Annotated in this window: 114 protein-coding genes (2 of these 114 cut by a window edge); 69 read left to right on the top strand and 45 right to left on the bottom strand. The window is 68.5% G+C overall.

The window, feature by feature from the left end; translation table 11 throughout:
* The 7 genes from atpA to modC form a co-directional block, all read left to right on the top strand.
* A protein-coding gene (atpA, locus tag ACJMK0_RS02710; protein WP_405235266.1) for a F0F1 ATP synthase subunit alpha crosses the window boundary here: on the top strand, positions 1–49 show its final stretch. The gene continues 1,493 nt to the left of window position 1, outside the view; the window shows 49 of its 1,542 coding nt (coding positions 1,494–1,542); its start codon lies off the left edge, out of view; it ends in the stop codon at positions 47–49.
* Between the two features lie 53 nt (positions 50–102).
* Entirely contained in the window at positions 103–975 is an 873-nt protein-coding gene (gene atpG, locus ACJMK0_RS02705) for a F0F1 ATP synthase subunit gamma (protein WP_405225454.1), read from the top strand.
* An 87-nt stretch (positions 976–1,062) separates the two neighbouring features.
* Positions 1,063–2,442 carry a F0F1 ATP synthase subunit beta gene (gene atpD, locus ACJMK0_RS02700; protein ID WP_405225457.1) on the top strand — a complete coding sequence of 460 codons (1,380 nt, stop codon included), beginning with the start codon at positions 1,063–1,065 and terminating at the stop codon, positions 2,440–2,442.
* A gap of 42 nt (positions 2,443–2,484) precedes the next feature.
* Positions 2,485–2,904, top strand: a complete 420-nt coding sequence (locus ACJMK0_RS02695) for a F0F1 ATP synthase subunit epsilon (protein WP_405235265.1) — start codon at positions 2,485–2,487, stop codon at positions 2,902–2,904.
* Between the two features lie 64 nt (positions 2,905–2,968).
* Complete coding sequence (gene modA / locus ACJMK0_RS02690; RefSeq protein ID WP_405235264.1) at positions 2,969–3,766, top strand: molybdate ABC transporter substrate-binding protein; 798 nt, start codon at positions 2,969–2,971, stop codon at positions 3,764–3,766.
* Between the two features lies 1 nt (position 3,767).
* Entirely contained in the window at positions 3,768–4,448 is a 681-nt protein-coding gene (gene modB / locus ACJMK0_RS02685; protein ID WP_405235263.1) for a molybdate ABC transporter permease subunit, read from the top strand.
* Positions 4,448–5,527: a molybdenum ABC transporter ATP-binding protein gene (gene modC / locus ACJMK0_RS02680; RefSeq protein ID WP_405235262.1), complete on the top strand. Its 1,080-nt coding sequence runs from the start codon at positions 4,448–4,450 to the stop codon at positions 5,525–5,527. Before modB ends, modC begins: the two co-directional genes overlap by 1 nt.
* Positions 5,528–5,579: 52 nt before the next feature.
* Here modC and ACJMK0_RS02675 read toward each other — a convergent pair whose 3' ends face one another.
* Positions 5,580–6,134: a hypothetical protein gene (locus ACJMK0_RS02675; protein ID WP_405235261.1), complete on the bottom strand. Its 555-nt coding sequence runs from the start codon at positions 6,132–6,134 to the stop codon at positions 5,580–5,582.
* Between the two features lie 161 nt (positions 6,135–6,295).
* On the opposite strand from ACJMK0_RS02675, the gene glmU reads away from it, so the two are divergent.
* The 13 genes from glmU (at position 6,296) to ACJMK0_RS02610 (ending at position 20,006) form a co-directional block, all read left to right on the top strand.
* Positions 6,296–7,663 (top strand): bifunctional UDP-N-acetylglucosamine diphosphorylase/glucosamine-1-phosphate N-acetyltransferase GlmU, encoded by a 1,368-nt coding sequence (gene glmU / locus ACJMK0_RS02670; RefSeq protein ID WP_405235260.1) that lies wholly within the window; start codon positions 6,296–6,298, stop codon positions 7,661–7,663.
* 30 nt (positions 7,664–7,693) lie between these two features.
* Positions 7,694–9,526, top strand: coding sequence for a glutamine--fructose-6-phosphate transaminase (isomerizing) (gene glmS, locus ACJMK0_RS02665; RefSeq protein ID WP_405235259.1), 1,833 nt, complete (start codon positions 7,694–7,696; stop codon positions 9,524–9,526).
* A 288-nt stretch (positions 9,527–9,814) separates the two neighbouring features.
* Positions 9,815–11,323, top strand: a complete 1,509-nt coding sequence (locus ACJMK0_RS02660; RefSeq protein ID WP_405229662.1) for an AAA family ATPase — start codon at positions 9,815–9,817, stop codon at positions 11,321–11,323.
* Positions 11,324–11,503: 180 nt separating this feature from the next.
* Complete coding sequence (locus ACJMK0_RS02655) at positions 11,504–12,979, top strand: class I SAM-dependent DNA methyltransferase (protein WP_405235258.1); 1,476 nt, start codon at positions 11,504–11,506, stop codon at positions 12,977–12,979.
* On the top strand, positions 12,976–13,623 hold the full coding sequence (locus tag ACJMK0_RS02650; RefSeq protein ID WP_405235257.1) for a restriction endonuclease subunit S: 648 nt from the start codon (positions 12,976–12,978) through the stop codon (positions 13,621–13,623). Before ACJMK0_RS02655 ends, ACJMK0_RS02650 begins: the two co-directional genes overlap by 4 nt.
* Positions 13,620–16,019: an EcoAI/FtnUII family type I restriction enzme subunit R gene (hsdR, locus tag ACJMK0_RS02645; RefSeq protein ID WP_405235256.1), complete on the top strand. Its 2,400-nt coding sequence runs from the start codon at positions 13,620–13,622 to the stop codon at positions 16,017–16,019. Before ACJMK0_RS02650 ends, hsdR begins: the two co-directional genes overlap by 4 nt.
* 51 nt (positions 16,020–16,070) lie before the next feature.
* Positions 16,071–16,505, top strand: coding sequence for an HD domain-containing protein (locus tag ACJMK0_RS02640; RefSeq protein WP_405235255.1), 435 nt, complete (start codon positions 16,071–16,073; stop codon positions 16,503–16,505).
* 302 nt (positions 16,506–16,807) lie between these two features.
* The gene (locus tag ACJMK0_RS02635; RefSeq protein WP_405235254.1) at positions 16,808–17,089 is read left to right on the top strand and encodes a BrnT family toxin; all 282 of its coding nucleotides are present in this window, start codon (positions 16,808–16,810) and stop codon (positions 17,087–17,089) included.
* Positions 17,073–17,339, top strand: coding sequence for a BrnA antitoxin family protein (locus ACJMK0_RS02630; RefSeq protein ID WP_405229674.1), 267 nt, complete (start codon positions 17,073–17,075; stop codon positions 17,337–17,339). Before ACJMK0_RS02635 ends, ACJMK0_RS02630 begins: the two co-directional genes overlap by 17 nt.
* Positions 17,340–17,785: 446 nt before the next feature.
* Positions 17,786–18,067: a helix-turn-helix domain-containing protein gene (locus ACJMK0_RS02625; protein ID WP_405235253.1), complete on the top strand. Its 282-nt coding sequence runs from the start codon at positions 17,786–17,788 to the stop codon at positions 18,065–18,067.
* Positions 18,068–18,100: 33 nt separating this feature from the next.
* Positions 18,101–18,550, top strand: coding sequence for an energy transducer TonB (locus ACJMK0_RS02620; protein ID WP_405237878.1), 450 nt, complete (start codon positions 18,101–18,103; stop codon positions 18,548–18,550).
* Positions 18,551–18,848: 298 nt separating this feature from the next.
* Positions 18,849–19,256, top strand: a complete 408-nt coding sequence (locus ACJMK0_RS02615) for a DUF3052 domain-containing protein (protein ID WP_405235252.1) — start codon at positions 18,849–18,851, stop codon at positions 19,254–19,256.
* A 189-nt stretch (positions 19,257–19,445) separates the two neighbouring features.
* Positions 19,446–20,006 (top strand): hypothetical protein, encoded by a 561-nt coding sequence (locus ACJMK0_RS02610; protein WP_405235251.1) that lies wholly within the window; start codon positions 19,446–19,448, stop codon positions 20,004–20,006.
* Positions 20,007–20,200: 194 nt separating this feature from the next.
* Here ACJMK0_RS02610 and ACJMK0_RS02605 read toward each other — a convergent pair whose 3' ends face one another.
* The gene (locus ACJMK0_RS02605; protein WP_405235250.1) at positions 20,201–20,716 is read right to left on the bottom strand and encodes a helix-turn-helix domain-containing protein; all 516 of its coding nucleotides are present in this window, start codon (positions 20,714–20,716) and stop codon (positions 20,201–20,203) included.
* A 199-nt stretch (positions 20,717–20,915) separates the two neighbouring features.
* On the opposite strand from ACJMK0_RS02605, the gene ACJMK0_RS02600 reads away from it, so the two are divergent.
* Positions 20,916–21,215 (top strand): putative quinol monooxygenase, encoded by a 300-nt coding sequence (locus tag ACJMK0_RS02600; protein WP_405229868.1) that lies wholly within the window; start codon positions 20,916–20,918, stop codon positions 21,213–21,215.
* A gap of 49 nt (positions 21,216–21,264) precedes the next feature.
* Here ACJMK0_RS02600 and ACJMK0_RS02595 read toward each other — a convergent pair whose 3' ends face one another.
* Positions 21,265–21,423 carry a hypothetical protein gene (locus ACJMK0_RS02595; protein ID WP_405229866.1) on the bottom strand — a complete coding sequence of 53 codons (159 nt, stop codon included), beginning with the start codon at positions 21,421–21,423 and terminating at the stop codon, positions 21,265–21,267.
* A gap of 121 nt (positions 21,424–21,544) precedes the next feature.
* On the opposite strand from ACJMK0_RS02595, the gene gph reads away from it, so the two are divergent.
* Genes gph through ACJMK0_RS02580 form a run of 3 tightly spaced genes read left to right on the top strand, consistent with a single transcriptional unit; the run spans position 21,545 to position 22,998 of the window.
* Positions 21,545–22,252 (top strand): phosphoglycolate phosphatase, encoded by a 708-nt coding sequence (gph, locus tag ACJMK0_RS02590; RefSeq protein ID WP_405235249.1) that lies wholly within the window; start codon positions 21,545–21,547, stop codon positions 22,250–22,252.
* Positions 22,253–22,298: 46 nt separating this feature from the next.
* Positions 22,299–22,688 carry an MAPEG family protein gene (locus ACJMK0_RS02585; RefSeq protein ID WP_405235248.1) on the top strand — a complete coding sequence of 130 codons (390 nt, stop codon included), beginning with the start codon at positions 22,299–22,301 and terminating at the stop codon, positions 22,686–22,688.
* A gap of 16 nt (positions 22,689–22,704) precedes the next feature.
* Positions 22,705–22,998 carry a hypothetical protein gene (locus tag ACJMK0_RS02580; RefSeq protein WP_405235247.1) on the top strand — a complete coding sequence of 98 codons (294 nt, stop codon included), beginning with the start codon at positions 22,705–22,707 and terminating at the stop codon, positions 22,996–22,998.
* A 12-nt stretch (positions 22,999–23,010) separates the two neighbouring features.
* Here the strand turns inward: ACJMK0_RS02580 and ACJMK0_RS02575 are convergent, their stop codons facing one another.
* The 4 genes from ACJMK0_RS02575 to ACJMK0_RS02560 form a co-directional block, all read right to left on the bottom strand.
* The gene (locus ACJMK0_RS02575; protein WP_405235246.1) at positions 23,011–23,580 is read right to left on the bottom strand and encodes an NnrU family protein; all 570 of its coding nucleotides are present in this window, start codon (positions 23,578–23,580) and stop codon (positions 23,011–23,013) included.
* Between the two features lie 94 nt (positions 23,581–23,674).
* A complete protein-coding gene (locus tag ACJMK0_RS02570; RefSeq protein WP_405225537.1) occupies positions 23,675–23,866 on the bottom strand; it encodes a YgaP family membrane protein in 192 nt (63 codons plus the stop codon).
* A 129-nt stretch (positions 23,867–23,995) separates the two neighbouring features.
* Positions 23,996–24,676, bottom strand: coding sequence for a Crp/Fnr family transcriptional regulator (locus ACJMK0_RS02565; protein WP_405235245.1), 681 nt, complete (start codon positions 24,674–24,676; stop codon positions 23,996–23,998).
* 36 nt (positions 24,677–24,712) lie between these two features.
* Positions 24,713–25,045: a hypothetical protein gene (locus tag ACJMK0_RS02560; RefSeq protein ID WP_405235244.1), complete on the bottom strand. Its 333-nt coding sequence runs from the start codon at positions 25,043–25,045 to the stop codon at positions 24,713–24,715.
* Positions 25,046–25,187: 142 nt separating this feature from the next.
* Here ACJMK0_RS02560 and ACJMK0_RS02555 point away from each other — a divergent pair, with 142 nt between their 5' ends.
* The 5 genes from ACJMK0_RS02555 (at position 25,188) to yaaA (ending at position 27,800) form a co-directional block, all read left to right on the top strand.
* Positions 25,188–25,766: a gamma-glutamylcyclotransferase family protein gene (locus tag ACJMK0_RS02555; RefSeq protein ID WP_405235243.1), complete on the top strand. Its 579-nt coding sequence runs from the start codon at positions 25,188–25,190 to the stop codon at positions 25,764–25,766.
* A 2-nt stretch (positions 25,767–25,768) separates the two neighbouring features.
* The gene (locus tag ACJMK0_RS02550) at positions 25,769–26,089 is read left to right on the top strand and encodes a heavy metal-binding domain-containing protein (protein WP_405225549.1); all 321 of its coding nucleotides are present in this window, start codon (positions 25,769–25,771) and stop codon (positions 26,087–26,089) included.
* A 204-nt stretch (positions 26,090–26,293) separates the two neighbouring features.
* A complete protein-coding gene (locus ACJMK0_RS02545; RefSeq protein ID WP_405225552.1) occupies positions 26,294–26,557 on the top strand; it encodes an RNA recognition motif domain-containing protein in 264 nt (87 codons plus the stop codon).
* Positions 26,545–26,853, top strand: a complete 309-nt coding sequence (locus ACJMK0_RS02540) for an MliC family protein (protein WP_405237876.1) — start codon at positions 26,545–26,547, stop codon at positions 26,851–26,853. Before ACJMK0_RS02545 ends, ACJMK0_RS02540 begins: the two co-directional genes overlap by 13 nt.
* A 170-nt stretch (positions 26,854–27,023) precedes the next feature.
* Entirely contained in the window at positions 27,024–27,800 is a 777-nt protein-coding gene (gene yaaA / locus ACJMK0_RS02535; protein WP_405235242.1) for a peroxide stress protein YaaA, read from the top strand.
* Positions 27,801–27,855: 55 nt separating this feature from the next.
* Here yaaA and ACJMK0_RS02530 read toward each other — a convergent pair whose 3' ends face one another.
* The 3 genes from ACJMK0_RS02530 to ACJMK0_RS02520 form a co-directional block, all read right to left on the bottom strand.
* Positions 27,856–28,968, bottom strand: coding sequence for a hypothetical protein (locus ACJMK0_RS02530; RefSeq protein WP_405235241.1), 1,113 nt, complete (start codon positions 28,966–28,968; stop codon positions 27,856–27,858).
* A gap of 112 nt (positions 28,969–29,080) precedes the next feature.
* Positions 29,081–29,848: an exodeoxyribonuclease III gene (xth, locus tag ACJMK0_RS02525; RefSeq protein ID WP_405235240.1), complete on the bottom strand. Its 768-nt coding sequence runs from the start codon at positions 29,846–29,848 to the stop codon at positions 29,081–29,083.
* Positions 29,845–31,869, bottom strand: coding sequence for a M3 family metallopeptidase (locus ACJMK0_RS02520; protein ID WP_405235239.1), 2,025 nt, complete (start codon positions 31,867–31,869; stop codon positions 29,845–29,847). The genes xth and ACJMK0_RS02520 overlap by 4 nt, the downstream gene beginning before the upstream one ends.
* A 138-nt stretch (positions 31,870–32,007) precedes the next feature.
* Between ACJMK0_RS02520 and gorA the strand changes: the two genes are divergently transcribed.
* Entirely contained in the window at positions 32,008–33,354 is a 1,347-nt protein-coding gene (gene gorA / locus ACJMK0_RS02515; RefSeq protein ID WP_405235238.1) for a glutathione-disulfide reductase, read from the top strand.
* Positions 33,355–33,357: 3 nt separating this feature from the next.
* Here the strand turns inward: gorA and aroE are convergent, their stop codons facing one another.
* Positions 33,358–34,188: a shikimate dehydrogenase gene (gene aroE / locus ACJMK0_RS02510; protein WP_405235237.1), complete on the bottom strand. Its 831-nt coding sequence runs from the start codon at positions 34,186–34,188 to the stop codon at positions 33,358–33,360.
* 54 nt (positions 34,189–34,242) lie between these two features.
* Positions 34,243–35,253: a porphobilinogen synthase gene (gene hemB, locus ACJMK0_RS02505; protein WP_405235236.1), complete on the bottom strand. Its 1,011-nt coding sequence runs from the start codon at positions 35,251–35,253 to the stop codon at positions 34,243–34,245.
* A 113-nt stretch (positions 35,254–35,366) separates the two neighbouring features.
* On the opposite strand from hemB, the gene ACJMK0_RS02500 reads away from it, so the two are divergent.
* The 4 genes from ACJMK0_RS02500 to ACJMK0_RS02485 all read left to right on the top strand — a co-directional run bounded on the left by ACJMK0_RS02500 (position 35,367) and on the right by ACJMK0_RS02485 (position 37,919).
* On the top strand, positions 35,367–35,891 hold the full coding sequence (locus ACJMK0_RS02500) for a sigma-70 family RNA polymerase sigma factor (protein ID WP_405235235.1): 525 nt from the start codon (positions 35,367–35,369) through the stop codon (positions 35,889–35,891).
* Positions 35,892–35,896: 5 nt separating this feature from the next.
* A complete protein-coding gene (locus ACJMK0_RS02495) occupies positions 35,897–36,661 on the top strand; it encodes a DUF3379 family protein (RefSeq protein ID WP_405235234.1) in 765 nt (254 codons plus the stop codon).
* A 128-nt stretch (positions 36,662–36,789) separates the two neighbouring features.
* Positions 36,790–37,182, top strand: coding sequence for an HvfA family oxazolone/thioamide-modified RiPP metallophore (locus tag ACJMK0_RS02490; RefSeq protein ID WP_405235233.1), 393 nt, complete (start codon positions 36,790–36,792; stop codon positions 37,180–37,182).
* Between the two features lie 149 nt (positions 37,183–37,331).
* Positions 37,332–37,919: a DNA-3-methyladenine glycosylase I gene (locus tag ACJMK0_RS02485; RefSeq protein WP_405235232.1), complete on the top strand. Its 588-nt coding sequence runs from the start codon at positions 37,332–37,334 to the stop codon at positions 37,917–37,919.
* Positions 37,920–37,994: 75 nt separating this feature from the next.
* Here the strand turns inward: ACJMK0_RS02485 and ACJMK0_RS02480 are convergent, their stop codons facing one another.
* The 7 genes from ACJMK0_RS02480 to ACJMK0_RS02450 all read right to left on the bottom strand — a co-directional run bounded on the left by ACJMK0_RS02480 (position 37,995) and on the right by ACJMK0_RS02450 (position 48,238).
* A complete protein-coding gene (locus ACJMK0_RS02480; protein WP_405235231.1) occupies positions 37,995–41,195 on the bottom strand; it encodes a S8 family serine peptidase in 3,201 nt (1,066 codons plus the stop codon).
* 133 nt (positions 41,196–41,328) lie between these two features.
* Positions 41,329–41,760, bottom strand: coding sequence for a VOC family protein (locus ACJMK0_RS02475; RefSeq protein ID WP_405235230.1), 432 nt, complete (start codon positions 41,758–41,760; stop codon positions 41,329–41,331).
* Positions 41,757–42,680 (bottom strand): oxygen-dependent coproporphyrinogen oxidase, encoded by a 924-nt coding sequence (hemF, locus tag ACJMK0_RS02470; RefSeq protein ID WP_405237874.1) that lies wholly within the window; start codon positions 42,678–42,680, stop codon positions 41,757–41,759. The genes ACJMK0_RS02475 and hemF overlap by 4 nt, the downstream gene beginning before the upstream one ends.
* Before the next feature lie 85 nt (positions 42,681–42,765).
* Positions 42,766–45,219, bottom strand: coding sequence for a DNA topoisomerase I (locus tag ACJMK0_RS02465; RefSeq protein ID WP_405235229.1), 2,454 nt, complete (start codon positions 45,217–45,219; stop codon positions 42,766–42,768).
* A gap of 122 nt (positions 45,220–45,341) precedes the next feature.
* A complete protein-coding gene (locus ACJMK0_RS02460) occupies positions 45,342–45,818 on the bottom strand; it encodes a DUF494 family protein (protein ID WP_405235228.1) in 477 nt (158 codons plus the stop codon).
* Entirely contained in the window at positions 45,815–46,954 is a 1,140-nt protein-coding gene (gene dprA, locus ACJMK0_RS02455; RefSeq protein WP_405235227.1) for a DNA-processing protein DprA, read from the bottom strand. Before dprA ends, ACJMK0_RS02460 begins: the two co-directional genes overlap by 4 nt.
* Before the next feature lie 78 nt (positions 46,955–47,032).
* The gene (locus ACJMK0_RS02450; RefSeq protein WP_405235226.1) at positions 47,033–48,238 is read right to left on the bottom strand and encodes a LysM peptidoglycan-binding domain-containing protein; all 1,206 of its coding nucleotides are present in this window, start codon (positions 48,236–48,238) and stop codon (positions 47,033–47,035) included.
* 254 nt (positions 48,239–48,492) lie between these two features.
* Between ACJMK0_RS02450 and def the strand changes: the two genes are divergently transcribed.
* From def to ACJMK0_RS02420, 6 genes are read left to right on the top strand one after another with little or no spacing between them, the layout of a single operon-like run.
* Positions 48,493–49,029 carry a peptide deformylase gene (gene def / locus ACJMK0_RS02445; RefSeq protein WP_405235225.1) on the top strand — a complete coding sequence of 179 codons (537 nt, stop codon included), beginning with the start codon at positions 48,493–48,495 and terminating at the stop codon, positions 49,027–49,029.
* A gap of 17 nt (positions 49,030–49,046) precedes the next feature.
* A complete protein-coding gene (gene fmt / locus ACJMK0_RS02440; RefSeq protein ID WP_405235224.1) occupies positions 49,047–50,051 on the top strand; it encodes a methionyl-tRNA formyltransferase in 1,005 nt (334 codons plus the stop codon).
* On the top strand, positions 50,044–51,375 hold the full coding sequence (gene rsmB, locus ACJMK0_RS02435) for a 16S rRNA (cytosine(967)-C(5))-methyltransferase RsmB (protein ID WP_405235223.1): 1,332 nt from the start codon (positions 50,044–50,046) through the stop codon (positions 51,373–51,375). Before fmt ends, rsmB begins: the two co-directional genes overlap by 8 nt.
* Before the next feature lie 29 nt (positions 51,376–51,404).
* Entirely contained in the window at positions 51,405–51,965 is a 561-nt protein-coding gene (locus ACJMK0_RS02430) for a DUF4390 domain-containing protein (RefSeq protein WP_405235222.1), read from the top strand.
* Positions 51,947–54,187, top strand: a complete 2,241-nt coding sequence (locus tag ACJMK0_RS02425; RefSeq protein WP_405235221.1) for a sensor histidine kinase — start codon at positions 51,947–51,949, stop codon at positions 54,185–54,187. The genes ACJMK0_RS02430 and ACJMK0_RS02425 overlap by 19 nt, the downstream gene beginning before the upstream one ends.
* Entirely contained in the window at positions 54,184–55,557 is a 1,374-nt protein-coding gene (locus ACJMK0_RS02420) for a sigma-54-dependent transcriptional regulator (RefSeq protein ID WP_405235220.1), read from the top strand. Before ACJMK0_RS02425 ends, ACJMK0_RS02420 begins: the two co-directional genes overlap by 4 nt.
* 3 nt (positions 55,558–55,560) lie before the next feature.
* Here the strand turns inward: ACJMK0_RS02420 and ACJMK0_RS02415 are convergent, their stop codons facing one another.
* The 4 genes from ACJMK0_RS02415 to ACJMK0_RS02400 all read right to left on the bottom strand — a co-directional run bounded on the left by ACJMK0_RS02415 (position 55,561) and on the right by ACJMK0_RS02400 (position 61,470).
* Entirely contained in the window at positions 55,561–56,790 is a 1,230-nt protein-coding gene (locus ACJMK0_RS02415; RefSeq protein WP_405235219.1) for a CapA family protein, read from the bottom strand.
* A complete protein-coding gene (locus ACJMK0_RS02410) occupies positions 56,787–57,392 on the bottom strand; it encodes an SPOR domain-containing protein (RefSeq protein ID WP_405235218.1) in 606 nt (201 codons plus the stop codon). The genes ACJMK0_RS02415 and ACJMK0_RS02410 overlap by 4 nt, the downstream gene beginning before the upstream one ends.
* Before the next feature lie 2 nt (positions 57,393–57,394).
* Positions 57,395–59,143, bottom strand: a complete 1,749-nt coding sequence (gene argS, locus ACJMK0_RS02405) for an arginine--tRNA ligase (RefSeq protein ID WP_405235217.1) — start codon at positions 59,141–59,143, stop codon at positions 57,395–57,397.
* 80 nt (positions 59,144–59,223) lie between these two features.
* Positions 59,224–61,470, bottom strand: coding sequence for a primosomal protein N' (locus ACJMK0_RS02400; RefSeq protein WP_405235216.1), 2,247 nt, complete (start codon positions 61,468–61,470; stop codon positions 59,224–59,226).
* A 323-nt stretch (positions 61,471–61,793) separates the two neighbouring features.
* Here ACJMK0_RS02400 and ACJMK0_RS02395 point away from each other — a divergent pair, with 323 nt between their 5' ends.
* The 7 genes from ACJMK0_RS02395 (at position 61,794) to ACJMK0_RS02365 (ending at position 66,265) form a co-directional block, all read left to right on the top strand.
* Complete coding sequence (locus ACJMK0_RS02395; RefSeq protein ID WP_405235215.1) at positions 61,794–62,447, top strand: RNA polymerase sigma factor; 654 nt, start codon at positions 61,794–61,796, stop codon at positions 62,445–62,447.
* Positions 62,444–62,890: a hypothetical protein gene (locus ACJMK0_RS02390; RefSeq protein ID WP_405235214.1), complete on the top strand. Its 447-nt coding sequence runs from the start codon at positions 62,444–62,446 to the stop codon at positions 62,888–62,890. The genes ACJMK0_RS02395 and ACJMK0_RS02390 overlap by 4 nt, the downstream gene beginning before the upstream one ends.
* Positions 62,883–63,158 carry a hypothetical protein gene (locus tag ACJMK0_RS02385; protein WP_405235213.1) on the top strand — a complete coding sequence of 92 codons (276 nt, stop codon included), beginning with the start codon at positions 62,883–62,885 and terminating at the stop codon, positions 63,156–63,158. Before ACJMK0_RS02390 ends, ACJMK0_RS02385 begins: the two co-directional genes overlap by 8 nt.
* Positions 63,142–63,681, top strand: a complete 540-nt coding sequence (locus tag ACJMK0_RS02380; protein WP_405235212.1) for a DUF3106 domain-containing protein — start codon at positions 63,142–63,144, stop codon at positions 63,679–63,681. The genes ACJMK0_RS02385 and ACJMK0_RS02380 overlap by 17 nt, the downstream gene beginning before the upstream one ends.
* A gap of 153 nt (positions 63,682–63,834) precedes the next feature.
* Positions 63,835–64,482, top strand: coding sequence for an HNH endonuclease (locus tag ACJMK0_RS02375; protein WP_405235211.1), 648 nt, complete (start codon positions 63,835–63,837; stop codon positions 64,480–64,482).
* 16 nt (positions 64,483–64,498) lie between these two features.
* Positions 64,499–65,392 (top strand): 5'-3' exonuclease, encoded by an 894-nt coding sequence (locus tag ACJMK0_RS02370; RefSeq protein WP_405235210.1) that lies wholly within the window; start codon positions 64,499–64,501, stop codon positions 65,390–65,392.
* A 3-nt stretch (positions 65,393–65,395) separates the two neighbouring features.
* Positions 65,396–66,265, top strand: coding sequence for a fructosamine kinase family protein (locus ACJMK0_RS02365; RefSeq protein ID WP_405235209.1), 870 nt, complete (start codon positions 65,396–65,398; stop codon positions 66,263–66,265).
* Here ACJMK0_RS02365 and ACJMK0_RS02360 read toward each other — a convergent pair.
* Both ACJMK0_RS02360 and hemH read right to left on the bottom strand, forming a co-directional pair.
* Positions 66,262–66,993, bottom strand: coding sequence for a VOC family protein (locus tag ACJMK0_RS02360; RefSeq protein WP_405235208.1), 732 nt, complete (start codon positions 66,991–66,993; stop codon positions 66,262–66,264). The genes ACJMK0_RS02365 and ACJMK0_RS02360 overlap by 4 nt on opposite strands.
* Positions 66,994–66,995: 2 nt before the next feature.
* Positions 66,996–68,096, bottom strand: coding sequence for a ferrochelatase (gene hemH / locus ACJMK0_RS02355; protein WP_405235207.1), 1,101 nt, complete (start codon positions 68,094–68,096; stop codon positions 66,996–66,998).
* A gap of 137 nt (positions 68,097–68,233) precedes the next feature.
* On the opposite strand from hemH, the gene ACJMK0_RS02350 reads away from it, so the two are divergent.
* Genes ACJMK0_RS02350 through ACJMK0_RS02340 form a run of 3 tightly spaced genes read left to right on the top strand, consistent with a single transcriptional unit; the run spans position 68,234 to position 70,378 of the window.
* Positions 68,234–68,707 (top strand): hypothetical protein, encoded by a 474-nt coding sequence (locus ACJMK0_RS02350; RefSeq protein WP_405235206.1) that lies wholly within the window; start codon positions 68,234–68,236, stop codon positions 68,705–68,707.
* On the top strand, positions 68,670–69,227 hold the full coding sequence (locus ACJMK0_RS02345; RefSeq protein ID WP_405235205.1) for a DUF427 domain-containing protein: 558 nt from the start codon (positions 68,670–68,672) through the stop codon (positions 69,225–69,227). Before ACJMK0_RS02350 ends, ACJMK0_RS02345 begins: the two co-directional genes overlap by 38 nt.
* A 20-nt stretch (positions 69,228–69,247) precedes the next feature.
* Positions 69,248–70,378 (top strand): epoxide hydrolase family protein, encoded by a 1,131-nt coding sequence (locus ACJMK0_RS02340; RefSeq protein WP_405235204.1) that lies wholly within the window; start codon positions 69,248–69,250, stop codon positions 70,376–70,378.
* Positions 70,379–70,422: 44 nt separating this feature from the next.
* Here ACJMK0_RS02340 and ACJMK0_RS02335 read toward each other — a convergent pair whose 3' ends face one another.
* Together ACJMK0_RS02335 and ACJMK0_RS02330 are read right to left on the bottom strand one after the other, a co-directional pair.
* Positions 70,423–72,153, bottom strand: coding sequence for an alanine/glycine:cation symporter family protein (locus ACJMK0_RS02335; protein ID WP_405235203.1), 1,731 nt, complete (start codon positions 72,151–72,153; stop codon positions 70,423–70,425).
* Positions 72,154–72,334: 181 nt separating this feature from the next.
* Positions 72,335–73,621 (bottom strand): acetyl-CoA C-acetyltransferase, encoded by a 1,287-nt coding sequence (locus ACJMK0_RS02330; protein WP_405235202.1) that lies wholly within the window; start codon positions 73,619–73,621, stop codon positions 72,335–72,337.
* 207 nt (positions 73,622–73,828) lie between these two features.
* On the opposite strand from ACJMK0_RS02330, the gene ACJMK0_RS02325 reads away from it, so the two are divergent.
* Entirely contained in the window at positions 73,829–75,205 is a 1,377-nt protein-coding gene (locus tag ACJMK0_RS02325) for an MATE family efflux transporter (RefSeq protein WP_405235201.1), read from the top strand.
* 185 nt (positions 75,206–75,390) lie between these two features.
* On the opposite strand, the gene ACJMK0_RS02320 is transcribed toward ACJMK0_RS02325, so the two are convergent.
* Complete coding sequence (locus tag ACJMK0_RS02320; RefSeq protein ID WP_405235200.1) at positions 75,391–76,026, bottom strand: DUF924 family protein; 636 nt, start codon at positions 76,024–76,026, stop codon at positions 75,391–75,393.
* An 88-nt stretch (positions 76,027–76,114) separates the two neighbouring features.
* Between ACJMK0_RS02320 and ACJMK0_RS02315 the strand changes: the two genes are divergently transcribed.
* The 5 genes from ACJMK0_RS02315 to ACJMK0_RS02295 all read left to right on the top strand — a co-directional run bounded on the left by ACJMK0_RS02315 (position 76,115) and on the right by ACJMK0_RS02295 (position 83,998).
* Positions 76,115–76,540: a hypothetical protein gene (locus tag ACJMK0_RS02315; RefSeq protein WP_405235199.1), complete on the top strand. Its 426-nt coding sequence runs from the start codon at positions 76,115–76,117 to the stop codon at positions 76,538–76,540.
* 85 nt (positions 76,541–76,625) lie between these two features.
* Positions 76,626–76,994: a hypothetical protein gene (locus ACJMK0_RS02310; RefSeq protein WP_405235198.1), complete on the top strand. Its 369-nt coding sequence runs from the start codon at positions 76,626–76,628 to the stop codon at positions 76,992–76,994.
* A 73-nt stretch (positions 76,995–77,067) separates the two neighbouring features.
* Positions 77,068–77,568 (top strand): LEA type 2 family protein, encoded by a 501-nt coding sequence (locus ACJMK0_RS02305; RefSeq protein WP_405235197.1) that lies wholly within the window; start codon positions 77,068–77,070, stop codon positions 77,566–77,568.
* 541 nt (positions 77,569–78,109) lie between these two features.
* Complete coding sequence (gltB, locus tag ACJMK0_RS02300) at positions 78,110–82,579, top strand: glutamate synthase large subunit (protein ID WP_405235196.1); 4,470 nt, start codon at positions 78,110–78,112, stop codon at positions 82,577–82,579.
* Between the two features lie 9 nt (positions 82,580–82,588).
* On the top strand, positions 82,589–83,998 hold the full coding sequence (locus ACJMK0_RS02295) for an FAD-dependent oxidoreductase (protein ID WP_405235195.1): 1,410 nt from the start codon (positions 82,589–82,591) through the stop codon (positions 83,996–83,998).
* On the opposite strand, the gene ACJMK0_RS02290 is transcribed toward ACJMK0_RS02295, so the two are convergent.
* Both ACJMK0_RS02290 and pdsR read right to left on the bottom strand, forming a co-directional pair.
* Positions 83,980–85,956: an ATP-binding protein gene (locus ACJMK0_RS02290; protein WP_405235194.1), complete on the bottom strand. Its 1,977-nt coding sequence runs from the start codon at positions 85,954–85,956 to the stop codon at positions 83,980–83,982. The genes ACJMK0_RS02295 and ACJMK0_RS02290 overlap by 19 nt on opposite strands.
* Before the next feature lie 39 nt (positions 85,957–85,995).
* Positions 85,996–86,685: a proteobacterial dedicated sortase system response regulator gene (pdsR, locus tag ACJMK0_RS02285; RefSeq protein ID WP_405235193.1), complete on the bottom strand. Its 690-nt coding sequence runs from the start codon at positions 86,683–86,685 to the stop codon at positions 85,996–85,998.
* A 184-nt stretch (positions 86,686–86,869) separates the two neighbouring features.
* On the opposite strand from pdsR, the gene ACJMK0_RS02280 reads away from it, so the two are divergent.
* Positions 86,870–89,002: a marine proteobacterial sortase target protein gene (locus ACJMK0_RS02280; RefSeq protein WP_405235192.1), complete on the top strand. Its 2,133-nt coding sequence runs from the start codon at positions 86,870–86,872 to the stop codon at positions 89,000–89,002.
* A complete protein-coding gene (locus ACJMK0_RS02275; protein ID WP_405229825.1) occupies positions 88,992–89,594 on the top strand; it encodes a class GN sortase in 603 nt (200 codons plus the stop codon). Before ACJMK0_RS02280 ends, ACJMK0_RS02275 begins: the two co-directional genes overlap by 11 nt.
* Here the strand turns inward: ACJMK0_RS02275 and ACJMK0_RS02270 are convergent.
* On the bottom strand, positions 89,536–90,078 hold the full coding sequence (locus ACJMK0_RS02270; protein ID WP_405235191.1) for an NUDIX domain-containing protein: 543 nt from the start codon (positions 90,076–90,078) through the stop codon (positions 89,536–89,538). The two genes, ACJMK0_RS02275 and ACJMK0_RS02270, sit on opposite strands and share 59 nt — an antisense overlap.
* Positions 90,075–90,521, bottom strand: a complete 447-nt coding sequence (locus ACJMK0_RS02265; protein ID WP_405235190.1) for an SRPBCC family protein — start codon at positions 90,519–90,521, stop codon at positions 90,075–90,077. Before ACJMK0_RS02265 ends, ACJMK0_RS02270 begins: the two co-directional genes overlap by 4 nt.
* A gap of 157 nt (positions 90,522–90,678) precedes the next feature.
* On the opposite strand from ACJMK0_RS02265, the gene ACJMK0_RS02260 reads away from it, so the two are divergent.
* Complete coding sequence (locus ACJMK0_RS02260; RefSeq protein ID WP_405235189.1) at positions 90,679–92,043, top strand: MATE family efflux transporter; 1,365 nt, start codon at positions 90,679–90,681, stop codon at positions 92,041–92,043.
* 30 nt (positions 92,044–92,073) lie between these two features.
* Here the strand turns inward: ACJMK0_RS02260 and ACJMK0_RS02255 are convergent, their stop codons facing one another.
* From ACJMK0_RS02255 to ACJMK0_RS02245, 3 genes are all read right to left on the bottom strand, one after another.
* Positions 92,074–93,465, bottom strand: coding sequence for an MATE family efflux transporter (locus ACJMK0_RS02255; RefSeq protein WP_405235188.1), 1,392 nt, complete (start codon positions 93,463–93,465; stop codon positions 92,074–92,076).
* On the bottom strand, positions 93,455–94,555 hold the full coding sequence (locus ACJMK0_RS02250) for an acyl-CoA dehydrogenase family protein (RefSeq protein ID WP_405237872.1): 1,101 nt from the start codon (positions 94,553–94,555) through the stop codon (positions 93,455–93,457). The genes ACJMK0_RS02255 and ACJMK0_RS02250 overlap by 11 nt, the downstream gene beginning before the upstream one ends.
* A 199-nt stretch (positions 94,556–94,754) precedes the next feature.
* A complete protein-coding gene (locus tag ACJMK0_RS02245; RefSeq protein ID WP_405235187.1) occupies positions 94,755–95,222 on the bottom strand; it encodes an Mpo1 family 2-hydroxy fatty acid dioxygenase in 468 nt (155 codons plus the stop codon).
* A gap of 210 nt (positions 95,223–95,432) precedes the next feature.
* Here ACJMK0_RS02245 and ACJMK0_RS02240 point away from each other — a divergent pair, with 210 nt between their 5' ends.
* Positions 95,433–96,107, top strand: a complete 675-nt coding sequence (locus tag ACJMK0_RS02240) for an OmpA family protein (protein ID WP_405235186.1) — start codon at positions 95,433–95,435, stop codon at positions 96,105–96,107.
* A gap of 4 nt (positions 96,108–96,111) precedes the next feature.
* Positions 96,112–96,471, top strand: a complete 360-nt coding sequence (locus tag ACJMK0_RS02235) for a DUF3465 domain-containing protein (RefSeq protein ID WP_405235185.1) — start codon at positions 96,112–96,114, stop codon at positions 96,469–96,471.
* A gap of 96 nt (positions 96,472–96,567) precedes the next feature.
* On the opposite strand, the gene rpoH is transcribed toward ACJMK0_RS02235, so the two are convergent.
* Positions 96,568–97,425 (bottom strand): RNA polymerase sigma factor RpoH, encoded by an 858-nt coding sequence (rpoH, locus tag ACJMK0_RS02230; RefSeq protein WP_405235184.1) that lies wholly within the window; start codon positions 97,423–97,425, stop codon positions 96,568–96,570.
* 255 nt (positions 97,426–97,680) lie between these two features.
* Between rpoH and ACJMK0_RS02225 the strand changes: the two genes are divergently transcribed.
* Positions 97,681–98,298 carry a TetR/AcrR family transcriptional regulator gene (locus tag ACJMK0_RS02225; RefSeq protein WP_405235183.1) on the top strand — a complete coding sequence of 206 codons (618 nt, stop codon included), beginning with the start codon at positions 97,681–97,683 and terminating at the stop codon, positions 98,296–98,298.
* Here the strand turns inward: ACJMK0_RS02225 and ftsX are convergent.
* The 3 genes from ftsX to ftsY are packed head-to-tail and all read right to left on the bottom strand — an operon-like array spanning position 98,271 to position 100,877.
* The gene (gene ftsX, locus ACJMK0_RS02220) at positions 98,271–99,215 is read right to left on the bottom strand and encodes a permease-like cell division protein FtsX (RefSeq protein WP_405235182.1); all 945 of its coding nucleotides are present in this window, start codon (positions 99,213–99,215) and stop codon (positions 98,271–98,273) included. The two genes, ACJMK0_RS02225 and ftsX, sit on opposite strands and share 28 nt — an antisense overlap.
* Positions 99,199–99,918: a cell division ATP-binding protein FtsE gene (ftsE, locus tag ACJMK0_RS02215; protein ID WP_405235181.1), complete on the bottom strand. Its 720-nt coding sequence runs from the start codon at positions 99,916–99,918 to the stop codon at positions 99,199–99,201. The genes ftsX and ftsE overlap by 17 nt, the downstream gene beginning before the upstream one ends.
* Positions 99,915–100,877: a signal recognition particle-docking protein FtsY gene (ftsY, locus tag ACJMK0_RS02210; protein WP_405235180.1), complete on the bottom strand. Its 963-nt coding sequence runs from the start codon at positions 100,875–100,877 to the stop codon at positions 99,915–99,917. The genes ftsE and ftsY overlap by 4 nt, the downstream gene beginning before the upstream one ends.
* Before the next feature lie 132 nt (positions 100,878–101,009).
* Here ftsY and rsmD point away from each other — a divergent pair, with 132 nt between their 5' ends.
* Both rsmD and coaD read left to right on the top strand, forming a co-directional pair.
* Positions 101,010–101,615 (top strand): 16S rRNA (guanine(966)-N(2))-methyltransferase RsmD, encoded by a 606-nt coding sequence (rsmD, locus tag ACJMK0_RS02205; RefSeq protein WP_405235179.1) that lies wholly within the window; start codon positions 101,010–101,012, stop codon positions 101,613–101,615.
* Positions 101,612–102,097, top strand: a complete 486-nt coding sequence (coaD, locus tag ACJMK0_RS02200; RefSeq protein WP_405235178.1) for a pantetheine-phosphate adenylyltransferase — start codon at positions 101,612–101,614, stop codon at positions 102,095–102,097. Before rsmD ends, coaD begins: the two co-directional genes overlap by 4 nt.
* Before the next feature lie 57 nt (positions 102,098–102,154).
* On the opposite strand, the gene mutM is transcribed toward coaD, so the two are convergent.
* On the bottom strand, positions 102,155–102,967 hold the full coding sequence (mutM, locus tag ACJMK0_RS02195; RefSeq protein ID WP_405235177.1) for a bifunctional DNA-formamidopyrimidine glycosylase/DNA-(apurinic or apyrimidinic site) lyase: 813 nt from the start codon (positions 102,965–102,967) through the stop codon (positions 102,155–102,157).
* Positions 102,968–103,184: 217 nt separating this feature from the next.
* Here mutM and ACJMK0_RS02190 point away from each other — a divergent pair, with 217 nt between their 5' ends.
* Positions 103,185–104,372, top strand: a complete 1,188-nt coding sequence (locus tag ACJMK0_RS02190) for a DesA family fatty acid desaturase (RefSeq protein WP_405235176.1) — start codon at positions 103,185–103,187, stop codon at positions 104,370–104,372.
* Positions 104,373–104,459: 87 nt separating this feature from the next.
* Here the strand turns inward: ACJMK0_RS02190 and rpmG are convergent, their stop codons facing one another.
* The 3 genes from rpmG to radC form a co-directional block, all read right to left on the bottom strand.
* Positions 104,460–104,615, bottom strand: a complete 156-nt coding sequence (gene rpmG / locus ACJMK0_RS02185) for a 50S ribosomal protein L33 (RefSeq protein WP_405225747.1) — start codon at positions 104,613–104,615, stop codon at positions 104,460–104,462.
* Positions 104,616–104,638: 23 nt separating this feature from the next.
* Complete coding sequence (gene rpmB / locus ACJMK0_RS02180; RefSeq protein WP_405225749.1) at positions 104,639–104,875, bottom strand: 50S ribosomal protein L28; 237 nt, start codon at positions 104,873–104,875, stop codon at positions 104,639–104,641.
* Positions 104,876–104,977: 102 nt separating this feature from the next.
* Positions 104,978–105,652, bottom strand: coding sequence for a RadC family protein (gene radC / locus ACJMK0_RS02175; protein ID WP_405233027.1), 675 nt, complete (start codon positions 105,650–105,652; stop codon positions 104,978–104,980).
* 165 nt (positions 105,653–105,817) lie between these two features.
* On the opposite strand from radC, the gene coaBC reads away from it, so the two are divergent.
* Together coaBC and dut are read left to right on the top strand one after the other, a co-directional pair.
* On the top strand, positions 105,818–107,050 hold the full coding sequence (gene coaBC / locus ACJMK0_RS02170; protein ID WP_405235175.1) for a bifunctional phosphopantothenoylcysteine decarboxylase/phosphopantothenate--cysteine ligase CoaBC: 1,233 nt from the start codon (positions 105,818–105,820) through the stop codon (positions 107,048–107,050).
* A gap of 38 nt (positions 107,051–107,088) precedes the next feature.
* A complete protein-coding gene (gene dut, locus ACJMK0_RS02165; RefSeq protein ID WP_405235174.1) occupies positions 107,089–107,544 on the top strand; it encodes a dUTP diphosphatase in 456 nt (151 codons plus the stop codon).
* A gap of 7 nt (positions 107,545–107,551) precedes the next feature.
* Here dut and ACJMK0_RS02160 read toward each other — a convergent pair whose 3' ends face one another.
* Both ACJMK0_RS02160 and pyrE read right to left on the bottom strand, forming a co-directional pair.
* The gene (locus tag ACJMK0_RS02160; protein ID WP_405235173.1) at positions 107,552–108,172 is read right to left on the bottom strand and encodes a DUF4124 domain-containing protein; all 621 of its coding nucleotides are present in this window, start codon (positions 108,170–108,172) and stop codon (positions 107,552–107,554) included.
* Between the two features lie 90 nt (positions 108,173–108,262).
* Complete coding sequence (gene pyrE, locus ACJMK0_RS02155) at positions 108,263–108,919, bottom strand: orotate phosphoribosyltransferase (RefSeq protein WP_405235172.1); 657 nt, start codon at positions 108,917–108,919, stop codon at positions 108,263–108,265.
* A gap of 74 nt (positions 108,920–108,993) precedes the next feature.
* Between pyrE and ACJMK0_RS02150 the strand changes: the two genes are divergently transcribed.
* Both ACJMK0_RS02150 and ACJMK0_RS02145 read left to right on the top strand, forming a co-directional pair.
* Positions 108,994–109,830, top strand: coding sequence for an exodeoxyribonuclease III (locus ACJMK0_RS02150; RefSeq protein ID WP_405235171.1), 837 nt, complete (start codon positions 108,994–108,996; stop codon positions 109,828–109,830).
* On the top strand, positions 109,820–110,302 hold the 5' portion of the coding sequence (locus ACJMK0_RS02145) for an AmpG family muropeptide MFS transporter (RefSeq protein ID WP_405235170.1). The gene runs 897 nt beyond the window's last position; 483 of the gene's 1,380 nt are visible here — the first part of the coding sequence; it begins with the start codon at positions 109,820–109,822; its stop codon lies off the right edge, out of view. Before ACJMK0_RS02150 ends, ACJMK0_RS02145 begins: the two co-directional genes overlap by 11 nt.

Here is a 110,302-nt window from a genome sequence, read left to right as displayed (position 1 = left end):
CGGACTGAAGAAGGTCTTGCAGGAGTTCAAGGAGACCGGCACCTGGTAAGCGCCGGGTAACAGCGTCCCCGAGAAACCCGAGAGAGAGCCCGAGAGAGCAATATGGCTGGCGAGAAGGAAATACGCTCCAAGATCAAGAGCGTAAAGAACATGCAGAAGATCACCAGCGCCATGGAAATGGTCGCGGCGAGCAAGATCCGCAAGGCGCAGGCCCAGATGGAGGCCTCCCGTCCGTATGCCGAGCGTATCCGCCGGGTGGTCGGCCACCTCTCCCAGGCCAATCCGGACTACCGCCACCCGTGGCTCGAGCAGCGCGAGGCGCGCCGCGTCGGCTTCATCGTCATCTCCACCGACCGCGGCCTCTGCGGCGGCCTGAACGTGAACATGTTCAAGCGCGTCATCCAGGAGCTGCGCCAGTGGCAGGAGCAGGAGGTCGAGTTCGACCTGGCCCTGATCGGCGCGAAGGCGGTGCAGTTCTTCCGCCGGGTCGGCGGCAATGTCGTCGCCACGGCCAGCCACCTCGGCGACTCGCCGCAGATCAACGACCTGCTCGGCTCCATCAAGGTGATGCTGGACGCCTACAGCGAGGGCCGCATCGACCGGCTGTTCCTGGTGCACAACGAGTTCGTCAGCACGATGAGCCAGAAGCCGGAGGTGAAGACCATCCTGCCCGTCAGCGAGATCGAGGGCGACAACGAAGAGCTGCAGCAGCACTGGGACTACATCTACGAGCCCGATCCGGCGGAACTGCTGGACGACGTGCTGCAGCGCTACATCGAATCCCAGGTCTACCGCGGCGCGGTGGAGAACTTCGCCTGCGAGATGGCCGCGAAGATGATCGCCATGAAGTCCGCCACGGACAACGCCGGCGACATCATCGAGAGCCTGCAGCTGCAGTACAACAAGGCCCGCCAGGCCGCCATCACCCAGGAGATCTCGGAGATCGTGGGCGGCGCGGCAGCCGTGAGCGGCTGACAATTTTTTTATGTAGGAGGGCCTTCAGGCCCGACAAAAGAATGTGGGAGGGCCTTCAGGCCCGATTCGAATGATGAGGAAATACGCATGAGCACCGGAAAGACCGTGCAGATCATCGGCGCTGTCGTAGACGTGGAATTCCCCCGGGAGTCCATCCCGAACATCTACGACGCGCTGGAACTCGAAGACGGCGGGCTGACGCTGGAGGTACAGCAGCAGCTCGGCGACGGCGTGGTCCGCACGATCGCCATGGGCTCCAGCGAGGGCCTGCAGCGCGGCATGACGGTGAAGAACACCGGCCAGCCCATCTCGGTGCCGGTGGGCGCCGGCACGCTCGGCCGCATCATGGACGTGCTCGGCAAGCCCATCGACGACGCGGGCGAGGTCTCCACCGAGGAGCTCTGGCCCATCCACCGCAAGCCGCCGGCCTACGAGGACCAGGAGGCCGCCACCCAGCTGCTGGAGACCGGCGTGAAGGTCATCGACCTCATCATGCCCATCGCCAAGGGCGGCAAGGTGGGTCTGTTCGGCGGCGCCGGCGTGGGCAAGACGGTGACGCTGCTCGAGCTCATCAACAACATCGCCAAGCAGCACTCCGGCCTGTCCGTGTTCGCCGGCGTCGGCGAACGTACCCGGGAGGGTAACGACTTCTACTACGAGATGAAGGAGGCGGGCGTCCTCGACAAGGTGGCACTCGTGTTCGGCCAGATGAACGAGCCGCCGGGCAACCGCCTGCGCGTGGCGCTCACCGGCCTCACCATGGCGGAGTACTTCCGCGACGAGGGCCGCGACGTGCTGATGTTCATCGACAACATCTACCGCTACACCCTGGCCGGCACCGAGGTCTCGGCGCTGCTGGGCCGCATGCCCTCCGCCGTGGGTTACCAGCCGACGCTGGCCGAGGAGATGGGCGTGCTGCAGGAGCGCATCACCTCCACCAAGACCGGATCCATCACCTCGTTCCAGGCCGTGTACGTGCCCGCCGACGACCTCACCGACCCGTCGCCGGCCACGACCTTCGCCCACCTGGACGCCACGCTGGTGCTGTCCCGCCAGATCGCCGAGCTGGGCATCTACCCGGCCGTGGACCCGCTGGACTCCACCTCGCGTCTGCTCGACCCGAACGTGATCGGCCAGGAGCACTACGACTGCGCCCGCTCGGTGCAGGCCGTGCTGCAGACCTACAAGGAGCTGCAGGACATCATCGCCATCCTCGGCATGGACGAACTCTCGGAAGAGCAGAAGCTCACCGTGAACCGGGCGCGCAAGATCCAGCGCTTCCTGTCGCAGCCGTTCTTCGTGGCCGAGACCTTCACCGGCACGCCCGGCACCTACGTCACGCTGAAGGACACCATCCGCGGCTTCCAGGGCATCGTGGACGGCGAGTACGACCACATCCCGGAGCAGGCCTTCTACATGGTCGGCACCATCGAGGAAGCGGTGGAGAACGCCAAGAAGATGCAGTAACGGCCGCTGCATCGCTGTACTGGCACACGAGGCTAACAAGCAATGCCAAGCATCAAAGTCGACATCGTCAGCGCGGAAGGCGAGATCTATTCCGGCACCGCCGCGATGGTCTTCGCGCCGGCGTCCGAGGGCGAGGTGGGCATCGCCCCCCGCCACGCGCCGCTGCTGACGACGCTGAAGCCGGGCATGTGCCGGGTGGAGGACGAGGAAGGCGCCGAGCACAACTTCTACCTCACCGGCGGCGTGCTCGAGATTCAGCCGCACATGGTCACCATCCTGGCCGATACGGCCCTGCGCGGCGAGCAGCTCGACGAGGCCGCCGCCCTGCAGGCCAAGGAAGCCGCCGAGAAGGCGCTGGAAGGCGCCGCCGAGGAGACCGATCTGGCCAAGGCGCAGCAGGAGCTGGCCGAGGCCGAGGCCCGTTACCGTGCGGCCCAGAAGCTCAAGGGCAAGTCCGGCTGAGCCCCGCTTGACCCCGCCTGCGCGCCCGCGCAGATTGGATGCCTCTGCACGGAGGCTCCCCCGCATGCAGCACATCGCGACAGAACGACCGGCCGTGCTGCGGGCGACGGCACTGAATACCGTATTGACGATCCTCGTCGTCGCGGGCGCCGTCCTGCCCGCCGGCCCGGGCGCGCGGGCCGCGGAGGTGACCGTGGCCGTCGCCGCCAACTTCCTCGCCACGCTGCAGCAGCTGGAACCCGAATTCGAACAGCGGAGCGGCCACGAACTGCGACTCGCCGCCGGCTCCACCGGCAGCCTGTACGCGCAGATCGCGAACGGCGCCCCGTACGACGTATTCCTGGCCGCCGACGAGGCCCGGCCCGCGCGCGCGCTGGAGGAAGGCCACGCGGTGCCCGGCAGCGGTTTCGTCTACGCCGTCGGCACCCTCATCCTCTGGTCGGCCGACCCGAACCGTCCCGTCGGCCCCGAGGCCCTGGACGGCGAGTTCCACCATCTCGCCATCGCCAACCCTCGTACCGCGCCCTATGGCGCCGCGGCGCAGCAGGTGCTGACGGCGATGGGACGCTGGGAGGCCCTGCAGGGCCGTATCGCCCGCGCGCAGAGCGTGGCCGGCGCCTGGTCCGCGGTGGCTTCCGGTGCCGCCGACCTCGGTTTCGTGGCGCTTTCCTCCGTCGTAGCGGATGGAGCGCCGGCCGGCAGCCACTGGGAGCCGCCGCAGGCGCTGTACACGCCGCTGCGCCAGTCCGCCGTCCTGCTGACGCACGGGGCCGGCAACCCGGGCGCCGCGGCCTTCCTCGAATTTCTCCGCAGCGACGACGCCCGCGCGGCCATCCGCCGCTCCGGCTACCGCATCCCCTGACATGCTGTCTCCGGCCGACTGGGACGCCGCGCGCACCACGCTACTGCTGGCTGCCACCACGGTCGTGGTGCTGATCCTCGTCGCCACCCCTCTGGCCTGGCGGCTGGCCTTCGCCCGCGGCCGCTGGGCCCGGGTGGCCGAAGCCGTGGTGGCCATGCCGCTCGTGCTGCCGCCCACCGTCATGGGCTTCTATCTGCTGGTGCTGCTCGGCCCCGCCGGGCCCATCGGCAGCTGGTGGGTGAAACTCACCGGCGACACACTGAGCTTCTCCTTCACCGGCCTGGTGATCGCCTCCTGCCTGCACTCGCTGCCCTTCGCCGTGCAGCCGCTGCAGAACGCCTTCGAATCGGTCGGACGCCGGCGTCTGGAGGCGGCGGCCAGCCTGCGGGCGAGTCCGCTGGACGCCTTCTTCTCGGTGGCGCTGCCGCTGGCGCTGCGGGGTTACGTGACCGCTGCCGTGCTCACCTTCGCCCACACCCTCGGCGAGTTCGGCGTCATGCTGATGGTGGGCGGCAACATCCCCGGTCGCACTCGGGTGCTGTCCATCTCCATCTTCGAGCACGTGGAGACGCTGGACTACGCCGCAGCCCACCGCCTCGCCGCGGCGCTGCTGATCTTCTCCTTCGTCGTGTTGCTGTCGGTGTATCTCGCCAACGGCCGCTACCGCACGCGGGTGGCCTGATGCGCCTGGCCCTCGATCTGCATGCCCGCCGCGGCCGCTTCGAACTGCGGGTGGAAGAAGAGCTGGAACTGGAAGGCATCACCTCCCTGTTCGGCCCCAGCGGCGCCGGCAAGACCACGCTGCTGCAGGCGCTGGCCGGCTTCCTGCCCGGCACCGGCCGCATCGAGGCGGACGGCGTGGTCTGGCAGGACGGCCGTCGCTTCCTGCCGGCCCATCGCCGGCCGGTGGGCGTGGTCTTCCAGGACGGCCGCCTGTTCGAACACCTGGACGTGGTCGGTAATCTCGACTACGCGGCCCGCAGGGCGGACCCGCGCGGTCCCTCGGTGCGCCGCGGCGAAGTGATCGCGGCCCTCGGGCTCGCCGGGCTGCTCGACCGCCGGGTGGATACCCTCTCCGGCGGAGAGACCCAGCGGGTGGCCATCGGCCGGGCACTCCTGGCCCGCCCCCGTCTGCTGCTGATGGACGAGCCCCTGGTGGCGCTGGACCGGGAGCGCAAGGCCACCATCCTGGCCATGATCGCCGACCTGCCGCGGCGCTTCGGCCTGCCCGTGCTGTTCGTGAGCCACCTGGTGGAGGAGATCGCCCAGATCGCCGACCGCCTCGTGGCCCTGCGCGACGGCCGCACGGCGGGCCAGGGGCCGACCGTGCCGATGCTGGAACGGCTCGGCGCCGACGTCACCGGCCACTTCGAGGCCGGCTCCCTGCTGGAGGGCCACGTCACCCGTCACGACGAGGAGTACTCGCTCACCGGGGTGGATGTCGGCGCCGGACTGCTGTGGACGCCGGGCGCGATGCACACCGGCGTGGGCGAGCGGGTGCGGGTGCGGCTGCGCGCCCGGGACGTCGCCGTATCGCTGCGCCGTATGGAGGGGGTGTCCATCCGCAATCAGCTGCCCGCGCGGATCGCGGAGATACGGGAGGAGCCCGGCGCCTACGCCGAGGTGCGGCTGGACTGCGGCGGCGCGATGGTGAGGGCGCGCATCACCCGGCTGGCGGTGCGGGAGCTCGGGCTCGAGCCGGGCCTGGCCGTCTACGCGCTGGTGAAGACGGTGGCGTTCGACCGTCGCCTCGAGATCTGACGGCCGCCGGAGCCGGGCCTCGCCCCCCGGATCGTCCTGCGGCCCCGGTCCCTTAGCGCAGCGACCCGGTCACGCTGGCGTAATTCCAGGACCCCACAATCCGGGTGCGGGGCCGGTGGTCCGCCAGGCGCTGGCGCTGCCAGCGCTCGAACGCGGTCTGCTCCAGGTCCGGCGGCCGGCGCCAGTCGTCCCGGGCGTGGTAGTGCCAGACGTACTCGTCCAGATAGCCCGCCTCCGCCACCGCCGCCAGCGTGTCCAGGTACGCGTCCCGGGCGTCCTTCATGCGGCTCTGCTCGTGCCAGGTCTCCACGAGTATCTGCCGGGCGCCCAGCTCGCAGTCCCAGGAATGGTTGCGGGCCGGGTTGTCCCCGCCGATCATGAGCTGGCAGGTGCTGCGGTCGAGGCTGTAGGCCACCCAGCTCTGCAGGTCCGGGCTGTCGTCGACGAGCACCTGGGGCGGCAGGTAGAACGTGTCGCCGTCGGTGACACCGTCGCGCACGTAGATGCGGCCGTCGCAGGCGGCCAGGGCCAGCGTCGCCAGGCACACGGCCAGCGTCACGGCGGCTCCGGGCCGGCGCGCGGCCCCGGTTTTCGGGCTGCGGGTCATGTCCGTCCTCCCGGGAGGATTGATGTCCGTGGATTCTGCCACAGCCAAACTGAACGGACGCTGAGCACCGTCACACGTGTGAACCGGGTAACATCACGGCCCCGGCGCCTGCGCTATCATTCGATTTTACGTAAACACAGCCACATACAGGCCCGAAACCCTTGCCACTCAGCATCGTCATACTCGCGGCCGGACAGGGCACCCGCATGCGTTCGGACCTGCCCAAGGTCCTGCAGCCGCTGGCGGGCCGTCCGCTGTTGGCCCACGTGGTCGATACCGCCCGCGCGCTGGGCGCGGACGACGTCTGCGTGGTCTACGGCCACGGCGGCGACCGGGTGCGGGATGCCTTCCCGGAGGCCGACCTCCGCTGGGCCCTGCAGGCCGAACAGCTGGGCACCGGGCATGCGGTCATGCAGGCGCTGCCGGACACCCCGGAGGCCAACCAGGTGCTGGTGCTGTGCGGCGACGTGCCGCTGATCCGGCCGGAGACGCTCGAGCGCCTCACCGAGGCCTGCGCCGACGGCAGCGTGGGGGTGCTCACCGTGGACGTGCCGGACCCGACGGGCTACGGGCGCATCGTCCGCGGCGCGGACGGCGACGTGCAGCGCATCGTCGAGCAGAAGGATGCGAGTGGCGCGGAACTCGACATCGCCGAGATAAACAGCGGAATCATCATTGCTCCGGCCGCCCGGCTCTCGGGCTGGCTCGAAAACCTGAGCGCCGACAACGCCCAGGGCGAGTACTACCTCACCGACATCATCGCCAGCGCGGTGGCGGACGGCGTCGCCGTCCACGGCGTGAAGGCGGAGTCCTGGACCGAAGTCATGGGCATCAACGACAGGCGACAGCTGGCCGAGGCCGAGCGGGCGCTGCAGCGCCGCCGGGTGGAAGAGATCATGACGGCGGGTGCCACCGTGGCCGATCCGGCGCGGGTGGACATCCGCGGCACGCTCACCGTCGGCCGCGACGTCTTCATCGACGTGAATGCCGTCTTCGAGGGCGAGGTGGTGCTCGGCGACCGGGCGCGAATCGGCCCTGGCGTGGTGGTGCGCGACAGCCGCATCGGGGCGGACTCCGTCATCCATCCGCATACGGTGATAGAGGAGAGCGTCATCCACGCCGGCTGCCAGATCGGCCCGTTCGCGCGGCTGCGCCCCGGCGCCGAATTCGCCGACGGCTCCAAGGCCGGCAACTTCGTCGAGGTGAAGAAGAGCCTGATCGGCGAGGGCAGCAAGGTGAACCACCTCACCTACATCGGCGACACCACCATCGGGCGCAAGGTCAACGTGGGCGCCGGCACCATCACCTGCAACTACGACGGCGCCAACAAGCACCACACCGTCATCGGCGACGGCGCGTTCATCGGCTCGGGCGTGAACCTCGTCGCGCCGGTGGAAGTGGGCGCGGGCGCCACCATCGGCGCGGGCTCAACCATCAGCAAGCCGGCCCCGGCAGAGAGGCTGACGCTGGCGCGCAGCAAACAGATCACACTGGAACACTGGAAGCGGCCGCAGAAGAAAGAGTCCTGACGGGCTCGCGGCGGCAGCAAGGAGAAGCATATGTGCGGCATCGTCGGCGCCATCGCTGAACGGAACGTGGTCCCGGTCCTCGTCGAGGGCCTCAGGCGTCTGGAATACCGCGGCTACGACTCCGCGGGCGTGGCCGTGCTGCAGCCGAACGGCGACATCGGCCTGCGCCGCACTGTCGGCAAGGTGGCCGAACTCGACGCGAAGCTCGAGGCCGACCCTCTCGCGGGCCGTCTCGGTGTCGCCCACACCCGCTGGGCCACCCACGGCGGCGTCACCGAGGCCAATGCCCACCCGCACCTCTCGGGCGACCGCGTCGCCGTGATCCACAACGGCATCATCGAGAACTACCAGGAGATCAAGGACGAACTCGAGGCCAAGGGTTACGAGTTCCTGTCCGAGACCGACACCGAGGTGGCCGCCCACCTCGTCCACGACCACCTGAAGGAAGGCTGCGACCTGCCCGAGGCCGTGCGCCGCTCCGTCGCCCGCTTCACCGGCGCGTTCGCACTGCTGGTATTCGACGCCACGGACCCGGACCGCTTCGTGGTCAGCCGCGTGGCCAGCCCCCTGGTCGTCGGCCTCGGCATCGGCGAGAACTACGTGGCCAGCGGCGTGCCCGCGCTGCTGCCGGTCACCCAGCGCTTCATCTACCTCGAGCAGGGCGACCTCGCCGAGATCAAACGCGACGCCGTGAACATCTTCGACGTGGACGGCAACGCCGTCGAGCGCAAGGTGCACGAGACCCAGTGGAGCAGCGACTCGGCCGAGAAGGGCCCGTACCGCCACTTCATGCTGAAGGAGATCTTCGAGCAGCCGAGCGCGCTGGCCAACACCCTGTACGGCCGCATCGAGAGCGGCAAGGTCGTGACCGACTCCCTCGGCCCCCAGGCGGCCGAGATGCTCAACGGCGTGGAGCACATCCACATCGTCGCCTGCGGCACCAGCTATCACGCCGGCTGCGTCGGCAAGTACTGGCTGGAGTCGCTCGCAGGCGTCACCTGCCAGGTGGAGATCGCCAGCGAATACCGCTACCGCAAGGTGGCCGTGCCGCCCAACACCCTGTTCCTCACGCTGTCACAGTCCGGCGAGACCGCCGACACCCTCGAGGCGCTGCGCATCGCAAAGCAGTCCGGCTACGTCGGCAGCCTCACCATCTGCAACAGTGCCCACAGCTCCATGGTACGGGAATCCGACCTCACCATGATGACCCACGCCGGCCCCGAGATCGGCGTGGCCAGCACCAAGGCCTTCACCACCCAGCTGCTCTCCATGCTGCTGGTTACCCTCATCCTCGCCCGCCAGCGCGGCATGAGCGCCGAGAAGGAAGATGAACTCGTGCCCCACGTCATGCACACCGCGGCCGCGGTGGAAGAGGCGCTGGGCATGAGCGATGCGCTGAAGGACCTGGCCGAGGACTTCGCCGAGAAGCACCACACGCTCTTCCTCGGCCGCGGCCCAATGTGGCCGGTGGCCATGGAGGGCGCGCTGAAGCTGAAGGAGATCTCCTACATCCACGCGGAGGCGTATGCCGCGGGCGAGCTGAAGCACGGCCCGCTCGCCCTCATCGACGAGGACATGCCGGTGGTGGTAGTCGCGCCCAATAACGAGCTGCTCGACAAGCTGAAATCCAACATGCAGGTGGTGCGGGCTCGCGGCGGACAGCTCTACGTGTTCGCCGACAAGGAGACGGGGATCAAGAGTGAAGAGGGCATCAAGGTCATCGATATGCCCCATGCCGATCGGTTGATCGCGCCTATCGTCTATACCGTGCCGCTGCAGTTGCTCGCGTATCACGTCGCTGTGTTGAAAGGGACGGATGTGGATCAGCCTAGGAATCTGGCTAAGTCGGTGACGGTGGAGTAGTCAGCGCTCCACAGACTTCCCGAATTGGCTAACGTTACGTGCCATCAGCCGCGTCAAATATCCTGCCTGCCGGTTTGTGGAACATATCTAGCCACCTCTCTTGTGGGCTGTCAGGACCGTGCTGCATCGTCTCGCCCCTTATTCGACGCATGTGGTAATTTTTGTCCATGACGTTATCGTCAATTGGATTTGGTTGAGCGGCACACACCAACTCGGCTTGACGGCAACTCTCGGGGGAAGGGCACCGCAATCGCGAAAGCATCGCGCAGCAGGAGAGCCAAAGTATCCATGAAGGTTACGGTGGAGCACATCAAAGGCATTAGGTCGATAGAGTTCGACGTGCCCGGCCCGGGAGTGTACGTGCTCGCCGGACTCAATGGGTGTGGCAAGTCAACGCTATTAGCTGCGCTGTATCGCATCCGCTATCCCTACGCGTTCCAACAGTTCTTCAAGACCAGTCCCTCCTCAAATCGAATAGACCCATATAGCGAAGCCTCTGTGACCTACGAGATAAACGGGCGATCCGTAACGTATAGGTACGGCGGGCAAAGGTGGCGCGCCACGCCTCGAAGAAACTCAACGCTGTTCGAGGAGTTTCCCTATCCATCCATTATCTACCTTGAGGCGAACTCGGATCGCATCGAGCCGTTCGAGGACGAAATCAGAGGCGGCCGATTCCGCGAGGCCAGCCAAGAAGTAAAAGACTTCTTGTGTGCCGTTCTGGGCGATCCAAAATGGAGAGACCTTAAGTACCTCAATACTCGACGGGGACGGGGCAATGAAGCTTATCTGATTCCCTATAGGTCGCACCAAGGGAGGAACAGGAACCTGTATTACTCCGAGAAGAGTTTTAGCCTCGGGGAACTGTGCACCCTTCGACTTGCACAACGACTGTCGAACGTACCGGACGAAAGCCTTGTGCTCATTGATGAAATCGAAATGGCTCTTCATCCGCAAGCGCAGGTTCGACTTCTCGAACGACTACGAGAGATCTCAGCCGAAAAGAGCCTTACCGTACTTTTCTCAACGCACTCGGCATCGATAATTAAGTCTGCAGATCGCTCACAACTCATAGGTCTGTCCCCCAACGAAGACGGGCGTATTGCGGTAACTCGGATGCCTTACCCAGCCCAGTTGCTGGGAGAAGTTGCTTTCGACGACGAGCTTTCCGCAGACTTTGTCTTCTTCGTTGAGGACACGGAGGCGAAGCTATTACTAGAACAACTCGTACAAGCGTATTTGCAGATATCAGCTCTTGCGACTAGATATCACCCCCTATACAAGATCGTTCCTGTTGGCGGCTTTAAGCAGGTCCTTGAATTCTCGGTCAGTTCCTCACAGATCTTCCCCAGTTATGTAAGGCGAATAGCCTTTCTTGATGCTGATGTACGCGACGAAGCTCTCCCAGCGGCTCGGCGCCGCAACGACCAACAAATGCTCGATTTATTTGATCGCGCGCGCCGTAATCTACATTTCCTTCCTTGTACGCCAGAATGCGGGATCATAGAGCACATTGAGGCAGGTAGCGCGCGCGAATATCTTCATGAGAGCTTTGCTGCACACGCCGTGAGATTCGGTCGACTCCTAGAGTCCAATGAATACAAAGCGTTGACCAATGCAAACCCAAGGACATTAGCAAAGCGAAAACTCTCACACTTGGTCAATTGCATCGAAGACATAACAGGGATTGACCAAACACAGATTAAGCGGAAGTTATATGGAGCGTATGTCCATCACGAATACGGCGAGAATCGCGGTGCGCTTCAACAACTTCTTGGCCCCGCGATCAACGGCTAAAGTCTTAAGCCGTCGTCGATATTGGGACCACCTTACAACGCGATGGAAACTGAGAAAGTCAACCTGCCACCCCTCTTGTGGTCGCAAGAGCAATGCCAACCGACCTTTCCCGACCAAGTTGGATCTTGACCCACAATGCCCACCATTTGACGCAATCTAGCAAAGTCACCTCAGAACCAAATGTTTGAACAAACCTTCCGCAACATCGATGACGTGCTCTGGAAAGAGGCCGGCTGCGCCACGGAGCTGGACTACACCGAGCAGACGTCATGGATGCTGTTTCTCAAGTACCTGGACGATCTGGAACACGAGCGCGCCCAGGAGGCGGAGCTGGTTGGCAAGCCATACCAGTTTGTTATTGATGAGCCCTACCGCTGGTCAGCCTGGGCGGCGCCGAAAATGGCTAGTGGCGAGTTCGACCATGACAAGGCCCTCACCGGCGCCGATCTGATTACCTTCGTCAACGGCAAGCTGTTTCCCTACCTGCAGTCCTTTCGCGAGCGGGCCGGCGGCATCGACACGCTGGAATACCGCATCGGCGAGATCTTCAGCGAGATCCGCAACAAGTTTGCCAGCGGCTACAGCCTGCGCGATGCGTTGGAGTTGATCGACGGCCTGAGCTTTCGCTCCCAGGCCGAGAAGCACGAGCTATCGCATTTGTACGAAGCCAAAATCAGGAATATGGGCAACGCCGGGCGCAACGGCGGCGAGTACTACACCCCCCGCCCGCTGATCCGCGCCATGATTCGGGTGATAAAGCCAAAGGTGGGCGAACGCATCTACGACGCCGCCGCAGGATCGGCTGGCTTCCTGTGCGAGGCACATGACTATTTACGCTACGGGCCGGATGGCAGGGGCGACGGCAGCCACCTCTCCACGGCCGATCTCGACACCCTGCAGAAGCGCACCTTCTACGCCAAGGAGAAGAAGAGCCTGCCGTATGTGATCGGCATCATGAACATGATCCTGCACGGCATCGAGACGCCCAACATCGTCCACACCAACAGCCTGACCGAAAACCTAGCCGACATTCAGGAGAAAGAGCGCTTCGACGTGATCCTCGCCAACCCGCCCTTCGGCGGCAAGGAGCGCAAGGAGATACAACAGAACTTCCCGATCAAGACTGGGGAAACCGCGTTTCTGTTCCTGCAGCACTTCATCAAGTACCTGAGGGCCGGCGGCCGGGCCGCAATCGTCATAAAGAACACCTTTCTCTCCAACTCCGACAACGCCTCCCGTGCCCTGCGCCGGGAACTGCTCGACAGCTGCAACCTGCACACCATTCTCGACTGCCCTGGCGGCACCTTCCTCGGCGCCGGGGTCAAGACCGTGGTGTTGTTTTTCGAGAAAGGCGCACCGACCCGGAAGATCTGGTGTTACCAACTCGACCCCGGGCGCAGTCTGGGCAAGACCAACCCGCTCAACGACGACGACTTGGCGGATTTCGTCGCCCGCCAAGCCGGCTTCGAGGACTCGGATAATAGCTGGACCGTGAACGTGGCCGACATCGACCCCGACAGCGTCGACCTCTCGGCAAAAAACCCTAATAAGGCTGAGCCCGAACCGCTACGCGATCCTGAGGTGATCATCAACGAAATCGAAACACTGGATAAAGAAAGCGAGGAAATCCTGGAAGGGATCCGGGGGATGTTATGAGCAAGTGGTCGATGATGCCCCTTGGTAAGGTCGTCACTATTAAAGGCGGCGGTACACCATCGAAGGGAAATAGGGCCTACTGGGGTGGAGATATTCCATGGGTATCGCCCAAAGATATGAAGACTGACCAGGTATCATCTTCGTTGGACACCATTACTGAGGAGGGGGTCGCAAACAGCTCTGTCTCCGTGATCCCGCAAGGGTCAGTTCTACTGGTCGTAAGGTCGGGTATCTTGTCGCGAACGATACCTATTTCAATCGCGGGCACCGCCCTTACTATTAATCAGGATCTCAAAGCGCTCATTCCGAGCGATAAATTGCTGCCGGAATTTCTGTATTACTTTCTAAAAAGTTGTGAAAGTTCACTATTACAGCGAGTGACACGTAGCGCAACTGTTCATCGTCTTACGTCGGACATCATCAAGAACTTACCTATCCCAGTTCCTGAAATCACTGAGCAAGAACGCATCGTCGCCATCCTTGATGATTTGAGGGCAGAGACTTCGAGATTGGAATCCATCTACCACCAAAAACTCAGCGCTCTCATTGAATTAAGAGAATCCCTACTGCAAAAGGCCTTCCACGGTGAACTGACCGCGGATAGAGCCGATGCGCATGATAGAGTGAATGCTCCGCTGGCATGAACGAAGCCGAAACCCGCGCCGAGCTGATCGACCCGGCCCTGAAGGCGGCGGGCTGGGGCGTGGTGGAGGCCAGCCGCGTCCGGCGCGAGGTGATAACCCTGGGCCGGCTGCAGGGCGCCGGCAAGCGGGCGAAGCAGGACATCGCCGATTATGTGCTGATGTACCGCGGACAGAAACTGGCGGTGATCGAGGCCAAGAAGCGCAGCTTGCCGGTCACCGAGGGGCTGGCCCAGGCCAAGCGCTACGCTGAGCGGCTACAAGCGCGTTTTGCCTACTCGACTAACGGCAATGGCATTTACCGCATCGACCTGCACACCGGCGCCGAGGGCGACGTCGCGGGTTATCCGGCACCGGACGACCTCTGGACCGAGACCTTCGGCGCCGCAGAAGAAGCCGCCAACACCTGGCGCAAGCGTTTCGGTGAGGTACCGTTCGAGGACAAGGGCGGCTTCTGGCAGGCCCGCTACTACCAGCACAACGCCATCAACCAGGCGCTCGAGGCGATCGCCGCCGGTCGCGAGCGCATCCTGCTTACCCTGGCCACCGGCACCGGCAAGACGGCCATTGCCTTCCAGATCGCCTGGAAGTTGTTCCATGCCCGCTGGAGCCTGGCGGCGCGGGCCACCGGCGAGCCCGCGCGCCAGCCGCGCATCCTGTTCCTGGCCGACCGCAATATCCTCGCCAACCAGGCCTTCAACGACTTCTCCGCCTTTCCAGAGGACGCGCTTGTGCGCATCGACCCTGAGGTCATCCGCAAGCGGGGCCGGGTACCGAAGAACGGCAGTGTGTTCTTCACCATCTTCCAGACGTTCATGACCGGGCGCGATGCCGACGGCAACCCGTCGCCGAACTTCGGCGACTACCCGCCGGACTTTTTCGATTTCATCGTCATCGACGAGTGCCATCGTGGCGGCGCCAATGACGAGAGTAACTGGCGCGGCATCCTCGAGTACTTTGCGCCCGCCGTGCAGCTCGGCCTGACCGCCACGCCCAGACGCCAGCACAACGCCGACACCTACGCATATTTCGGCGAGCCGGTGTATGTGTACTCGCTCAGGGAGGGCATAAACGATGGCTACCTGACCCCATTCCGGGTACGCCAGATCGCCACCACCCTTGACGATTATGTGTACACCGCGGACGACCAGATCATCGAGGGCGAGATTGAGGCCGGCAAGCGTTACACCGAGGACGACTTCAACCGCGTGATCGAGATCCGCGAGCGCGAGCAGTACCGGGTCAGGCTGTTCATGGACCAGATCGACCAGCGCGAGAAGACGCTGGTGTTCTGTGCCACCCAGGAGCACGCGCTGGCGGTGCGTGATCTCATCAACCAGATGAAAACCAGCCGTGATCCGCACTACTGCGAGCGGGTGACTGCCAACGACGGCACCGAGGGCGACCGCTTCCTGAAGCAGTTTCAGGACAACGAGAAGACCATCCCCACCATACTGACCACCTCGCAGAAACTCTCCACCGGCGTGGACGCCCGCAATGTGCGCAACATCGTGCTGATGCGGCCGGTGAACTCGATGATCGAGTTCAAGCAGATCATCGGCCGGGGCACCCGCCTCTACGACGGCAAGGACTATTTCACGATCTTCGATTTCGTGAAGGCCTACGAACACTTCAACGACCCGGAGTGGGATGGCGAGCCGCTGGCGCCGGAACCCTGCGACGCCTGCGGGCAGCTGCCCTGCGTCTGTGCCGTCAGCCCGCCCGAGCCGTGCCCTGTGTGCGGCGAGCGCCCGTGCCGCTGCGAGAAGGAACCCCCCGTACCCTGCGAGGTTTGCGGCGAGCAACCCTGCGTGTGCGAGAAGCGCCGCAAGGTGAAGGTGAAGCTGGCCGACGGCAAGGAGCGCACCATCCAGCACATGAGCGCCACCAGCTTCTGGAGCCCGGACGGCAAACCGATCTCCGCCGCCGAGTTTGTCCAGCGCCTTTTTGGCGAGCTGCCGGCGCTGTTTGCCAACGAAGATGAGCTGCGCGCTATCTGGGGCCGGCCGGATACCCGCCGCAAACTACTGGAAGGGCTGGAAGAAAAAGGCTACGGCATCGAGCAACTGGCCGAGGTGGGCAAGCTGATCGAGGCGGAGAACAGCGACCTCTATGACGTGCTGGCCTACATCGCCTTCAACCAGCCCCCGGTGACCCGCGCCGAGCGGGTGGATTCACACCGCGACGCCATCTTCCAGGGCCACGACTACCGGCAGCAGGAGTTTCTGCGCTTCGTGCTCGGTCACTATGTCGCTCGCGGAGTGGGCGAGCTCTCAACCGACAAGCTGCCGCAGCTGATCGAGCTGAAGTACCACAGCCTGGAAGATGCGGTGCGCGAACTCGGTCCGGCGGGCCGGATACGGGAGGTCTTTGTGGGATTTCAGCAGCATCTTTACTGAGATACGGAAAATATCGGGGCTCACAAGAGGCTGGACCGCACCTGAGTACATATGTCAACGCTAGAACGAGCAATTCAGATAGCCGCGTCTGCCCACGCCGGGCAAACGGATAAAGCTGGGAAACCCTACATACTTCATCCATTGCGGGTAATGCTCTCGGTCAGCTCCGACGAGGAACGAATGGCTGCGGTGCTGCACGACGTCCTGGAGGATACGCACTGGACACCTGACGCACTGCGGCAGGATGGCTTCTCCGAGATAGTGGTAGAGGCCGTAGTTACGTTGACAAAGACCTACGGCGAGTCCCGCATCGATGCCGCTCAGCGCGCCGCGAGAAATCCGGTCGCCAGACGAGTGAAGCTGGCCGACGTAACCGACAGCATGGACTTGTCACGAATTGCGAATCCGCAGGCATCCGACTATGCCCGTTTGGAGGAGTACGAGGCGGTGAGGAGATTGCTGCTTGAAGCAGGGGGACTCGAATAACTGGCCCGAGCGGAACGTCGGCGTGCGCCCGTTTCGCGAATAATGGCATCGAAATTCGAGTAGCTCGTTAGCACCGGCCGAGCGAAGATATCACTACGGATTGACGCATTCCCGCCTGACCGGAGTGGTTGCGGTCGTTGACCATATCGGCAATGGCTCATGATCGGCGCTGGAGTCAGGTCTCACGTAAGGCGGTTTCCTAACGTAGATTCGAGAAGACGTTTCCGCGGAAACGTCGGAACGGTTCCTTTCCACACCCCCACGCATGCTCTTGCCAGCACCGCCAATACTATGCATACTCAATGCATATAGATATCGAATGGGATGCCGCTAAGGCGGCCGCGAACTTTCGAAAGCATCGGATTGGCTTCGAGGAAGCCTCGACGGCTCTCCTCGATCCGCGGGCATTGGCGCAGGAGGACGTATCGTCCGACGACGAGCACCGGTGGGTGCTGGTCGGCATGAGCGCCAGGCCTCGCCTGCTAACGCTGGTGTACACGCTGCGCCGAGCGGATCGTATTCGGCTTATTTCTGCACGCAGGGCCACACGAAAGGAGGCCGAATTCTATGCCAAAGGAACATGACTTCTCGAAAGCGAAGCGAGCCAGGGATGTGCCGCACCTGGCGAAGCTGCAGTCTCAGGCCAAAGGCAAGACGCGGATCACGATCATGCTCGACAACGATCTGTTGATGACGTTTCGTGCGAAGGCGGAAGCGGAAGGAATCGGCTATCAGACCCTCATCAACCGGACGCTGCGGCAAGCACTGGCATCGGGACCGGTAGACGAGGCGACTCTGCGTCGAGTCTTGAGAGAGGAGCTCAAGGCGGGGTGAGTCGGGCCGGTGTAGTTCACGCGGAAAGCCTCGATGTGCCGATCGTCCAACCAGCTTCTCGACAAATCGCCTCGAAACTCGACGAGCAGCCAGGCCGGGAATAAGCGAAGATCCCAAAGGTGTATCGACCCGCCCTTGACGCGCGAGACGCGCGATCCCAACGTCCTTGGCCCCTGGTCAGGGCAACCGCATCTCAGACCAAACCTGCGGTGGATTCTTAAAGTAGATTCTCGAAGACGTTTTCCGCGGAAACGCTCGGAAGCTCCCTCGACGCTGGCCCGTATCTTCCAGGAAGCCGGCGCACCCCCGCAGACGACCACTGCCAGCCGACGAGAGAAGTAGATCGGATAGTAATAAGCCATTGACGGACTAAGTCATTGACTTATGCTAGATGCCTTAGCTTGCAATGGGACGACTCAAAGGACCTTGCTGACCGCAAGTCTAGGATGACTGAGATTCCCCAAGTTTCGGACGAACAGTTCCAGAGGGCTCTGCCGGCGAAGCTCAGGGTTCGGCTGATGCGAGGACGCGTTCTTTCCGGAGAAGACATCGCCGCTCTGAGGCGTTTCGTCGGGCTGACTCAGACGGAGTTTGCCCGGGCCATGGAGATCAGCGTCCATACGTTGCGCAATTGGGAGCAGGGTCGCAGGAAGCCTGAGGGCCCAGCGCTCGCGCTGCTCAGGATTGCGGCGCGACATCCCCGAATCATTCGTGAGAATCTCGAATAGGCGACGGAGGAATCTGCGAAGAGCGAATACGTGATGCAAGATGATGCCGCTACAGCTTTCAGCTTGATGCCTGCACAAATTGCGAAGGGCGCGGTATTGGTCTTTCTATTCACGACCATACCGGCTCTGGGCTCCGAAACACCCTTGTGTTCGAGCATCGGCGTGGTTCCCGTCACAGTCATCACCCGTGACCCCCTGATCCCGACTCACTCCATAGACATACTGCCGGGTGAGGTAACGGTCAGCTTTACGATCACAGAATCCGGAGAAGTAGAAGACACCACCGTCGTCGAAACCACGTCCCCGAGGCTGAATCGGGCTGCATACAGGACCATCTCAGAATTTCTATATCGGCCCATAGAACAGGCGTGCCGGCACCGGCATGTATTCCGGTTCGAAGCAGATACTGAACCGCCGACGATGCCGTACGATCCTCACCACTATCGCCGCCAACTGCCGGAGACAAGCGACGACTGCGGCTAACATGAGAATTCACGACCGGAAAGGTCTATGTTCTGGATTATGAGGACTACCACGGATGAGCATGTATAGCTCGCGCAAGTCGTCGCAACGGGAAGTGCCATGAGCCCGGAGATGACCTCGCGGCTCTCCAGGGCGCTTGGTCGCTCGCGGGAGAGCTGGCTGGCTATGCAGCGCAGTTGCGATCTGTGGGTTGCCAGAAAGTCCTCGGACCTCTCCCGTCTGCAGAGGGCGGAGTTCGAGGCGGCGTAGCGGCAGCGCTGCGTCCCGCGAAACAGAGTCATCATTCAGCTAGGGTCCGATGGCAGGCTACTCAGGCACCCCGCTCTACAAGAAACTCGGCATCAAGCCGGGCACGCGCGTAAAGGTGCGAGGCGCTCCGACACACTACGCCGATCTGCTGACACCACTGCCCGAAGGCGCCGTCGCATCGTCCAGGCTCCGCCCTCCGTTCGACATCCTCCACGTCTTCACGAAGTCTCGCGCGAATCTCCGAACCGAACTCGAACGCGGCATCCAGGAGATGCGTCAGGATGGCGCCCTGTGGGTCTCCTGGCCGAAGAAGGCGTCCGGCGTGGTCACCGACGTAACCGAGGACGTCGTCCGCGAACTCGCGCTGCCGATGGGACTGGTGGACGTGAAGGTTTGTGCGGTGGACGAGACGTGGTCCGGGTTGAAGCTTGTCATCAGAAAGGCTCTGCGCAAGTGACTTCGTCGACTTGAGCCGGCCTCGCTCCAGCGAGCAGTGGAGACCAGCAGCTGACGATGGTGCGCGCCCTCCCGAACGAAGCTGGAAACGCTTCGGTTTTCCCGATGACTCGTGGCACTTTTTTCGTGTTGATCGAACTATTGAGTGCTTTGTATAAAGCGCGCTCACTTGATTAAAGGATTGCCCACGATGCTAAAAATTGCTCCCACGATTCTCGCCTCCGCGATGCTTTTTTCAGCACCCGCGATCCACGCGGGTGAGTTCGCCGACCATGTGAGTTTTCTGCCGTCTGGCCCGGACATTACGCAGAGCGACGTAGAGAAAGCTCAGAAGGCGTGGGGTAACGCGGTAGTCGCCATCGGCAAGGCCGGAGATCGAGCGCCTGCTGTAGCCGAAGAAGCGGCGCGTACAGCCTACGCGTTTGATCTCGGTCCGATTCAGTTCAAGCCGACACTTGCCTCCGAGCAGCCCTTCCGTCCTGATCTGGAAGGCACGCTGAGCTACTTCGTCTCTGGCAACGCCGGGTATGAAGAAGACAAAGGCTTCGCGCTGCGGCCGTGGTCGAACGTCCGCTTCGACAATCACACGGTCAAGATGCAGGGCAACATTGCGATCGCAATGGGGCACTACTACTTCACGGGTCCGGACAAGTCGGAGACCAAGGTCGAGTACACGAAGGGCTACGTGAAGACCCCCGATGGTCGGGTGCTGATCTTCCTGCAGGATTCGTCGTTGCCCTATCAGCCGTGAGTCAGTCGGGACCGGATTGTCCGGCGCTGCTGCGAAGGGCACAAAGGTCCTGAACTGCAACCTGGCTGAACAACGGACGCCCCGCTTGTGCGGGGCGTTCTTGTATCCGCATCCGGACCCGTCCCCGGAGTCGCCATCCTGCGGCCCCGATGACGGACACCGGTGATCCGAAAGGCTCTGCGGATGCGCCGGTGCTAAGCCGCCCCCGGCTTCTCGATCCCCAGCTGCTTCATCCGGTACTTCAGCGTCGACGGATTGAGCCCCAGCAGGTCGGCCGCGCCGTCCTCGCCCCACACGCGCCAGTCCGCAGCGCGCAGTGCGGCGGTGATATTGGCCTTCTCCATCAGGCGGAACTCGGTTTCCGTGACGAAGTCGGGGTCGTTCGAGTCCGCCACCGACGCCGGCGGCAGCTTCGCCGTATCCGGCAGCGCCAGGTCCATCCGCACCCGTGACCCCTTCGACGAGATCGCCGCCCGCTCGATGACGTTCTTCAGCTCCCGGATGTTGCCCGGCCAGTCGTGGCGCTCCAACAGCCCGAGTTGTTCCCGCGTGAGCTTCAGATCGTGGCGTCCGAGTTCGTCGCCGATCACCTTCAGGAAGTGGGTGGCCAGCGGCGCGATATCGTCCACGCGCTCGCGATGCGCGCCGGTGAACGAGCCTTTGACGTGACCGAAGAACTCGCTCTCGAAGTGATCCTTGGCGCGCGTCACTCTGGCCGATGATCTCGCCGTAGTGGAAGGAGTACGACAATGCTTACCAATCTGATGTCTGCCGCCATCGTCACTGTCGCCGCCCTGATGCTCACCACGCCCGCCTGGCACCAGGCTGGGAGACGTCGAGCTCTGCGGATTCCGGCGTTCCCTGGTCCGTTGCGCGTAAAATCGGCTCTCCGTATCAAGAGGACGCGCCATGCCGAAGATCGTAATCGCCGAGTTTCCCGCGCAACGGGACAAGGTCCCGGAAGTCGAAGCGACGTTGAAGGAGGCGTTGGTCGACACGCGGGCCTTCGACGGCTGCATCCGCATCGATACGTATTTCGAGGAGGCTGCCGCCACCTTCGTGCTGATCGAGGAGTGGCAGTCGTTCGAGCACTACGACCGATACCTGAAGTGGCGGATGGAGACAGGTCTGGCCGACCTGCTCGATATGCTGCTCGAGGGCGGTGCGCAGAGCTTCCGCGTCAGGAAGCTCGAGCCGAGGGATGTCTGACACTCCCGAATGAGCCTCCGCGGCTCATCGGACGTATCAAAACCCGCGATCAGACTCTGCGGTGGCGTATGCGCTTGCGCGGCTCTTCCGCGCGGCGCGCATCGCGCCTATAGCGCCGGTGTGCGAGGTAGCAGGCGACTGCTATCGCGACCAGCAATCCTGCGAGCGCGATCCCGTCGAGTGTGAAATAGACATCCGTGTAATCCATGACCTTATAGTACCTCGATGCTGCACTGCACCATCTAAGGTATTATCCTCACTTGAATTGCCCGCGTCCAGCCCAATGATGATTAATTAATCATTTTGAAACAATCAGTTATCTTACTGCAGTGAGTCGGATTCATTCCCGGGCCATCATCTGGGACCTGGACGGCACCCTCGTCGACAGCGTCGGCGATCTGGCGGCCGCGCTGAACAGCGTGCTCCGGCAGCACGGCCTGGCGCCCCGGACCGCAGACGCCGTACGGGGGATGATCGGCGACGGGGTCGGCGAACTCGTACGCCGGGGCTTCGCCGCGGCGGGCCGGCCGCTCGCGGGGGTCGAGGTGCCGCCGCTGCGGCGTGAATTCCTGGCCGTCTACGGTCGGTGCGCCACCCGGGAGACGCGGCCGATGCCCGGTGCGGCAGCGGTGCTGGCGGCCCTGTCGGCCGAGGGCTGGCGCCATGCCGTCTGCACCAACAAGCCGACCGCGATCGCCCGCGACATCCTCGAGGCACTGGAACTGAGCGGTGACGTCGACACCGTCGTCGGCGGTGATGAATCCCTGCCCCTGAAGCCGGATCCGGCCCCGGTACGCGCCTGCCTGGAGGCCCTGGAGGTCGCCCCGGCACGGGCGTTGATGGTGGGCGACTCGGTCAACGACGTGGCTGCCGGCCGGGCGGCCGGGGTCCCCGTGATCTTCGCCCGTTACGGCTATGGCCAGGTGCCCGGCGGCGCAGCGGCCCCCGCCGGTCTTGCCGCCTCCGTCGACGCGCTGGAGGAGATTCCCGCTATCGCACGCTGGCTCGTTGCCGCCGGCGGCCGTTCCCATCGGTGAGGCCGGGGCGTAGGATGGCCTCGTAGACAAGAAAAAGGAGAACCCGATGCCGGTCGAACTGAAGGTCCTCGGCTACGCGGCTCTGCTGCAATTCGTGCAGTTCGTGTTGATGGCCGTCCCGGTCAACAAACAACTCGGGCCCAGCTACACGGGCGGCAGCCGGGACGAGCAGAAACAGCCCTGGGGCGTGGCCGGGCGTCTGAAACGCGCGCTCGACAACCATTTCGAGGGCCTGATCCTGTTCACCATCGCGGTCGTGGTGGTGGTGCTCGGCGAGGCGTCCACGCCGGCCACAGAGGCGGCCGCCTGGACGTATCTCGTGGCCCGCGTCGCCTACGTGCCAGCCTATGCGTCCGGCGTCTTCCTGATCCGCTCGCTCATCTGGACGGTCGGCTTCGTCGCCACGCTGGTGATGCTGCTGGCCGCGTTGTTCTAGCCATGAGGTTCCAGCCATGAACCGTACGCTGCGAAGAATCGATCCCTGGTCGGCAGCGAAGATCTCGTCCGCCACCGCCGCGGTCTTCATGTTCGTCTATGTGCTGCTCGGCCTGCTGGTGATGACTTTCACCGACATCCAGCTGGGTGCGTCGGACGGGCCGTTCGCCACGGCCTCCGTCTGGCTGCTGCTGCTGATGCCCGTCGCCTACCTCATCGTCATCTATCTGATGACACTGCTCATCTGCCTGATCTTCAACACCGTGGCAGGCTGGCTGGGCGGCATCCGCATCGAGCTGAGCGACGACTGACGGCGGCCTTTCTCAGCCGAAAGGCGCCACCCCGAACCAGGCCTCGTGCAGCCAGAGCACGAAGATCACGTAGACGCCGAGGCCGGCGGCCACGACCAGCACGTCGTTGAGGCCCTTCGCCGGAGCCGCGGGCACCGGGCGTTCGACACGCCGCTTGAAGGAGATGCGGTCCACGACCGCCCAGATCAGGAAGCTGCCGAACAGGATGACGTCCGCCAGCGTGCCGTTCACCAGCAGATGGGCCACGGCCCACAGCTTCACGGCCACCAGCTGCGGGTGTTTGGTGGCGGCCTTGATCTTGCCCGGCAAGTAGGGCGCGAAGAACAGGATGAAGACGGGCAACAGCAGTAACGCCGCAAGATGCTTCATCCACACCGGCGGCACGTACAGCAGCGTGGGGTTCATGCGCGCGTCGGCGTAGCCCTTGACGATGAGCACGATGCCGACGATGGAGACGATGCCGTAGAACGCCTTCCACCCCAGTTCGCTCTTCGCCGCCATCCGGTCGCGGAATCCTTCCGCCACGATGGAGGAGGAGTGGATGCCGAGGAAGAGTACGAGCCCCAGAATCAATAGCGCCATAGCCGGATTCCCCTGTTCTGTGCGTTGTATGACAGGGCGCTAGTCTACCGGCTATGGCGCGCCGCGGCTAAATTACCGCCGCCGAATCCCGGTACTACTCGGTCTTGCAGGTCCGGATGCCGAACAGGGAGTAGGCCGGGCACCAGCCGATGAGGCCGGTGGCCAGCGGGACGAGCCCGATCCAGCCCCACGGGGTCTGCGGTCCGATGAATACCAGGCTGAGCAGTACCAGCCCCGCCGTCACGCGGACGCCCCGGTCGACGGTGCCTTCGTTACGGAATGCCATGACGAGCCTCCTTGAGGGGTTTGCGATGTCACGGGCACAGTGTGCTCCGCGCGGGCGTCGCGCTCAGTGACTTCGTCACAGAGGGCGGCAGAGGGGCGGCAGAGGACGGCGACTGGAGCGGCGCCGGGATCAGCCGCGGGGCTGCTCGTTCGCTATGGCACGGAGCCCGGCTTGATCGGAGAGCGTGACCACGCCGCGGCCGAGGGTGAGGAGCGCCGCACCTTCGAGGCGTTTCAGGTGGCGGGAGATCACCTCACGGGCCGTGCCGAGTTCCTCCGCAAGGCGCTGGTGGGTGATGCTCACCTGGCCGTCGCCGGGATCCAGGGCCAGCAGGAGGGCGGCCAGCCGCGCCTCGACGGGCGTCAGCGCGACGGCCTCCATGCGCTCGATCACGCCGGCGAGGCGCCGCGAGAAGCTGTCCAGCACGAAACGGCGGAATGGCGCCGATTCCTCGAGGCCCCGGTCGAAGGTCGAACGCGCCATAGCCAGTGCCGTCACCGGCGTCTCGGTGTGCGCCTCGGCGGGGTAACGGCGGCTGCTCATCAGGCAGGAGGTGGTGAGCACGCAGGTGTCGCCGGGCTCCAGGCGATACAGGGTGACGGATCGGCCGGACAGCGCGTTCAGCGTGACCCGGACCGAGCCCTGCGTGATGATGAGGAAATGCCGGCACTCGGCGCCGGCATGGAACACGGTATCGCCCGCATCGAGGCGCAGAACGGCGGCGGCACCGAACAGCGTCTGTGCGTCACGGTCTCCGAGCCCGGCCAGACCCGGTATCCGCTGTAATGCCTCGGCAACGGTCGCTTGCATGGAACCCCGCCGCCGGGCCGGCCGGCGTCATGCGAGTCAGTGTGTGGCGTCTTCGACTGCCCGGATGCGCATCTCCGCCGCGGCGCCGGCCATGATCAACCGCTGCACCAGCGACTTGTCGCAGCCGTGGCAGCCCCCGCGGCAATAGTCCGCCGGCAGGATGCCGGAATCAAGCATCTGCCGCGCCACGTCGCCCTGCCAGCCCAGCAGCGGGCAGCCGCGCTCGTTGTCGTGGACCTCGAGGGCGGCAGCACCGCCGGGCACGCGGGCGATGCTGAGACGGTAACGGGCCTCCCGGCCAGCCTCGGCGGTCGGCGCAGTGCCCCGGAGGTCCCGGGGAGCGGGTCGGTCAGCGGTGTCTGTCATCATGTCGTCCTCTCCCGGCATGTAAATGAGAATTATTCTCAATAACGAGTGTACTGACTGCAGCCCGGCCGCGCAAGCGCTTGCCTGCACCTTGCCCGGCTGGCCGACTTGATGGGCCGAAGGGCGCCGGAGAGAATCGACGGCCATGGCTACCATCCGATATCTCGCCTACGGCTCGAATCTGCATCCCGAGCGCCTGCGGCGACGGACGCCCTCGGCGGTGCTGCTGACCACCCGGGAGCTGACCGGCTGGCGGCTGAGCTTCGACAAGCGGGGCTTCGACGGTTCGGCCAAGGCCACGATTGCCGCGACGGACGACGGCAGGGACCTCGTCCATGCGGCCATCTTCGAGCTGTCTCTCGAGGAGAAACCCGCCCTGGACCGCATCGAGGGGCTGAACCGGGGCTATCATGCCCACGTGCTGTCGCTGCCCGGCCTCGGCGAGGTGCACACCTACAAGGCCGACACCGAGTTCCAGGACGGCTCGCTGGTGCCGTTCCGCTGGTACCGGGACCTGGTGCTGCACGGCGCCCGCTTCCACGGCTTCCCGCAGGCCTATGTCGAGGGCATCGCGGCGGTGCCCGTCGTCGAGGATCCGGACGACGCCCGGCAGCGCGAGCACGAGGACATCCTGGCCGCCATGCGCAGGGCCATGGCCGAGGCTGCCGGCGACCCTGCGACCGACTGCCCCGCGACCGACCATCCCGCCACCGACAAGGAGTGACCATGATCGTGACCACCACCCCCACGCTGGAGGGGCAGAAGATCCGCGACTATCTGGGCGTCGTGACCGGCGAGGCGATCCTCGGCGCCAACCTGTTCCGCGACCTGTTCGCCGGGCTGCGCGACATTGTCGGCGGCCGCTCCGCCTCCTACGAGAAGGAGTTGCGCAAGGCCCGCGAAGTGGCCTTCGAAGAGCTCGAGGCCGCCGCACGGGAGAAAGGTGCCAACGCCGTCATCGGCGTGGACATCGACTACGAGGTGCTCGGCGAATCCAACGGCATGCTGATGGTGAGCGTCAGCGGCACGGCGGTGCGCATCGCCTGACGCCAGCGGCCGTTACCGCACCGTAACAGGCGTTTTCGCGGGTTTGAGTCGTCCCCCGGCGCCGGATACTATTGACCGCGGCGGGGCGGATCATCACTGACAGCCGGCCCGTGCCCGGTACGCCCGGGGTCATCCGGCCGAGGTCCCACGCCGTTGATCCGGCTGATGTCAGCGTGTTGAGAACGGCGGTGTGTGGACGGTGTGATGAACATCTACGTGGGTAACCTCCCTTACAGCATTACGGATGACGAACTGCGGGAGGCCTTCGCCGCCTTCGGCGACGTGAAGTCAGCCAAGGTCATCATGGACCGCGAGACGGGTCGCTCCAAGGGTTTCGGCTTCGTCGAGATGGACGATGCGAAAGAAGCCGAGGAAGCGATCCGGGTGATGAACGGCCAGGACCTGAATGGCCGGCCGGCGCGGGTCAGCGAGGCCCGGCCGCGCCAGGACCGCCCATTCCGCGGCTGAGCGCGAGCCTGCCTGCCGCCTGCCTGGCGGCTCTTGCGCTCGCCGGCACCGGCTGCGCCGGCGCACCCGTCGATACCCGGAGCTATGACTGCGAGCGGGGCGGGCTCCTGCGCGTGGAGATCGGCGATGATTTGGCGGGTGTGGAGTTCGACGGCCGCCGCTACACCCTGGCATCGGTGGAGACAGACGACGGCCGCCGCTGGCGCGACGGCGACGTCCTGCTCTGGATACGCGACGGCGAGGCATCCGTCACCGTCGGCGACCAGGTGGTGGCCTGGGGCTGCCGGCGGCGCTGATCGGCAGCGCGCAACGGGCAGCGACGGGCCGCACTGAGTAGCGGCAGGCGGCAAGGGGCTGCGACAGCACCTGTGCAGCGTCTTTACAAAGGGCGCGGTTTCACTAGGATGAGCGCTCGCCCGGCGTCCGACGGCGGCCGCCACCACCCGACCAACACCGGTAGACCGACATGATCATCGTCCTCTCTCCCGCCAAGACCCTGGATTTCGAATCGCCGCTGGCGACGGACAAGCACACGAAGCCCCGCTTCCAGAGCGAGGCGCGCAAGCTGGTGGAGATTCTGCGCGGCAAGTCCGAGAAGGAGATCGCCTCGCTGATGAGCCTGTCGCCGAAGCTCACGAAACTCAACGTGCAGCGCTACCGGGATTTCTCCGACCGGGCCGATGCGAAGAACGCGCACCCCGCGCTGCTCGCGTTCAAGGGCGACGTGTACCAGGGCCTGCAGGCGGAGCGCTTCGAGGCCCGCGACCTGAACTACGCCCAGGATCATCTGCGCATCCTGTCCGGGCTGTACGGCGTGCTGCGCCCGCTCGACCTCATGCAGCCCTACCGGCTGGAGATGGGTACCTCGCTCGCCAACGAGGCGGGCAAGGACCTCTACGCCTTCTGGAGCGACCGCATCACCCGCGCGCTGAACGAGGAGCTGGCCGGGCAGAAGCCGAAGGCGCTGGTGAATCTGGCCTCCAACGAGTACTTCGGCGCGGTGAACGAGGAACTGCTGGACGGGCGCATCGTGACGCCGGTGTTCAAGGACCGCGCCAAGAGCGGCGACTACCGGGTGCTGAGTTTCTTCGCCAAGCGGGCGCGGGGCATGATGGCCGCCTGGATCATCCGCGAGCGGGTCGACACGCTGAAGGGCCTGAAGGACTTCGCGGAGGAAGGCTACCGCTACAGCGAAGCGGAGTCCGAGCCGGACCGGCCGGTGTTCCTGCGCGCGAAGAACTGACCCACCCCCGCGCCGCCGCCCGGCCATGGTGCCCGGCGGGAGTGACGCCGCTGCGTCAGCCGGTGGCCGTGTTGTCCAGCCGTATGCGGGCGAGACGCGTCCCGGTCTCCTCCACCATCTCGCGCATGGTGCGCAGGCTGGACTGCTCGCCGACGAAGGCGGGCGGCTTGCGCCGCAGCAGCTGCCAGTGGCCAGACTCCAGGATGTGTCCGAGGAAGGTGAAGTTCGCCTCGATGGCGAGCATGTAGGGGTTCTGGCCTTCGAACAGCGCCTCGAGATAGCGGTACACGCTGCCGAAGGTGTTCTCCAGCCGGGGCAGCGCCGCATACTCGAAGAACCCCGGCGTCTGCCGCAGCAGGTCTTCGCCGGACTCGTAGCGCACCATGAACTCGCCGGGCCGTGCGTTCTCGATGGCCACGCCGCCGACGACGAACTCGCTGTACAGGCGGTCGCGGCATTTCTCCAGGTAGCAGCGGTCGGCCATCTGGGCGACCAGGTCGGCGGTGCCGAGGAGGTGACCGAGCAGGGTGTCCTTCGGATCCTCCATCTCGATCGCATCCGGCGCGATCTCGTAGCCGGTGAAGTGCACCAGCTTGCTCGCGGCCGGCGCCAGGTGGTCGAGCCCGATGCCGGGCAGATAGCGGCGCAGGAAGTCGGCGCTACGGCTGACGTGGTAGAGCGTGAACTCGGCGCCGTTGCGGTATTCCCGGTCGCGCAGTTCGTGGCGGATGTAGCCGGCGTCGTGGAACAGGGACGTGATGATGCCGAGTAACGCCCGCTCGGGGCCGAGGCCCTCGCCGACGTTGCGCGCCGCTTCGTAGCCCGCGACGAGGCGCGCCATCGCCAGGGTCATGTCCAGGGTGTGCTGGATGTCGTGATAGCTGGTGTCGCAGCCGAGGTACCCGGGCATGCGGCCGGTGAACAGTCGCTCGAAGTCGTAGAACGCCAGCCAGATCTTGTCGAAGCCGGCGTCCGGGTAGGTCTGCTCGAGCAGTTCCCGCACGGCGTCGCGCACGGCGGCGGGGTTGCTCACCTGCACCGTATTGGTGACGTCGAAGTCGTTGCGCCGGTCCTGCAGCATCTTCTTGTACTTCTCGGCGCCGTCGGCGCCCCCCGCGCTGCGGCCCGCCTGCAGAGTCCGACCGTGAGTCCCGGCATCCGGATTCACGAGTCTCCCCCCGTCCGCGGAAGCGGACCATCGTGTCTTGTGAGTGCAGCATACACGCCGCCCCCGGCCGCAAGCGGTCGGTTTGACCTAAGACGGCAGATCGTGTGCGCCCTCATTCCTCGAACTCCGCCCAGACGGGGGCATGATCCGAGGGCCGCTCCCAGCCGCGCGGCTCCGGGTCCACGGCGCTGGCGACGCAGCGCTCGGCCATGGTGTGACTGCCGAGTATGAGGTCGATGCGCAGCCCCCGGTTGCGACGGAACGCCGCCGCCCGGTAGTCCCACCAGCTGAAAGCGTCCTCCGGCTGGTCGAACTGGCGGAACAGATCCACCAGGCCGAGTTCGGTGAGGCGCGCGAGCGCGGCGTGCTCGGGCTCGCTGAACAGCACCCGCCCGCGCCAGAGCTCCGGGTCGTGCACGTCCCGGTCCTCCGGGGCGATGTTGAAGTCGCCGAGCACGACCAGCCGCTCGTGGGCCTTCAGCTCGTCGGCGAGATAGTCCCGCAGGCGCTCGAGCCACTCCAGCTTGTACTGGTACTTGTCCGAGTCCACCGCCTGCCCGTTGGGTACGTAGAGGTTGACGATGCGCACGCCGCCGATCGTCGCTGCCAGCACCCGCCGTTGCGGGTCCTCGGAGCCGGGCAACGCGCGGACCGGATCGGACGGCGGCTTGCGCGAGAGCAGGGCCACCCCGTTATAGGTGCGCTGGCCGTTGGAGATGCCGTGGTAGCCGGCCGCCTGCAGCGCCTCGGCCGGAAAGTCTTCGTCCGGCTGCTTGATCTCCTGCAGCGCCAGCACGTCGGGCTTCGCCTCCGCCACCCAGGCGAGCACCTGAGGCAGGCGCACCTTCAGGGAGTTCACATTCCAGGTGGCGACCTTCACGCTGCCCGGCTGATCCCGCTGCTCGCGAGCAGTGCCTCGAGGCTCGGGCCCCTGCCGCGGAACTCGACGAAGGCATCCATGATGTCGCGGCTGCCGCCCACCTCCAGGATGCTGGCGCGAAAGCTCTGCGCCGTGCCACGGTCGAAGATGCCCGCCTCCTCGAAGGCGCTGAAGGCGTCCGCCGCCAGCACCTCCGCCCACTTGTAGCTGTAGTAGCCCGCGGCGTAGCCGCCGGCGAAGATGTGCGCGAACCCGTTCGCGAAACGGTTCCAGTCCGGCGGCCGCACCAGCGTCACCCGCTCGCGGACTTCCTCCAGGATCCCGGCCGCGCGGGAGCCATGCCCGGGGTCGTACTCGGCGTGCAGGCGGAAATCGAACAGGGCGAACTCGAGCTGGCGCAGCATCTGCAGCCCGGCATTGAAGTTGCGGCTGCCGCGCAGGCGCTCGAACATCTCCGCTGGCAGCGGCTCGCCGGTGTCGACGTGTCCGGAGGCGTGCGCCAGCACCTCGTAGTGCCAGGCGAAGTTCTCCATGAACTGGCTCGGCAGCTCCACCGCGTCCCAGGGCACGCCGTTGATGCCGGCGATGCTGGGGTAGTCCACCCGGGTGAGCAGGTGGTGCAGCATGTGGCCGAACTCGTGGAAGAGGGTGACCACGTCGCTGTGGGTCAGCAGCGAGGGCTCGTCGCCGTGGGGCGGCGTGAAGTTGCACACCAGGTAGCCCACCGGCGCGGCCTTCTCGCCCCCGATGCCCTTGCGCACGACGCACTCGTCTATCCAGGCGCCGCCGCGCTTGCCCGCCCGGGCGTAGAGGTCGGCGTAGAAGCCGCCCACGGCCGTGCCGTCGGCGTCGCGCACCTCGTAGTAGTGCACGCTGTCGTGCCAGACGGGGACGCCCTCGCGTACGCCGATGTCCAGCCCGTAGAGCTCCCCGGCCAGGCGGAACAGCCCTTCGATGACCCTCGGCGCCGGCAGATAGCGACGGAGCTCTTCGTCGGAGATGGCGTGGCGCTCCTGTTTGAGCTTCTCGGAGTAGTAGGCGAGGTCCCAGGGCCGGATCGTGCGGCCCGCGAAGTCCTCCACCGCGGCCACCTCGTCTTTCGCCGCCGGCAGGCTGCGTTCGGCCAGCTCGGAGAGGAACTCCAGCACCGCGTCCACGCCCGGCGCCATCTTGCTGGCCAGCGAGTACTCGGCGTAGTTGTCGAAGCCGGTGAGGGCGGCGGCCTCGTGGCGCAGGGCCAGGATCTCCTCGATGAGCGGCGCGTTGTCGTGGGCCGGATCGTGAGGGCCGGTATCGGAGGCCCGCGTGACCCAGGCCTCGTAATAGGTGCGGCGCAGATCCTCGTCGTCGGCGTGGGTCAGCACCGCCTGATAGGTGGGCTGATCCAGGCTGAACTTCCAGCCGTCGAGTCCGGCTGCCTCCGCCGCCGCGCGGGCGCGCTGACGGGCGCCGGCGGGCAGGCCGGCCAGCCGCCCCTCGTCCTCCACGTGCAGGCTCCAGGCGTCGGTGGAGTCCTGCAGGTTCTGCTCGAAGCGCGTCGCCGCCTTCGCCATGGCCTGGCGGATCTCGCGGAAGCGCCGCTTGTCGTCCTCGGGGAGGCCGACGCCGGCGAGCCGGAAGTCGCGCAGCGCGTGTTCCAGCAGCTTGTCGAGGCCGGGATCCGCGTCCGCCGGCAGGCGCTCCGCCAGCTCCCGGAAGCGCCGGTGCAGGGTCTCGTTCTGGGCCAGCTCCGTGGCGTACTCGGTCAGCAGCGGCAGCGCCTCGCCGTAGGCCTCCCGCCAGTCGGCATCGGCGGTCACCATGTGCAGGTGGCTCACCGGCGACCACAGGCGCGACAGCCGGTGGCTCATCTCTTCCAGCGGCACCACCAGCGACTCGGGCGTGGGCGATTCGTCGGCCAGCAGCTCCTGCAGGCGCCGCCGGTTCTCCTCCAGCGTCTTCCTGACGGCCGGCAGCACCTGCGACGGCGCGAGCTCGGGGAACGGCGGAAGTTCCGTGTTTTCCAGCAACGGATTAGACATGGCAAACCCGACCTCGGTCTTGCATTTCCCTGACCGGCCCGCATGTTAGCATGCGCGTCCCGTCGGGAGTCGCGCCGATAGCGGGCTTTCGCGCGGGGAAATGAGCACGGAACGGACGACGACAACCGGAGACTGACGGTGGCACACCACTTCGATCTGATCGCGATAGGCGGCGGCAGCGGCGGACTGGCCCACGCGCAGCGCGCTGCGGAATACGGCGCACGGGCGGCGGTGGTCGAGAGCGGTCGCCTGGGCGGCACCTGCGTCAACGTGGGCTGCGTGCCGAAGAAGGTCATGTGGTATGCGGCGGCCATGTCCCATCACGTGGAACAGGCGAAGGACTACGGGTTCGACGTCGCCGTGAACGGCCACGACTGGCCCGGGCTGAAAGCCGCCCGCGACGCCTACGTGGCCAGGCTGAACAAGATCTACGCGGGCAACCTCGACAAGCGCCACGTGACCCATATCGCCGGCCGCGCGAAGTTCGTGGACGAGCACACCGTGGAGGTGGACGGCGAGCGTTTCACCGCCGATCACATCACGATTGCCACGGGCGGCTACCCGATCGTGCCCGATCTCCCCGGCGCGGAGCTGGGCATCACCTCCGACGGTTTCTTCGAGCTCGCGGAGAAGCCGGAGCGGGTCGCCGTCGTCGGCAGCGGCTACATCGGCGTGGAACTCGCCGGCATGCTGAACTCCCTCGGCGCCGACGTGACCCAGTTCGTGCGCTACGACGGCGTGCTCAGGAGCTTCGACGAGATGCTGCGCAGCGAGGTCATGCAGGCGATGGACGCTGACGGCATCATCATCGAGCGCCACTTCATCCCGAAGGGTCTCGAGCAGACCGACGACGGCCTGCGCCTGCTGAGCGAGGACGGCCGTCACTTCGACGGCTACGACTGCCTGATCTGGGCCGTGGGCCGGGCGCCGGCGACGGACGGACTGGAACCGTCGGCAGCGGGAGTGGAGACGGATGCACGCGGCTTCATTCCGGTGGACGACTACCAGGTCACCAACGTGCCGAACATCTACGCCATCGGCGACGTCACCGGCGCCGCGGCGCTGACGCCGGTGGCCATCGCCGCCGGCCGCCGGCTGGCCGACCGGGTGTTCGGCGGCATGACCGACCGGCACCTGGATTACTCGAACATTCCCACGGTGGTGTTCAGCCATCCGCCCATGGGCACGGTCGGGCTGACCGAGCACGAGGCGCTGGAGCGCTACGGCGACGAGGTCGGCTGTTTCACCAGCCGGTTCAATCCCATGCTGTACGCGCTCAGCGAGTTCAAGCGGCCGAGTTCCATGAAGCTGGTGACGGTGGGCGACGACGAGCGCATCGTGGGCTGCCACATCTTCGGCGACGGCGCCGACGAGATGCTGCAGGGCTTCGCGGTGGCCATCCGCATGGGGGCGAAGAAGAAGGACTTCGACGATACCGTCGCCATCCACCCGACCAGCGCGGAAGAGCTGGTCACCATGCGCTGAGTCTCAGCGCGGCAGACGCTTCAGCACGCTGCGCGTGTCCGGCCGGACGCCGCGCCAGATGTAGAACGACTCGGCAGCCTGCTCCACCAGCATGCCCCAGCCGACGATGGCGCGCCGGGCGCCCCGGGACCGCGCCCAGCGTGTGAAAGGGGTGTCGCCGGTGCCGTAGGAGAGGTCGTAGCAGACCGTCTCCGCCGTGACGATGCCGGCCGGGAACGGCAGCGTCTCGCCGCGCAGTCCGGCCGAGGTGGCATTGATCACCAGGTCGTAGTCGACGTCCTCCACGATGTCGTCGAAGCGGCAGGCCTGGACGGCTCCCATGCTGCCGAAATGGTTCGCCAGGGCCTGCGCCTTGGACACCGTCCGGTTGGCCAGGGTGATGGTGGTGGGCTCTTCCTCCAGCAGCGGCGCCATGATGCCGCGGGTCGCGCCCCCGGCACCCAGGATCAGTATGCGCGCGCCCTCGATGGCCACCCGGTGGTTCTTGCGCAGGTCGCGCACCAGGCCGACGCCGTCGGTGTTGTCGCCGCGGATGGCGTCACTGCTGATGCTCAGGGTGTTGACGGCGCCGGCCATGCGGGCCGCATCGGACAACTCGTCCGCCAGCCTGACCGCCTCGCTCTTGTGGGGCACGGTGATGTTCAGCCCGCGCCCGCCCTGGCGCTGGAAGGTCCGGATGGCACTCTCCAGCTCGGCCGGTGGGACTTCCAGCAACTCGTAGGTGAGGTGCTGGCCGGTCTGCTGCGCGAAGACCCGATGGATGATCGGCGACCGGCTGTGGCTGACGGGATAACCCACCACGCCGTAACGGTCCGGCCTGTTCTGCTCGCTCACGTCCCTGTTCTCCCCCCGCTTTTTTCGCGGATTATTGGATCATCGATCGCCTGCTCAGCCGTCGGCCAGCCAGCGCGCCGCGTCCGGCGCGAAATAGGTGAGGATGGCGCTGGCGCCGGCCCGCTTTATCGACAGCAGGGCTTCCATGACCGTCTCGCGCTCGTCCAGCCAGCCGTTGGCGGCTGCCGCCTTCAGCATGGCGTACTCGCCGCTCACCTGATAGGCCATGGTGGGAACGCCGTATTCGTCGTGTACCCGGCGGATGATGTCGAGATACGGCAGCCCCGGCTTGACCATCACCATGTCGGCGCCCTCGGCGATGTCCATGCCCACCTCGCGCAGGGCCTCGTCGCTGTTGGCCGGGTCCATCTGGTAGCTGTGTTTGCCGCCGCCGCCGAGGTTGCCCGCCGAGCGGACGGCGTCGCGGAACGGTCCGTAGAAGCTTGACGCGTACTTGGCCGCGTAGGCGAGGATCATGGTGTGCACGTGGCCGCCTTCCTCCAGCGCCGTACGGATGGCGCCGATGCGTCCGTCCATCATGTCCGACGGCGCCACGACGTCCGCGCCGGCCTCGGCGTGGGAGACGGCCTGGCGCACCAGCATGTCGACGGTCTCGTCGTTCAGCACGTAGCCGGTGTCGTCGATGATGCCGTCCTGGCCGTGGGTGGTGTAGGGGTCCAGAGCCACGTCGGTCATGACGCCGAGGTCCGGGTAGCGCGCCTTGATGGCCCGCACCGCCTGCTGGGCGAGGCCGTCCGGGTCGGCGCAGACCGCGCCGTCCGGTGTCTTGGCCGCCGGGTCGATGATGGGGAACAGCGCCACCATCGGGATGCCCAGCGCGTGCACCACGGAGAGGTGCTCCAGCAGCAGGTCGACGGAGCGACGCTCGATGCCCGGCATGGAGGGCACGGTCTCGCGGCGGCCCTCGCCCTCGAGTACGAACACCGGATAGATGAAGTCGCTCGGCGCGAGCCGGTTCTCGGCCACCAGCGAGCGCACCCAGCCGGTGCGGCGGGTGCGGCGGAGTCGGGTGGCGGGGAACCTTGTGTCCGGGCGGCTGCTCATATTTACTCTCGGGTCACTCGGGAAAAAACGGATTCTCCCCCGATTCGGTTTTCGTGTCCAAGGACGGCGCGGGGAGCGGTGAAATAAATGCCGAGGACCGCAGGTCTCTATCCATGACGGGAACATCAGAAGACAGCCGGCGCCGCCACCGCTTCGAGCGGCTGGTGGGCGAACTCCGCCGGGACATGTTCCGCTACGCGTTCTGGCTCAGCCGGGACGGGGCACTGGCGGAGGACGTGGTGCAGGAGGCGATGGTGAGAGCCTGGCGCAACCTGGACAGCCTGCGCGACGACGGTGCGGCAAAGCAGTGGCTGCTGACCATAGTGAGGCGCGAAAACGCGCGGCAGTTCGAGAGGAAACGGCTGGAGACGGTGGACGTGGACGATCTCGGGGGCAGGGAAGAAGGCATGCTCGCGGACTCGCACGATACCGATGTGGAGGATCTGCGGGCACAGCTGCTGGAACTCCCCGATGAGTACCGGGAGCCGCTGGTGCTGCAGGTACTGATGGGCTACACGACCGGCGAGATCGCCGAGGTGATGGAGCTGAAGCAGGCCACCGTGCTCACCCGGCTGCACCGGGCACGCAACCAGCTCAAGGAGAGATTCGCGGCCGATGGGCCGGATTCCGACGAGTAAAGACCATGCGGTGTGAAGAATTCAGAGAGCGGCTCGACGGCGACCCCGGGGCGGATTTCCCCGGCCGGTCCGCCCACGCCGCCGCGTGCCCTGACTGCGCCCGCTACGCTGCAGACGCCGCCGTGTTCGAGCGGCGCCTCGCGGCGGCCCTCGCCGTCGACGTGCCGGATTTCCCCATCGATCTGCCGGCAGACGGTCATGACGGCGAAGACGGCGGCCGGGGCGACAAGGTGGTCTCCCTGGACGGGCGCCGGCGTGGGCGCGGTGCCCGCTGGCGCGGGCTGCCCGCCTGGGCCGGCGTGGCCGCCGCGCTGGCGCTGGCCGTCACCCTGGTGCTGCAGTTCGGCAGCAGTCCGCAGGAGCTCGATGCCTCCGCGCTCGCCGCCGAGGTGATCGCGCACATGGAGCACGAACCGTATTCCCGCGTCGTCACGGACGAGGCGGTGGCGGGCAACGACCTCAGCCGGGTGCTGGCACCCGCCGTGTCCCGGCTTGACGCCGGTCGGGTGGGGCTGGTGACCTACGCTAAGACCTGTCCGATCAACGGGCGCGACGTCCCGCACCTGGTGGTCCAGGGCGCGGACGGGCCGGTCACGCTGCTGCTGATGGCCGGCGAGAAGCTGGCTGCGCCCGTGCCGCTCGAGGGGGACGGTTTCCACGGCGTCATACTGCCGGTCGGCGACGGCAGCATCGCCGTCGTCGGGGAGAAGGGCCAGTCGGTGGACGATGTGACGGAGAATATCCGCAACGCCGTGGACTGGCAGATTTGAGTCTGCCCGATCCGCCGGTGGCAGATCCGGTCAATCGACAAGAGGTTTTCATCCTGCCGGGGCGGCTGCGCCGCCTCCAGGGAATCAACGGCCCGGTAAGGGCCTGTACAACAGCGAGGAGAGAGATCATGAATGACAAGCACGTGAAAAAGCCAATTGCTATTGCGGTCGGTGCGGCACTCGCCGCGACTTTCGGCGCCGTGGGCGTGGCCCAGGCCCAGAGTGACCAGGGCGCCGGCAGCCCGTTCGAGATGACGTCCCTGTCCAGCGGTTACGAGGCCACCGGCGGTCACGGCGAAGGCGGCTGCGGCGAAGGCAAGTGCGGCGGCGACAAGGAAGACAAGGGCGGCGAAGGCTCCTGCGGCGAGGGCAAGTGCGGCGGCGACAAGGAAGACAAGGGCGGTGAAGGCGCTTGCGGCGAAGGCAAATGCGGCGGTGACAAGGGCGGCGAGGGCTCCTGCGGCGGCGACAAGGGCGGCGAAGGCTCTTGTGGCGAGGGCAAGTGCGGCGGTTCCGTCTGATCGCCTGACCGCATCCGTCGACTCACGGAAGAAGGCTCGCGGCTCCGGCCGCGGGCCTTTTTTCGTCTCGGCGGACCGATTCGCCGCTGGCCGGCCTGCCCCTCGGGGAGCGACAATCCGTCTACTGCCGACAGCGGGGGGATGAGCCGATGAGCGAGGATCCGGTGCGCTGCGCCTGGTCACTGGGCGTGAACCAGGCCTACGTCGATTATCACGATACCGAGTGGGGCGTGCCCGTGCGCGACGACCGGCGCCAGTTCGAGTTCCTGGTGCTGGAGGGCGCCCAGGCGGGGCTCTCCTGGTCCACGGTGCTGAACAAGCGGGAGGGTTATCGCCGCGCCTTCGCGGATTTCGACCCGCAGAAGGTCGCCCGTTTCGGCGAGGCGAGGATCGCGAAGATCCTGGCCGACCCTTCGGTGATCCGCAACCGCCTGAAGGTGCGCTCGGCCGTGACCAACGCCCGGGCCTTCCTGACCGTGCAGGAGGAGTTCGACGGCTTCTGCAATTACATCTGGAGCTTCGTGGACGGCACGCCGAAGCAGAACCGCTGGCAGAGCGACGCCGAGGTGCCGGCCACCTCGCCGGAGTCGGATGCGCTGTCGAAAGACCTGAAACGGCGGGGCTTCCGTTTCGTCGGCTCCACCATCGTCTATGCCCACATGCAGGCGACCGGCATGGTGAACGACCACGTGACCGGCTGCTTCCGTCACGCCGAGTGCGCGCAGCTGGCGCAGTGACTCCGGTCAGCGCCGGATATTCACCCCGGTCAGTTCCGGATATTCACTTCGGTCAGTTCCGGATATTGACTCCGGTCAATTCCGGATATTCACAATAGTGAGCGCCGTCAGCCCGCTCGGCGTCACGTGCGAGATGGCGCCGAGATAGCGCCGGTCGGCGGCCAGTCCGGACCAGGTAACCTGCAGAGTCTCGGTGCTGCCGGCGGTGACGCTGGAGGGCGCCGACACGGTCATGTTGCCGGCGTCGTCCACCAGGCCGAACGCCCAGGCGAACAGCTGGTAGTTCGCGCCGGGCCCGCCCGCCACCTGGTCGGTCTCGAAGCCGTGGACCAGCACCGCGTAGCGGCCGGCGGGCGGCGTCACCAGACTGAACTCCTCGGCCGAGGTCTCCGAGCCGCTCTCGCCGATGCGGGTGCAGATGTCGTTCGGGCAGTAGTAGACGTACAGGTCCAGGTCGTCATTGCCGTCGGTGGCCTCGTCGAACAGCGCGAAGCGGAGATAGGCCTGGTTCGCCGGCACGTCGATCACGTGGGTGGTGACGCCGTTGCCGTCCCGGAAGGTGAAGGTCTTGCTGGGGTCGTTGTCCACGAAGCCGTCGATCACCAGTGCCTCGTTCAGTCCGTGCACGCCGGCCCGGTAGCTGCCGGTATAGCCGAAGTCCACGTCGAAACCGAGGGTGCCGCTGCCGCCCGCATCCCGCACCTCCTCCGGCGCCGACAGCGATACCGGCCGGATGGCGAGCGGCGTTCGCACGGCGGTCTCGCCGGCCCGCCAGGTGATGGCGCCGAAGTACCAGAGATCCAGTCCGGTGCCGATGAATTCCATCTCCACGGTGTAGGTGGCGGTCTCGCCCGGATTCAGCGACAGCGTCGCGGGGGATACGCTCACCACGGTGCCCGGCGGCGGCTCGATTTGCACCTGCCAGGTACCGGCCGCGTCGCCCGTGGCCGTCACGGTACGCGTGATGGTGCGCCGGCCGGTCAGCTGCTCGATGGCGATGGAGGCCTGGTTGAACTGGGTCGCGTCGAAGCTCCTGCCGGCGGCGGCCAGCTCGTCGCAGCGCGACGGGTCCGGTATGGGCTCCTCCAGGCCGCAGCCGAAGGCGTCGTAGTCGTCGGCACCCGCGTCGAACAGCAGCCCGGCCTTGCCGGCGGCGTTGGGCTGCAGGTGGCCCGCGCCGAAGTCGAACGGGTTGGCCGGGGTCTCGCCGTCCTGCTGCACCACGTCCTGGTAAGCGCTGGTCATCATGGCCGAGCGCAGCGCCGCCGGCGACCAGCCCGGGTTGGCTTCCAGCAGCAGCGCGGCCACGCCGGCCACGTGGGGCGTGGACATGGACGTGCCGGAGAGATAGCCGAAGAACTCGCCCTGCTCGGCGTTGGCGGCATCCGGTGTGAAGCCCGCGAGTATGCTGACCCCCGGCGCCGTCAGGTCCGGCTTCAGTATGTCCGGCGCGCCGCTGGCCGGACCTCGCGACGAGAAGCCGGCCATGATGTTGCCGGCCTGGGTCTCGGTGAGAAACAGTCCCGCCGCCAGCCGCACGTCGACGATTTCCTCGTCAACGTTCATGGCGTCGAACAGCAGCCGTCCGTCGGCCTGGCCGATCATGACGGCCGGGATGTCCACCGAATCGGCCGTGCCGGTCATGACGAAGGGTTCGCCGGCGTTGTTGAAGACGAGGGCGCCGATGGCGCCGGCGTCCTCGACGTTGCGTATCTTGGTCTCGAAGCTGCAGCCGCCGCGCGCGAGCAGGGCGATCCTGTCGGCGAGCTCGTCCCCGTTCACCGGCGCCTGGCAGGCGTCGTAGGTGGTGCCGCTATCGTCGCCGGTGTCCGTGGCGAGGCTGTCGTCGTCGACGATCACGAGTTCCTCTTCCACGCTGCCTGTGTCTTCCAGCTGGGGGGTGAAGCTCGCCTCCCGGGAGGCGTACTTGCCGGCCAGCGAAGGCGGCGAGATCACCTCCATGGCCTCGCTGAAGTTCACGCCGGGCCGGCTGGAGGCCGCCACGGTGGTGACCCAGGGCGAGCTGCCCGGCGAGCCGATGGTGCGCAGGCCCGGGCCCTCGTTGCCCGCGGCCACCGCGGTGAAGATGCCGGCCTTCGCGGCGGCGAGCAGGGCGATGTCGTCGGGGCCGCTCACCGTCGCCAGCGAATTGCCCACCGAGTAGTTGATGACGTCCACCCCGTCCGCCACGGCCGCGTCCACCGCCCGGGCGAGGTCGGAGGTATTGCAGCTGGCCCGGGTGTCGCCCGGCCTGAGCCAGCAGGCCTTGTACACGGCCACGCGGGCCTTCGGCGCCATGCCGCGGATGCGTGCCAGCTCGGTGCCGGCCACCGAAGCCGTCACCGGATTGCCGGCGGCGATGGTCGCGATATGGGTGCCGTGGCCGTCGGCGTCCCGGGGCGAGAGGAATTCGCCCGGGTCCAGATCGCCGCTCTCCCGGGCGCCGTCGACGAAGAAGCGGGCGCCGATGAGCTTGTTGTTGCACACCGTCTCCGCGAACTCCTCGCCGGACTGGCAGATGCCGTTCCAGTCCTCCGGCGGGTCGAACAGCTGCACGTCGTCGCGCACCTCGAAACGCCGGCACAGCCAGAGGCCGAGGAAGGTGTCGGCGAAGGAGGTGCGGCACAGCCGCGGCTTGTCCGCTTCCCGGGTGTCCTTCAGGCTCGGGTGGTCGGGCGTGATGCCGCTGTCGATGACGCCGATGACCACGCCCTCGCCCTCGAGCCCCAGCGCGCCGGTGAGTCCGTCCGTGCCGTCGAACAGCCCGAGGAAGCTCGGCGTCTCGTTGGTGGCCAGCGGCCGGATCTCGTCTTCCCATACCCCGGCCACCTCGGGCAAGTGACGTAGCCGATCGGCCTGGGCCGGCGTCAGGGCGGCGGCGAAACCGCTGAAGCCGTAGCGATAGTCGTAGACGGTCCGCGTGCCCGGGGCCGCCTTCGCCAGCAGGCTCGTCTGCGCCGCGTCGCTGCCGGCCACCCAGGACTTCACCGTGGCCGACTCCCGGCTGAAGCCGGTGGACTGCATCACCTTCATGGAGGCGGGGCGGCCGGGCGCGGCCGCCTTCGCGTAATGCTCCGCGGCACCGGGCCGGCGCAGCTGCACGATGTACACCTTGCGGCCGTCGGCGCCGGTGCCGATCTCGTCGGCCAGTACCAGGCTGCCCGCGGCCCCTTCGGCGTGGCGCAGCGAGGCGGCCTCCGCCGTCGTCCCGAGGCAGAGCAGGGTCAGGAGCAGCCAGGTCAGTGGCAGCCAGGCCGGATGGAGGTTTCTGTTCACCGCTCGCTCGCCTCGGGAGGATCGATAGTCTGTGGGATCGATAGTCTGTCGCTACAGTGAGGAGGCTCGGTCGACGTTAGCATAGCGCCGAATCGGCGGGCCAGCACGCCCGCGGCGCGAGTGCCGCCAGCCTCTATTCCCGGGCGAAGATGCGGGACGGGTCGGCGAAGCTCTTGAACTCCAGTGCGTTGCCGGCCGGGTCGCGCAGGAACATCGTGCGCTGCTCGCCGGGCTGGCCGCGAAAACGCACCCGCGGCTCGATCAGGAAGCGGACGCCGGCGGCCGTGAGCCGGTCGGCCAGGGCCTGCCAGTCGGGCGGTGCCAGGATCACGCCGAAATGGCGCACCGGGACCGCGTCGCCGTCCACGGCATTGGCGGCCTCTTCCCCGGCGTCTTCCGCCAGGTGCAGGGTGACCTGATGGCCGAAGAAGTCGAGGTCGAGCCAGCGCTCGTCCTCGCGGCCGGTGGCGCAGCCGAGCAGCTCCACGTAGAAGCCGCGGGCGCGCTCCAGATCGTCGACCGGCACGGCCAGGTGGAAGGGCGCGGGAGCGGCGGCGCAGTTCACGAGGCGCCCAGCCAGTCGGTGGGTTTCAGGAAGCGTTCGGTCAGCTCCGCTTCCGGGCTGCCCGGCTCCGGCCGGTAGTCGTACTGCCAGCGTACCAGCGGCGGCAGGGACATCAGGATGGACTCGGTGCGGCCGCCGGACTGCAGCCCGAACAGCGTGCCCCGGTCGTAGACCAGATTGAACTCCACGTAGCGTCCGCGGCGATAGAGCTGGAACTGGCGTTCGCGTTCGCCCCAGGCGGTATCCCGGCGCCGCTCGACGATGGGCAGGTAGGCCGGCAGGAAGTGGTCGCCGACGCTCCTGATGAAGTCGAAGCAGCGCTCGAAGCCCCACTCGTTCAGGTCGTCGAAGAACAGGCCGCCCACGCCGCGGGTCTCGCCCCGGTGGCGCAGATAGAAGTACTCGTCGCACCAGTCCTTGAAGCGCGGGTAGGTGCCCTCGGGGAAGCCTTCGCAGGCCTCACGGGCGGTGCGATGCCAGTGCTCCACGTCTTCCAGGTACGGATAGTAGGGCGTGAGGTCGAAGCCGCCGCCGAACCACCAGACCGGTTCGCTGTCCGGCTTCTCCGCCGCGAACACCCGCACGTTGGCGTGGGTGGTGGGCACGTAGGGATTCTCGGGATGCAGCACCAGCGAGACGCCCATCGCCTGGAATCCCCGCCCGGCCAGCTCCGGCCGGCTCTTCGAGGCGCTCGGCGGCAGGTTGTCGCCGTAGACGTGGGAGAAGTTGACACCGGCCTGCTCGAGCAGGCTCCCGCCCGCGGTCACCCGGGTCTCGCCGCCCCCGCCGCCTTCCCGCTCCCAGGAGTCGCGGTGGAAGCGGGCGGTGCCGTCCACGTCCTCCAGGGTATCGGTGATGCGCTGCTGCAGGCCGAGCAGGTACTCCTTGACGGCCGCCAGTTTGTCGCCGAAGTCGTTCATCGCCATGTGCGCGGGCTGCCTCATCGTCGCGGAGCGACGCATTGTACGGGATGGCCGCGCGGGATGGGTACGGGAGGCAGGCGTCTCAGTCGGCCGGCTTCTTCTTCGCCGATTTCTTCTTTGTCTTCTTCCCGCCCGAGGTCTTCTTGCGGGCCGTGCTCTTCTTCCTGGCCGCCTTCTTCGTGTCGGCGGCGGCCGTCGCCGTTTTCTTCTTCGCCTTCTTGCGGCCGCGGCCACGGGCCGGCGCTGCTGCCAGCAGCTCTTTGCATTCCTCCAGCGTCAGCGACGCCGGTTCCCGGTCCTTCGGCACCTTGGCATTCTTGTTCTTGTCGGTGACGTACGGGCCGTAGCGCCCCTTGAGCACCTGGATGCCCTCGTCGGGGAAGTCCTGGATGGTGCGTTCGGCATCCGCTTTCTTCTTCTCGCGGACGAGTTCCAGCGCGCGTTCCAGGTTGATGGTGAACGGATCGTCGTCGCCGCGGATGGAGACGAACTTGTTGCCGTAACGCACGTACGGGCCGAAGCGGCCGATGCTCGCGGACACCGGCTCGCCCTCCGGCGTCTCGCCGAGCTTGCGCGGCAGCTTGAACAGCTCCAGCGCTGCGTCGAGGTCGATGTCGCTCATCTTCTGGCCGGGCATGAGGCCGGCGAACTTCGGCTTCTCCTCGTCGTCCTTGGTGCCGATCTGGACGAAGGGGCCGAAGCGGCCCATGCGCACGGTCACCGGCTTGCCGGTCTTGGGATCCGTGCCGAGCTCACGCGCCTGGGCGACCTGCTCGCGCGTGACGTTCTGGTCCTTCTCTTCCACCAGCTCGTGGAAGGGCGTCCAGAATTCCTCCAGCAGCGGCACCCAGTCCCGGTCGCCCCGGGAGATGGCGTCGAGGTCGTCCTCCATGCGCGCCGTGAAGTCGTAGTCCACGTACTGGGTGAAGTGCTCGGTGAGGAAGCCGTTGACGATGCGGCCGATGTCCGTGGGGACGAACTGGCGGCCCTCCATCTCCACGTATTCACGGTTTTTCAGCGTCGTGATGATGTTGGCGTACGTCGAGGGCCGGCCGATGCCGAGTTCCTCCAGCGACTTCACGAGGCTCGCCTCCGTGTAGCGGGGCGGCGGCTCGGTGAAGTGCTGTTCCGGACGAATCTCCTCCAGCTTCAGGCGGTCGCCCTCGGCCAGGTCCGGCAGGCGCCGGTCGCCGTCGTCCGCCGCGACGTCGTCGCGACCTTCCTGGTAGACGGCGATGAAGCCGGGCTTGACCAGCACCGAGCCCGTGGCGCGGAAGCGTCCGGTGGCCTCGTCCTCTCGCTCGTCGGCGGGCACCATCTCGGCGGTCACCGTATCGAACACTGCGGGCACCATCTGGCTGGCCACCGTGCGCGTCCAGATCAGCCGGTAGAGTTTCTGCTGGTCGGCCTCCAGCTTGCCCTCCAGCTCGTCCGGCGTGCGGCTGACCGCCGTGGGGCGGATGGCCTCGTGGGCCTCCTGGGCGTTCTTGGACTTGTTCTTGTACTGGCGCGGGCTGTCCGGCACGTTGTCCTTGCCGTAGCGCTCGGCGATCACACTGCGGGTCTCGTCCACCGCCACCTGGGCCAGCGTGACCGAGTCGGTGCGCATGTAGGTGATCAGGCCCACGTTGCCGTCCGCGCTACCGATGTCCACGCCCTCGTAGAGCCGCTGGGCCACGCGCATGGTGCGCTGGGTGTTGAAGCCGAGCTTGCGCGAGGCCTCCTGCTGCAGCGTAGAGGTGGTGAACGGCGCGGCCGGGTTACGGCGCCGCTGCTTGCGCTCTACCTTGACCGTGCGCAGCACGCCGTCGGCGGCCTGGCGCAGCGCGGCGTCCACGGCCATGGCCGTGTCCTCGTCGCCGAAGCTGAACTGCTCCACCTTCTCGCCCTTCCAGGCCACCAGCCGCGCCGGGAAGGCCTGGCCCTCCTTGCTCACGTCGGCCTCGATGGTCCAGTACTCCTGCGATACGAAGCGCTCGCGCTCCTCCTCGCGCTCGACGATGAGCCTGAGCGCCGGGCTCTGCACCCGGCCGGCGGAGAGGTTCGGCTGTACCTTCTTCCACAGCAGCGGAGACAGGTTGAAGCCCACCAGGTAGTCCAGCGCGCGCCGCGCCTGCTGCGCGTTCACCAGCTCGCTGGAGAGGCCGCGCGGACGCTGGATGGCGTCCTGGATGGCCTGCTTCGTGATCTCGTAGAAGACGACGCGGTGCACGTCCTTGTTGTCCAGGGCGCCCTTGTCCTTCAGCAGTTCGTACAGGTGCCAGGCGATGGCCTCGCCCTCTCGGTCCGGGTCCGTGGCGAGTATCAGGGAGTCCGCCTTCTTCAGCGCACGGACGATGGCGTTGACGTGCTTCTCGTTGCGCTCGATCACCCGGTACTTCATCTCGAAGCCGTGCTCCGGGTCCACCGCGCCCTCCTTCGGCACGAGGTCGCGCACGTGCCCGTAGGAGGCCAGGACGTCGTAATCCTTGCCCAGATACTTTTCGATGGTCTTCGCCTTGGCCGGCGATTCCACGATGACGAGGTTCTTGCTCATCCGTTCCCGTGCGTCCGTTGTCGCCGGGCGCGTTCCTGTCGCCCGGCCAGAAATGAAAAACCGCGGACTCTGCCGCGGCGTGCTGTCTGACGCGGCCAGTCTGCCGCTTCAGATTCCCCCGATCAATGGATCGTCCCCGAGTCCTCGTCGAAGACCAGATCCTCCATGCGCGCGTAGGCGAGCTCCTGGCCGGGCTGGCTGAACAGTACCATCAGCACCACCCACTTGATCTGCTCCACGTCGATGTCGGCGGACTCCAGAGCGAGCAGGCGGTCGATCACCAGTTCGCGCTGGGGCGGCGACAGGATGCCCACCTGCTCCAGATACACGAGGTAACCGCGGCATGCCGCATCCAGGCGCGAGAGCTCGAACCCGTTGAAGATGCGGGTGCCGTTCTCCGTCTGCGGGTTCGGGGACAGGAGGTCGTTGTTCGTTCCCAGACCGTCCAGCCAGTCGAGGGCGTGCTCGATCTCGGCGTCGTGGAAGCCGGCCCGGGCGAGTTCCTCGCGGAGTTCGTTCTGATCCGCTTCGGGTTCTTCCTCTGTATCGATGTAGGTCTCGAACAGGTACATCAACACGTCGAGGACGTTCTCTTTCATTCGGGTAGGCGCTCCTGTCTGACCCTCGAGAACTTCCCGCCAGGCAGCGTTTCGACTTCGCCCTCGAGTTCCAGGATCAGGAGCATGGAGGAAAGCTGATCGATCGTCAATCCGGACCGTTCGATCAACGTATCCATGTCCACGGGCTCCCACGCGAGGGCCTCCAGCAGTTTGTCGTAATCCCCGTCGCGCTCCGCTCCGGCGGTGCCGGCGGCCGCGGAATCCCTGCCGGAAGGCGGCTCCGCGAGACGCGTGCCCAGTGCACCGGCGAGCGGTGCGAGCTCGGCGAAGATGTCGTCGGCGGACTCCACCAGGCGGGCGCCGTCGCGGATCAGCCGGTGGCAACCGCGGGCGAGTGCGTTATGTATGGAGCCCGGTATGGCGAATACCTCGCGGCCCTGCTCGGCGGCCAGTCGGGCGGTGATCAGCGAGCCACTGCGTTGCGCCGCCTCCACCACGAGTGTGCCCAGGCTCATGCCGCTGATGATCCGGTTGCGCCGCGGGAAGTGCCACGACTCCGGCGGCGAGCCCAGCGGGAACTCGCTCACCAGGGCGCCTCGTTCGGCGATGCGGTGCGCGAGTTCCCGGTTGGCGGCGGGATAGACCCGGTCGATGCCTGTGCCCAGCACGGCGATGGTGCTGCCACCCGCCGACAGGGCGCCTTCGTGGGCGGCGGTGTCGATGCCCGTGGCGAGTCCGCTGGTGATGGTCAGGCCGCTGGCGGCGAGATGGGCGGCGAACTCGAATGCGGTCCGCGCGCCGCCGCGGGTGGGGTTGCGGCTGCCCACCACGGCCAGCTGCGGCATGGACAGGAGCCCGGGGTCGCCGTTGACGTAGAGGACGAGCGGCGCACCGGTGGCCTCGACGAGCAGCGCGGGATAGTCCGGCGAGTGGCGGCTGACCAGATGATGCCCCGGCTCGTCGAGCCAGCGGGCGATGCGCTCCATCCGCTCCGCCGGCGGCGCGAGCAGCGCCTCGATCGCGTCGGCATCGAGACCGCGGGAGGCGAGTGCGCCGCGTCCCGCCGCCACCACCCGGGCGGGCGAGCCGAAGCTCTCGACGAGCGCGGCCGCCTCGGCCGCGCCCAGCCCGGGAGCCTCCGCAAGACGTACCCAGGCATCTGTCTCTTCGTTCATGTCCGGCTCCGCTGTGCCGGCACGTCAAAAAGAAACGGCCGGCGCCCTCGCGGACGCCGGCCGTTGCCGTGTCTGGCGTCAGGAGGGGTTACGTACTATATCGTGCACCCGCATCTCGCTCTCCGCCGTCATGACGAGGGCGTAGGCGATGCGGTCGTACACCTTGAACACCATCACGGTGCCCGCCGGCTCGTCCGGCAGTTTCACCTTCTCGCCGCCGAGCAGCCCGAAGCCGCCCGTCTTCGCGTAGCGGTCACGCACCGTCTCGCCGGCCGTGAGCACGCGGAGCACGTCGCCGGGCGCCAGCCCGTTGCGCGCGCCGCGGTTGATGACGATGACCTGGTACTGCCCGATCAGCGAGATACCATCTACTACCGAAATGATGCGGCCGTCTATGTCCGTATCCGGAGGCTTCGGGAAGAAATTCAGCGGGATCTCGATTTCCTGGCGCATCAGGCGGTCGCCGGACAGCGCCTCCCGGCTGGTCTTCAGGAGATGCACGGTGGAGGGATCGCCCGTGCGGTCCACCTGGCCCTGGCCCACGTAGATGGCCTGATAGCCCACCACCTTGTCGTCGTCCGGGTCCACCAGCGGCTCGTCGATGTGCAGCACGCTGTAGCGCGAGCCCTCGCCCTCGATGTCGCCGCGCACGTAGACGTCGTTGCCGGCACCGGCGATGAGGTGATCGCCGCGGCTGGCCAGGATGTAGGGCAGCGCATCGGCCTGGTCTTTCTCGAGCACCGCGCCGCGGGTGAGGAAGGCCGCGATCTGCTCGTAGGGGATCGTGGTGATGGCCTGGTCGAGCGGCGTGGCCCGGATCTGCGGGCTCAGCCGTTCGGCCTGGATGCCGCGCTCCAGCATGATGCGCGGACGGCCGTCGATGTAGACCAGCGACAGCACGTCGCCGGGATAAATGAGGTGCGGGTTCTCCACCTGCGGGTTCACCTGCCAGATCTCCGGCCAGAACCAGGGGTCGCGCAGGAACATCTCCGAGATGTCCCACAGGGTGTCGCCCTTCTTCACCACGTAGCGTTCGGGTGCATTCGGCGCCAGCGGCACTTCCTGCGGTTGCGGCGGCGGCGCCGGTTCGGCCCGCCGTTCGACCACCTCGGCATCCGCAGCGCGGCGCGGTTCCAGCGAGACGGGCCCGGAGGACTCCGCACTCGCCGCCGGGGTCACCGGGGCGGGCGGCGCGTCGGCGTCGTCGGCGAAGGGGTTCAGGCTGCAACCGGCTGTTGTCGCAAGAGTCGATGCAACAAAAAGCACTCCGCACAGTCTCACCATGGACTGGGTATTCCGCTCTGCAAGGGGCATGGTTGGGCTTGCTCCATCCTGTGGGAATCGGGGCTGCCGGCTGTCACGGCGCTGGTATACTATGGCGTCCCGACGCGCGACCAACTGCCAAGTGCGTCACAGAATCGCCCCGGGCCGCCGCGCCCGCCTGACATAACGTCTTGATTGTCCGTTATGTATCCCAATAAAGTCAAAACACTAGATCGTTTTTATGGCAGTTCACGCGAGATATTGAGAAGGCACCGATGGCTATCCTGAACATACTCGAATTCCCCGATCCGCGCCTGCGCACCAAAGCGCAGCCCGTCGAGCGCGTGGACGACGAACTCAGGCAGCTGATCGACGACATGTTCGAGACCATGTATGCGGCCCCCGGCATCGGGCTGGCGGCGACCCAGGTGGACGTGCACCAGCGTCTGCTGGTGGCCGACGTCTCGGCGGACAAGGATCAGCCCCACGTCCTGATCAACCCCGAGATCCTCGAGAAGGGCGGCGTCGAGATGACCGAGGAGGGCTGCCTGTCGGTGCCCGGATTCTACGAGCCGGTGGAGCGGGCCGAGCGCATCCGCGTGCGCGCGCTGAACCGTGACGGGGAGAGCTACGAGATGGAGGCGGAGGGGCTGCTCGCCGTCTGCATCCAGCACGAGATGGATCACCTGGAAGGCAAGCTGTTCGTGGATTATCTGTCGGAGATGAAGCGCCAGCGAATCCGCAAGCGGCTGCTCAAAGGGCGCCGCAACGCCGCGCAGCCTGCCGGGGAACGGGCTGCCAGCCCCGTCTGAGTACCGGGTCTACCCCCGTGACCGGTGAGGGCGTTGCGGGAGATGCCGCCCGCGCGGCTCATGCCGCAGATGCGCCCCGCCTGATCTTCGCCGGCACCCCCGAATTCGCCCTGGCCTCGCTGCAGGCGCTCTGCGGCGCCGGCCACCGCCCGGTGGCCGTGCTGACCCAGCCGGACCGCCCCGCCGGCCGCGGCCGCCGCCTCACGCCGGGTCCCGTCAAGGCCTGGGCCGCCGCGGAAGGTTTGCCCGTGCTACAGCCCCCCACGCTGAAGGATGCCGCAACCGTCGCCGAGCTCGCGGCCCTCGCGCCCGACGCGCTGATCGTGGCCGCCTACGGTCTCATCCTGCCGCCCGACGTGCTCGAGCTGCCGCCGGCCGGCTGCATCAACGTCCATGCCTCCCTGCTGCCCCGCTGGCGGGGCGCGTCGCCGATCCAGGCGGCGGTGCTCGCCGGCGACCCGGTCTCCGGCGTCAGCCTGATGCGCATGGAGGCGGGCCTCGATACCGGTCCGGTGTATGCCCGCGCCGAGACGCCGGTGGGTCTGCGGGAGACCGCGGGGGAGCTGCACGACCGGCTGGCCGCGCTCGGCGCCGGACTGCTGGCCGAGAGGCTGGCGGACATCATCGCGGGCCGGCTGCAGCCCGAGCCCCAGGACGATGCGGCGGCGACCTATGCGCCGCGCATCCGCCGCGAGGACGCGCTCATCGACTGGTCCTGGCCGGCCGAACGCATCGATCGCGCCGTGCGCGCGTACGATCCCTGGCCGGTCTGCCACACCCGGCTGGAGGACGAAACGCTGCGCTGCTGGCGGGCGGAGCCGCTGCCCGCCGGCGACCAGGCGCCGGCCGAGCCCGGAGTGATCCTCGCCGCCGGCGCCGACGGCATCGACGTGGCCACGGGCGAGGGCGTGCTGCGCCTGCTGGAGGTCCAGCTGCCGGGCCGCCGCCGCATCGCTGCCCGGGACTTCGCGAACCAGCGCCTCGCCGGCCAGCGCGGCCTCGTCGGCCTTAGACTTGGCTAGCCGCGCCAGCCCCAGGGCGGCCGCGGCGAGGGCGCTCGCCGCCGTCGCGGATCGAGGCCGCTCCCTCGATGACGCGCTGGCCGCGGAAACGGCCGCCTGCCGTGACGGCGATCGTGCCCTGGCGGCGGAGATGGCCTACGGGGCCGTGCGCTGGCATCACACGCTCCGCGCCCTGACCGGGCGCCTGCTGGAGCGGCCCCTGCCGAAGCGCGAGGGGCCGGTGGCCGCGCTGATCGAGGTCGGCCTGTATCAGCTCTGGCGCATGCGGGTGCCGGACCACGCGGCGGTGGGCGAGACGGTGGCCGCCTGCCGCGAGCTGGGCCGGCCGCGGATGCGCGGGCTGGTCAACGCGGTGCTGCGCCGCTTCCAGCGCGAGCGGGACAGCCTGCTCGAGGCCGTGGCCGACACCGATGCCGACCCCGAGGCCGCCTGGTCCCATCCCCGCTGGCTGCTGGACGCGCTGGCCGCCGACTGGCCGGACGACTGGGAAGCGATAGTGCGGGCCAACAACGAGCGGGCGCCGATGTGGGTGCGCGTCAACCTGCATCGCACCGACGCCGCCAGCTGGCGCCGGCGGCTGCCGGACGGCGTCGAAGCCGTGCCGCTGCCGGGCGTGGCGTCGGCCCTGCGGCTGTCGCGGCCGCTGCCGGTCGAGGAGCTGCCGGGCTTCGCCGCCGGCGAGGTGAGCGTGCAGGACGGCGCGGCCCAGCTCGCCGCACCGCTGCTGGGCGCCGCGCCCGGCATGCGCGTCCTCGACGCCTGCGCCGCGCCCGGCGGCAAGACATTGCACATCCTGGAGAGCATGCGCGGGGACGCATCGGTGACGGCCCTCGACGCGGATGCCGGCCGGCTGGAGCGGGTGCGCGAAGCGCTGGCACGGGGCGGCTACAGCGCCGGGCTCCTCTGCGGCGATGCCGCGGAACCGGCCGCGTGGTGGGACGGGGAGCCCTACCACCGGATCCTCCTCGACGCGCCCTGCAGCGCCACCGGAGTCATCCGGCGCCACCCGGACATCAAACTGTTGCGCCGCCCCGCCGACGTGGAGCGGCTGGCCGCGCGCCAGCTGGCCATGCTCCGCGCCCTCTGGCCGCTGCTGGCGCCCGGGGGACGGCTGGTCTACGCCACCTGCTCCGTGCTGCGCGCCGAGAACTCGGAGGCGGTTGCCGCGTTCGCCGCCGCGGAACCCGGAGCGGGCGTCGGAAAACCGTTGCCCGATGACAACATCCGCGATCTAATGCAAGCTGACGGGGCTGGATTCCAGCTGTTTCCGGGACGAAACGGGCTGGATGGATTCTTTTACTGTTGTATCGAAAAGCCGACATGAGCCTGCCGAGCGCACCAGCGGAAGGGACTGTGGGCCGCCTCTGCGCGCTGCTGGTCCTGCTCGCGTGCCTGGCCTGGCAGCCGGCGTCCGGCCAGGAAGGCGGCACCGTCGCCGTGCGCTCGGCGGATTCGAACCTGGTGGATGGCGTCTACCGGGTGGGCGCCCGCCTGCAGTACGTGCTCTCCGACCAGGCGCTGGACGCCCTGGACAGCGGCGTCCCGATCAACGTGGAGCTGCAGTTCCAGGTCATCCAGAACCGGCGTTTCTGGCTGGACGACGTCACCGCGGAGCTCGCGGTGAATTACCAGCTCGTCTACAACGCGCTCAGCCGCCGTTACGTGGTCCGTAACCTGAATACCGGCGAGCAGGACTCCTACGCCACGCTGTTTTCGGCACTGAACAACCTCGGCCGCATCACGTCGCTGCCCGTGATCGACGCCGCGCTGCTCCGGGACGACAGGGACTATCGCATCCGCATGCGGGCGGTGGTGGACGTCAAGGATTATCCCGCCGCGCTGCGGCTGATCGCGTTCTGGCGGGAAGACTGGCGGATCACCAGCGACTGGTTCGAATGGCAGCTCGAACGCTGAGGCGATTCCTCTTCACCCTGCTGGCGGGCGTCGGCCTGCTGCTGGCGCTCACTGCCCTGCTGCTCCTTACCCAGACCTCCCAGAGCTCGGAGCAGTTCGACCGGCTCTCCGGCATCACCCTGCTGGTGAACGCGGTGGGCGTCGTCATCCTGATCGTGCTCCTGATCGGCAACCTGGCGCGCCTGGTGCAGGACCTGCGCCATCACGTGCCGGGCGCCAAGCTGAAGGGCCGCATGGTGGCCATGTTCATCGGGCTGGCCGTCCTGCCGCTGCTGCTCGTCTACTACTTCTCCGCCCAGTTCCTGAACCGGGGCATCGACAGCTGGTTCACCGAGGACGTGGAGCAGGGGCTGGAAGACGCGCTGGATCTGTCCCGTGCGGCGCTCAGCATCCAGATGCGCACGAACCTGGATCTCACCCTGCGCTACGCGGAGCGTGCGGAGCTCGTGAGCGAGTCCGCGCTGGTCAGCGAACTCGCCCGCATGCGCCGGGACACCGGCGCGCTGGAGGTGACGATGTTCGGCCCCAACAGCCGCATCGTCGCCACCAGCTTCGACCGCTCGCGGCTCGCCGTGCCCTCGCTGCCGTCGGACGAGATGCTGTTGCAGATCAGCCAGGACCGGCCTTACGTGAGCCTGGATCCGCTGGAGGACGGGGGCTACCAGATCCGCACCGCGGCGCCGGTGACCGGCGATGCCCGCACCGGCGAGCGCTACGTGCTGCAGGCGCTCTACCCGGTGACCCAGCGGCTGTCCGCCATGGCGGACAACGTCGGCGATTCGTACACGGACTACAAGCGCCAGCTCTACCTGCGCGAACCGTTGAAGCGCACCCTGACCCTGACCCTGACGGTGGTGCTGCTGGTCTCCCTGCTGGCCTCGATCTACGGCGCGTTCTTCTTCTCCCGCCGGCTGGTGGCGCCCATCCAGCAGCTGGTGGCCGGCACCCGGGCCGTGGCGGCGGGCGACTTCGACACCCAGTTGCCGACCCCCTCCCGGGACGAGATCGGTTTCCTCGTCAATTCCTTCAACGACATGACCCGGCGGCTGGCGGCGGCCCGCGAGACGGCCCGCGACAGCCAGGCCCAGGTGGAGGCCGAGCGCGCCAATCTGGAGGTCATCCTCGCGCGGCTGTCCACCGGCGTGGTGTCGCTGGAGCCGGACCTGCGCATCCGCACGGCCAATCAGGCCGCCGGCGCCATCCTGGGCGTGGATCTCGAGAGCCGCATCGGCGAGCTGCTGCCGGAAGTGGCCGCGGGCCGGCCGCTCATCGAGCAGTTCGTGGACGTGGCCCGCGTTCACCTTGCCGCAGGTGAGACCGAGTGGCGGGAGCAGATCGTGCTGCGCGGCGAAGTCGGCCGGCGCGTGCTCACCTGTGCCTGCACGGCGCTGCCGGCCGAGGACGGCCACACGGCCGGTTTCGTCGTCGTGTTCGACGACATCACCGCGCTCTTGCAGGCCCAGCGGGATGCGGCCTGGGGCGAGGTGGCGCGCCGCCTCGCTCACGAGATCAAGAACCCGCTCACCCCCATCCAGCTCTCCGCCGAGCGGCTGCGGCAGAAGTACCTCAAGGAGATGCCGCCGGGCGAGGCGCAGATACTCGACCGCGCGACCCATACCATCGTGCAGCAGGTGGAGGCGATGAAGGAGATGGTGAACGCCTTCTCCGAGTACGCCCGCGCGCCGGACATGGACATGGCCCGGTTCGACCTCAACAAGCTGGTGCGCGAGGTGATCGATCTCTACCGCGCCCAGGATACGGCCGTGGACATCACGCTCGACCTGGACACCGGGCTGCCCCTCGTCGATGCGGACGCGGGCCGGGTGCGCCAGATCCTGCACAACCTGGCCCGCAACGCCGTCGAGGCACTGGAAGGGCAGCAAGACGGCAGAATCGATATCATTACCCGCGCGGAGGAGGACAACGGGGCGAAGCTGGTCACCATCACGGTCGAGGATAACGGGCCGGGCTTCCAGGCGGGGCCGGTGGAGCAGATATTCGATCCCTATGTGACGTCCAAACCGAAAGGCACGGGCCTCGGACTCGCCATCGTGAAGAAACTGGTGGAAGAGCACGCCGGCAGCATCCGGGCGGAGAACCGCCACCGCGGCGGAGCGAGGATACGCATCTCGCTGCCGGTCGACGAGGCGAGCCGGGAGGTGATGCTGGCATCCATGCCGCGACGGGGCGAGCGGGGCGATAAACGGAGAGAGCGGGCATGAGTGGCGAACACATACTCGTCGTCGACGACGAGTCGGATATCCGGTCCCTGATCAGGGAGATTCTCTCGGACGAAGGTTACGAGGTCACCGCGGCGGCCGACGCCGGCGAGGCGCGGGAGGCCCGCAAGGCGGACCACCACGATCTGGTGCTGCTCGATGTCTGGATGCCGGACACCGACGGCATCACCCTGCTGAAGGAGTGGACCCAGCAGCCGGATACCCGGCAGTGCCCGGTGGTGATCATGTCCGGACACGGCACGGTGGACACGGCCGTCGAGGCCACCCGCCTCGGCGCCTTCGACTACATCGAGAAACCGCTTTCGCTGTCGAAGCTGCTGCATACCGTGGAGCGGGCGCTGGAGTCGGGCCGGAAGAGCGAGCCGCAGCAGATGCGCCGGCTGCTCTCTCCGCTGGCGCCGGTGGGCAAGAGCGAAGCGATGCGGGCTCTGCGCGAACAGGCCCGCAAGCTCGCCGCACACGACGCCCCGATGGTACTGATCGGCGAGTCCGGTTCCGGCCGTGAGGCCTTCGCCCGCTACGTCCACTCCGTCGGCCCCCGCGCCGCCGCCGAGTACGTGAGCGTGGCCGGCGGCGCACTCACCGAAGACAATGCCGAGGTGCAGCTCTACGGCAGCGAGGAGGACGGCGAGGTCCGCGAGGGGCTGCTGGACCGCGCGGCGGGCGGCATCCTGTTCGTGAACGAACTGGGCGACGCCAGTGCCGCCGCCCAGACCCTGCTGGCGAGCGCGCTGGAGCAGGGCAGCTACGTGCGCAGGGGCGGGCGCGAGGCGGTGCCCCTGACCGCCCGCATCATGGCGTCGCTGCCGCAGGACTACGAGCGGCTGTTGGACCGGGGCACGCTGCGCCGCGACCTGCTCACGCACCTGAACGTGCTGACCCTGCGGGTGCCGCCGCTGCGCGAGTACGCCGAGGACGTGCCCGAGCTGCTGCGCTACTACGCCGAGAAGCTGGTGGACGCGGAGGGCCTGCCGTTCCGGCGTTTCGGCGTCGCGGCACAGAACCGGCTGCGCAACTATCCCTGGCCGGACAACGTGCGGGAACTGAAGAACCTCGTGCACCGGGTGCTCATCAACGGCGGCGACGAGGAGGTGTCGCTGTCCGAGATCGAGAGCGAGCTGAAGGCCGAGGCGCCGGACGACGAGCCGCTGGTGAAACAGGATCTGCTGGCGCTGCCGCTGCGTGAGGCGCGGGAGGCCTTCGAGCGTGCCTATCTCACCCAGCAGCTGATCCTGTGCAACGGCAAGGTGGGCAAGCTCGCCCAGCGGGTCGGCATGGAGCGCACCCATCTCTATCGCAAGCTGCGCGCGCTGGGCGTGGACTTCCGCCAGGCCGGCGGCGGCGACGACTGAGCGTCAGCGGACGGCCGGTTCGACGGGATGGACTTTCGGTGTCGGCCGCTCGACCGGCAGCAGGCGTCCGTCCGCCTCGAAGCGCACCCCCGGGTTGCCGAAGTCCTGCCGCGACAGTCGGGCCATCAGTTCCAGCGCCTCGCCCGCCGGGTCGATGGTGGGGCCCGATGGCCGGATCTGGCGCGTGGACACCACGCTGCCCTCGACGAACTCGCCGTTGCCGTCCAGGGTGGTGACGAGTATCGGTGCGACGCCCTTCAGGCCGGCGACGCTGATGCCGTAGTAGGTGGCGAAGTTGCCGAGGCTGTAGGCGATGATGCGTCCACGGTAGCGCTCCAGTGCGCGCACCACGTGCGGGCCGTGGCCGAAGACGAGGTCGGCGCCCGCATCCACCATCGCCCGGCCGAAGGCGACCACGTCGCCGCGGGGCTCGCCGTAGTATTCCTCCTCCGCGAACGGCAGGCGCAGCGCGTCGATGCCCTCCGCGCCGCCGTGGAACGAGACGATGACCACGTCGTGCCCGGCGGCGAGTTCGGCCACCATGGCCGTGGCCGCCTCCTCGTTCAGCAGGGGATTCGCGCCGCGGGTGCCGGAGAAGGCGACGAAGCCCACCCGGATGCCGCCCACCTCCATGCTGGCGGTGGTGCCCTCACGGCCGGAGTGACGGATGCCCGCCGCATCCAGCGCGGCCATGCTCGTGTCCCGGCCTTCCTCGCCGAAGTCGCGGGCGTGGTTGTTGGCGAGGCTGAGCGCGTCGAAGCCCGCGTCCCGGAATACGCCGGCGTAGCGGGTGGGGGAGCGGAACAGCCAGCAGGCCGACGGGTCCTTGCACCGCTTGGCGGGCTCGCCGCCGTCGAGCAGCACGCCCTCGAGGTTGCCGATGGCGAGATCGGCCTGCCGCAGCACCGGCGCCACGCCGTCGAAGAAGCCGAGGGCGTCGTCGTCGGGCAGCCGGTTGTCGGGATAGTCGGTGCCGATCATCATGTCGCCGACGGTGGCCACCGTGATGCGCAACGCCGACAGGTCCGGTCCGGGCGGCGATCCCGGCGGCGACCCCGGCGGCGGCTCCGGCGTCGCCGGCGGGGCGGGGGCGGCCGGCGCGGCGGCAGGCACTTCCTGCCGCTCCGCATCGCCCGGGGTCTCCGACTGCGGTGCCGTCGCGCAGCCGGCCAGGCCGGCGCACAGCAGCGCGGCGAGCGGCAGCGCCCTGAAGAAGGCCGGGCGGGCCCTCATTGCTGCGGCACGCGGATCATGAGCACCTCGATCTTCGCCTCCCGCAGCCGGCGGCGCAGGTCGTCGAGTTCGTCCATGTCGGAGACCGGGCCGATGCGCACGCGGTGATAGGTGCGGTCGTCGATGGCGACGCGCTGGATGCGCGACGGGATGCCCTGCAGCGCGAGCCGCGCCTTCATGCGGTCGGCATCCTCGAAGGCACTGAACGAGCCGGCCTGCAGCACGTAGGTGCCGGGCTCGGTGGGGAGATCCGGCCGGTTGTCCGGGCGGGCGTGGGGCTCCTCCTCGGGCACCACCACCTCGAAGCGGGGCAGCATCTCGTAGAAATCGAAGCGCGACTCGCTGGCCGCCGGCGTCTCCACCCGTTTCTGTTCCGGCCGGGGCGCCTTCTCTTCCTCCCTGAGGCTCGCGGCCTCCCGCGGCCGGGGTTCCGCCGCGGGCTCGTCCCGGTCGCTCATCCAGACCGCGGCTGCCACCGAGAGGCCGATGGCCAGCCCGAACAGCATCCACAGCCAGCCGGGTGCCTGCTGCGCGCTGCTGCGGCTGCGGCTGCTACTGCTCAGGGTGCTGCGGCGTTTCGTCTGCCGGCGTCGCTGTGCCATGGCTACATCGCGTCGGGCGCGGACACGCCCAGCAGGCCGAGCCCGTTGGCGATGACCTGCTGCGCGGCCAGCACCAGCGTGAGCCGCGCGTTCCTCAGCGACTCGTCGTCGACGATGAAGGTGTGGGCGTTGTAATAGGTGTGGAACTCGTTGGCGAGGTCGCGCAGGTAGAACACCAGCGTCTGCGGCGCGCGCTTGTCCGCGGCCGCCTCGATCACCTCGGGGAAGCGGGTGAGCGTGGCGACGAGCACGCTCTCCTGCTCCTCGGTCAGCCGGTCCAGCGAGGCCAGCCCCTGCTCGCGGTCCCAGGCGAGTCCCTTGTCCTCCAGCTGGTGCATGACGCTCGCCACCCGGGCGTGCGCGTACTGGATGTAGTAGACCGGGTTCTCGTTGGAGCTGGACTTTGCCAACTCGAGGTCGAAGTCCAGGTGCTGGTCGTTGGAGCGCATCACGTAGAACAGGCGCGCGGCGTCGTTGCCCACCTCCTCGCGCAGCTCGCGCAGGGTCACGAACTCGCCGGAGCGGGTGGACATCTGCATCTTCTCGCCGCCCCGGTAGAGCGCGACGAACTGCACCAGGCGCACCTCGAGCGAATCGCCGGGCTCGCCCATCGCCTCCAGCCCGGCGCGCACCCGGGCGATGTAGCCATGGTGGTCTGCGCCCAGCACGTCCAGCAGCAGATCGTTGCCGCGCCGGCGCTTGCCGTAGTGGTAGGCGATGTCGCTCGCGAAATAGGTCCTCTTGCCGTTGTCGCGCACCACCACCCGGTCCTTCTCGTCGCCGTAGTCGGTGGCGCGGAACCAGACGGCGCCGTCGCGCTCGTAGAGCATGCCGCGATCGCGCAGCCGCTCGAGCGCCTCGTCGATGACGCCCTCATCGGTGAGGCTGGCCTCGGAGAACCAGGTGTCGAACTCCACGCCGAACTCCGCTAGGTCGTCCCGGATGTCGTCCAGGATGTTGTTCAGCGCATGCCGCCGCACCGTGTCGAAGCCCTCGTCGCCGAGCAGCGTCTGGGCGCGGGCGATCAGCGCGTCGATGCGCGCCTCCTTGTCGCCGTCCGGCGCGTCTTCGGGCAGGTCGCGCAGCACCTCCGCCGCGCCGGCCATGTAGCGCTCGGCCGGCAGCTCCCGGGCGATGTCGATGATGTAGTCGCCCCGATAGCCCGCGGCCGGGAACGGCAGCGTCTCCCCGTGCAGGCCCAGATAGCGCAGCCAGACGCTGACGGCGAGTATCTCCATCTGCCGGCCCGCGTCGTTCACGTAGTACTCGCGGTGCACCGGGTAGCCCGCGGCCTCCAGCAGGTTGGCCACCGTGGCGCCGTAGCTCGCGTGGCGGCCGTGGCCGACGTGCAGCGGGCCGGTGGGGTTGGCGGAGACGAACTCCACCATGACCCGGGGCGCCTCGCGCTTCTCCCGGCGCCCGTAGCAGCGGCCCTCGGCGAGTACGCGGCCGATCTCGCGCCTGAGCGCCGTCTGACTCAGGCGGAAGTTGATGAAGCCCGGGCCGGCCACGGAGACTTCCTCCACCAGCTCGGACTCGGGCAGGCCGGCGATGATGTCGGCGGCGAGCTCCCGGGGGTTGCGGCCCAGGCTCTTGGCGAGCCGCAGTGCGACGTTGGTGGCGAAGTCGCCATGGCGCGGATCGCGGGCGCGCTCGACGTCCGCGCCGACGCTCGCGAGTTCCACCTCGTCGGCGATCTCCGGCCGCGAGGCAAGTGCCGCTTCTACCAGTCTGGCGATGGTTTCTTTCAAGTCCGGTCCCCGGGAATCAGGCGAGAAAATGCAATGCGCAATACTACCCGTTCACGGGGCGGTCCCGCATCCGGCGGCGCTCAGAATAGCTCGATGGGATCGACGTCCAGCGACCACCGCACGCGGCTCGCGCCGGGGGCCTGCTCCGCCTGTTCGCGCAGCCGTGCCAGCAGCCGGTGCAACGGTGCCCGCTCGGCACTCTGCAGCAGCAGCTGGCAGCGATAGCGGCCGGCGCGGCGGGCCAGCGGCGCCGTCACCGGTCCGAGCAGGCGCACCTCCGCGCCGGTGACTGCCGCGAGCGCGGATTTCATCTCGCGCAGGAACGCCATCGCCGCCTCCGGCCGGGTGGCCGAGGCCCGCAGCAGGGCGATGCGCGAATAGGGCGGCCAGCCGCTGTCCCGGCGCTCGGTCAGTGCGGCCCGGGCGAAGTCGGCATAACCCTGCTGCACGAGCCGCTGCAGCAGGGGATGCTGCGGGAAGTCGGTCTGTATCAGCACCTCGCCGGGCCGGTCGGCGCGGCCGGCCCGGCCCGCGACCTGCAGCAGGGTCTGCGCCAGCCGCTCGGCGCTGCGGAAATCGCTGCCGAACAATCCCTGGTCGGCGTTCAGTACCCCCACGAGCGTCAGGCGCGGGAAATGATGGCCCTTGGACAGCATCTGGGTGCCCACGAGGATCTGCGCCCGGCCGCTGCGCGCGTCGTCCAGGGCGCTCTCCATGCTGCCCTTGCGCTGGGTGCTGTCGCTGTCGATGCGGCTCACCCGGTAGCCCGCGAAACGGCTGTGCACCGCCTCTTCCACCCGTTCGGTGCCCCGCCCCAGCGCCGCCACGGTGCCGCCGCAGGCCGGGCAGCTCGTGTCCACCGGCCGCTCGCTGCCGCAGTGGTGGCAGCGCAGGCGCTGGTCGCCCGCGTGCAGCGTCATGCGCGCATCGCAGCGGCGGCATTCGGCCACGTGGCCGCAGTCCCGGCAGAGCAGCGTCGGCGCATAGCCGCGGCGGTTGAGGTAGAGCAGCACCTGCCCTTCCTCGGCGAGGTGGCGCTCGATGGCGTCGATCAGCGGTGCGGACAGGCCGTCGATGGGCGGGTGCCGCCCCAGGTCCACCAGGCGCAGCGCCGGCGGCGCCGCGCCCCCGGCCCGGCGCGGCAGCTCCACCCGCCGGTACAGGCCCCGTTCCACGTTGGCGAGGGAGTCCAGCGAGGGCGTCGCCGAGCCGAGCACCACCGGCACGTCTTCGTGTCGTGCGCGCGCCACCGCAAGATCCCGGGCCGAATAGCGGAAGCCTTCCTGCTGCTTCAGCGACGGGTCGTGTTCCTCGTCGACGACGATCAGCCCCGGCCGCGCCAGCGGCGTGAACACGGCCGAGCGGGTGCCCACCACCACGCGGGCCGCGCCGCTGCGGGCATCGCGCCAGGCGGCCAGCCGATCGGTATCGCCGAGGCCGCTGTGCAGGATCACCGGCCGTCGGCCCAGCCGCTCGGTGAAACGGTCGACCAGCTGGGGCGTCAGGCCGATCTCCGGCACCAGCACCAAGGCCTGCCGGCCCCGGGCCAGCGTGCGTTCGATCAGCGCCAGGTAGACCTCGGTCTTGCCGCTGCCGGTGACGCCGTCGACCAGCGTGGCCGAGTAACCGTCCGCTGCCGTTGCCGCCGCCACCGCCGCCAGCTGGTCTTCGTTCAGGTCGACGGCGTTCGCCGGCGCCCCGTCGTCCTCGCCGCTTTGGTCAGCCGCGTCCACCTGCCGCTCGCTGCTTTCGATCAGGCCCTTGTCCTCCAGGGCCTTGCGGACGCGGCGCCAGGGCGGGCAGAGCCGGTCCAGTTCCGCCGCGCCGAGTCCGCCTGCCGGGGCTGCAGCTAGCGCCGCCAGCAGCTCCGCCTGCCGCGGTGCCCGTCGTGCCGTCTCTGCGCCGTCGGCCGCCGCGCCCTCCGCCGTCAGGTGCCAGCGGGTCTCGGTGCGATGCAGGCTCCGGCCCTCGCGCAGCAGTGCCGGCAGCGCCGCAGCCGCCACCTCGCCCACCGGGTGATGGTAGTAGCCGGCGGCGAAGTCGATCAGCCAGGCCAGGCCGGCATCCACCACCGGCTCCTCGTCCAGCACGGCGGCGACCCGGCGCAGCCGGGAACGCGGCAGCTCGCTCTGCGCCGCCGTGTCCCAGAGCAGCCCGATGCGATGGCGGCGGCCGAACGGCACCCTGAGCCGCACGCCGCGGCGCAGCGTCGCGGGGTCGACGCCGGCGGGCGGCAGGTAGTCGAACAGACGGGACAGCGGCGCCTTGATAGCGACCCTCAGCACCGCGGGGGCGGTCTCGGCGGTTTTCTGCTCGTTGCTGGACAAGTTGTGGATAAGTCTGTGGAAGAAAGCCCGGCGGCCGGCCGGACAGCCGCCCCGCCGTCCCCCGGTGCGGATCGGGCGCGAGCGCCGCCGGCCGCCCGATTAATGAATGAAATCAGACCCTTGAGCGGATTCGACCGTGGTCAGGCCGACGCCATCGGGTTGCCATGAAACTGCAATATCCCCTGTGCAAAAGAACAGCGTCCAGCCTGTCAACCGGGGCCCTGCCGGCGCGTTAGGAGACTGTACGCGAACATAGTGTAATGCTTACGGGAGTCAAGCATGGAGGCTGTACAGCGGACGGTGACCGTCAACGGGGCGCTCTCATGAGCCGGGGCGCGGCCGGCAGGACGGGCGCCGGCGTCGTGGCGCTGGAGCGCCAGTGGAACGGCCAGGCGGTTCGTTGCACAGGTCGTCGGGCGGAGCGAGGAGCGAGGGCACTGGAGCAGGAGCAACAACTGAATGCCTTCCTCGCCGGCGTGGAGCGGCGGGCCCTGCGCATCGCCGAGATCGGCACCGGCGACAGGGACGAGGCCATGGACCTCGTCCAGGACGCCATGATCCGGCTGGTGCGCAAGTATGCCCGGCGGCCCGAGTCGGAATGGGCGCCGCTGTTCTTCCGCATCCTGACGAACCGGGTGCGCGACAGCCAGCGCCGCCGGGCCGTGCGCAACCGGGTCATCTCCTGGTTTGGCGGCGACGACGAAGACGGCCGCCCCGATCCGGTGGCCGAGGCGCCGGATCCGGCCTCCGGCGCGCCGGACGAACAGCTGGAGATGCGCGAGACGATGGCGGTGCTGGAGACGGCCATCCGGGCGCTGCCGGCGCGGCAGCAGGAGGCGTTCATGCTGCGCAACTTCGAGGGTCTCGATGTGGCGGCCACCGCCGCGGCCATGGGCTGCTCCGAGGGCAGCGTGAAGACACATTATTCGCGTGCCGTGCATGCACTGCGGGCACGCCTGGGCGAGAGCTGGCAATGAAAGACAGGCGACACGAAGACGGTCATGACTATAGCCATGACGAGCGATACGAAGGCGGCGGCGCGTTCGAGGAGCGGGCCCGACGCGCGTTCGACGACAGCGTGGAGGCGCTGGATGCGGCGACGCTCTCGCGGCTGAACCGCGCCCGCCAGGCCGCGCTGGCCGGCGACGGCGGCGACCGCGTGGCGTCGGGCTGGAGGCCCGTTGCTGCCGCGGCGGCGGTGGCGGTGCTGGCCGTCTCGCTGTGGCTGGGACAGATGCCGGAGGAACCGGCGGCCGAGGGCGAGGCGGTCGTGGCGGTGGCGGCCGAAGAAGCGGAGGACCTCGAGATCGTGCTGCAGGACGAGAACCTCGACATGCTGGCCGAGCTCGAATTCTATGACTGGGTGGACTCGGAGGAAGCCTTCCGGAGCGAGCCCGTGGGGAGCGGCAACATTGGCTGACGCGGCACGCAAACCGGGGCCGGCCGTCCTGGCGCCGCTGGTCATGTTGCTGGCCACGGCAATGACGCCGGCCCACGCCGGTGAGTCGGCGCCCGACGCGGAGCAGCCGGACGACATGGCGTTCATCGAATACCTCGGCAGCTGGGAAGAGGATGACAGTGACTGGATCGCGCTCGCCGGCACGGCGCCGGAGGCATCGGAAGGCCGGCAGCCGTCGGCGGAGCGCGAGCAGGGTGAGGAGAATGGGACCGATGAAGACACGGGTTGATTGGGCGACGAAGGCGCAACCGGCAGGCCCGGCGGGCACGGCAGCCATGCTGCGCGTCCTGCTGCTGGCGGCACTGCTGCTTGCCGGTGCGGCGACGGCGCTGGCACAGGAGCAGCCGGAGGGACCGGCCTGGGATGCGCTCACCGGCGAGCAGCAGCGGGTGCTGGCCCGCTTCGAGGACCGCTGGGACGAGATGCCCGCGGAGCGGCGGCACAGGCTGGCGAACGGCACCGAGCGCTGGCTGGACATGAGCCCCGACGAACGGGAGGCGGCGCGGGAGCGATTCACGCGCTGGCGCGACCTCAGCGAAGAACAGCGGGCGCGCATCCGCGAGCGTTACGAGACCTTCCGCGAACTGCCTCCGGAAGAGCGTGAGCGTATCCGCCGCAACTTCGAGCACTTCCGGGACCTGCCGGAAGAACGCCGCCAGGAGCTGCGGGAGCGGTGGCGGTCGCTCAGCCCCGAGCAGCGCCAGAACCTCCGCGAGCGCATGCGCGACCGGCGTCCGCCCAGAGGAAGATGACGAGGGACGTTGACGAGGGACGATGACGAGGGACGCTGAGGAGGGCCGCTCACCAGAAGACGACCACACTGTCATCCTGCTGTCACACCCCTCAGGTTGCATTTCCCCGGTCTTGGGGCAAACTAAGCCGGCGCCCCCGGGGGGACGTGACACATGCAGGCTATCAGCACAGAGAGCATCTTCCAGCAGGTCCTGCGCACGGACGTGGCAGGCATGCCGCTGGAATGGATCGACTACCGCGAGGCGGTCCGCCTCTACCACACGGGGCAGGTCGCCTATGCCTGCGGCACGCTCCTCTACACGCTCCACGGCGGCTACAACGCGCTGACCGGGCAACGCAGCGCGGTGGACGTGAATTCGATCATCGCCACCCACGGCACCCACCAGAGCCTGGCCGCCAACCGCGAGCATTACGTGCCGCCGCTCAACAACCGCACGCTGTTCCGGCGCGACGCCAACCTGTGTCTGTACTGCGGCCTGGTGTTCCAGACCCGCGAGCTGACCCGCGACCACGTCACGCCCATCTCCCAGGGCGGTCGGGATCTCTGGACCAACGTGGCCACCGCGTGCCGGCGTTGCAACAACCACAAGGGCGGGCGCACGCCGGAGCAGGCGGGCATGCAGCTCATCGCCATCCCCTTCACGCCGAGCTACGCGGAGTACATCTACCTGAAGGGCCGGCGCGTGCTGGCCGACCAGATGGAATACCTGCTGGCGCACATCCCGCGTTCCAGCCCCCTGCACGCGCGTCTGCGCGACCACCTCCAGGCCAGCGCCGCCGGCATGGCGATGCCTGCCTGAGGGCGCCGGCGGGCACGTGCTCTATCTGATCGACGCCAGCGTCTACGTTTTCCGCGCCTGGTTCTCGCTGCCCGACGACATGGTCGACGGCGACGGCAATCCCGTGAACGCGCTGTTCGGCTTCGCCCGCTTCCTGGCGGACTTCGTGGAGGAGGTGCGGCCCGAGTACATCGCGGTGGCCTTCGACGAGAGCCTCGCCAGCTCCTTCAGGAACGAGATCTACCCTGCCTACAAGGCCAACCGGGATCCCGCGCCGCCGGAGCTCGAGCGTCAGTTCCGCCAGTGCCGGGCCTTCACCCGGGCGCTCGGGCTCGCCGAGTGCGCCAGCCCGCTGTACGAGGCGGACGACCTGATCGGCGCGCTGGTCATCGACGGGCGCGCCCGCGGCCTGCCGGCGACCATCGTCAGCCGGGACAAGGACCTGGCCCAGCTCCTGTCGGCGAAGGACACACTGTGGGATTACGCGGGCCGCCGCCGGCTCGGCTACGAGCAGATACCGGAGGCCTTCGGCGTGTGGCCGGAGCAGATCGCCGATTTCCTGGCGCTGGCGGGCGACGCCGTGGACAACATCCCCGGCGTGCCCGGCGTGGGCAAGAAGACGGCGGCGGCGCTGCTCGGCCACTTCGGCAGCCTGGACGTGATCTATGCCAACCTGGACCGGGTGTGCGACGTGCCGGTGCGCGGCGCGGCGAAGCTGGGCGCCCGGCTGGAGGAGCACCGCGCGGCGGCGATGCTCGCGCGGCAGCTCACGGCGATCGCCTGCGATGCGCCGCTGGAGTTCCGCTCGGCCGAGGCGCGCCGCCGCGCACCCGACATGGACGCGCTGCACGGCGTCTGCGACGAGGCCGGCTTCGGCACGGCGCTCAGGCGCCAGTGCGAGCGCATCGCCGCGATGAACGCCGCCGTCTGAGCCGTGACGGAGGCGCTCGCCGACGCCGTCGCCGCCGCCTGCGGCATCCGCATCGACGCCGCCAGCCTGCGGCCGGTGGGCGGCGGCAGCATCAACGCGGCGGCCCGGGTGGACAGCGACGCCGGTCCCCTGTTCCTGAAGACCAACCGCGCCGACGGCTACGAGATGTTCGCCGCCGAGGCGGAGGGTCTGGCCGAGCTGGACGCGGCGGGCGCCGTGCGCGTGCCCCGGGTCCACGGGCTGGGCGTCGACGGAGGGCGCGCCTGGCTGCTGCTGGAGTATCTCGAACTCGGCCCGGCCGATGCCGGCTGCCGGCGGCGGCTGGGGACGGCGCTGGCGGCGCTGCATCGCCACACCGCCGAGAAGCACGGCTGGCACCGGGACAACACCATCGGCTCCACGCCCCAGCCGAACGGCCGGGACGCCGACTGGGTGCGGTTCCTCGCGGAGAAGCGCATCGGCTTCCAGCTGGGGCTGGCCGGGCGCAACGGCTACGGCCGCGAGCTGGGCGCCGACGGCGAGGCGCTGCTGGCCCGGCTGGCGGACTTCTTCACCGACTACACGCCGGTGCCGTCATTGCTGCACGGCGACCTCTGGGGTGGCAACTTCGCCGCGGCGGACGGCGGGCCGGTGATCTACGACCCCGCGGTCTACTACGGCGACCGGGAGACGGACATCGCCATGACCGAGCTGTTCGGCGGTTTCGGTGCCGAATTCCACGCGGCCTACGGCGAGGCCTGGCCGCTGGACGCCGGCTACGCGGTGCGCCGCGACCTCTATCAGCTCTACCACGTGCTGAACCACCTGAATCTGTTCGGCGGTGGTTATCTCTCCCAGGCCCGCGCGCTGCTGCGCCGCCTGCTCGCCGCCTAGCCCGACCCGTTGTCGGCCCAGTAGTCGGCCTTCAGCAGCGCGATGTCGGTGCCTTCCGGCGCCCGGATCGTGCCCCGGCTCTCGCCCGGCAGGTCCGGGCCGGCGCCGGGGTGGACGCCCAGGCGGTCCAGGGTCGCCTGCAGCGCTGCGGCCTCGGTTACCCGGTAGACGAGCAGCGGCCGGGTGAGCGCGGGCCGGGTGCCCAGCCCCAGCACCAGCCCGTCCACGGCGAGCCGGAAGCGGGGCTCCGGCTCCTCCCGGTGTGCCGCCAGCCGGGGCGCGAGCGGCGCCCAGAAGTGGGCCGCGGCGAGGGCGTCGCGCACCGGCAGCGCGAGTTCCAGGCACTCGCCCAGCAGCGAAGGAGCGGGCGTCTCCGGTGCCGGGGAATAGGTGCGCGCCTCCACCAGCATGACGGCCGTGCCGTCCGGATCGCGCAGCACGGCGCGGTTGAACTCGTCCTCGCCGAGGCGGGTCTCGTCGAATTCGGTGCCGGCATCCTGAAGCGTGAGCACGTGCCGGCGCAGCGAGGGCTGGACGAGGGTGACGACCGGGCTCGCCACCGGGTCTTCGTGCAGCCCGATGAACAGCGTGCCGTCGGTCACCACGGCGTACTTGTGCGGCCAGACCTCGCCGACGGCGAGTTCCGTGAAACCCAGTGTGCGATAGAAATGCAGGGACTCCAGGATGTCCGGCGCAGCGAGGCCGAGCTCCAGGAAGCGCCCGGCCACCCTCAGTCCCCGGCCCCCATCGCCCGGGCCAGCTCGGCGCTCTTGAGCGGGTCGCGGGCGGCGAGTTCGCTCTCGGTCTCCGGCCAGCCGGAAGCGTGGCGGTAGACGAGCTCGGTCAGGCATTCGATGTGGTCGTCGCGGGCGTTCAGGCAGGGGATGTAGGAGAGCCTGCCGCCGCCGGCCTCCTCGAACAGCTCCCGGTTCTGCATGGCGATCTCCTCCAGGGTCTCGAGGCAGTCCGCCGAGAAGCCGGGACATACCACGTCCACGCTCTCCAGCCGTTCCTCGCCCCAGGCCTGCAGGGTCTCGTCGGTGTACGGCCTGAGCCACTCCTCGCGGCCCACCCGGGACTGGAAGCTCAGCAGCCACTCGTCCGGCCCGAGACCGAGCTCCTCGGCCACCAGCCGCGCGGTCTTCTGGGACTGGCAGTGATAGGGGTCGCCGCTCAGGAAATAGCGCTGGGGGATGCCGTGGAAGGAGAACAACAGCCGCTTGCCGGCGCCGTGCTCCTCCCGGTGCTCGCGGATGGAGCGCGCCAGCGCCTGTATGTAGGCCGGCTCGTCGTGATACTGGTTGATGAATCGGAACTCGGGTATCCAGCGGCGGTTCTGCAGCACCCGGGTGACGCGGTCGAACACGGTGGCGGTGGTGGTGCCGGAGTACTGGGGATACAGCGGCAGCACCACCAGGCGGCGCACGTTCTTCTCGCGCAGGCGCTCCAGCGCCTCCGGTATGCCCGGGGCGCCGTAGGACATCGCCAGTTCCACGGCAAGTTCGCCGTCGATGCGCCGGGAGAGCTTCTCGGCCAGCCCCTTCGCGATGAGCTCGCTGTTCAGCAGCAGCGGCGAGCCTGCCTCGGTCCAGATCTTCTCGTAGGCCTCCGCGGAGCGGGCCGGCCGGATCCTCAGGATCACGAGATTCAGCACCAGCCACCAGAACAGCCGCGGCGCCTCGACCACGCGGGCGTCGCCCAGGAACTCGGCGAGGTAACGGCGCACGGCGGAGGTGCTCGGCTCGCCGGGCGTGCCCAGGTTGACGAGCAGCACCCCGAGCGCGTCGGGTGCGGCGTGGCGGAATCCGGTCTCGCCCTGGAACTTCGGCATGACTGCTGGCTGACTGCTCTCGAACTGCGTGTGGACGCCCGGCGAACGGGCGGCAAGGCCGGCTAAAGTACCAAGCCCGGGTGCGGGAGGCTATAGTCGGCGCGGTGACTGCCGTTTCGCCGGGGGAGGCCAGGCCGATGCAGGAGCCGACGCAAGACGACACCACGGGCGCTGCGGCGGAGCCGCCGGACAGGCTGGAGCTGACCCGCGACGTGCTGGTCTTCCAGGCCAAGCTGGCGCTGGACGGCCTGCTCGATTTCCTGTTGATACCGGTCTCCTTCGCGGCGGCCCTGGTCAGCTTCTTCGAGCCGCGCCGGGACCGCGATGCCTTCTACCGGGTGGTGGCCGCCGGTGCCCGGGCCGACCGCTGGATCAACCTGTTCGGTGTCGGGGAACGCCACGCGAAGGAGGCCGACGCCGGTGGGGACGGGGAGGCCGGCATGGACGTGGTCGTGGCCCGCATCGAGGACTACCTGAAGCGCGAATACGAGGAAGGCAGGATGCCGGGACCGGCGCGGAGCACCATCGACCGGGTCGTCGCCCGCCTGCGCGAAGACAGCGACGGAGGAGCCGATGAAAAAAATACCGGAGGCGATCCGCCGCGCCCGTGAGCAGTGGAGCCACACCGGCCGCGGGCGCCCGGCCGGGGCGCCGGAGCCCGGCCCGGGCCAGGAGTCCGTCTGGGATTACCCGCGCCCGCCGGCGCTGCGGCCCTGCCCGCGCCGGGTGCGGGTGGAGTTCGCCGGCGTCGTCGTCGCCGACAGCACGGGTGCCATGAAGGTCTGCGAGACGGCCAGCCCGCCCACCTATTATCTGCCGCCGGCGGACGTGCGCGAGGATCTGCTCGTGCCCGTCGGCAAGCGCACGCTCTGCGAATGGAAGGGCCAGGCCCGTTACTGGTCGCTGGCCGTCGGCGAGCGGGTGGCCGAGGCGGCGGTGTGGGCGTACGCGGATGCCTGGCCCGGCTTCGAGGCCGTCGCCGGCTGGTACGCCTTCATGCCGGGGGCGATGGACGCCTGCTACGTGGGCGACGATCGCGTGACGGCGCAGACCGGAGGCTTCTACGGCGGCTGGATCACTCCGGACATCGTCGGGCCGTTCAAGGGCGAGCCCGGCACCGGACACTGGTAGGAAGCACCCGGGAGGCGAGGATGGAGGCATTCCGTATCCGTGTGGCGGACGAGGTCCTGGACGACCTCGGCGAACGGCTCGGCCGCACCCGCTGGCCGGCCATGATCCCGGGCAGCGGGTGGGACTACGGCACCGACACGGACTACCTGCGCGGCCTGTGCGAGTACTGGCGCGACGACTACGACTGGCGGGCGGGCGAGGCGGTGCTGAACGGCTTCGAGCAGCAGCTGGTCGACGTCAACGGCCTCGCGATGCACTGCATCCACCAGCGCTCTCCCCATGCAGACGCACTGCCGCTGGTGCTCACCCACGGCTGGCCGGACACGGTCTGGCTGTTCCACCGCATCATCGGGCCGCTCACCCGGCCGGAGGAACACGGCGGGGACGCGGCCGACGCCTTCCACGTGATCTGCCCTTCCATGCCGGGCTACGGCTGGTCGGAGGCGCCCGCGGAGCCGGGCTGGCACGTCCGCCGCATCGCGGAGGCCGAAGCCGCGCTCATGCACAAGCTCGGCTACGAGCGCTACGGCGTGCAGGGCGGCGACTGGGGCTCGCTGATCTCGCCCTGGATGGCGCTCGCGGATCCGGACGGGGTCTGCGGAGTGCACCTGAACATGGTGCCCGCCGCCCCGCCCCGGGACCGGGAGCCCACCGAGGAGGACCTCGCCGCGCTGAAACGGGGCCGCGCCCACCAGCGCACTGGCATGGGCTATGCGCAGATCCAGGGCACCCGGCCGCAGACCCTCGGCGTGGCCCTGAACGACTCGCCGGCGGGGCTCGCCGCCTGGATCGTGGAGAAATACCGGGAATGGTCCGACTGCGGCGGCGACGTGGAGAGCGTCTTCCCCCGCGACGTGCTGCTCACCGGCATCACCGCCTACTGGGTGACGGGATCCATCACCTCGTCCATCCGGCTGTACTACGAGTCCATGCGCGCCGGTCTGTTCGGCCCGCCGACGGAGTACGTGGCGGCGCCCACCGGCGTCGCGGTCTTCCCCAAGGAGATATTCTCGCCGCCGCGCAGCTGGGCGGAGCAGCATTACAACATCACGCGCTGGACCGAGTATCCGGCCGGCGGCCACTTCGCCGCGCTGGAGCGCCCGGACGACCTGGTGGCCGACATCCGCGCCTTCTTCCGCGACCTGCGCTAGTCATCCTAGCGCGACCTGCGCCGGCGATTGTCGCGCGACCGGCGCTAGCCCTGGTCCCGGTTCTTCCGCGCCACGTCGCGGCCGCTGATCAGGTCCTCGATGGTGGGCGTCGGGTGGTCCGGCCCCATGAGTCCCGCCTGCATGCGGTCCACATAGTCGTGATAGGCGCGCATGGCCTGGCGGCCGAATATCCACATGATGGGCAGGTTCGCTACCAGCATGACGCCGGTGCCCACGCCGGTCAGGTTGTCGAGCTGGGCGTCGGTCTTGATGATGCCGAGCGTGGCGACGATGATCAGCGCGCAGAACACCACCTTGTAGGCCAGCACGCTCTTCTCGCCGGCGAGATAGACCATGGCCTGCTCGCCGTAGTAGCTCCAGGAGATCATCGTGGAGATGGCGAACAGCCAGGCGGCCAGGCTGACCAGCCACTTGCCGAGCCCGGGCTGCACCTGGTCGAAGGCCTTGCCCGTCAGCACCGCGGCCATGAACACCTGGTGGAAGCCGTTGTCGAGTATCTCGGGTTTCGTCGGGCCCTCGTAGGGGTTCCAGTCGATCACCAGGACGCCGTCCCGCTCCACGATGATGCCGGTGATCTCGTGCCGGTCGAAGCCGGTCTTCGGATTCTCGTCGGCGATCACCACCATGGTAACGGCATCGCCGGGCATGAAGTCGTCGATGGGTGGCTGCCGGCTCTCGAACTCCCACACGTTGCCCGCCCGGGTGACCTCCAGCGGCGTGTCCCAGGTGACGTCCGGGGCCCGGTTCCACACGCCGGTGGAGAGAATGATCAGCGCCGTGAACGTGCACACGACGATGGTGTCGATGAACGGCTCCAGTCCCGCGACGATGCCCTCGCGCACCGGCTCGTCGGTCTTGGCGGCCGAGTGGGCGATGGGCGAGGAGCCCTGCCCGGCTTCGTTCGAGAACAGCGCACGCTTCATGCCGAACAGGAACGCCGCACCCGCCGTGCCGCCGATGAACGCGCCGCTGGCCTCGGTGGGTGCGAAGGCCGATTTCACGATGAGGCTGAACATGGCCGGAATCTCGCCGGCGTTGACCACGAGGACGTAGACGCCGCAGAGGAGATAGAGCACCACCATGAACGGCACCAGCAGGCCGGCCACCCGGCCGATGCGCTTGATGCCGCCGATGATCACCAGCGCGACGATCACGGCGAGTATCACGCCGGTGATCCAGCTGGGCACGCCGAAGTACTCGTAGGTGATCAGGCCCACGTTGAAGGCCTGGAACATGTTGCCGCCGGTGGCGGTGGAGATCAGCAGCGTCACGCAGAAGATCGTGCCGATGGTGCCGCCGAGCCAGGCGAGCTTCGGGTTCATGAGCGCGATGCCCTTGCTCGCCACCCACATCGGCCCGCCGTGGGGATTGTCCTCGTCGTCCGTGTTGCGGTAGAGCATGGACAGCGTGACTTCGGTGAGCTTGATGGCCATGCCGAAGAAGCCGACCACCCACATCCAGAACACCGCACCCGGCCCGCCCAGGCTGATGGCCAGCGCGACCCCGCCGATGTTGCCCAGGCCCACGGTGGCCGACAGCGCGGCCGACAGGGCCTGGAAGTGGTTGATGGCGCCGGGGTCGTCCGGGTCGTCCCAGGCGCCGCGCACCACGGCGGTGCCGTGGGTCAGCGCACGATACTGGGAGAAGCCGCTCCAGATCGTGAACAGGATGCCGGTACCCAACAGCGCGAACAGCGTCGTGTCGTGCCACAGGATCCCGTTCAGCGTACTCAACAGGTCGGTGAAGCCGCCCATGTGTCCTCTCTCCCAGTCCTCCGACTCAGCCGCGGGCGGGCCGGATACGGCCGGCCGCTCCCCCGGGGCGCCACGCCCCCTGCTGCGCGACGCTCCGCGCGGGTGCGCAGAGATGCCAGATCAGCGCGCAACAAGCGGCCGACTATAGCAGACGGCCTCCGCGTGGCCCGACCGCCCGGGCTCAGGCGGCTTCGAGGATGGCGGTCACGCCCATGCCGCCGGCGGTGCACACCGAGATCAGCCCGCGGCCGGAGCCCTTGCGCGCGAGCAGCTTCGCCAGCGTCCCGACGATACGGGCGCCGGTGGCCGCGAACGGATGGCCGATGGCGATGCTGCCGCCCACCACGTTCAGCTTGCTGCGGTCGATGGAGCCCAGGGGTTCGTCGCGGCCCAGCCGTTCGCGGCAGAACTCCGCGGACTCCCAGGCCTTCAGCGTCGACAGCGTCTGCGCCGCGAAGGCCTCGTGGATCTCGTAGAAGTCGAAGTCCTGCAGGCCGAGACCGGCGGCCGCCAGCATCTCCGAGACGGCGTAGGCGGGGGCCATCAGCAGTCCTTCCTTGTCGACGAAGTCCACGGCCGCCACCCGGGAGTGAGTGAGCCAGGCCTGCACCGGCAGGCCCCGTTCCCGGGCCCACTCCTCCGAGGCCAGCAGCACCGAGGCCGAACCGTCGGTCAGCGGCGTGCTGTTGCCCGCCGTCATGGTGCCGCTGCCGGAGCGGTCGAAGGCCGGTTTCAGCTTGCCCAGTTTCTCCAGGCTGCTATCCGGGCGGATGTTGTTGTCCCGGTCGAGGCCCTGGAACGGCACCACGAGGTCTTCGTAGAAGCCCTGCTCGTAGGCGGCGTGGGCCCGCTGGTGGCTGGCCAGTGCCAGTTCGTCCTGTTCCTCGCGGGTGAGATTCCACTCCTTCGCGGTCAGCTCGGTGCTCTCGCCCATGGACAGGCCGGTGCGCGGTTCTTCCACGCCGGGCAGCTGCGGCTTGAAGTGGCGCGGGCGCAGCCGCAGCCAGGGCTTCAGGCGCGCGCCCAGGGAGCGGCCGCGGAAGCTCTCCAGCAGGATCTGCCGGTAGGCGTCCGGATAGACGATGGGCGCGTCGCTGACGGTGTCGACGCCGGCGCCGATGCCCGCCTCGATCTGGCCGAGCGCGATCTTGTTGGCGATCTGCACGCAGCCGGACAGGCTGGTGCCGCAGGCGCGCTGCAGGTCGAAGGCGGGAGTCTCCGGCGCCAGTCCGGAACCGAGCACCGACTCGCGGGCCAGGTTGTAGTCCCGGGAGTGCTTGATGACCGCGCCGAGGGAGACGTCGCCGAGACGCTGACCGCCGAGATCGTAGCGCTCCACCAGCGAGCGCAGCGTGGCCGTCATCATGTCCTGGTTCGAGCAGCGGGCGTAGGCGCCGTGGGCCCGGGCGAAGGGGATGCGCACGCCGCCGATGATGGCGGCCCGGCGAGACAGTCCGTCGTTCAGCATGGTTTCCTCCCGTGCCGTTGTCCTGACTGACTCAGACAATACCCCAGCCGATGGTCTGGCGACAGGACGGCTGTGCTACGCTCGCACGCCTCGCCCACGGAATCCCGCCGGGCAGTGATCGGCAGGGAAGTTCGACCACTGCAACCCGGCCAGGAAAAATCGGCCAGGAAAAATCGGCCAGGAAAAATCGGCCAGGAAAAGTCGGCCATGGAGACTCCAGTAGCAGCCCCGGGCCGCCTGCGGGCAGCCGTGCCGGAAGCGGGCAGGCTCATCCGGCTGGCCGGACCGCTGATCGGCAACAACCTCGCCATCGCCGGCATGCAGTTCGCCGACGCCGTCATGGCAGGGCGGCTCGGCTCCCGCGACCTGGCGGCGGTCGCGGTGGGCGGCAGCATCTGGATGGTGGTGTTCCTGTTCGCCATGGGCACGCTCATGGCCATTTCGCCGCTGGTGGCCGAACGCTACGGGGCAGGCAAGCATCGGCTGATCGGCCGTTACGTCCGCCAGGGCCTGACGCTGGCGCTCTTCTTCGGCCTGGGCATCGTCGCGCTGCTGTGGGTGATCGCGCGGCCGGCGCTGGACCTGATCGGCATCGACCCCAGTTTCCGCAGCCTCACCGGAGATTACGTGGAGGCCATCGCGCTGGGCGCGCCGGGCCTCTGCCTGTACCTGGTGCTGCGCTTCACCTCCGAGGCCATCGGCTGGACCCGCCCCATCATGTACGTCTCGCTGCTGGCGCTGGTGGTGAACGTCATCGGCAACTATGCGCTGATGTGGGGCAACTTCGGCTTCCCTGCCATGGGCGCAAAGGGCTGCGGTCTGGCGAGCGCCATCGCCATGTGGTTTCTTCTGGTGGCGATGGCGGCCCACGTGCTCCTGAGCGAGCGCTATCGGCCGTTCGCCATCTTCGCCAAGCTGCCCCGGCCGCGCTGGCGGCTGCAGCGCCAGGTGCTGCGGGTGGGCCTGCCCATCGCCGTCACCATCGTCGCCGAGGCGGGGCTGTTCGCGGCCATCTCGCTGCTGATGGGGACGCTGTCGGCGAACGTCGCCGCGGCCCACCAGATCGCGGTCAACTTCGCCTCCACGATGTTCATGATCCCGCTGGCGCTGAACTCGGCGACCACCGTGCGGGTGGGGCAGGCACTGGGCCGGCGCGAGCTCGCAACCGCGCGCTTCCGCGGCTGGGTGGGCATCTGGCTGTGCGGCCTGTGCATGGGTGTCTCGGCCCTCGGCCTGCTCCTGTTCCGGGAATCCGTCGTGGACATCTACACCTCCGATCCGGAAGTCTCCGCCATCGCCGTCACGCTTCTGTTCGTGGCCGCGGTCTTCCAGGTCTCCGACGGCATCCAGGTGGGCGCCGCCGGCGCGCTGCGCGGCTACCAGGACACCCGCATCCCGATGTTCCTGACCACGCTGGCGTACTGGATCATCGCCTTCCCGCTGGCCCTGCTGGCGGCGAAACGCTACGCGCTGCAGCCGGAGCTGATCTGGGGCGGTTTCGTGGTGGGGCTGACGCTCGCGGCCATCCTGCTGGTCTGGCGCTACAACATCATCTCCCGCCGCGAAACCTGGCGCCGCGCCTGATTCCCTTCTTTCCTGGCCGCCCTGCGGGGGTATCCATCTTGCTCCCGACAAAAGGTCGCGGCGATGGATACCCCCGCATGACGGCCGGGCTCCCAGTGGCGTGAAGGGGCTGCCAGTCCGCCCCAGTCGATGACGGGCCAACGCCAAAAGAACCGCATCGGGCCTGAAGGCCCTCCTACATGGAGTCAGCCGGTGCTCTGGCCGAAGGTGGGGGCGTCGCCTTCCAGGTACTCCTGCTCCTCCGGCGTGTTCTCCCGCCCGAGGATGGCGTTGCGGTGGGGGAAACGGCCGAAGCGCTCGATGATGTCGTGGTGGAGCTCGGCGAAGTCGGCGAAGGTGCGGAAGGTCTCGCGCAGGGTCGGCGACACCTTGTCCGCCAGTGCCGTGAACACCATGACCGATTTCTTCTGCACGCGCAGGCTCTCGGCATGCTGCATCGGCATGTACAGAAACACGCGCTCGATGTCGGTGAGCTGCCGGTCGGCCTGCTGCACGATGCCTTCCACGCAGAGCTTCAGGGCGAGCTTGTCGTGGGAGAATGCCCTGGCCGTGTTGCGATAGATGTTGCGGCGGAACTGGTCGATGGCGAGGACGAGCGCCAGGCGGCCGCGGGGCGTGGCGGCCCAGTGCATGAGCTTCATCTCCGAGGCCTCGTGTATTTCGTCCGCGAACTCGTGGCGCAGGCGGATGTCCAGCTCCGGGTCCTCGCCGAACCACACGTCGAGCCGGGCATCGATCTGGGGCGCCGTGAGTTCTCGCTCCTCGAACCACAGGTCCAGTATCCTGTCGATGCGCTCCTTGTCTTCGCTGGTCGGTTCCATAATCGTGCTCACCCCGGACCCTTTACATAACAGAGAATACTGCATTCGGGCCGCGGCGTGGCCGTCTCGGATCGGCGCCGCCGCCGCGGTGCTGTGCTGCCTGCTGGCGCTCGCGGCCTGCGGCGGAGAGCCGGCCACGCCGGAAGCCGAGATCCGCGCCCTCATCGAGGATGCGGCGAAGGCAGCCGGCGACGGTGATGTGGGCGCCGTCGCGGACGTGCTGCATGCGGACTACCGGGACATGCGCGGCAACGACCGCGCCGGCATCGTCAGGCTGCTGCGGCTGCAGCTGCTGCGCGGCGGCAGTGTGGTGGTGCTGCCGGATATCGAGCAGATAGACGTCCACGGCACCGACGCCGCCAGCGTCCGCATGACCGTGCGCTTCGCCGGCGCCGAACTGCGGCGCCTGTCGCTGGACGGCGGCGCGCGCCGGGTCGAACTGGAGCTGGTGCGCGATGAGGGCTGGCGGGTGGTCTCCGCCCGCTGGGCCCGTGTGGACGAGGCGCTGCGCTGAGCGGGCGGTGTCGCCCGGCGACCGGCATGTTGCTACAGTGGTCGCCGGCGGGCACTGCTGCCCGCCGTCACAAAGGGGAGAGAACATGAACAGGAAAATATTGCTGACGCTGCTGGCTGCGGCGCCGCTCGCGCTGACCGCCTGCGGCGGTGCCGACGACGCCGAAGAAGCCCGGGACGACGCCGCGGCGGCGATGGAGGAGGCCGCGGAGGAGACGGGGCAGGCCGTCGACGAGACCATGGACGCCGCCCGGGCGAAGGGCGAGCAGATGGTCGAGGATGCGAAGGCCGCCGGCGAGGAGGCGAAGGAAGCCGCGGGCGAGGCGTACGAGGATGCCAAGGCCGCGGGCGAGGAAGCCGTGGAGACGACCAAAGAGAAGACCGGCGAGATGACGGACGAGGCCGGCGACGAGCTCGAGAAGGCCAAAGAGAAGGCCGACGAATCCATGAATTGAGCGGAGGCCTCCGCCTCATGCGGGCCGGCGAGGCCGCGCCCGGACGATATTCAGGGATGAAGAGAACCCGCTCATGTTGAGACAGGGGCTGCGCTCGACACCGCAGCTGCGCCGGACGGCAGGCATCCTCCTGGTAGCCGCCTGCCTGACGGCCGGCGGCTGTGCCACGAGCCGTTTCGACGCCGAGCCGCCGACGGTGCGCCTGGACCAGGTCAGGCTGCTGGACGCGGACTGGTCGGGCCAGAGCTTCGTGCTGGTGTTCGCCGCGGAGAATCCGAACGGCTTCCCGCTGCCGGTGCGCTCGGTGGATTATGCCGTGCAGCTGGCGGGCCAGCGCTTCGCGACGGGCTCGGCGACCGAAGGCTTCACCCTGCCGGCCCGCGGCGCCGGGAAGTTCAGCATCGAGGTGCACACGGATCTCCTCGGCAGCGCCAGCATGCTCTCGGCACTGATCTTCCGCGATGGTCGCCGCGAGATCGACTACGAGCTGGCCGGCGAACTCGGGCTGGACATCCCGTTCGCCAGGCCGCTGCGGTTCCGGGAGACCGGCCGGGTGGACCTGGCGCGCCAGTGAGTCGCAAAGCGGACCGTGCGCGCTATCGGCCGTGCGATTGGTTGCGCGCGTAACCGATGACCCCGCCGCTTGCTGACCGGCAGGGAAAGCAAGGACGGCCGCGACCCGCTATAATAACTGGCTGTCCGGGCACGGCTGCTCACTAATAAACCACTGATTCCCCGTGCCTGTCCGTGGTGGTGTCCCGCGGTCGAACCGGCGTCCGCATTGCCGATTGACCGCCAAGCGTCCGCCTGATGTAAATTAATCGACTGCGACTGTCGACTACGGGCGTGACCCGGTCGCGGCGCCGGGACGGCCCGGCGCGGACCCGAGCCCCCATCACCAGAAACCCGGACCGGAGCGCATCTACCACGGTGCCGGCNTTGACCGCCAAGCGTCCGCCTGATTTAAATTAATCGACTGCGACTGTCGACTACGGGCGTGACCCGGTCGCGGCGCCGGGACGGCCCGGCGCGGACCCGAGCCCCCATCACCAGAAACCCGGACCGGAGCGCATCTACCACGGTGCCGGCTCCGGCCCCTTGCGCCAGGTGTAGCCATGACCAAGCCGACCGAAGGATCGCTCTACGATCCCGCCTTCGAGCGGGACAGCTGCGGATTCGGGCTCATCGCCAATCTCGACGACGAGCCGAGCGCCTGGGTCGTGGAGACCGCCATCGGGGCGCTCAAGCGCCTGACCCACCGGGGCGCGGTGGCGGCGGACGGCAAGACCGGCGACGGCTGCGGCCTGCTGCTGAAGACGCCGGACCGCTTCCTGCGAGGCGTCGCCGCCGACGCCGGCATCGAACTGTCCCAGCGTTACGCCGCCGGCACGATCTTCCTGCATCGCGACGCCGATCTGCGCGAGCGCGGCCGGCGCCGTCTCGAGGAGGAACTGACCCGCGCGGGCCTGGAGCCGGCCGGCTGGCGCGACGTGCCGGTGGACACCTCGGTCTGCGGCGACGAGGCGCTGCGTACCCTGCCGCACATCGCCCAGCTGTTCGTCAATGCTCCCGGCGGCATGGCGCGGGCGGCGTTCAACCGCAAGCTGTTCATAGCCCGGCGGCGGGCGGAGAACGCGCTCGCCGATACCGACGACTGCTTCTACGTGGCGAGTCTCTGCGCCAACACCATCTCCTACAAGGGCATGGTGATGCCGGCCGCGCTGCCGGTCTTCTACCCGGACCTGCGCGACCCGCGCATGGAGACCTCGGTGGCCGTGTTCCACCAGCGCTTCTCCACCAACACCTGGCCCCAGTGGCGGCTCGCCCAGCCGTTCCGCCTGCTCGCCCACAACGGCGAGATCAACACCATCCGCGGCAACCGCAACTGGGCGCGCGCCCGGGCGGCCAACTTCACCTCGGAGAAGCTGCCCGACGTCTCGGACCTGATGCCGCTGGTCTCGCTGTCCGGCTCGGACTCGTCCAGCCTGGACAACATGCTGGAGGTGATGCTGGCCGGCGGCATGGACGTGCTGCAGGCCATGCGCATCCTCATCCCGCCCGCCTGGCAGGGCATGGACGACATGGACCCGGACGTGCAGGCGTTCTACGAGTTCTTCGGCTGCCACATGGAAGCCTGGGACGGACCGGCCGGCATCGTGCTGACCGACGGCCGCTATGCGGCCTGCACGCTGGACAGGAACGGCCTCAGGCCCGCCCGCTACGTACTCACCCGCGACCGCCACCTCACCGTGGCATCCGAGGTGGGCGTGTACGAATACGACGCGGCGAACGTCGTCAGGAAGGGCCGCCTCGGTCCCGGCGAGATGCTGGCCGTGGATCTCGAGACCGGCGAACTGCTCGACACCCACCGCATCCACGACATGCTGAAGACGCGCGCGCCGTACAAGCGCTGGCTGAAGCAGGGCGTGCGCTACCTGGACTCCGAGCTGGTGGACGTACACATGGCGGCGGAGCCCTTCGACACCCGCACGCTGGCGCGCTACCAGAAGATGTTCAATCTCACCGCGGAGGAGCGCAACGAGGTCATCCGCGTGCTGGCCGAGGCGCAGGCGGAGGCCGTGGGCTCCATGGGCGACGACACGCCCATGCCCGTGCTGTCCCGGCAGGTGCGGCCGCTGTTCGACTTCTTCCGCCAGCAGTTCGCCCAGGTGACCAACCCGCCCATCGATTCGCTGCGCGAGCGCATCGTGATGTCGCTGCAGACGAACATCGGCCGGGAGTGCAACCTGTTCGAGCTGACCGCCGAGCACGGCCGCCAGGTCATCATGAACTCGCCGGTGCTGTCCCAGCGCAAGCTGCGCCAGCTCGTGAGCGAGGACATGTTCGCCGACTCCACCGAGTTCATCGACCTTAACTACCCGCAGGATACGCCGCTGTCCGCAGCGCTGGACGATATCTGCGCGAAGGCCGCCGACGCCGTGCGCGCCGGCAAGCTGCTGGTGATGCTCTCGGACCGCTACATCCAGCGCGACCACATGCCGGTGCACTCGCTGCTGGCCACCGGCGCGGTGCACCATCACCTGGTGCGCCTGGGGCTGCGCTGCGACTGCAACATCATCGTGGAGACCGGCTACGCCCGCGATCCGCATCACTTCGCCTGCCTGATCGGCTACGGCGCGACGGCGGTCTATCCCTACCTCGCCTACCAGTGCCTGCACGACATGGTGCGCCGTGGCCATGTGGACACCCGCCGCGAGAGCGCCCAGCAGCTCGGCCGCAGCTACCGCCGCGGCATCCGCAAGGGCCTGTTCAAGATCATGTCCAAGATGGGCATCTCGGCCATCTCGAGCTACCGGGGCGCGCAGCTGTTCGAGATCGTGGGCCTCGGCGACGAGGTGGTGGAGCGCTGTTTCCGCGGTACGGTCAGCCGCGTGCAGGGCGCGAACTTCGCCGATCTGCACGAGGACCAGACCCGCCTCGCCGAGCTCGCCTTCAACGACCTGGCCCCGGTCAATCAGGGCGGCCTGCTGCGCTACGTGCACGGCGGTGAGTACCACGCCTACAACCCGGACGTGGTGGCCACGCTGCAGGCGGCCGTACGCACCGGCGACTACGAGCGCTATCGCCATTACGCCCGCCTGGTGAACGAGCGGCCGGCGGCGGCGTTCCGCGATCTCATGCGCCTGAAGCCCACCGACAATCCGCTGACCGTGGACGATGTGGAGCCGGAAGAGAAGATCCTGCCCCGCTTCGACAGCGCCGGCATGTCCCTCGGTGCGCTGTCGCCGGAGGCTCACGAGGCGCTGGCCATCGCGATGAACCGGCTCGGCGCCCGCTCGAACTCAGGCGAGGGCGGCGAGGACCCGGACCGCTACGGCACCGAGCGCATGTCCAAGATCAAGCAGGTGGCCTCGGGGCGCTTCGGCGTCACGGCGGAATACCTGGTGAACGCCGAGGTGCTGCAGATCAAGATCGCCCAGGGCGCGAAGCCCGGCGAGGGCGGCCAGCTGCCCGGCCACAAGGTGAACGAGATGATCGCCCGGCTGCGCTACGCCAAGCCCGGCGTCGGCCTCATCTCGCCGCCGCCCCATCACGACATCTACTCCATCGAGGACCTGGCTCAGCTCATCTTCGACCTGAAGCAGGTGAACCCGCAGGCGCTGGTCTCCGTGAAGCTGGTGTCCGAGCCCGGCGTGGGCACGGTCGCCGCGGGCGTGGCCAAGGCCTACGCCGACCTGATCACCATCTCGGGTTACGACGGCGGCACCGGCGCGAGCCCGCTGACTTCGGTGAAGTACGCCGGCAGCCCCTGGGAACTCGGGCTGTCCGAGACCCACCAGGTGCTGCGCGCCAACGACCTGCGCCACCGCGTGCGGCTGCAGACCGACGGCGGCCTGAAGACCGGGCTGGATGTGGTGAAGGCGGCCATCCTGGGCGCCGAGAGCTTCGGCTTCGGCACTGCGCCGATGGTGGCCCTGGGCTGCAAGTACCTGCGGGTCTGTCACCTGAACAACTGCGCCACCGGCATCGCCACCCAGAACGAGACGCTGCGCTCGAAGTACTTCATCGGCCTGCCCGAGATGGTCGAGAACTTCTTCCGCTTCGTCGCCCGGGAGACCCGGGAGGTGCTGGCCTCCATCGGCGCGCGCAGCCTGGAAGAGGTGATCGGGCGCACCGAGCTGCTGGAACTGCTGCCCGGCGAGACGCCCCGCCAGCGCCGCCTCGACCTCTCGCCCATCCTCTCCGACGCCGGGCTGGCCGAGGACAAGCCGCGCTTCTGCATCGATCCGCGCAACGAGCCCTTCGACAAGGGCGAGCTGGCCGAACAGATGGTGGCCGACGTGCTGCCGGCCATCGAGTCGCTCTCCGGCGGCACGTTCCGCTACGAGGTGCGCAACTTCAACCGCTCCATCGGCGCGCGGCTCGCCGGCGAGATCGCCCGGCGCCACGGCAACCTGGGTATGGCGGACGCGCCCATCGAGATCGAGCTGGAAGGCACCGCCGGCCAGAGCTTCGGCTGCTGGAACGTGGCGGGCCTGAATCTCACGCTGCAGGGCGACGCCAACGACTACGTGGGCAAGGGCATGACCGGCGGGCGCATCGTGCTGCGGCCGGCGCCGGGCGCCGGCTTCGTCGCGCGCGATACCGTGATCATCGGCAACACCTGCCTGTACGGCGCCACCGGCGGTGCGCTGTACGCCGCCGGCGTGGCGGGCGAGCGATTCGCCGTGCGCAACTCCGGCGCCACGGCCATCGTGGAGGGCTCCGGCGACCATTGCTGCGAGTACATGACCGGCGGTGTCGTGGTGGTGCTCGGGCGCACGGGCGTGAACTTCGGCGCCGGCATGACCGGCGGCTTCGCCTACGTGCTGGACGAGGAGCGGGACTTCGTCGACCGCTACAACCACGAGCTGATCGACATCCACCGCATCACGCCGGAGAGCATGGAGGCGCACCTGCATCATCTGCGCGAGCTCATCGAGCGGCACGTCCGCTACACGGGCAGCGAGTGGGGCCAGGAGCTGCTGGAGGACTTCCGCACCTGGCTGCCGAAGTTCTGGGTGGTGAAGCCGAAGGCCGCCGAGCTCGGCTCGCTGATCGAATCGCTGCGCGAGGCGGCCTGAGGAAGGGTCATGGTAGAACGTCCGCTGCAATTCATGGAGATACCGCGCCGGGACCCGGACAAGCTGCCGGCCGAGGAGCGCATCACCAACTACCGGGAGATCTACGGCCAGTACACCGCCGAGGAGGCCGCCGACCAGGCCGGGCGCTGCATCAACTGCGGCAACCCGTACTGCGAGTGGAAGTGCCCGGTGCACAACTACATCCCGAACTGGCTGAAGCTGATCGACGAGGGCAACATCCTGGCGGCCGCCGAGCTCAGTCACCAGACCAACTCCCTGCCCGAGGTCTGCGGCCGGGTCTGCCCCCAGGACCGCCTGTGCGAGGGTGCCTGCACGCTGAACGACGGCCTCGGCGCCGTCGCCATCGGCAACATCGAGAAGTACATCACGGACGAGGCGCTGAAGCTCGGCTGGCGCCCGGATCTCTCCCACGTGGAGCCCACCGGCAAGCGGGTGGCGATCGTCGGTGCGGGACCGGCGGGCCTCGCCGCCGCCGACGTGCTCGCCCGCAACGGCGTCGCATCCGTGGTCTACGACGCCTACTCCGAGATCGGCGGCCTGCTGACCTTCGGCATCCCGCCGTTCAAGCTGGAGAAGGAGGTCGTGCGCAAGCGCCGCGAAATCCTGGAAGGCATGGGCGTCGAGTTCGTGCTGGAGACCCGCATCGGCGAGGATGTGCCGTTCGAGCAGCTGCTGGCGGACTACGACGCTGTGTTCCTCGGCATGGGCGCCTACACCTACGTGCGCGGCGGCTTCCCGGGCGAGGACCTGCCCGGCGTCCACGAGGCGCTGCCCTACCTGGTGTCCAACGTGTACCGGGAACTCGGCATGGGCCGGCGCTCGGAACCGCGCATCAGCATGGCCGGCAAGCGCGTGGTGGTGCTCGGCGGCGGCGACACCGGCATGGACTGCAACCGCACGGCCATCCGCCAGGGTGCGGCCAGCGTCACCTGCGCCTACCGGCGCGACGAGGAGAACATGCCGGGCTCCCGCCGCGAGGTGGTGAACAGCCGCGAGGAAGGCGTGACCTTCCTGTTCAATCAGCAGCCCATCGAGATCGTGGGGGGCGACCAGGTCACCGGCGTGAAGCTGATCGAGACCCGTCTGGGCGAGCCCGGCCCGGGCGGACGCCGCCGCCCGGAACCCGTGCCCGGCACGGAGCACATCCTGCCGGCGGACGCCGTGATCATCGCCTTCGGCTTCCGGCCGTCACCGGCGGACTGGTTCGATGACTTCGAGATCCGCACCCGCCCGAACGGCCGGGTGTGGCTGAACGGCAGCCGCTATCCGTTCCAGACCTCCAACCCGAAGATCTTCGCCGGCGGCGACATGGTGCGGGGTTCCGACCTGGTGGTCACCGCGGTGTTCGAGGGCCGGGAGGCGGCCAAGGGCATCGTCGACTACCTGTCTTCTGCCTGAGCCGCCAGCGGTATCTCCACCGAGAAAACGACGCCGCTGCCGTCCGCCAGGTTGGCGGCGGTGATGCGTCCGCCGTGGGACTCGGCGATCAGGCGGGCGATGTAGAGACCCAGCCCCAGGTGGCTCGCCGTCCGGTCGGGCCGCACCGAGACCAGCGAGTCGAAGATGCTCTCGCGCATGTGTTCGGGCAGCGGCGGCCCCGGGTTCGCCACGGCCAGCGTGACGCTGCCGCCGGCGGTGGCGACGCGGATGTCGATCCCGGCGCCGGGCGCGCTGAACTCCACGGCATTGGCGACCAGCTTGTCCAGCATCTGCACCAAGAGTTCCGGCACGCCGGCCACCGGCGCGGCGTCCGCGTCACGGCTCAGCCGGAACTCGCGCTCCGGGTAGGCCAGCGCGTAGCCTTCCGCGGCGGAGGCGGCCACCTCCGCCAGATCGAAGAACTCCGTTTCCGCGCCGGTCACCGCCTGCTCGGTGCGGCTGGCCTCGCTCATGGCGTTGAGGATGGCCTGCAGGCGGCGTGATCCCTCCCGCGCGCGCACGGCATAGTCCTCCTGCTCCGGGGCGAGGCCCACGTCTTCCAGGTTGTCCAGCGACGAGGTCACCACCGCCAGCGGCGTGCGCAGCTCGTGGGAGAGCCGCGCGCCCAGCGTGCGCAGATACTCGTTGGTCTCCTGCACGCGGGCGAGCAGGCGGGAGAAGCTGCGGGACAGGTCGCCCAGTTCGTCGCGGGCCGAAGCGCTGGGCAGCCCGGCGCGGATCTGTCCGCTCGCGCCCATGGCCCGGTCGGCAGCCCGGCTGAGCCGGGTGATGCGCACCGACAGCCAGGTGGCATAGCCGAGCAGGGCGGCGGCCACCGCGAGCGTGGCGATCAGGGTCAGCGAGGTCAGTCGGGCCAGCGCCCGGTTCGTGAGGGTAAGGATGGCCGCGCTGGACTCCTTCATGACCACCGCGCCGATCACCCGGCCCCCGTGGCGCACCGGCGTCGCCGCGCTAACCACCGCCTGGCCGCTGTCCCGCGCCCGGCGCCACACGCTCTCCGGCGTGCCGTCCAGCGCGGCCCCGACCCAGGGCAGGGTGACGCGGCCGGTGGCGGGCTCGGGCGGCAGCGGCGGCACCGTTTCCCCGAGCAGGCGGCGGTACAGGCGGGTGGCGGCCGTGGGTTCCTCGGCGCGCCGGTCCGTGGCCAGGCCGCCGGCTTCGGCGAGGCGCCAGCCCGCGGCGTCGGCCACGGCCAGCTCAAGGCCCGGCCGAGCATAGTTGCGCAGGAGCCCGGCAAGGGCGGGGGAAGGCGCGGCGAGCCGCCCCGGCCGGCCCGGCTCGTGGGTGGCCGCGAGCAGCCGTGAGCCCTCCGCATCCAGCACGCGCACGCCCAGCCGGTCGCCCGCCAGCTCCCGCGGCAGGCGCACTTCCAGGTTGAAGCCGTCGGTGGTCGGCGTCCACCAGCCCTGCACGCGCGGCTCGGTCCGTTCTCCTTCGCCGCGGATCTGCCGCGTCGCGGCCAGCGGGCCGGGCGCCACCGGCGAGAAGCGCCAGGCCGGTGCGTCGGGCGCGAGCGCCAGTTCGATACGCTTGCCGGCGGCGTCGCCGGCGGCGGTCACGTCCAGGAAGACATACAGATGGCGGGCGTTGCCGCCCACCAGCAGCCGCGCCGCGTCGCCGACCGCCACCGGTGCCGCTCCGCCCGGCGTCACCCAGTCGTCGGCGAACCCGTCCAGCACGGGCGTGCCCTCGATGGGGTGCGCGTACAGGGTGAGCGCGCCGGGCACCTCCGCCGACTCCGGGAACAGCGCGGGACGGTCCGCCAGCAGCGCGGCCAGGCTCTGGCCTGTGTCCAGCAGCAGCGTCTGCTGACCCTGTCGCAGTGCCTCCTCGGTCTCGCGGAGATACTGGCAGCCGGCCCAGGGCAGCGTCAGCGTGATGAGCCCTATGAGAGCGAGCTGCGATCGGAGGCCCACGTCGGCGGTTTCCTGGCCGGTCCCGGGACTGCCCGGCCGTCAGTCCGCGAGCCAGCGGTAGCCCACGCCGTAGACCGTGTCGATGGCGCCGAACTCCGGATCCAGGGACTGGAACTTCCGCCGGATGCGCTTGATGTGGGACGTGATCGTGTTGTCGTCCAGCACGACGCTGGCCGCGTCCATGAGCTGCTGACGGTTGCGCACGTGGCCCGGATAGCGGGCCAGCGCATGCACCAGCCAGAACTCGGTGAGCGTGAGCGGCACGGGCTGGCCCCGCCAGCGCACGGCCAGCCGGTCCACGTCGATCTCCAGCTCGCCGCGGCGGATGACGGTCTCGTCGCCGCCGCCGCTCACCGCCTCCAGGCGGCGGAACAGCGCGGCCACCCGGGCCAGCAGGTGGGGCAGGCTGATGTCCTTGGTGAGGTAGTCGTCGGCGCCGAGGCGCAGGCCGGATATGGCGTCCAGCTCGCTGTCCCGGGCGGTGAGGAACAGGATGGGGACGGCGGCGGACATGCCCCGCAGCTCCCGGCACAGCTCGAAGCCGCCCTCGACGTCGTCGGCCAGGTTCACGTCGATGATCACCAGGTCCGGCAGGCGCGCGTGGAAGGACTCCAGCGCCGAGTGCCGGTCGCCCCAGCCTTCCACCTCGTAGCCCTCCCGACGGAAGGCGGCCGCGTAGTTCTCGCGGATGGCGGGCTCGTCCTCGACGATGGCGATACGTCTCTTCACCGGCGGCTCCGTGGTCTGGCGACGGGGTCGCGACCGGCCTGGTGACGGCCGTCGCGACAGGGGGAACGCCACAATTTGCCACATTCCGTCCGCGATGTGCCATGGAGCCGGCCGCGCCCTGCCCCGTTGGCCTGCTGCAATCGATGCCATGGGAAGTGGACAGGTATCCGGAGGAGGCAGGCCGATGAGACGCTCGAACGGAGACACGGCGACGGTGCGGCGGACGCAGGCGGCGGAGCCGGCGGCAGCGCCGGCCATTGCCATGGCGCTGGCGGGGATGCTGGCAAGGGCGGTGGCGATGGCGGTGGCGACGGCGGCAGCCCTCGCCTGCCTGTTCCTGATGGCCGGGGTGGTCGCCGCGTCGCCCCTGGAGTGGCAGGGCGACGGCCGGGCGAGCGCCGCGCCGCATCTCTCCTCGGCGGTGCATCTGGAGGTGAGCGGACTGATCGCCCGGGTGCGGCTCACCCAGCGCTTCCGCAACGACCGGGACGGCTGGGTGGAGGGCGTCTATACCTTCCCGCTGCCCGCCGGTGCCGCCGTCGACGAACTCACCATGCGCTACGGCAGCACCGTGATAGAGGGCGAGATCCGGGAGAAGGCCGAGGCCGAGCGCGTGTATCGCGAGGCAAGGGAGGCCGGCCGCCGCACCGTGCTGGTGGACCGCCAGCGCCCGAACCTGTTCACCACCCGGCTGGCCAACGTGGGCCCGGGCGAGACCGTGGAGATCGAGATCGCCTGGCAGCAGACGGTGGACTACGACGACGGCGAGTACGGCCTGCATCTGCCGCTGACGCTCACCCCGCGCTACATCCCGGGGCGTGCGCTCGAGCCCGGCGAGGGAGATCGCGACGCGGGCACCGATCAGGTGCCCGATGCCGAAGCCATCAGCCCGCCCTTTGCCCCGGCGATGGCCACACGCTCGGACGGCCACCGCCTTACGCTGGAGGGCGTCATCGACGCCGGCGTGGAACTGGCCGGGGTCACCGGCCGCTACCATCCGCTGCGGACGGCCCGGGAAGGCCGGGCCTGGCGCATCGGCTTCGACGGCCGCGACGTGCCCATGGACCGGGATCTGGAGATCGCCTGGCGTCCGCTGCCCGGCGCCATGCCCGCCGCGACCCTCTTCCGCGGCACCGGCGAAGCCGGCGCCCGGACCTGGCTACTGTTCTTTCAGCCGCCCCACGGCGAGGAGCCTCGCGGCGCTCCGGCCCCCCCACGGGAACTGGTCTTCGTCGTCGACACCTCCGGTTCCATGCACGGCGCCTCGCTGGAGCAGGCGAAGGCGGCCCTGTCGATGGCGCTGTCGCGGCTGCGGCCGGAGGACCGGTTCAACGTCATCGAGTTCAACAGCCGCACCCGGGCCTTCTTCCCGGCGCCGGTGCCCGGCGAACGGCTGTGGCGGCAAGAGGCGCTGGAGCTGGTGGCGGATCTTGCGGCCGAAGGCGGCACTGAGATGGAGCCGGCGCTCGCCGCCGCCCTGCGGCCTGGCGCCTCGGGACGGCTGCGTCAGATCGTCTTCATCACGGACGGCAGCGTCGGCAACGAGTCGGCACTGCTGGAGCTCATCCGCGCGCGGCTGGGCGAGTCGCGGCTGTTCACGGTGGCGATTGGTTCCGCGCCGAACCGGTGGTTCATGCGCAAGGCCGCCGCGGCGGGCCGGGGCTCGGCGCTGGTGATCGGCGACGCCGGCGAGGTAAGCGGGCGCATGGAGCGGCTGTTCCGCCGGCTCGAGCGCCCGGCTCTGACCGACATCGCCGTGGACTGGCCGGCCGGCGCGGCCGCCGAGGTCTACCCCGCGCCCGTGCCCGACCTCTACCACGGCGAGCCGCTGATGGTGAGCGCGCGCTTCGAGCGGCCGCCGCCGCCGGGCGCCTTGGTGACGGTGAGCGGCCGGCAGGGCGACGGCTACTGGATGCGCCAGCTGGTGTTCGACGAGGCGCGGGCCTATCCGGGCGTCGGCAAGCTCTGGGCGCGGTCACGCATCGAGGCGCTGGAGGATGCCCGCCGCGCCGGCGCGCCGGAGGACCGCATCCGGGCGGAGATCGTCAGGACCGCGCTCGATCATCACCTGGTCAGCGGCTACACCAGCCTGGTGGCCGTCGACCGCAGCCCGTCGCGCCCCGTCGGCGCGGGGCTGCAGGAAGGGCGGGTCCCGTCACTGCTGCCCCGGGGCCAGACGGCGGCCGTGTACAACCTGCCCGCCACCGGCACGCCCGCCCCGCTGCGCCGCATGATCGGCCTCGTCTGTCTGCTCCTCGGCCTCGGCCTGCTCGTCGGGCTGCGGGTGCAGGACGTCAGGCGCTGCCGTGCGGCCTGAGCGCCTCGCCGTGGCCGCGGTGCTCGCCATCGGACTCTGGCAGTTGGGCGCGGGCGCCTGGCTGCCGCTGAAGGCCTGGGCGGCCCAGAGCCTGCTGCGCGAGGCCTGGGAGGAGACCCGGACAGGGGCGCAGGCGGTACACCCGTGGCCCTGGGCCGATACCTTTCCGGTGGCACGGCTGGCCGCGATCGGCGGCATGGTGGACCTCGTGGTGCTGTCCGGCGGCAGCGGCCGCACGCTCGCCTTCGGCCCCGGTCACCTGGAGGCCAGCGCGGCGCCCGGCGCGGCCGGCAACACCGTGCTGGTGGGTCACCGCGACACCCATTTCCGCTTCCTGGCCGAACTGGAGCCCGGGGACGAGCTGGAGCTGGAGATTGCCGACGGCCGCCGGCTGCGCTACCGGGTGACCGGCAGCGAGGTGCTGGATGCGCGCACGGACGGCATCGGTCTCGACGACCCCGACGACCGGCTGACGCTGGTGACCTGCTATCCCTTCGACGCGGCGCGTCCGGGCGGCCCGCTGCGCTACCTGGTCACGGCAGAGCGGACGGCTGGCGACCCAGCCACACCCGCAGCAGCCCGGCCGCGCTGATGGCGTCCGTGATCTCGCCGGCCATCACCATGCGCACCGCGTCGGCGAGCGGCAGCCGGCGGATCGCGAGCTTCTCGGTCTCGTCGAAGGCGGGCTCCCCTGTCGAGAGCTCTTCGGCGAGGAACACGAAACCGGACTCGTCCGTGATGGAGTTGCTGGTGTGCAGTCGCATCACCTCCTGCCAGCGCTCCGCGGTCAGGCCCGTCTCTTCCTGCAGCTCGCGCTGCGCCGCCTGCAGCGGTTCCTCGCCGCTGCAGCCGCCCATGGGGATCTCCCAGGACCACTCGCCCAGGGTGTAGCGCTGCTGGCCCACCAGCCAGGTATCGCCTTCGTCGGAGAGGGGCACGATGCCGATGGCCCGGTTCTTGAAATGGACGTGGCCGTAGCGGTTGTGCCCGCCGTTCGGGTTGACGACGTCGTCCTCGAACACCGTGATCCAGTCGTTCTCGTACACCGTCCGCGAGGTGAGTCGTTTCCAGGTCAAGACGAATCCTCCTGCTCGAGGAGCGCTTGCAGGCGGCCCATGTCGCCGTCGATGCGCCGGCGCAGGGGGCCCTTCATGAAGGGTGCCAGCAGCCGCGCCCGGAATCCCTGGAAGCGGAACCGGCAGTGCACCGTCCAGACGGTCTCGCCCGGGGCGGGACTCGCGAACCAGTGGCGGATGCGGCTGACGGCCTGTCCGCCCCGATAGGTGAACTCCAGCAACTCCGGCTCGCGGGAGTCCGTGACGGTCTCCTCCAGCCGCACCTCCCGGCCGTTCTCGTCGTAGACCAGCTCGCAGACGCTGCCCGGCTCGCCGCGGCGACCGCTGAGCGTGCGCACGTCCTTCAGCGTGGGCTGCCACGCGGGCAGGCGTCCGGGGTCGGCGACCGCGCCCCTGACGGCGGGGATGTCGCGGCGGATACGGCGGCTCAGTTCGATGTTCACGGGGTTCTCGGGGCACCGGGAGGCGCGAGGATAACAGCCGCCGATGACGGCGGACACCGACACGCCGGCGCCTTGCGGCCGGGCGGCGGCCGCCCGCCGCTGCCCGCGGCACTGCCATCGGTTACAGTAGCCGCCCCCGCGCGTTGGCGATCCTCTCATGCGGCAGCAGACAGCGAAGCTCACCGAAGGTCCGGTCGGCGGCCACCTCGTGGCGATGACGCTGCCGATGATGATCGGCATCTCGGCCACTATGGGCGTCTACCTGGTGGACACCTGGTTCGTCGGCCAGCTCGGGCCGGATCCGCTGGCGGCCATCGCGTTCACGTTCCCGGTGGTATTCACGCTGTCCTCGGTGGCCATCGGCCTCGGCGCCGGCACCTCCTCCGTGCTGGCCCGGGCCATCGGCGCCCACGACCCGGAGCAGGCCCGGCGCATCGCCACCGACGCCCTGGTGCTCGCCTTCCTGATCACGCTGGTGCTGGCCGTGATCGGGGCGCTCACCATCGAACCGCTGTTCCGCCTGCTGGGCGCCCCGCCGGACATGATCCCGATGATCCGCGACTACATGCTGGTGTGGTACGCCGGCATGGTGTTCGTGGTGGTGCCGATGGTGGGCATGGCCTCGCTGCGGGCGACGGGCGATGCGCGCATACCGGGCATGCTGATGATTGCCTCGGCGCTGCTCACGGCGGCGCTGGATCCGCTGCTGATCTTCGGCCTCGGTCCGTTCCCGCGCATGGAGCTCACCGGCGCGGCGGTGGCGGGGCTGATCGGCCGCGCCGCGGCCTTCGTGGGCGCCATCTGGGTGCTGCATTTCCGCCTCGGGCTGCTCACGCTGGAATGGCCCGGGCTCGCCGCCATCCGGGCCTCCTGGCGGCGCATCCTCCACGTCGGTCTGCCGGCGGCGGGCACCAACGCCATCATCCCCGTCAGCATCGGCGTGGTGACGGCCATGCTCGCCGACTACGGGCCGGAGGTGGTGGCGGGTTTCGGCGTGGCCAGCCGGGTCGAGGGCATGACGCTGATCACCTTCTTCGCCATGTCGGCCATCATCGGTCCCGTCGTCGGCCAGAACCTCTCGGCACGGAAGCCGGAGCGCATCATCGAGGCGCTGTCGCTGTGCACCCGCTTCTGCCTGGGACTCGGCCTGGTGCTGGCGCTGGCGCTGGCGGTGTTCGGCCGGCCGCTGGCGGCGCTGTTCAGCGAGGAGCCCCGCGTGGTGACGGTGGCGGCCACCTACTTCCTGATCGTGCCCGTCAGCTACGGCACGGCCGGCATGGTCATGGTGATGAACGCCTCGTTCAACGGCATGGGGCGGCCGCTGCCCGCGGTGGTGGTCTCCGTCATGCGCATGGTGGTCATCTACCTGCCGCTGGCGTGGGCGGGCTCGGCCCTGACCGGTTTCGCCGGCATCTTCGCCGCCTACGCGGCCGCCAACGTCATCTGCGGCATCGGCGCCTGGCGCTGGGCGGTGCGTGAGGTGGAGCGACAGAAGGCGGACATGCTGCGAACCCCGGCCTGAGGGCGGCGGGCGGGCCGACCGTGGGGCAGACTACGGGGCCGACCGGTCGTCGTAGCGCCGCGGTGTCGGCCACGGATCGGCCACCACGCGGCGGTAGTACCAGTGCATGCCGATTCCCCGCGCCCCCATGAAGGCCAGGAATGCGAACCACAGGCCGTGATTGCCCCAGGGCTGGGTGAGGAACCAGACCGGCACGAAGACGCCGAAGGCGGAGAGCACCATGATGTTGCGCATCTCCCGCGCCCGGGTGGCGCCGACGAAGACGCCGTCGTAGAGGAAGCTCCACACGGAGACCACCGGCGAGGCCACCAGCCAGGGCAGGTAGGTCAGCGCCGCGCTCACCACCTCGGGCAGTTCTGTGAGCAGGCGGATGATGGCGGGGCCGGCGAGCGCGTAGAACAGGGATAACGCCACCGCGACCGCCAGCGACCAGAGCAGGCTGAGACGCACGGCGCGGCGCAGGTTGTCGCGGCTGCGTTCGCCCATGGCCTTGCCCACCAGGGCCTCGGCGGCGTGGGCCAGGCCGTCCAGGGCGTAGGAGAGCAGATACTGCAGGTTCAGCAGGATGGCGTTGGCGGCCAGCAGCACGTCGCCGAGGCGCGCGCTGCGGGCGGTCAGGAAGCCCAGCGCGAACATCAGCGCCATCGTGCGCAGGAACAGGTTGCCGTTCACCGAGAAGAACGGCCCGTACCTGTCCATGCGGGTGAGCGCGGCCCGCTCGAAGCGGCCGGGCCAGCGTTTCAGTTCCCGGGCGACGAACCCGAGGCCGACGGCCAGGCCGGTGAACTCCGCCATCACCGAGGCCAGCGCCACGCCCTCGGTCTTCATGCCGAGCCCGACCACGAACACCAGGTCGAGCACGATGTTGGTGAGGTTGATCACCAGCACGATGGCCAGCGGCACGCGGGCGTTCTGCAGGCCGATGAACCAGCCGACGATGGCGTAGTTGGCCAGCGTCGCCGGCGCGCTCCAGATGCGCACGTCGAAATACACGCGGGCGAACTCCGCCACCTCGGGTCCGGGCCCGAGCAGCGCCAGCGCGATGCTGCCGGCCGGCTGCTGCAGCGCGATCAGGACGAACGCGATGGCCAGCGCGACGATGACCGCCTGGCCGATGCTGGTGCGCACGGCGGCACCGTCGCGGGCGCCGCAGGCCTGGGCGGCGAGCCCCGTCGTGCCCATGCGCAGGAAGTTCACGCCGGTGTAGAGGAAGCTGAAGATGGTGGCACCGACCGCCACCGCGCCGAGATACCAGGGCTCCTCGAGATGGCCCATCACGGCGGTGTCCACCATGCCGAGCAGCGGCACCGAGATGTTCGACAGGATCAGCGGCGCGGCGATGCGCCAGACGTCCCCATGTCTGGGACGAGGGGTGGCAGGGCTCGCCGGGCCGGCACCCGGCGCATGCCCCTCAGAAGGCATTGATGCCGGTGAGTTCCTTGCCGATGATGAGCTGGTGGACGGTCTCGGTGCCCTCGTAGGTGATCACGCTCTCGAGGTTCAGCATGTGTCGGATGGGCACGTACTCGGCGCTGATGCCGCTGCCGCCGAGGATGTCGCGGGCGTCCCGGGCGATGTCGAGCGCCATGCGCACGTTGTTCCACTTGGCCAGCGACACCTGGCTCGGCTGCAGCCGGCCGTTGTCCTTGAGCCGGCCGAGACGCAGCGATAGCAGCTGCGCGGTGGTGATGCGCCGGGCCATGTCGGCCATGCGGATCTGGATGGTCTGGGTATGGTTCAGCGGCCGGCCGAACATCTCCCGCTCGGCCGTGTAGGCGAGCACCTCGGCGAGACAGGCCTGGGCGGCGCCGATGGCGCCCCAGGTGATGCCGTAGCGGGCCTGGGTCAGGCAGGACAGCGGCCCCTTCAGGCCCTTCACGCCCGGCAGCATGGCCGAGGCCGGCACGCGTACGTCGTCCAGGAACAGCGCGCCGGTGGAGGAGGCGCGCAGGGAGAACTTGTCGTGGATCTCCCGCGCCTCGAAGCCCGGCGTATCCGTTTCCACGATGAAGCCGCGCACGCCCTCCGGCGTCATGGCCCAGACCACGGCCACGTCGGCGATGGGGGCGTTGGTGATCCACATCTTCGCGCCGTTCAGCACCCAGTCGTCGCCGTCGCGCTTCGCGTGGGTCTTCATGTTGCCGGGGTCCGAGCCGCCCTGGGGCTCGGTGAGTCCGAAGCAGCCGATGGCCTCGGCGGTGGCCAGGGCCGGCAGCCAGCGTTCCTTCTGCTCGTCGCTGCCGAAGGCGTGGATGGGATACATCACCAGGCTGGACTGCACCGAGACGAAACTCCTCAAGCCGCTGTCGCCCCGCTCCAGCTGCTGGCAGATCAGGCCGTAGGAGACGCCGTTCAGGCCGGCGCAGCCGTAACCCTCGATGGAGCTGCCGAGCAGTCCCAGTTCCGCCACCTCGGGGATCAGGTCCCGGGGGAAGAGATGCTTCTCGAAGCACTCCCGGATGACGGGCAGCACCCGGTCGTCGACGAAGCGGGCCACGGAGTCCCGCACCATGCGCTCCTCGTCGCCGAGTTCGGCGTCGACGTCGTAGAGATCGAGGGGGTCCAGCCGGTTGCGGCCGGCGCCTGAGCTCGCGGGTTGTGTGCTGGCCACTGCCGGGCCTCCTGGGTGTGGCGTTCGAACGGGCGAAGCGGCGGCGCTTCGGGGCGGCCTGCAAGTATAACAACGGCCACGGGAGGCCGCGCCGTCCGTCTCAGTACGGTATACCCAGGCGCCGGAAGGCGCCGGCCATCATCCATACCGGGCCGATCATGAGGTAGTGCAGGTCCTCGAGCACCCGCAGCCGGCCGCCCTCCAGCAGGTGTCCGACGGCCTGCAGCACCAGCGCGGCCAGGAACAGCGTGAGCGAGGTCTGCCAGAGCGCGGGCGAGAGTCCTTCCAGGCGCCCCAGGATGCCGGTGGCGGCCAGCACGAACGGCAGCAGCCCGATAGCCAGCGGGATGGAGAGGATGAAGTAGTAGACCACGGCCGACAGCAGGAACGCCGTGCCCCAGTTCAGTGCCGGGGAGATATCGGTGAACGCAGCGGGGACCGGCAGCGCCCACAGCAGGCCGGTGAGGCCGACGACCGCCAGCGGGACGGCGACGCCGTGCAGCATGCGGTTCAGCCGATGACGGTGATGACGGGAATAACGGTCCAGCCAGAATTCGGCCGTACGCATGGGCGTCTCCTCCTGCCGCGCATTCTACATGGCGGCCGGCGCACAGAGTGCGGGCACGGCGCGCGGCGTTAATCCGGCGTTCAGGTTGAACGCGTATACTATGGAACTGTCGGAAATCTCTGTCCGCCGGAGATGGCTCCGGGCCGGGGGATCGCATTCCCGGGCAGTCGAACAGGACAGTCAAAGAGGACAACCAAAGAGAGGTCAACCATGGAATCCAGGAAACTGCTGGTGCTCGCCGCCGTCACGATGACGACCTTCACGCTGGGCGCCTGCACCACGCTCGACCCCTACACCCGCGAGGAGAAGACGGCCAGCGCCACCAAGGGCGCGGCCATCGGTGCGGCGGCCGGCGCGGTCATCGGCCTCATCTCCGGCGACGATGCCGTGGAGCGCCGTCAGCGCGCGCTGATCGGCGCCGGCATCGGCGCGCTGGCGGGCGGCTCCGTCGGCTATTACATGGACCGCCAGGAGGCGGAACTGCGCGCCGAACTCGAAGGCACGGGCGTGAGCGTCACCCGCATGGGCGAGAACATCACGCTCAACATGCCCGGTAACGTGACCTTCGCCACCGACAGCGCGGATCTGAACCCCGCGTTCTTCGACGTGCTGAACTCCGTCGCCAAGGTCCTCGACAAGTACGAGCAGACGGTGGTGGAAGTCGCCGGCCACACGGACAGCACGGGCACCGACGAGTACAACCAGCGCCTGTCCGAGCGGCGGGCCGCGTCGGTGGCGCGCTTCCTCCAGTCCCAGGGCGTGATGAATCAGCGCATCATCACGGTGGGTATGGGCGAGAGCCGGCCGGTCGCGGACAACTCGACGCCGGAAGGCCGCCAGGCCAACCGCCGGGTGGAGCTGACGCTGGTGCCCGTCACCGCCTGACGGCGTGCCCGCGAGACGACGGAAGAAGGGCCGGTCGGGCGCGGAGCCCGACCGGCCTTTCGACAAGCGGACGCACGACGAATGGGTGGAGGGCAGCGGCCGGGTGGTGCGCCTCCTCGGTGACGACGACGAGCACGGCCCCCACCAGCGCTTCGTGGTGAGGACGCCTGCCGGCCAGTCGCTGCTGATTGCGCATAACCTCGAGGTGGCCCCGCGGGTGCCGCTGGGCATGGCCGACCGGATCGGTTTCCGCGGCCTCTACGAGTGGAACGACCTGGGCGGCACCGTGCACTGGACCCACCGCGATCCCCGCGGCCTGGAGGAGGGCGGCTGGGTGGAATACCGGCGCCGTCGCTATTGCTAGTCGCCGGCTGACAGGCTGCCCACGCCAACGAAAAACGGCGCCCGCAGGCGCCGTTTTTTCTGATCTTCCGAAGTCGCCGGGCCAGCCGGCCGTTTCTCAGACGCCCATGCGTGCCTTCAGCTTCTTGATGGCTGCGCTCTCGATCTGACGGATGCGCTCGGCGGACACGCCGTAGTGATCCGCGAGATCCTGCAGGGTCATCTTCTCCTCGCTGAGCCAGCGGCTCTCGAGGATGTGCCGGCTGCGCTCGTCGAGCGCGTTCAGCGCCTCCACGAGGCGTCCGGAAGTCTCCTGCTCCCAGTCCTCGCCTTCCACCAGCACCGCCGGATCGGCATCCGGGCTCGGCAGATAGTGGGCGGGCGTGTAGGCCTCCTCGTCGTCCACCGGGAGGTCGAACGTGCTGTCGCGGGCGGCCAGCCGTTTCTCCATCTCGGTGACCTCGGCGGTGCTGACGCCCAGGTCCTCGGCCACCGCTTCGGTCTCCTCCGGCGACAGCCAGGCGAGGTTCTTCTTGGAGCGGCGCAGATTGAAGAACAGCTTGCGCTGGGCCTTGGTGGTGGCCACCTTGACCACGCGCCAGTTGCGCAGCACGAACTCGTGGATCTCGGCACGGATCCAGTGCACGGCGAACGATACGAGGCGCACGCCCACGTCGGGGTCGAAGCGCTTCACGGCCTTCATCAGGCCCACGTTGCCCTCCTGGATCAGGTCGTTCAGCGCCAGGCCGTAGCCCATGTAGCCCTTCGCGATATGCACCACGAAGCGCAGGTGCGCGAGCACCAGCGAGCGGGCGGCGTCCAGGTCTTCCTCGTCCCGGAAACGGCGCGCGAGGGCCTGCTCGTCCTCCTTGCTGAGCACAGGCACGGACCCCACCGCCTGGATGTAGGCGTCGAGGCTGCCCACCGGTCCGGCGAGCATCATTTCCTGTTCTCTGCGAGCCAAAGCTGTCGTCATTTCCTTTTTCCTACCTTCCCGGTCAGGACTTGCATTCAAAATCTTAGCACTCACATCTTCAGAGTGCTAAACCACTGGCGCCCGATCCCGGTTTGCCGGACGGGATATTCGCCTCCCTCCGGCCGCCGGATGCGGCGGGACACATTCCCGTGCCCGCCGGCGCCATCTCACAGCCAAAATTATAGCACATTATTGAATATTTATTCAAGAATAGGTAACATCATGACTGCACGGGAGTTTTAAGGGCGGGAGACCATGCCACGACCACCATCTTTCGACCGGGCCGAGGTCATCGGGCGGGCCACGGAGGTTTTCTGGCAGCGCGGCTACCGGGGCACCTCCGTCAGCGACCTGGTCCAGGCCACCGGGCTCAAGCCGGGCAGTCTGTATGCCGCGTTCGGCAGCAAGAAGGGCGTGTTCCTGGAAGTACTGAGGGCCTACCAGGCGGACTCCGCCGAGCGCCTCCGCGAGTCCCTGCGCGAGGCCGACTCTCCGCTCGAGGCGATACGGCAGTTCTTTCTGGCACTGGTCGACGAGACCCTCGACGACCCGAGGCACCGCGGCTGCCTGATGGTGAACGCGATGCTCGAGTATTCCCACCACGACCCCGACGTGCAGGGCGAGCTCGCGGGCGGGCTGCGCCGCATCGAGTCGCTGTTCGGCCGGGCGCTGCGGCGCGCGAGCGAGACCGGCGAGCTGGACCCCGGGCTCGACGCCGATGCCACCGCCGCATTCCTGGTGAACAACCTGTGGGGCATCCGCGTGATCTGCCGGGGCCGTCCCTCCCGCGACGCGGTGGAGGGCATCGTGCGCACGGTGCTCGCCGCGCTGGCCGCCTCCGCCGATCAGCGCGGTTCGATGCGCCGCATGTGACGGGCGGCGGCGAACCAGGAGCCGAACCAGCCCAGAAACGCCCCCGTGCCGAGCACGGTCAGGCTCTCACGCCAGTCCAGTCCGCTCAGCCGGAAACCGCTGCCGTACAGGCCGGCCAGCCGGGCGACTCCGTCCGAGGTCAGCCACAGCGAGACGGCCACCAGGGCCAGCGCCAGCAGTCCCCCGCCGATGCCGTACCAGAGGCCCGAGTAGAGGAACGGCCGGCGGATGAAGCCGGCGCTCGCGCCGATCAGCTTGGTCACCACGATCTCGTCCCGGCGGTTCTGGATGTCCAGCCGGATCGTATTGCCGATGACGATGATCACCGCCGCGCCCAGCAGCAGCGCGGTGATCAGGATCACCCGGCGGATCAGGTCCAGCGTCGCGTTGAAGCGCTGCACCCAGGCGGTGTCGAGCTGCACCAGGTCGGTCTCGGGCAGGTTGGTGAGCTCCTCGCGCAGCAACTCGATGAGCGAGTCGTTGCCCGCGACGGCGGGGCGCACCACCAGCGTGTGCGGCAGCGGGTTGTCGTCCAGCGCATCCAGCGCGTCGCCGAAACCGGATCCCGTCTTGAAATCCGCCAGTGCCTCGGCGGCGCTGATGAACTCCACCCGTTCCACGTCGGCACGGCTCTCGATAATGCCGGCGAGCCGGCGCGCATCCTCCTCGCTGATGCCGAGGTCGAGGTACACCGAGAAGTCCACCGCACTCTCCCAGCCTCCCGAGAGCTGCGCGGCGTTCTTTACGCCCAGGTGCAGCCCGGCGGGCAGCGCCAGCGTGATGGCGATAACCAGCACGGTCAGTAGCGTGGACAGGGGTTGTGCGGCCAGCCGGCCCAGGGCGGCCACCGCCGTCTCCCCGTGGCGGGACAGCCACGCGCCGGGACCGCCGGTGCGCCGTTCAGCCGTTGCCGTCATCGCCCCGCGTCTCCCTGAGCCAGACCGGACCGTCCGGCTCCTCGTCGCCGGTCTCCCCTGCCAGCATGCCGTTGTCCAGCACGATGCGGCGGTGGCCCATGCCGCCGATCAGGTGCAGGTCGTGGGAGGCGATCATCAGCGTCACGCCGATGTCGTTGAAGCGCTCGAACAGGCGCATGATCTCCAGCGAGAGCTCCGGATCCAGGTTGCCGGTGGGCTCGTCGGCGATCAGCAGCGTGGGGCGGCCCACGATGGCCCGGGCGATGCCCACCCGCTGCTGCTCGCCGCTGGACAGGGTCTCGGGCATCTGCTTCTCGCGGCGCAGCAGGCCCACCTGATCCAGCGCGGCGCGTACCCGGCGGCCGATCTCGCGCTTGCCCGTTCCGGTGATGATCAGGGGCAGCGCCACGTTCTCGAACACGTTGCGGTCGAACAGCAGCTTGTGGTCCTGGAACACCATGCCGATGTCGCGGCGGTAGCGGGGGATGCGGCGGCGGCCGACCCTGGCGAGATCCTGGTTGTTGACCACGATGCGGCCCCGCGTGGGCCGCTCGATCAGCGCGATCAGCTTCAGCAGCGTGCTCTTGCCCGCGCCGGAATGCCCGGTGACGAAGACCATCTCCCCGGCGTCCACGTCCAGCGTGAGGCGCTGCAGCGCATCGTGGCCGGCGTAGCGCTTGGTGATGTTCTCCAGGTGAATCACCGCGCCGCGCCGCCTCCCAGGTCCAGCAGGGCGTCCACGAACTCCTCGGCGTCGAAGGGCTGCAGGTCGTCCACACCCTCGCCGACGCCGATGTAGCGGATGGGGATACCCAGGCGGTTGGCGATGCCGAGTACCACGCCGCCCTTGGCACTGCCGTCGAGCTTGGTGACCGTGATCCCCGTGACCTTTACGGCGGCGCTGAATTTCTCCGCCTGGGACAGCGCGTTCTGGCCGAGTCCGGCGTCCAGCACCAGCATCACCTCGTGGGGCGCGGTCTCGTCCTGGCGGCCCAGCACCCGGGCGATCTTGCCGAGCTCGTCCATGAGGCCGCCCTGGCTCTGCAGCCGGCCGGCGGTATCGGCAATCAGCACATCGGTGCCGCGGGCCTTCGCCGCCGCCCAGGCGTCCCAGGCCACGGCCGCCGGGTCCGCGCCGGTCTGCTGCGCCACCACCGGCACGCCGTTGCGCTCGCCCCAGGCCTGCAGCTGCTCGACGGCGGCGGCCCGGAAGGTATCGCCCGCCGCCAGCATCACGGTCAGGCCCTGGTCGCCGAGACGCTTCGCGATCTTGCCGATGCTGGTCGTCTTGCCGGCGCCGTTCACGCCGACCATCAGCAGCACCCACGGACGCGGCGCGTCCGGCACCTCCAGCGGCGCCTCCACCGGGCGCAGTATGTCCAGCATGGCGTCGCGCAGGCCGCGCAGCAGCGCCTCGAGGTCCTTCAACTCCTTGCGGGCGAGCTTCTTCCGCAGGGACTCGATGATCTCCATGCTGGTCTCGACGCCCACGTCGGCCATCACCAGCCGGGTCTCGAGTTCCTCCAGCGCGTCCTCGTCGATTTTGCCGCCCGGAAACAGGTTCGCGAGGTCGTAGGTGAGCCAGGAGTCGCCCCGGTTCAGCCGCTCCCGCAGCCGCTTGAAGAAGCCCTTGCGCCCGGCCTTGTCTGCAGCGTCTTTCATGTGCCTCGTTGTCAGTGCGTGCCGCCGCGGTATGCTGTCCGCGGACCCCGGCCCGGAGCGCGACATCTTAGCAGCACACCCCCATCTCCGGATGCCCCGCAGCGGGCGGGATGATCGCGGTACTGGACGATAATGGCGCGGCGGCCTGAGCGTGGCACCCGGCGCCCGCCCGGCAGCGTCCGCATCATCGGCGGGCGCTGGCGCGGCCGCCGCCTGCCCGTCGCCGAGGCTGAAGGACTCAGGCCCACCACCGACCGCATCCGCGAAACGCTGTTCAACTGGCTGCGGCCGCAACTAGCCGGCAGCCGGGTGGCGGATCTGTTCGCCGGCACCGGTATCCTGGGCATCGAGGCCCTGTCCCGGGGCGCTGCCTCCGCCCTGTTTGTCGAGCGCGACCGCCGCCTCGCCCGCGCCATCGAGAGGAGCCTCGAGACGCTGGGCGCTGGCGGCGGCCGGGTGCTCGCCGCGGATGCCTACCGCCTCCTGGCCGGCGGCGAACCGGAGCCATTCGATGTCGTGTTCCTCGACCCGCCCTACGGTCACGGCCGGCTCGACGAATTGTGTACACTCCTCGCAGGCCGCGGCTGGCTGGCCGATGACGCTCAGGTTTACCTGGAGCACGACCGCCGCTCGCCGCCCCGGCTGCCGCCGGGCCTCGAGACCCGGCGGGAGAAGACCGCCGGCAACGTGAGATTCGTGCTGCTCGGCAGGACCGAGCCGACTGGGGGAGCGCTATGAGCATCGCCGCCATGTACCCGGGGACCTTCGATCCCGTCACCCGAGGTCACGAGGACCTGGTGCGCCGGGCGTCGCGGATATTCGACCGCATCGTGGTGGCCATCGCCGCCAACCCGGGCAAGCAGCCCATGTTCGACCTGGACGAGCGGGTGGCGCTGGCGGAGGCCGTCCTGGCCGACATTCCCGGCGTCGAGGTGATGGGTTACGAGGGACTCACCATCGATTTCGCCCGCCAGCACGACCTGGGGGCGATCATCCGCGGTCTGCGCGCCGTCTCGGACTTCGAGTACGAGTTCCAGCTCGCGAACATGAACCGGCATCTCACCGACGAGGTGGAGACCGTGTTCCTGACGCCCACCGAGCGCTACACCTACATCTCCTCCAGCCTGGTGCGGGAGATCGCCATGCTGGGCGGCGACGTGGGCGAGTTCGTCTCGCCGGTGGTGGAGAAGGCCCTGCTCGAGCGCCGCCCCGCCGACTAGAGTTGCGGCGCTCTCCGGTCCATCCGGTCGCAGCCCTCTGGCCGCGGCGCTTCGACGTTATCGCTGGCAGCGGGGACAGTAGTAGCTCGAGCGCTGGCCGATCACCCGCTGCCTGACCGGCTCGCCGCAGCCCGGGCAGGGCTCGCCGGCCCGCCCGTAGACCGACAGGCTCTGGCGGAAATAGCCCGGCTGGCCGTCGCCGCCGTAGAAGTCCCTGAGCGTGGTGCCGCCCGCGGCTATGGCCTCGGACAGGACCGACTTCACCGCCTCCGCCAGGCGGTCCAGACGCTGCCGGGAGATGCGGCCCGCGGGACGGGTCGGGTGGATGCCGGCCCGGAACAGTGCCTCGCTGGCGTAGATGTTGCCGACGCCGACGACCACGCGGGCGTCCATCAGCGCCGTCTTCACGGCGGCCCGCCTGCCGGCGAAAGCCCGTCGCAGCCAGGCGCCGTCGAACGTCGGTTCCAGCGGCTCCGGGCCCAACCGCGCCAGTAGCGGGTGTTCTGCTCCGTGCGGCACCCAGTGCAGCGAGCCGAAACGCCGCGGATCGTGGAAGCGCAGCCGGTGGCCGTCGTCCAGGATCAGTTCCAGGTGATCGTGGGTGCGAAGCGGCGCCTGCGCGGGCACGATGCGCAGGCTGCCGGACATGCCCAGGTGCAGCATCAGGCTGCCGGTCTCCAGCCGGATCAGCAGGTATTTGGCGCGCCGGTCCACGGCCGTGATGCGCTGCCCCTCGGCCCTGGCTGCGATGTCCGGCGCCACAGGCCAGCGCAGCCGCGGGTCGCGCACGTCGAGCGCGGCGATGCGCCGGCCGGCCAGGTGCGGCTCCACGCCGCGTCGGGTGGTCTCGACTTCGGGCAATTCGGGCATGGCGTACGGAGCGCGGCCTGCGCTCGGGTGGTGCTGGACCGATGCTGGACTGGGGCCGCCATGTTATTGAAATTCGACCGGGAGGGCACCAAATCCCACGGCAACGGTCGAATCCGTTTCCGCGCGTTCGCCCGAGTGTGAACCGCTCCTTTTTCGCCGGCAGGGCGTCCGTTATAGTGGGCGTCCCGTCACGGCATTCCGACAGGTATACCGACGAATGGAACTATTACTGAATTACGCCTATGGCCTGCTGGGCCTCTCTTTCTGGGGCTACGTGCTCGCCGGTTTCGTCATGGTGCAGATCACCATGATGGCGGTGACGCTGTATCTGCACCGCGACCAGGCCCACCGGTCGCTCGATCTGCATCCGGCCCTGCGGCACTTCTTCCGCTTCTGGATCTGGATGACCTCCGGCATGCTCACCCGCGAGTGGGTGGCCGTGCACCGCAAGCACCACGCCTTCTGCGAGACGGAGGGCGACCCCCACAGCCCGAAGATCTTCGGCCTGAAGAAGGTGCTGCTGGAAGGGGCGGAGCTCTACCGGGAAGAGACCGACAACGAGGAGACCATCCGCAAGTACGGGCGCGGCTGCCCCGACGACTGGATGGAGCGCAACGTCTACACGCGCTTCCCCTACGGCGGGATCATCCTGCTGATCGTGTTCGACCTGCTGCTGTTCGGCGTGCCGGGCATCATCCTGATCGCCACCTCGCTCGTCTCCATGCCGCTGTTCGCCGCCGGCGTCATCAACGGCGTGGGCCATCACTCCGGCTACCGTAATTTCGAGTGCGACGACGCCGCCACGAACATCGTGCCCTGGGGGCTGCTGCTGGGCGGCGAGGAACTGCACAACAACCACCATGCCTTCCCCACCTCGGCAAAGTTCTCGGTGCGGCCATGGGAATTCGACATCGGCTGGATGTACATCACGATCTTCCGCTCCCTCGGGCTGGCGAAGGTGAAGAAAGTGGCACCGAAGCCCGTCGTGGCGGAGCCCGCGGAGAACGTGGACATCGAGACGCTGCGCGCCGTGATCGTCAACCGCATGCACGTGCTGCGGGACTACACGCGGCAGGTGACCCTGCCCGAGTTCCGCCGGCAGAAGGGCGACGACCCGCTCTGGCGCCGGGCGAAGCGGCTGCTGGTGCGCCAGCCGGCGCTGCTGGACGAGGCGGCGCAGGACCGGCTGCAGTCGCTGCTCGAGCGCAATCCGCGGCTCGCCACGGTGTACCAGTTCCGTGAGCGCCTGCGCGAACTCTGGAGCGGGGCGACGAACGTCAGCAATGAGAAGCTGGTGGCGCAGCTGCGCCAGTGGTGCAACGAGGCGGAGGCGAGCGGCATCAAGGCGCTGCAGGACTTCGCCCGCACGCTCCGCGGCTACGCCATCGCGCCGCAGCCCGCCTGACCGCAGGCGCGGCAGACAGGCATAAAAAAACCCGCCGATCGGCGGGTTTTTTTTGTCCGGTGCGGGAAGCCGCCTACTTGATCTTGCTCACTTTATCTTGGCTTCCTTGTACGTCACGTGCTTGCGGACGACCGGATCGAACTTCTTCGTCTCCATCTTCTCCGGATGCAGGCGCTTGTTCTTCGTCGTGGTGTAGAAATGGCCCGTGCCGGCCGAAGAGACGAGGCGGATCTTCTCACGCATGGCTATAACCCTCCGGTCTGGCCCTAGACCTTCTGGCCCTGGGCGCGGAGCTCGGCGACCACGTCGTCGATGCCCCGCTTGTCGATGATGCGCATGCCCTTGTTGGAGACGCGCAGCTTCACGAAGCGCTTCTCGCTCTCGAGCCAGAAGCGGTGGGTGTGCAGGTTCGGCAGAAAGCGCCGGCGGGTCTTGTTGTGGGCATGGGAGACGTTGTTGCCGCTCATGGGCCGCTTCCCAGTCACCTGGCAAACCTTGGACATGGCCTCAAGTTCCTGAAATCACGAAAAATACGCCGGCGCGGGGCCGGCGGAAGGGCGGTATTTATACCAGCAGCCGCCGGTTTAGGCAAGAGAAACCGGGCCTTACAGCAGGCCGCGGCTCGCGAGCGAGGTTGCCAGGCCGTCGCCCACCACCAGGTGGTCGAGCATGCGGATGTCCACCAGGTCGAGGGCGGCCTTCAGCCGCCGGGTGATGGATTCGTCCGCCTGGCTGGGTTCGGCGACGCCGGAGGGGTGGTTGTGGGCCAGGATCACCGCGGCGGCGTTCAGCGCCAGGGCGCGGCGCACGACCTCCCGCGGATACACGCTGGTGCCGTCCACCGTGCCGCGGAACATCTCCTCGAAGCGGATGACCCGGTGCCGGTTGTCCAGGAACAGGCAGCAGAACACCTCCTGGGGCTGGTCGCGCAGGCGGGCGATGAGATATTCGCAGGTGTCCGCCGGCCCGCTGATCGTGCGCCCGGGTTTCACCTTCTCGCCGAAGTAGCGCCGGGCGAGTTCCGCGGCCGCCTTCAGCCGGGCGGTGCGGGCCGCGCCGAGCCCGGGCATCGTGGTCAGGGCCCCGCACTCCGCGTGCAGCAGTGCCCGCAGCCCGCCGTGCGCGCCGAGCAGCCGCCGGGCCAGTGCCACGGCATCCACGCCGGGCCCGCCGCCGCCGAGCACCACGGCCAGCAGTTCGGCGTTGGTCAGCGTCTCCGCCCCGTCGGCCAGCAGTTTCTCCCTGGGCCGCTCTTCCTGCGGCCAGTCCCGGATTCCCACGGCAGCTCTCCTCCCTTCCCCGTCGCCGAGCGTCATCTTCGGCGGCGACGGCCGGCGCTGCGCGTCCCCTTTGTGGCCGGGGCGGGCACTTAGGCCGGGCGCCTCCGGTAGCCACGCACCCGGACGGCAGGCTAAGCTCGGCTCGTCGACCGGAGGTTCTCGGCCATGAAACAGATTCTGTTGGGCGTTACCGGCGGCATCGCCGCCTACAAGTCGCCGGAGATCGTGCGCCGGCTCACCGCCCGCGGACTCGAGGTCCAGGTGGTGATGACGGCCGGCGCGCAGCAGTTCGTCACGCCGCTCACTTTCCAGGCGGTCTCCGGCAGGCCCGTGCGCACGGAGTTGTGGGACCTCGAGGCCGAGGCGGCCATGGGGCACATAGAACTCGCGCGCTGGGCCGACCTGGTGCTGGTGGCGCCCGCCACCGCGGATTTCATGGCGCGGCTCGCCCACGGCCAGGCGCCCGACCTGCTCTCCACCCTTTGCCTGGCCACCGAGGCCCCCATCGTGCTCGCGCCGGCGATGAACCGGCTGATGTGGGCCAACGACGCCACTCAGGAGAACCGCCAGACGCTGCTCGGCCGCGGCGTCCGGCTGCTCGGTCCCGCCGAGGGCGACCAGGCCTGCGGCGAGACGGGCCCGGGGCGCATGCTCGAGCCGGCCGACATCGTGGATGCGCTGCCGTTCGAACAGCCCGCCGGCCCGCTGAGCGACGTGAGCATCCTGATCAGCGCCGGACCCACGCGGGAGCCGCTGGATCCGGTGCGGTTCCTGTCCAACCGCAGCTCGGGGAAGATGGGCTTCGCGCTCGCGGAGGCGGCGGCCGCGGCCGGCGCCAGGGTACGGCTGGTGGCAGGGCCTGTGACGCTGGATACCCCGCCCTGGGTGGAACGCCACGACGTCGAGACCGCCGAGGAGATGCTCGGCAAGGTTCAGGAGCTGCTGCCGCAGACCGATATCTACGTGGGCGCGGCCGCCATCGCGGATTACCAGGCGGCCGAACGCAGCGAACAGAAGATCAAGAAGACCGGCGAGCGCATGCAGCTCGATCTCGTGCGCGCACCGGACACGCTGGCCGCGGTGGCCCGGGCGGAGGGCCGGCCCTTCACCGTCGGCTTCGCCGCCGAGACCGAGAACCTGGAGGAGAACGCCCGCGGCAAACTCACCGCCAAGGGGCTGGACATGATCGTGGCCAACCGGGTGGGCGGCGAGCTGGGCTTCGACACGGACGAGAACGCGGTGACCGTGTTCTGGAACGGCGGCGAGCGGGAGTTCGCGCGCACCGACAAGAAACGGCTGGCGCGGGGGCTGATGGCGCTGATCATGAACCGCTACCAGACGATGTTCGGCGAGACCCAGCCGGGCCGCATCACGCCCGTGCGCAAGGCCGGCGCGTGAGGCCGGTATTGTGAGGCCCGTTTCTTGAGACGCGTTCCGTGAGACGAGTAGAGCTGAAGATCCTGGACGACCGCCTCGGCGGCGAGTTCCCGCTGCCGCACTATGCCACCGGCGGCTCGGCCGGGCTGGACATGCGGGCCTGCCTCGACCAGCCGCTGACGCTGGGTCCGGGCGAGACGGAGCTGCTGCCGACCGGGCTGGCCATCCACATCGGCGATCCCGGCCTGGCGGCGGTATTGCTGCCGCGCTCCGGCCTCGGCCACAAGTACGGCATCGTGCTCGGCAACCTGACCGGCCTGATCGACTCCGACTACCAGGGCCAGGTCTACGTCTCCTGCTGGAACCGGGGCAGCGAGCCCTACGTCATCGAGCCCGGCGACCGCATCGCCCAGATGGTGTTCGTGCCCGTGGAGCAGGTGGCATTCGACGTCGTGGACGAGTTCCACGAGAGCGAGAGGGGCGAGGGCGGATTCGGCCACTCGGGCCGCAGCTGAACCGGCGTCAGTAGCCCTTCAGGGCGCGGAAGCGCGAGATGTCCTGGGCGAACTTCTGCTCGAGCTGGTCCGCTTCCCGGCGGTGCTCGGCCAGCTGAGCTTCCTGGCGATTGATGCGGTCCTTGGTGTCAGAGAGATCCTCGGCCAGGTCCGGCGGGATCATCTCGGCGTCGGGATCCATGGTGTAGGGCTTGTAGTTGCCGGCCTCCTCCTGCAGGGAGACCATGCGCCGGCGCAGGTTGCGCAGGTAGAGCTCCGCCACCTTCTGCTGCGCGCGCAGCAATTCCAGCCGCCTGTCCCGGTGCATCTCGAGCTCTTCCACCGAGAGATAGGTGGAGAGCAGCACCTTGTCCGCCCGCCGGCGCTTCTCCTTCTCGGCCTCCATCTCGCGCCGCTTGGCCTCGAGCGCCAGTTCCTCGGGCGTCTTCTTGCCCTCGATCACGCCGACGGTCACACCCTGCTCGTTCAGGATGCGCTTCTTCTGGTCACGGTACTCCGGCGGCACCTTGTCGCCGTAGTGGGTCACGCCCTCGTCGTCGGTCCAGCTGTACGTGCGCCGTTCCTCGCCGGCGCCGGTCAGGAGGACGACCGCAAGTACTGCGAGTGTGATGGGAGCTGCCTTGGTCATGTCCGTATTACATATTATCGTGCCGATACCGGACCGGAACTGGTTCGCGGTTTTGGCACATCCCCGCCGGCCGCTGGGGCCGGTTCCCTGTCAGCTCTGATCCGGTTCTACACCATACTGGCGCTGGTAGTCCATGACCGCGCGCAGGTGCTTGCGCTGACCCGGCGTCTCCTCTAGATGGGTGATCAGGTCCGACAGCGTGATGAGGCTCAGCACCGGCACCTTCAGCACCCGCTCCACCTCCTGCACGGCGGAGCGCTCGCCGGTGCCGCGCTCCTGGCGGTCCAGCGAGATCACGACGCCCGCGAGCGTCGCCCCGCTGTCGCGGATGATCTCGACCGCCTCGCGGATGGCGGTGCCCGCCGTGATGACGTCGTCCACGATGAGCACCCGGCCCTCCAGCGGCGCGCCGATGGTGTTGCCGCCCTCGCCGTGGGTCTTCGCTTCCTTGCGGTTGAAGCAGTAGGGAACGTCGATGTCGTGATGCTCCGCCAGCGCCGCGGCCGCCAGCGTGGCCAGCGGTATACCCTTGTAGGCGGGCCCGAACAGCAGGTCGAACTCCACGTTTGAGTTGGCGATGGCCGAGGCGTAGCAGCGCCCCAGCTTGGCCGCGGCGTAGCCGGTGTTAAACAGCCCGGCATTGAAGAAATACGGGCTCATTCGGCCGGACTTCAGCTTGAAAGAGCCGAACTTCAGCACTTCCAGCTCGAGCGCCAGCTCAAGGAATTCTCTCTGCCAGGACCGCATACTGCCTTCCCCGGAGGGGGTCTTGATATCATTCGCGCCGTGCCGGCGGGGTCTCCGCGACCCGGCCTCCAAGTATGACACAGCCGGGGCGGGCGCTGCCGCGCCGGCGCGCCGACGGGAGTGATGCATTGTTCCGGGTCATGAGTCTGAATGCCAACGGTATCCGCGCCGCCGCGAGGAAGGGGTTCTTCGACTGGCTGCCGGCGCGCAATCCGGACGTCGTCTGCATCCAGGAGACCAAGGCCCAGCTGCACCAGCTGGAAGACGAGGTGTTCCACCCGGCCGGCTACCACTGCTATTACGAGGATGCCGAGAAGAAAGGCTACAGCGGTGTTGCGATCTACTCGCGCCACGAGCCGAAGCGCATCGTCCGCGGCCTCGGCATCGAGGAGTTCGACCGGGAGGGCCGTTATCTGGAGGTGCAGCTCGAGGGCGTGGCCGTGGCCTCGGTGTACCTGCCGTCCGGCTCCTCCGGCGACGAGCGCCAGGCGGCCAAATACCGCTTCCTGGACCATTTCCTGCCTCACCTGAAGCGCCTCCGGCGCCGGCGCAGCGAGTACATCCTGTGCGGCGACTGGAACATCGCCCACCGGGAGATCGACCTCAGGAACTGGCGCTCCAACCGGAAGAACTCCGGCTTCCTGCCCGAGGAGCGGGCCTGGCTCGACGCGGTGTTCGACCGGGTGAAGCTGGTCGACGCGTTCCGGGTGGTGAACCCCAACGAGGGCGAGTACACCTGGTGGTCGAACCGCGGGCGAGCCTGGGAGAAGAACGTGGGGTGGCGCATCGACTATCACGTCGTCACCCCCGGGCTCGCGCCGCTGATCCGCCAGGCCGACGTCTACCGGGACGAGCGCTTCTCCGATCACGCCCCACTGACCATCGACTACGAGCTGGATCTTGCCGGCTGACCGCGAGTCCGTCGCCGACGTGCCGGGCCGCCATGCGCCGGGCACCGGCTGGCGTGACTCCGCGGCCGCCTACCTCAGGCCGCGGGTCGTGGCCATGCTGTTTCTCGGGTTCTCGGCCGGGCTGCCGTTCCTGCTGGTGTTCTCCACCCTGGGGGCCTGGCTGACCCAGGCGGGCACCAGCCGCACCGCCATCGGCTATTTCGCCTGGATCGGCATTACCTATTCGGTGAAATTCCTGTGGTCGCCGCTGATCGACCGGCTGTCCATCCCCGTCGCCACCCGGCTTCTCGGCAAGCGGCGCAGCTGGATGCTGGCCGGCCAGCTCGGGATTGCTGCGGGCCTCGTCGGCATGGCATTCACCGACCCGGCGGTGAACCTCACGCAGATGGCGTGGCTCGCCCTGCTGGTGGCCTTCTCCTCGGCCACCCAGGACGTCTCCATCGACGCCTGGCGCATCGAGGCCGTGGACGAG

Origin of the sequence: Lentisalinibacter orientalis, from assembly GCF_040706535.1 — a bacterium.
Lineage (GTDB): Bacteria > Pseudomonadota > Gammaproteobacteria > Steroidobacterales > Woeseiaceae > Lentisalinibacter > Lentisalinibacter orientalis.
This window is presented reverse-complemented; position numbering and strand designations above follow the sequence as displayed.

Excerpts from the sequence above, each read along its gene's own strand:
- atpG (WP_405225454.1), top strand. The coding sequence starts at position 103 with ATGGCTGGCGAGAAGGAAATACGCTCCAAGATCAAGAGCGTAAAGAAC.
- atpD (WP_405225457.1), top strand. The coding sequence starts at position 1,063 with ATGAGCACCGGAAAGACCGTGCAGATCATCGGCGCTGTCGTAGACGTG.
- ACJMK0_RS02695 (WP_405235265.1), top strand. The coding sequence starts at position 2,485 with ATGCCAAGCATCAAAGTCGACATCGTCAGCGCGGAAGGCGAGATCTAT.
- modA (WP_405235264.1), top strand. The coding sequence starts at position 2,969 with ATGCAGCACATCGCGACAGAACGACCGGCCGTGCTGCGGGCGACGGCA.
- modB (WP_405235263.1), top strand. The coding sequence starts at position 3,768 with ATGCTGTCTCCGGCCGACTGGGACGCCGCGCGCACCACGCTACTGCTG.
- modC (WP_405235262.1), top strand. The coding sequence starts at position 4,448 with ATGCGCCTGGCCCTCGATCTGCATGCCCGCCGCGGCCGCTTCGAACTG.
- ACJMK0_RS02675 (WP_405235261.1), bottom strand. The coding sequence starts at position 6,134 with ATGACCCGCAGCCCGAAAACCGGGGCCGCGCGCCGGCCCGGAGCCGCC.
- glmS (WP_405235259.1), top strand. The coding sequence starts at position 7,694 with ATGTGCGGCATCGTCGGCGCCATCGCTGAACGGAACGTGGTCCCGGTC.
- ACJMK0_RS02660 (WP_405229662.1), top strand. The coding sequence starts at position 9,815 with ATGAAGGTTACGGTGGAGCACATCAAAGGCATTAGGTCGATAGAGTTC.
- ACJMK0_RS02655 (WP_405235258.1), top strand. The coding sequence starts at position 11,504 with ATGTTTGAACAAACCTTCCGCAACATCGATGACGTGCTCTGGAAAGAG.
- ACJMK0_RS02650 (WP_405235257.1), top strand. The coding sequence starts at position 12,976 with ATGAGCAAGTGGTCGATGATGCCCCTTGGTAAGGTCGTCACTATTAAA.
- hsdR (WP_405235256.1), top strand. The coding sequence starts at position 13,620 with ATGAACGAAGCCGAAACCCGCGCCGAGCTGATCGACCCGGCCCTGAAG.
- ACJMK0_RS02640 (WP_405235255.1), top strand. The coding sequence starts at position 16,071 with ATGTCAACGCTAGAACGAGCAATTCAGATAGCCGCGTCTGCCCACGCC.
- ACJMK0_RS02635 (WP_405235254.1), top strand. The coding sequence starts at position 16,808 with ATGCATATAGATATCGAATGGGATGCCGCTAAGGCGGCCGCGAACTTT.
- ACJMK0_RS02630 (WP_405229674.1), top strand. The coding sequence starts at position 17,073 with ATGCCAAAGGAACATGACTTCTCGAAAGCGAAGCGAGCCAGGGATGTG.
- ACJMK0_RS02625 (WP_405235253.1), top strand. The coding sequence starts at position 17,786 with ATGACTGAGATTCCCCAAGTTTCGGACGAACAGTTCCAGAGGGCTCTG.
- ACJMK0_RS02620 (WP_405237878.1), top strand. The coding sequence starts at position 18,101 with ATGCAAGATGATGCCGCTACAGCTTTCAGCTTGATGCCTGCACAAATT.
- ACJMK0_RS02615 (WP_405235252.1), top strand. The coding sequence starts at position 18,849 with ATGGCAGGCTACTCAGGCACCCCGCTCTACAAGAAACTCGGCATCAAG.
- ACJMK0_RS02610 (WP_405235251.1), top strand. The coding sequence starts at position 19,446 with ATGCTAAAAATTGCTCCCACGATTCTCGCCTCCGCGATGCTTTTTTCA.
- ACJMK0_RS02600 (WP_405229868.1), top strand. The coding sequence starts at position 20,916 with ATGCCGAAGATCGTAATCGCCGAGTTTCCCGCGCAACGGGACAAGGTC.
- ACJMK0_RS02595 (WP_405229866.1), bottom strand. The coding sequence starts at position 21,423 with ATGGATTACACGGATGTCTATTTCACACTCGACGGGATCGCGCTCGCA.
- ACJMK0_RS02585 (WP_405235248.1), top strand. The coding sequence starts at position 22,299 with ATGCCGGTCGAACTGAAGGTCCTCGGCTACGCGGCTCTGCTGCAATTC.
- ACJMK0_RS02580 (WP_405235247.1), top strand. The coding sequence starts at position 22,705 with ATGAACCGTACGCTGCGAAGAATCGATCCCTGGTCGGCAGCGAAGATC.
- ACJMK0_RS02575 (WP_405235246.1), bottom strand. The coding sequence starts at position 23,580 with ATGGCGCTATTGATTCTGGGGCTCGTACTCTTCCTCGGCATCCACTCC.
- ACJMK0_RS02570 (WP_405225537.1), bottom strand. The coding sequence starts at position 23,866 with ATGGCATTCCGTAACGAAGGCACCGTCGACCGGGGCGTCCGCGTGACG.
- ACJMK0_RS02565 (WP_405235245.1), bottom strand. The coding sequence starts at position 24,676 with ATGCAAGCGACCGTTGCCGAGGCATTACAGCGGATACCGGGTCTGGCC.
- ACJMK0_RS02560 (WP_405235244.1), bottom strand. The coding sequence starts at position 25,045 with ATGATGACAGACACCGCTGACCGACCCGCTCCCCGGGACCTCCGGGGC.
- ACJMK0_RS02555 (WP_405235243.1), top strand. The coding sequence starts at position 25,188 with ATGGCTACCATCCGATATCTCGCCTACGGCTCGAATCTGCATCCCGAG.
- ACJMK0_RS02550 (WP_405225549.1), top strand. The coding sequence starts at position 25,769 with ATGATCGTGACCACCACCCCCACGCTGGAGGGGCAGAAGATCCGCGAC.
- ACJMK0_RS02545 (WP_405225552.1), top strand. The coding sequence starts at position 26,294 with ATGAACATCTACGTGGGTAACCTCCCTTACAGCATTACGGATGACGAA.
- yaaA (WP_405235242.1), top strand. The coding sequence starts at position 27,024 with ATGATCATCGTCCTCTCTCCCGCCAAGACCCTGGATTTCGAATCGCCG.
- ACJMK0_RS02520 (WP_405235239.1), bottom strand. The coding sequence starts at position 31,869 with ATGTCTAATCCGTTGCTGGAAAACACGGAACTTCCGCCGTTCCCCGAG.
- hemB (WP_405235236.1), bottom strand. The coding sequence starts at position 35,253 with ATGAGCAGCCGCCCGGACACAAGGTTCCCCGCCACCCGACTCCGCCGC.
- ACJMK0_RS02500 (WP_405235235.1), top strand. The coding sequence starts at position 35,367 with ATGACGGGAACATCAGAAGACAGCCGGCGCCGCCACCGCTTCGAGCGG.
- ACJMK0_RS02495 (WP_405235234.1), top strand. The coding sequence starts at position 35,897 with ATGCGGTGTGAAGAATTCAGAGAGCGGCTCGACGGCGACCCCGGGGCG.
- ACJMK0_RS02490 (WP_405235233.1), top strand. The coding sequence starts at position 36,790 with ATGAATGACAAGCACGTGAAAAAGCCAATTGCTATTGCGGTCGGTGCG.
- ACJMK0_RS02485 (WP_405235232.1), top strand. The coding sequence starts at position 37,332 with ATGAGCGAGGATCCGGTGCGCTGCGCCTGGTCACTGGGCGTGAACCAG.
- hemF (WP_405237874.1), bottom strand. The coding sequence starts at position 42,680 with ATGAACGACTTCGGCGACAAACTGGCGGCCGTCAAGGAGTACCTGCTC.
- ACJMK0_RS02465 (WP_405235229.1), bottom strand. The coding sequence starts at position 45,219 with ATGAGCAAGAACCTCGTCATCGTGGAATCGCCGGCCAAGGCGAAGACC.
- ACJMK0_RS02460 (WP_405235228.1), bottom strand. The coding sequence starts at position 45,818 with ATGAAAGAGAACGTCCTCGACGTGTTGATGTACCTGTTCGAGACCTAC.
- dprA (WP_405235227.1), bottom strand. The coding sequence starts at position 46,954 with ATGAACGAAGAGACAGATGCCTGGGTACGTCTTGCGGAGGCTCCCGGG.
- ACJMK0_RS02450 (WP_405235226.1), bottom strand. The coding sequence starts at position 48,238 with ATGGTGAGACTGTGCGGAGTGCTTTTTGTTGCATCGACTCTTGCGACA.
- def (WP_405235225.1), top strand. The coding sequence starts at position 48,493 with ATGGCTATCCTGAACATACTCGAATTCCCCGATCCGCGCCTGCGCACC.
- ACJMK0_RS02425 (WP_405235221.1), top strand. The coding sequence starts at position 51,947 with ATGGCAGCTCGAACGCTGAGGCGATTCCTCTTCACCCTGCTGGCGGGC.
- ACJMK0_RS02420 (WP_405235220.1), top strand. The coding sequence starts at position 54,184 with ATGAGTGGCGAACACATACTCGTCGTCGACGACGAGTCGGATATCCGG.
- ACJMK0_RS02415 (WP_405235219.1), bottom strand. The coding sequence starts at position 56,790 with ATGAGGGCCCGCCCGGCCTTCTTCAGGGCGCTGCCGCTCGCCGCGCTG.
- ACJMK0_RS02410 (WP_405235218.1), bottom strand. The coding sequence starts at position 57,392 with ATGGCACAGCGACGCCGGCAGACGAAACGCCGCAGCACCCTGAGCAGT.
- ACJMK0_RS02395 (WP_405235215.1), top strand. The coding sequence starts at position 61,794 with ATGAGCCGGGGCGCGGCCGGCAGGACGGGCGCCGGCGTCGTGGCGCTG.
- ACJMK0_RS02390 (WP_405235214.1), top strand. The coding sequence starts at position 62,444 with ATGAAAGACAGGCGACACGAAGACGGTCATGACTATAGCCATGACGAG.
- ACJMK0_RS02380 (WP_405235212.1), top strand. The coding sequence starts at position 63,142 with ATGAAGACACGGGTTGATTGGGCGACGAAGGCGCAACCGGCAGGCCCG.
- ACJMK0_RS02375 (WP_405235211.1), top strand. The coding sequence starts at position 63,835 with ATGCAGGCTATCAGCACAGAGAGCATCTTCCAGCAGGTCCTGCGCACG.
- hemH (WP_405235207.1), bottom strand. The coding sequence starts at position 68,096 with ATGCCGAAGTTCCAGGGCGAGACCGGATTCCGCCACGCCGCACCCGAC.
- ACJMK0_RS02350 (WP_405235206.1), top strand. The coding sequence starts at position 68,234 with ATGCAGGAGCCGACGCAAGACGACACCACGGGCGCTGCGGCGGAGCCG.
- ACJMK0_RS02345 (WP_405235205.1), top strand. The coding sequence starts at position 68,670 with ATGAAAAAAATACCGGAGGCGATCCGCCGCGCCCGTGAGCAGTGGAGC.
- ACJMK0_RS02340 (WP_405235204.1), top strand. The coding sequence starts at position 69,248 with ATGGAGGCATTCCGTATCCGTGTGGCGGACGAGGTCCTGGACGACCTC.
- ACJMK0_RS02335 (WP_405235203.1), bottom strand. The coding sequence starts at position 72,153 with ATGGGCGGCTTCACCGACCTGTTGAGTACGCTGAACGGGATCCTGTGG.
- ACJMK0_RS02330 (WP_405235202.1), bottom strand. The coding sequence starts at position 73,621 with ATGCTGAACGACGGACTGTCTCGCCGGGCCGCCATCATCGGCGGCGTG.
- ACJMK0_RS02325 (WP_405235201.1), top strand. The coding sequence starts at position 73,829 with ATGGAGACTCCAGTAGCAGCCCCGGGCCGCCTGCGGGCAGCCGTGCCG.
- ACJMK0_RS02320 (WP_405235200.1), bottom strand. The coding sequence starts at position 76,026 with ATGGAACCGACCAGCGAAGACAAGGAGCGCATCGACAGGATACTGGAC.
- ACJMK0_RS02310 (WP_405235198.1), top strand. The coding sequence starts at position 76,626 with ATGAACAGGAAAATATTGCTGACGCTGCTGGCTGCGGCGCCGCTCGCG.
- ACJMK0_RS02305 (WP_405235197.1), top strand. The coding sequence starts at position 77,068 with ATGTTGAGACAGGGGCTGCGCTCGACACCGCAGCTGCGCCGGACGGCA.
- gltB (WP_405235196.1), top strand. The coding sequence starts at position 78,110 with ATGACCAAGCCGACCGAAGGATCGCTCTACGATCCCGCCTTCGAGCGG.
- ACJMK0_RS02295 (WP_405235195.1), top strand. The coding sequence starts at position 82,589 with ATGGTAGAACGTCCGCTGCAATTCATGGAGATACCGCGCCGGGACCCG.
- ACJMK0_RS02280 (WP_405235192.1), top strand. The coding sequence starts at position 86,870 with ATGAGACGCTCGAACGGAGACACGGCGACGGTGCGGCGGACGCAGGCG.
- ACJMK0_RS02260 (WP_405235189.1), top strand. The coding sequence starts at position 90,679 with ATGCGGCAGCAGACAGCGAAGCTCACCGAAGGTCCGGTCGGCGGCCAC.
- ACJMK0_RS02255 (WP_405235188.1), bottom strand. The coding sequence starts at position 93,465 with ATGCCTTCTGAGGGGCATGCGCCGGGTGCCGGCCCGGCGAGCCCTGCC.
- ACJMK0_RS02250 (WP_405237872.1), bottom strand. The coding sequence starts at position 94,555 with ATGGTGCGGGACTCCGTGGCCCGCTTCGTCGACGACCGGGTGCTGCCC.
- ACJMK0_RS02245 (WP_405235187.1), bottom strand. The coding sequence starts at position 95,222 with ATGCGTACGGCCGAATTCTGGCTGGACCGTTATTCCCGTCATCACCGT.
- ACJMK0_RS02240 (WP_405235186.1), top strand. The coding sequence starts at position 95,433 with ATGGAATCCAGGAAACTGCTGGTGCTCGCCGCCGTCACGATGACGACC.
- rpoH (WP_405235184.1), bottom strand. The coding sequence starts at position 97,425 with ATGACGACAGCTTTGGCTCGCAGAGAACAGGAAATGATGCTCGCCGGA.
- ACJMK0_RS02225 (WP_405235183.1), top strand. The coding sequence starts at position 97,681 with ATGCCACGACCACCATCTTTCGACCGGGCCGAGGTCATCGGGCGGGCC.
- ftsX (WP_405235182.1), bottom strand. The coding sequence starts at position 99,215 with ATGACGGCAACGGCTGAACGGCGCACCGGCGGTCCCGGCGCGTGGCTG.
- ftsY (WP_405235180.1), bottom strand. The coding sequence starts at position 100,877 with ATGAAAGACGCTGCAGACAAGGCCGGGCGCAAGGGCTTCTTCAAGCGG.
- rsmD (WP_405235179.1), top strand. The coding sequence starts at position 101,010 with ATGGCGCGGCGGCCTGAGCGTGGCACCCGGCGCCCGCCCGGCAGCGTC.
- coaD (WP_405235178.1), top strand. The coding sequence starts at position 101,612 with ATGAGCATCGCCGCCATGTACCCGGGGACCTTCGATCCCGTCACCCGA.
- mutM (WP_405235177.1), bottom strand. The coding sequence starts at position 102,967 with ATGCCCGAATTGCCCGAAGTCGAGACCACCCGACGCGGCGTGGAGCCG.
- ACJMK0_RS02190 (WP_405235176.1), top strand. The coding sequence starts at position 103,185 with ATGGAACTATTACTGAATTACGCCTATGGCCTGCTGGGCCTCTCTTTC.
- rpmG (WP_405225747.1), bottom strand. The coding sequence starts at position 104,615 with ATGCGTGAGAAGATCCGCCTCGTCTCTTCGGCCGGCACGGGCCATTTC.
- rpmB (WP_405225749.1), bottom strand. The coding sequence starts at position 104,875 with ATGTCCAAGGTTTGCCAGGTGACTGGGAAGCGGCCCATGAGCGGCAAC.
- coaBC (WP_405235175.1), top strand. The coding sequence starts at position 105,818 with ATGAAACAGATTCTGTTGGGCGTTACCGGCGGCATCGCCGCCTACAAG.
- ACJMK0_RS02160 (WP_405235173.1), bottom strand. The coding sequence starts at position 108,172 with ATGACCAAGGCAGCTCCCATCACACTCGCAGTACTTGCGGTCGTCCTC.
- pyrE (WP_405235172.1), bottom strand. The coding sequence starts at position 108,919 with ATGCGGTCCTGGCAGAGAGAATTCCTTGAGCTGGCGCTCGAGCTGGAA.
- ACJMK0_RS02150 (WP_405235171.1), top strand. The coding sequence starts at position 108,994 with ATGACACAGCCGGGGCGGGCGCTGCCGCGCCGGCGCGCCGACGGGAGT.